Here is a 93,289-nt window from a genome sequence, read left to right as displayed (position 1 = left end):
TCATTCAACCCTCCTTCGGCTTTTCCGGCCGAAATAGAATCGAGCTTCGCCGCAAAGCGCAACCCAGATGTGTGAATGCGATAGGTGAAGGACGGGGAGAGGGGTCGCCAGCGTTGCGGCCAAGCCCCTTCTCCCCGTTCTTTACGGGGAGAAGTGCCCGGCAGGGCGATGAGGGGCAGCGCCACGATGGCAATTGGTGCTGCTACGGGATGCAGAGACCGCCGTTCGCAGGCCGATCAAATACCAACGAAGCCTAAGCCGTCGCCTTGGCCTTCCTGCCTCTGCCCTTGACGGGCGCGGGCGGGGCGGCTTTGCGGCCGAGGCCGATCGCCTTGGCGAGCTGCGAACGCGAGGCCGCGTAGTTGGGGGCGACCATCGGGTAGTCGGACGGCAGGCCCCATTTGGCGCGATAGGCGTCTGGCGTCAGGCCGAAATGAACGCCGATATGGCGCTTCAAGGATTTGAACTTCTTGCCGTCCTCGAGACAGATAATGTAGTCCGGCGTCACCGATTTCTTGGGATTGACGGCAGGCGTCAGCGGCGCGGCGACCGGCACTGCCGGTTGCCCGAGCCCGCTTATGGAAGCGCTGACGCTGGCGATGAGATCGCCGAGGCCGGAAGCCGGCAAGCGGTTCTTCTCGACATATGCGGAGACGATATGGGCGGTCAGCTCGAGCAGGTCGATGTCTTTGCGAGCGTTGTTGGTGTCGTCGATCAATCTATTTCTCCGTCCGTGGGGGTCGCAGAAATTCCTAGTCGGCAAATCTGCGCAATGCAATGACGCCGCACCACGTCACACATTATTTTGAATAATAATACTAACGGCAGCGCGGGATTAACAACCCTGAGCCGGTGCTCGATAATATCAGACAATCAGCAATATCAGATAATCAGGGATTTGTCGCGCCACAGTCGAAATCCGCCTTCGAAGGCGCGTGTGTTGTCGCCGCGTCTGCAATCGGCGGGCAAGTCGGTGAGTTCATCGACATTGCCGCCGCCGATGACCACGTAATCCGGCTGCATGGCGGTGCGAAGCCGGTCGACGACGTCGAAGACGTATTTGCGCCATTTCTTCTTGCCGCGCTTTTGCAGGCCGCGTTCGCCGACATAGTCTTCGAAACTGCCGCGCTTCTTGTAGGGAAGATGGGCAAGCTCCATCGGCTGGGCGACGTTATCGACGATCATCGCGGCGCCCAGGCCGGTGCCGAGGCCAAGGAACAGCATGCGGCCGCCCTCATAACTGCCGATGGCCTGCATAAGCGCATCGTTGACGACTTTCACCGGCTTGCCGAACTCAGCGGCGAAATCGCAGCCGACCCAGCCCTTGCCGAGATTGGCGGGTTCGATCAAAGGCCGGTTGTGGTACGCCGGGCCCGGATAGCCCATCGAGACGACATCGTAGTGCAGCCCTTCGGCGAGCGTCTTCACCGCCGCGACCATCTGCTGCGGCGTCAGCTCCGGTCCGGAAGCGGTTCTGCGCTCCTCTGCGGCGGCGCTGGTGCGGATCTTGACGTGCGAGCCGCCGATATCGATCGCAAGCACGATCTTTTCGGCATCGGGTGCCGGTTGCTTTACTGCTTTCGCCATGGCCGTCGCCTCCCAGAAATCATGTCGCTGGATTGATCCAGCCGTTCGGCGGCCCGAATCCAGCCATGGCTTCGGCCGGCCCCCATGTCTTTGGCGCGTAGACGGGAGGCGGCGTGGTGTCGCCGAGCACCGGGCCGACGATGCGCCAGGCGAGCTCGCTGGCGTCCTGGCGGGTGAACAGCTGGCCGTTGCCGTTCATGGCGTCGCCGATCAACCGCTCGTAAGGCGGCATGTCGCCCTTCGAATCGTCGAGCGCGGTGAGCTCGACCTGTTCGCCGACCATGTCGTCGCCGGGTGCCTTGCGCCGGGCTCCGATCGAGATCGCCACCTGCGGATCGATGCGGAAGCGCACGTGATTGCAGTCGCCGGGCTTGATTGGATCGAAGACGTCGAGCGGCGGCCGCTTCAGCCGCACGATGACCTCGGTGGCGTGCACCGGCAGGGATTTGCCGGCGCGGATGAAGAACGGCACATCCTGCCAGCGCCAGGTATCGACGAAAAAGCGCACCGCCGCGAAGGTCTCGACCGGCGAGTTCGGCGCCACGCCCGGCTCGTTGAGATAGCCGTCGAACTGGCCGCGCACGACATCGTCCCTGGTCAGCGTCCGGATCGCCCGCAGCACCTGCACCTTCTCGTCGATCAGATCGTCGGCCGAGCGGCCGACCGGCGGCTCCATGGCGAGCAGCAACAGGATATTGAGCAGGTGGTTTTCGATGACGTCGCGGATGCAGCCGACCTCGTCATAGAAGCGGCCGCGCCCCTCGACACCGAAATCCTCGGCCATGGTGATCTGCACGCTCTCGACGTAATTGCGGTTCCAGATCGGCTCGAGGAAGGAATTGGCGAATCGGAAATAGAGCAGGTTCTGGATCGCCTCCTTGCCGAGATAGTGGTCGATGCGAAAGATCGACTTCTCGTCGAAGACCAGATGCAGCACCCGGTTCAGCCAGCGCGCCGACTGCAGATCGTGGCCGAATGGCTTTTCCACCATCAGGCGCGCGCCTTGGGCGGCGCCCGACTGCTCCAGCCCCTGGACGACCACCTCGAACATCGGCGGCGGCACCGCCAGATAGTGCAGCGGCCGCTCAGCGCTGCCGAGCGCGGTCTTCAGCTTCTCGAAGGTCGCAGGCGCCCGGTAGTCGCCGCTGACATAGCGCAGCAGCGATGCAAGCCTGGCAAAGATATTGTCGTCGATGCTGCCCAAGGCGTTGACGATGCCGTCGCGGGCGCGCGCCTGCAGCTTGGCGAGGTCCCAGGGATCGAAGGCAACGCCGATCACCGGCTCGTTCAGCGTCCCCTTGGCCACCATGGCGTAAAGGGCAGGGAAGATCTTCTTGTGGGCGAGATCGCCGGTGGCGCCGAAAAGCACCAGCGTGTCCGATCGTTCCTGGCTCATGAGCGTGCCTCCCTGTCGCCCGTCACGCGCCGGCCTTGGGTTTTTCGACATGGCCGCCAAAGGCATAGCGCATGGCGGACAGAAGCTTGTCGGCGAATTCGGATTCGCCTTGCGAGGAGAACCTGTCGAACAGCGCCGAGGACAGCACCGGCGCCGGCACGCCGGTGTCGATCGCCGCCTTCAGCGTCCAGCGGCCTTCACCGGAATCCGAGACCCGCCCGCCGAACTGCGTCAGCGACGAATCGGCCTTCAGCACGCCGGCCGTCAGGTCGAGCAGCCACGAGCCGATGACGCTGCCATGCCGCCAGACCTCCGCCACCTCAGCGATGTCGATGTCGAACTGGTAATATTGCGGGTTTTCGAGCGGGCTGGTTTCGGCGTCGGCGGTGCGCTGCCTTTTGCCGGCATTTGCCGACTTCAGGATGTTCATGCCCTCGGCATAGGCGGCCATGACGCCGTATTCGATGCCGTTATGGACCATCTTGACGAAATGGCCGGCGCCGCTTGGTCCGCAGTGGAGATAGCCGAAGGGCGCGGTTCCAGCATCCTTGGCAGGGACGGGCGAAGCGGCGTCGACGCCGGGCGCCAGCGTTGCGAAGACCGGGTCGAGATGCTGGACCGCGCTGTCGGGGCCGCCGATCATCAGGCAGTAGCCGCGCTCGAGGCCCCAGACGCCGCCGCTGGTGCCGACATCGACATAGCTCAAGCCTTTCAAGGCGAGGCGCGCGGCGTGGTCGACGGCCTCGTGATAATAGGAATTGCCGCCGTCGATGATGATGTCGCCAGGTTCCATCAACGCGGCCACCTGGTCGACGATCCTGCCGGTGATCGCCGCCGGCAGCATCAGCCAGGCGCTGCGCGGCTTCGCCAGCTTGCCGACGAACTCCTCCATCGAGGCGGCTCCGACCGCGCCGGCGCTCACAAGCGCGGCGACGCTCGCCGGGTTGATATCGTAGACGACGCATTCGTGGCCATCACGCAGCAGGCGCCGAACCATGTTGGCGCCCATCCGGCCCAGTCCCATCATTCCTGTCTGCATGGTCTTGTCCTGCCTTACTTGAGGGATCGATGATCTAGTGGCGCTGTTATTGAAGCATGATCTTTTCCGAAAACCGGTCTCCACTTTGCGGGATCATGCTCTATCCGGTATCGCCGATGCCGACAGAAAAATCAGCGTTCTCCCAACCGTCGGCATCGGACCAGAAGAATGTGAAGACAATGCTATTGCCCGGAGCAAGCTCGGCAACCGGCAATTCCGCAAGATGGATGCCGAAAGCGTTCGCGGCGGTCTCGGTGTCATGGACGGTTGCCCAATTGTCGCTGCTCCAATGAACCACCGCCCGGGCCAGAAGTTCGATGCGCAGCGCCTTGCCTGTCGGCATGGTACGGATCTTGTGGTTGAAGCGCCATGCCCTGAAGCGCGACACTGTCCTGCCCTCGATATAGCGCTTGACGCCTTGCGGCGGCATGTCGAACACCGTGCCGTCGCGCAGCGACCGCAGCAGCTTGATGTGCTCGGAATGCGCCCAGACCAGCGGCTTGGCGCTGCCGGAGGGCCCGCCATGCCGCAATTCGCGCTCCGGCATGTCCGGACCATCCCAGACCTGCTCCGGCAGCAGGCCGCCCGGTCCGGCAGAGTTCTCGAACGTCCTGAGCAGGCTTGCCGCGCTGTCCTCGCGTCCGGCCGCCAGCTCGTAATGGGCGCGCTCGCCGACCAGAAGAGGCCAGGGCCGACCCTGGCCGGTTCCATCGAAGGGTGCGCCGTCGGCATGCTCGCCATAGCCATCGCCATTGTAGCGGTACCAGAGCGGGCCCTGCGGCAGTTCGCAGCGCAATTGCGCGTCGATGACCTTGACCGTGTCGAGGATGCGCGGATCGTCGGCTGCCCTCAAGCCGAAGCGGACCAGCGCCAGCGCATCCGGGCTAACAATCGCTTCGGCCGGCCGATCCGTATCGCCGGGTGGGCGGTTCTTGATCGGCACAAAGCCGTCCTTCGGCGATGCCGCGCCGGCGGTGTCGGGCGGGGCGATGCGGACATAATAGCCTTCGACGCCGGCTTGCTCGCATGCGGCGGTGCCGGCGACGTAGGTCCAGCGCTCGGTCTGATCGTTCCAGACATCGGCAGTCTCGCGCAGATAGTTTGCCGGCTCTGTTTTGCCGGCGGCATCGAACATGTCGGCAGCCGCAAGCAGCGCGGCGATCTCGACCGCAAGCGTGAACGGGCTGTAGCCGGCGTCTTCTTCCCAGCGGTCCTCGCCGGTGACCGGGCCATTGCGAACGACATAGGCGGCAGCGCGCTCGATCATCGGCATGAAGGAGGAGAGTACCGCAGCCGGCAAATGCCCGGCGCGGCGCAGCGCGTCGGCGAGCAGCAGCGGGAAGGCGCATTCGTCCATCTGGATGCCCGGCCAATAGACCGATCCGTCGAGCCAGGCGTTCTGCGGCCAATGGCCGTCCGGCTGCTGGATCGCGCGCAGATAGCCAAGGATGCGCAAGGCTTCCGCCGGGTCGCCGGCGGCGAGGAAGCCGCCGGCGGTTTCGACCAGATCGCGCGGCCAGACCAGGTGATAGCCGCCGAGATCGTCGTCGCCCTTGTTGAAGCCCCACGGGATCGACAGGCTGGCAACCGCGGCTCCCGCCGACGACCGGTGTGTAGCCAGCACAGCCGTGCTGAGGCGGTAGCTGTTGAGGCAGGACGCCGCATGCCGGTCCAGCGGCAGCAATCCGGCCTGCCATTGGCGCCATTTGTCGATGTAGGATCTGGCTGCGGGCCCAAAACCTTGCCTCAGGCTGGCGAAAGCCGTTTCCGCCGCCTGTTGCGGCGTCGTGCCGAAGCCGAGCGCCAGCAATATTTTTGGGTTCGCGGCCGAAAAGCCGATCTCGCCGGTCAGCGCGACATTGCCGTCCTCGGCCCTGCGGCAGGCCGGATCGAGCCGGCCGCCTTGACGAAGCTGCTGCCAGCCGTCGGAGACGCCGACATAGCCGGCCGAGCACGCCTTCCACGGCAGCGACGAGGCGAGCGCCAGGCAGGTGCCGCGTCCCGATGCAAACAGGACAGGCTGTCCTTCATGGTCGCCGATCCAGGCGGTGTTGCCCATGCCGGCGTTAACGAGGTGTGGAGCCAGCAGCGCGTGGACGCGGTAGTCGGCGGCAGCGCCTTTGAGCGGCGTGAACATGATCTCCTGCAGCAGGACGGGACGTTCCGGATCCGTCAGGATGCGCTTTTCGATCCGGTAGGTTCCATCGCTTGCGGTGTTGACCAGCCGGTAGGCGGGCACCGCGTCCTCGAGGGGTTCGATGTGATGCTCGGCGTCGCGCTTTTCTTCCGAGAAATAGCCGTCGGGTCCGGTGACGATCAGCCCCAGATCGCGGGTGCAGGCGCTATCGAGGCGGGGATAGTAGATCTCGTTGAGGATACCGTGGCTGATGGTGAACCAGATCGGGCAGGCCAGCGAGAGCGCGGTGCCGACGCCGCTCTTGGCGCTCGACGTCCAGCGCGCCGGAATGCCGGGTGCACCCGGGGCAAGATTCGCTGCCATTCAATCGATCTCCAGTGCCATCCCTAGACCAGGAGTCGAACCGGTTTCAATGATTGCACCGCAAGTTGATCGCCGGCCATGGATTGCTGTTGACAGCTTGTCGCCTATCTGCATTTGTCTGATAATAGATAAAAAACAAGATTGTGAGCGTATCAGCCATTACCCACCAGCCAGCCATTAACCACCAGTAAGACAGCAACTCACGGGAGGAGTATGACATGAAGAAAATATTCGTTTTGGGCGCCCTTGCGGCAATGCTCGCCGCAGGCACCGCGCTTGCCGACACCAGCGGCAAGAAGATCGCCTTCTCCAACAATTACGCCGGCAATTCGTGGCGGCAGGCGATGCTGGACAGCTACGCCATCGTCACCAAGAAGGCGGTTGCCGACAAGGTAGTCGGCGCCGCGGACGTCTTCACGACGGCCGACAAGGAAGTGCCGACGCAAGCAGCCCAGGTGCAGAACCTGATCCTGCAGGGCTATGACGCGATCGTGATCAACGCGGCGTCTCCGGATGCGCTCAACGGCGCCATCAAGCAGGCCTGCGACGCCGGCATCGTCGTCGTCTCCTTCGACGGCATCGTCACCGAACCCTGCGCCTACCGCGTCGTCGTCGACTTCAAGGACATGGGCAAGCAGGAAGTCGAGCAGATGGCCAAGTTCCAGCCGAAGGGCGGCAACCTGCTGGAAATCCGCGGCCTCGCCGGCACCTCGATCGACGATGCCATCCATGCCGGCATCCTCGAAGGTGTCGCCGCCCACCCCGAGTTCAAGATCGTCGGCTCGGTGACCGGCGACTGGGACCAGACCACGGCACAGAAGGCCGTCGCGACGATCCTGCCGTCGCTGCCGGATGTGGTCGGTGTCGTCGACCAGGGCGGTGACGGCTACGGCGCGGCGCAGGCCTTCGCCGCCGCCGGCAAGCCACGCCCGACCATCATCATGGGCAATCGCCAGGACGAGTTGCAGTGGTGGAAGGAGCAGAAGGAAAAGGACGGTTACCAGACCTGGTCGGCATCGATCGCACCGGGCGTATCGACGCTTGCCTTCTGGGTGGCGCAGCAGGTGCTCGACGGCCGCACCGACGTGCCGCACGACCTGCTGGTGCCCTATCTTGCCTTCACGCAGGACGATTTCGAGACCGCACTGCCGAAGATTCCGAAGGGCGGCGTCGCCAGCCACGAATACACGCAGGAAGACGCCATCGCGGCGATCAAGGCCAACATCAAGTGAGCATGGCACTATTGTTGCCGCCACAGATAACCGGGTATCGTTGAGGGATGCCCGAGGCCAATGCAGACATCATCAGGCCTGACGGCGCCGTAAAACCTTTCGGCGCCGTCAGTTTGGACATCATAAGACTGGACGGCGCCGAAAAACATTTCGGTGCCGTCAGGGCGCTTGCCGGTGTCGATTTCAGCGTTCGTGCCGGAGAATGCGTCGGTCTCGTCGGCCATAACGGTGCCGGGAAATCGACGCTCATGCATATGGTGGCGGGCACGCTTACCCCGGACGGCGGGCGGATCGCGGTCCGCGGCGGCGTCGAGGCAAGTTATTCGGTGCCGCGCGCACAGCAGCTCGGCATACGCTGCGTTTTCCAGGAACTGTCGCTCTGCCCGAACCTCAGCGTCGCCGAGAACACGCGGATCAACCACGCGTCGCTTAATGGCTTCGGCTGGCGGCGCAAGGCGGCCGATCTGATCGCCGCCAAGCTCGACGAGATCTTCCCCGGCCACAGCATCTCGGCATCCGACATCGTCGGCGACCTTTCCATCACCAGCCGGCAGATGGTGGAGGTGGCACGCGCCTTCACGGTCACGCAGGAGCCGCTCGAACTGGTCATCCTCGACGAGCCGACCTCCTCGCTCGATGCGCATACCGCGGGCCAGCTGCTGGCGTTCGTGCGCCGCTTCATCGCCGCCGGCAAGAGCTGCATCCTGATCTCGCATGTGCTGGGCGAAGTGCTCGGAAACGCCGACCGCATCGTGGTGATGCGCGACGGCAAGGTGGTCGCCGCCGGACAGGCCTATCAATTCGACCGCGACAGGCTGGTGACGGCGATGGGCGGAGCGGAGGCGCGCGAGAAGGCCGCCGCAGAGATTGCGAGCGGCAAGCCGGAGCCCGGTCCGCTGCGGGTCCGGGCGCGTCCGGCGCGACAGCAGGACGGCAACGAGCTTGTCGCCCATGCCGGTGAGATCATCGGCCTTGCCGGACTTGCCGGGCATGGGCAGACCGACCTTTTGCTGGCGATCTTTGCCGCGGCTTCGCGTGCCAAAACCGGCATCGAGGTCACCGCGCCGGTGGCGCTGGTTGCCGGCGACCGCCAGTCGGACGGCATTTTTCCGCAATGGTCGATTGCCGAGAACATCGGCATCCGTTCGCTTGCGCGATTGCGCAACGGCCTCTTGATCTCGCCGCAGCGCGAAGCCGAGCTCGCCGAGTTGTGGCAGCGGAAAATCGGCATCCGTACGCCCGACATGAACAACAACATCTTCTCGCTGTCCGGCGGCAACCAGCAGAAGGCGCTGTTCGCGCGGGCGCTCGGCTCCGACGCCAAGATCGTGCTGATGGACGATCCGATGCGCGGCGTCGACATCGGCACCAAGCTCGAAGTCTACGACCTGGTGCGCGAGGAGGCTCGCCATGGCCGCACTTTCCTCTGGTATACCACCGAAACCGAAGAGCTCGACAATTGCGACCACATCTATGTGTTCAAGAACGGCCGGATCGTCGCCAACCTTCGTCGCGACGAACTGACGGAGGAAAAGATCATCCAGTCCTCGTTCGGCGACGCGGCCTGAGATGACAGCGGTATCCATCGAGAATGGGCTAAAATCTTCGGCTCGCGCCACGAGGCGGGCGCGCATGCTGCGCAGCCTGCTGCCGGCACTGTCGCTGGCGCTGGTGCTCATCGCCATCGCCTGGCTCAACCCGCGCGCCATCAGCTACTTCGGTTTCAGCCTGATGCTCAATCTGGCGATCCCGATCGCGCTGGCGACGATCGCGCAGATGTTCGTCATCGCCGGCAACGAGCTCGATCTGTCGATCGGCACCTTTGTCGGCTTCGTCGGCTGCGTGACGGCGACATGGCTGAAGGACGCGCCGCTGCTCGGCGTCATCATCCTGCTCGGGTCGATCGGTGTCTACGCGCTGCTCGGCGCGCTGATCCATTTGCGCAACCTGCCCTCTATCGTGGTGACGCTCGGCATGAGTTTTGTCTGGCAGGGCATGGCCATCCTCATCCTGCCGAAGCCCGGCGGCAAGGCGCCGGACTGGCTGCTGGCGCTGATGGCCTTCAAGCCACCCTTCATTCCGTTCCCGATCATCGCCGCATTGCTGATCGCGGCCGTCGTCCACTTTGGCCTGATGCGCACTTCCTATGGCGTCATCCTGCGCGGATCGGGCGGCAATTCAGCTGCATTGAAGCGCGCCGGCTGGTCGCTGCTGCGCACCAAGATCGCGCTGTTTGCGCTGACCGGCCTGTTCGGCGTTTTGTCCGGCATGGCGCTGATCGGCATCACCACCTCGGCCGATGCCAATATCGGCAATGGCTACACGTTGCTTTCGATCGCCGGCGTCATCCTCGGCGGCGGCGAGTTCGTCGGCGGCCGGGTGTCGCCGATCGGCGCCGTCATCGGCGCGCTGACGCTGGCGCTGGCGGCATCGCCGCTCTTGACCTTCATGCACATTCCGCCCGACTGGCAGGTCGCCGCCAATGGCGCCATCCTGATCATCGTGCTGGCGGCGCGGGTGCTGATCAGCCGCAGGGAGAGGTGAGCATGGCCTCGCTGCGGACACTGCTCGCCAGACCCTGGATCTGGTCGTTCTTCGGGGCGCTGCTGGTATGGCTGGCGACCATCGCCTTCACCGGCGGCTATGGCGGCGGCGGCATGATCACGGCGGCGCTGTCGCTCGCCGTCTTCACCGTCATCGTCGGCGTCGGGCAGATGTTCGTCATCACGCTCGGGCCGGGCAATGTCGACCTGTCGCTGCCGGCCAATATCGGCCTTGCCAGCGCCGTCGCCATGAAGGTCATGGACGGCAATGATGCGATGATCGCGGTCGGACTGCTGGCAGCGCTTGCCTGCGGCATGGCGATCGGCGCCGTCAACTACCTGCTGATCTGGGCGCTGCGCATTCCGCCGATCATCGCGACGCTGTCGGCCAGCTTCGTCATCCAGTCGGTCGATATCAGCTATGGGCGCGGCTTGCAGATCAAGCCGCCGCCGGGCTTTGCCGATTTCACCAACTGGCAGGTGTTCGGCATCCCGGTGCTGGCGATCCTAACCGTGCTGTTCACCATCGGCGCCGGCATCGTTTTGCAGCGCATGATTTACGGACGCTCGGTGCTGGCGATCGGCCAGAACATCCGCGCCGCCTGGCTGGCAGGCGTCAAGGTCGGCCGCACCCGCTTCCTTACCTACACGCTGTCGGGCGCGCTCGGCGGCCTCGACGGCGCACTGCTCGCCGGTTATTTCCGCGGCGCCAACGTCGATATCGGCAATGAGTATCTGCTGGCCTCGATCGCGGTCGTTGTCATCGGCGGCACGTCGGTGGCGGGCGGCAAGGCCAATGTGCCGGGGGTCTGGGGCGCGGCGCTGTTCCTGGTGCTGCTGTTGACCATGCTCAACACGTTCGGCGTCAGCGTCGGCGTCCGCCTGGTGCTGACAGGGCTGATCATCGTCGGCGTCATTACCGCCGCCGGTGGGCAGAAAGCGCTGCGCTGAGGCAAGGACACCGACGGCGCGAGGATATCGATCCGGCCCGCAACACGTGGTTCCCATCCGCATGCCAGCGCTGTAAATCCCGTCGCGATATTGGCCAACATCATTGCATGAGGTTTGCGTGTCCGATTTCGTCAGCACTACAAGACACGGCAACGTCGCGCTGGTGAGCATCGACAATCCACCTGTCAACGCGCTGAGCTTCCATGTGCGCGAGCCGCTGATGCGGGCGCTCGTTTCCCTGCGCGACGAGCCGTCGGTGGGAGCAATCGTGATAGCATGCGCCGGGCGGACCTTCGTCGCCGGCGCCGACATCACCGAATTCGGCAGGCCGGCACAGCAGCCGGAATTGCGCGCCATTGTCGCCGTGCTGGAAACCATCACCAAGCCGACGGTCGCCGCCATTCACGGCACTGCGCTCGGCGGCGGCCTGGAACTGGCGCTCGGCTGCCATTTCCGTGTTGCCGACCGAGCGGCAAGGCTCGGCCTGCCGGAAGTCAAGCTCGGCCTGCTGCCGGGCGGCGGCGGCACGGTTCGCCTGCCGCGCTTGGTTGGTCCGCTGAAGGCACTCAGCATGATCGTTTCGGGAACGCCGGTCGGTGCGGCCGAGGCGCTCGCCGACGGCCTGGTGGATGCCGTCTTCGATGGCGACCTGATCGCGCAAGCGGTGAGTTTTGCGGCAGACATGGCCGCCAAAGGCGGTCTCTTCACGCCGGTGCGCGATCGCAACGATCGCCTCGACCAGGCCGACTTGCCGGCTTTCGACAAGCAGGCCGCAGCGCTTGCGGGCAAAGCGCGCGGTCTCGAGGCGCCGATCGCCTGTGCGCAGTCGGTCCGCAACGCCCTGACGCTGCCCTGCGACGAAGCGCTGGCGGCGGAGCGCGACCTGTTTCTCAAGCTTGTCGCCGGTGACCAATCACGCGCGCAGCGGCATTTGTTCTTCGCAGAACGTGAGGCGGCAAAGATTGCCGGCAAGGATGTCGTCAGGCGCAAGATCGCCCGGGTCGGCGTCATCGGGGCCGGCACGATGGGCGGTGGCATCGCCATGGCGTTCGCCAATGGCGGTCTTCCCGTAACCTTGCTGGAAACGACGCAGGAGGCGTTGCAGCGCGGACTGGCGACGATCAACAAGAATTATGCCGTTTCCGTCACCCGCGGATCGCTGAGCGAAGACGCCAAGCGCCAGCGGCTTGGGTTGTTCAAGGGTTCCACCGACTATGCCGACCTCGCCGATTGCGATCTGATCGTCGAGGCCGTGTTCGAGGAAATGGCGGTCAAGAAGGAGGTATTCGGCAGGCTCGATGCCGTGGCCAAACCGGGCGCGATCCTCGCCACCAACACCTCCTATCTCAACGTCAACGAAATCGCCGCTTCGACGTCGCGGCCGCAAGATCTCCTCGGCATGCATTTCTTTTCGCCGGCTAACGTCATGAAGCTTTTGGAAATCGTCCGCGCCGACAAGACTTCACCCGACGTGCTGGCGACCATCGTCGATCTGGCACGGCGGATCGGCAAGGTGCCGGTCGTCGTCGGCGTCTGCCACGGCTTCGTCGGCAACCGCATGCTGGCTGCGCGCGGTGCGGAACTGGAGACGCTTCTGCTGGAAGGTGCAATGCCGCGCCAGGTCGACCAGGTGTTCACCGATTTCGGCTGGCCGATGGGGCCGTTCGAGATGAGCGATCTCGCCGGCCTCGACATAGGCTGGCGCAACCGCAAGGCGCGTGGCCAGACGGCCGTGATCGCCGATGCGTTGTGCGAACAGGGGCATTTCGGCCAGAAGACCGGCAGCGGCTTCTATCGCTATGAGAACGGTTCGCGCACGCCGCTGCCCGATCCCGAGGTCGAGGCGCTGATCCGCAACAAGGCTGCCGAACGCGGCATTGCACCGCGCGCGATCGGCGCCGAGGAGATCATCGAGCGGACGGTCTATCCGATGATCAATGAGGGCGCCAAAATCCTCGAGGAAAAGATTGCCGCCCGGGCCTCCGATATCGACGTCGTCTGGGTCAACGGCTATGGCTTCCCGGTCGGCAAGGGCGGACCGATGTTCTGGGCAAGCCTCGAAGGCGTGGACAAGATCATCCGGCGGCTGGATCACTGTTACCAGCAGACCGGCAAGGACGTCTTTCGGGTGGCGCGCCGGCTCAGGCAGATGGCTGAAACTGGTTCCTGGGACGGCGCTGCCGGCTGAACTTGGGACTACCGAATCCGAGTGTCCATGATCTCGACAAAACGCGCGAACAGACCCGCCTGCGACTTTATCTTGAGCTTGCGGTAAATGTTGCGGCGATGGACTTTTACGGTTCCCGGCACGATGCGCATCGCCCTGGCAATCGATTCCGTGGAATGGCCCTGAAGCACCAGATCGACGACATGCTGTTCGCGCGGCGTGAGCGAAAGGCTCTTCCAGATGTGAGCACGTTCGAACTCGCTGACCGGAGCAATCGCCTCGTCTTGCTTCGTCCCAACCGGTCCGTCAGCCGGAAGGGTAGGCCAGCGCAGCCTGACGAGGCTGATCACCGCAGGCGCCATGTCGCGCAGCAACCTGGCATCGGCGGTTCCGAACGGCCCCGAAGCGCGCAATCGCATTAGCGAGACCACCAGCGCGTCCTTTCCCGGCAGCGGCACGAAGAAGCCGACCTCCTCCGCAAGCCTGGTCTGGCTGTAATAGGAGCGGTAATATTCGCTGGCATAGAAGCGGTCCGGCGCCAGTTCGCGCATGCGCCAAAAGCCTTCCTTGCGCTCGACTGCCGCATGGTGGAACGGATCGAGCAGATAAGGCCCTTCCTGATAGAGCGCGACGAAGACGTGGCTTTCGGCCGGCGAGAATGTCTCGAACAGCAGCGGCGGGCGTAAGGCGCCGCGATAGCCGAAGATCACGCAATGATCGAAGCTGACATGCTGGCGGAGCCAGGCGACCATTGCCTTGCCGAAAAGCTCGTCGCTCGTCTCCCGCGTCGCTGCGATGAGCGCAGCGAGCAGGCTGTATTCATCGCTGCGCGAAACGCCCAATTCATACCCCTCCAAACGAGAAAATAGACGAAATATACCACCTGGGAGGTATATACTAGCTGCCATTGGCTCTGATAGCGTTTCGAGGTTAGCTACCCGCAGGAGCCCGCAGCTTTGACCGCAGTGCCCGACATCGAGTTTCGCGGGGTCACCAAACGCTACGGCAGCGTGACCGCGGTCAGCGGCATCGATCTTGCCATCCCGCCGTCTGCCTTTGTCGCCTTGCTCGGGCCGTCCGGCTGCGGCAAGACAACCTGCTTGCGCATGATCGGTGGCTTCGAACAGCCAAGCGAAGGTGCGGTATTCATCCGTGGCCACGACATGGCCGGCACGCCGCCCTATCGGCGGCCGGTCAACATGGTGTTCCAGCAATATGCGCTGTTTCCGCATCTGGATGTGGAGGATAACGTCGCCTATGGCCTGCGACAGGCGCGGCCGCGCCTGTCGTCGCGGGAGATCAGCCTGAAGGCAGGCGAGGCGCTCGCCATGGTTCGGCTTGCCGGCTATGGACGCCGCAAGATCCATGAGCTTTCCGGCGGCCAGCAGCAGCGTGTCGCCCTGGCGCGGGCGCTGGTCAACAAGCCGGCGGTGCTGCTGCTCGACGAGCCCCTGGCGGCGCTCGACAAGAAGCTGCGCACCGACATGCAGATAGAGTTGCAGAACCTGCAGCGCGAAATCGGCATCACCTTCGTCCTGGTCACCCACGATCAGGAAGAGGCACTGTCGATGAGCGATTTCGTCTGCGTCATGAATGGCGGGCGCATCGTCCAGCTTGGGCAGCCGAGCGAAATCTATGACGAACCCGCCGACCTCTTCGTCGCCGACTTCGTCGGCAAGACCAATCTCTTGAGCGGCAAGGTCGTCGGGCTCTCGGGCAAGCTCGTCGAGGTGGCGCTCGCCGACGGCACAGTCATTGCCGCGCGCAAGCGCACTCCGCTAGCTCAGGGTGAAGCCGTTTCGGTCAGCCTGCGCCCTGAATCACTAAGCCTCGGCGCGCCCGGAAGCGGCCGGCTGGACGGCCTTGTCCGCAACCGGATCTTTCTCGGTTCGACCGCGGAATATGCAATCGAGGTCCAGGGCATCGGGACACTGCTCGCAAAGGCCGATCATCTGGTCGGCGGTGGAAATCTCTTCAAGCCGGGTGAACCCGTCGCCGTCGGCTTTACAGCCGGAACGCCGCTGGCGTTTCCGGAGAATAACGGGACCAACCAGAGGGAAAACAAAAATGTCGAAATCGTATCGTGACGGACTGCCGATAAGCCCTGAAAACTTCGTCGACCAATTGATGCGCCTCAAGCGCGGTTCCATCGGCCGCCGCGAGTTCCTTGGCCTCACCGGCCTAGGCATCGCAACGGCAGTAATGGCCCGCGAACTCGGCATCATGCCGTCGCCAGCCTTCGCCCAGGAGGGGCTTGGCGACCGCATGTCGATTGCCACCTGGCCCAATTATCACGACCCGGCGACGTTCGAGAATTTCAAGGCCGAGACCGGCGTTGCCGTCGAGGTCAACGTGTTCGGGTCAAACGAGGAGATGCTGGCCAAGCTGCAGGCCGGCGCCTCGGGCTGGAGCCTTTTCGTTCCGACCAACTACACGATCTCGACTTACAAGAAGCTTGGCATCATCGAAGCGCTCGATATGGCCAAGCTTGCCAATGATGACGGCTCGCAAGAAGACCCGCGCTTCACTGGGGAAGGCACCATCGACGGCGTGATCTACGCTGTGCCGAAGAATTGGGGCACCACCGGCTTTGCCGTCAACACCAAGAAACTGACCAAGCCGATGACGAGCTGGAAGGAATTCTGGGACACGGCCATGGCGGAGGGCGACGGCCGGGCCATGGTTCATGATTACCAGCTGACCACGATCGGCAACGCGCTGAAATATTTCGGCTTCTCGTTCAACTCGCTGAAGCCGGACGAACTCGCCAAGGCGGAGGAATTGCTGCTGAAGGTCAAGCCGCATCTGTTCGCGGTCTCCAGCGACTACCAGCCGTCGATGCGTGCCGGCGACGCCTGGATGACGATGTGCTGGACCAATGACGGGGCGCAGCTCCACCGCGACATCCCCGAAATCGCTTATGTGCTTGGCAAGGAAGGCGGCGAGATCTGGACCGACTTCTACGCAATCCCCAAGGATGCGCCGAACAAGCCTGCCGGCTATGCCTTGCTCAACTACTTGATGAACCCGAAAGTTGCGGTCAAGGAGCACCTGGCCAACGGTGCGCCTTCCACCGATGCGCGGGTCAATGCGCTGCTGCCCAAGGAGGTGCTGGACAATCCGATCCTCTATCCGGCGGTGGATCTGCTGAAGCCGCTCGAATTCGGTGCGGCTGCGACGCTAACCGATCCGGGCCGGGCCGAATTGATGGCACGCTTCAAGTCGGCTTGAACCGGGCGGGCCACAGGCTCGATGCAGGCAACTCCCCGGCGGACAGATGTCCGCCGGCACCGGGGCGGTTTTTTCAATGCGCAGCAATGCCCTTCGTCACAATCTCCTGACCGCCCTGCTGCTCGGTCCAGCAACCGCGTGGCTGGTGGTGTTTTTAGTTTTGCCGTTCGTGGCGATCGCCGTTTTCAGCGTCGGCGATCGGGCGCCGGAAGGCGGCTATCAGGCTGCTTTCACCTTGGCGCAATATGCCAATCTTCCGGCGCGGGCGACCGCCTTCTGGAACACCATGGTGCTGGCGCCGGCGGGCGCACTGGCCTGTCTTCTCGTTGCCTATCCGGTCGCCTATTACCTCGCTTTGCGCGCGCCGGAACGGTGGCGGCTGATCCTGCTGGCGCTTGTCGTCATCCCATTCTGGACCAGCCTGCTGATGCGAACTTATGCCTGGATGTATGTGCTTGGCGGGCGCGGCATCCCAGCTCTGCTGGCCTATGTCGGGATGGAGGACGTGCGGCTGATCAACACGCCGGGCGCGGTTCTACTCGGCATCGTCTATGGTTATCTGCCGCTGATGATCCTGCCGATCTATGTCAGCCTCGAGCGGCTCGACCGCCGCTTGCTGGAGGCCTCCGCCGATCTCGGCGCGACGCCGATCTCGACATTCCTCGGCGTGACGCTACGGCTGTCGCTGCCAGGTGTGATGACCGGCTTCTCGCTGGTCATGATCCTGCTGCTCGGCGAATATCTGATCCCGACGTTGCTCGGCGGCGGCAAGGTCTTCTTCATCGGCAACGCGCTGGTCGATCTGTTCCTGCAATCGCGAAACTGGCCATTCGGATCGGCAATCGCCATCACGCTTGTGGCTGTTTCCGTGGTCGTGCTGCTTGTCGCGAACCGCATTTCGACCCGGCTTTCGGGTGCCCGCCGGGTGGACCTGATCTGATGCGTGCCTTCGTCGTTGCGGTCTTTGCCTTTCTCTACCTGCCGATCGCGCTGGTGGTGCTGTTTTCGTTCAACGCCGGCCATCACGCCAGCGAGTTCACTGGCTTCTCTGTGCAATGGTACGGCAAGGCCCTGGCAAACCCGTTCCTGGTCGAAGCGTTGAAGAACAGCCTGTTCATCGCCACGACCAGCGCCTTGCTGGCGGCGCTGTGCGGCACGGCGGCCGCGCTTGGCCTGGCGCGTGTCGGCGCACGGACGCGAGCCGTGTTCGATGCGCTTTTGGGTGCTGCGATCGTCGTTCCTGGCGTCGTCATCGGCATCTCGACGCTTGTCGCGCTGGTCCAGCTATTCGGGGTGGTCAACCCGTTTGTCGCTTCACTGTGGCCGAACGACCAACCACCGCGTCTGGCGCTTGGCTATGGCTCGATCATCGCCGCGCACGGGCTGTTTTCGATGGCGCTGGTGGCGATGATTGTCGGCACGCGCCTCGGCAGCCTCGACCGCAATCTGGTCGAGGCCTCGAGCGATCTTTACGCCACCCCGCTGACGACGTTCCGCAGCATTGTGTTTCCGCAGATCATGCCGGCGGTGATCGCCGGCTTCCTGCTCGCCTTCACATTCTCCTTCGACGATTTCATCGTCGCTTTCTTCGTCGCCGGCGCACAGACGACATTGCCGATCTATGTCTTTGCCTCGATTCGGCGCGGGGTCACGCCGGAGATCAATGCCATTGCGACGATCGTTCTTGTCGCCTCCGTTCTGCTCGTGGTGCTTGCCCAATGGCAGTTGCGGCAACGAAAACCATCACACTGAAAGACAAAAAACATGATTCTGAGAGATCGCATCGCCGTGGTGACGGGTGCCGGGTCGGGGATCGGGCGTGCCGGCGCCATGATGATGGCCAGGGAAGGCGCGCTCGTGGTGATCGCCGACAGGGACCAGGCGGCGGGGGAAGCAACCGCTTCCGACATTCGTGCGGCCGGCGGTCGGGCCGAGGCCGTCGCCACCGATGTCGGCGAGGATGCGGCGGTCGAGCAGCTCATTGAAGGAACGTTGAGCCGGCATCGGCGGATCGACATCCTGCACAACCATGCCGGGATCCAGGTCGGCGGCACGCTGACCGAAGTCGGCGCCGACGGCATGGATGCCTCCTGGCGGATCAATGTGCGGGCGCAGTTCCTCGCGGCCAGGCTGGTCATGCCGTCGATGATCGCGCAGGGCGGCGGGGTGATCCTGAATACCGCCTCGAATTCGGGTGTGTTCTACGACCGCGAAATGATCGCCTACGCAACGTCAAAACATGCCGTGGTGGCGATGACCCGGCAGATGTCGCTCGACTATGCCAAACACAATGTCCGCATCAACGCGCTGTGCCCCGGCTGGGTCGATACGCCCTTCAACGAGCCGTTCATCAAGCAGATGGGCGGGCGGGCGGCGATCGAGAACTATGTCCGCACCAAGATTCCCATGCAGCGCTGGGCCAGCGCGGAGGAAATCGCCGAAGCGATCCTGTTCCTCGTCTCCGACCGCTCGTCCTTCATGACCGGCCAAGCGCTGGTGATCGACGGCGGCGAAAGCATCGGCTGATCCGCTACTCCCCGCATGTAGGAGCGGAAGATATCCTCTTGGCCTAACGGCCGGCGCCGAGATGTGCTTTCGTCTCAAGGAGAATGCGGCCAACATGGCTGGGCCGGGAGCAGAAATCGTCAGCGCAAAAGGGAAGGCTGCATAAATGGCCGAGGCCTATATCTGCGACTACATCCGCACGCCGATCGGACGTTTTGGTGGGTCGTTGTCGGCGGTCCGTGCCGACGATCTCGGCGCGATCCCTCTAAGGGCGCTTGTCGAGCGTAATCCCCGCGTCGACTGGGCTGCCATCGACGACGTCGTCTATGGCTGCGCCAACCAGGCCGGCGAGGACAATCGCAATGTCGCGCGCATGGCGCTGCTGCTGGCCGGCCTGCCCAAGGAGGTTTCCGGCTCGACCGTCAACCGTCTCTGTGGTTCGGGCATGGATGCGGTGATGATTGCTGCCCGCGCCATCAAGGCCGGCGAGGCGGAGCTGATAATATCAGGCGGCGTCGAATCGATGAGCCGCGCTCCGTTCGTGCTGCCGAAGGCAGAGACCGCGTTTTCGCGCAATGCCGAGATTTACGACACCACGATCGGCTGGCGCTTCATCAATCCGCTGATGAAGAAGCAATACGGCGTCGATTCGATGCCGGAGACCGGCGAGAACGTGGCGGAAGAGTTCGCTGTCTCTCGCGCCGACCAGGACGCATTTGCGGTGCGCAGCCAGGACAAGGCCGTAGCCGCACAAGCCAATGGCCGTCTGGCAAAGGAAATCACGCCGGTGATGATCGCGCAGCGCAAGGGCAATCCGGTCGTTGTCGACAGAGATGAGCATCCCCGCGGGGGCACGTCGATCGAAGCGTTGGCCAAGTTGCCGACGCCGTTCCGGCAAGGCGGCACGGTCACGGCCGGCAATGCGTCGAGCGTCAATGACGGCGCCGCGGCGCTGGTCGTCGCCTCGGAAACCGCCGTGAAAAAATACGGGTTGACGCCGATCGCCCGCATTGTCGGCGGTGCCACCGCCGGCGTGGCGCCGCGCATCATGGGCATCGGCCCGGTGCCGGCCACGCAAAAGCTGTGTGCCCGGCTGGGTCTAAAGCCGCAGCAATTCGACGTCGTCGAGCTCAACGAGGCCTTTGCCTCGCAAGGCATCGCCGTGCTGCGCCAACTCGGCATTGCCGAAGACGCGGAGCACGTCAACCCGAATGGCGGCGCCATCGCGCTTGGCCATCCGCTCGGCATGTCCGGCGCGCGCATCACCGGCACGGCGGCGCTGGAGCTGCGCGAACGCGGCGGCCGCTACGGCCTCGCGACCATGTGCATCGGGGTCGGCCAAGGCATCGCCGTGGCGCTCGAGAGATTGTGAGCAAGCGTGGGTTTGCCGGGCCATTTAATGGCGCGTTCCGCCCACTCAAATTTGACCATGTGGACAAAAGCCGGGCACCGCTCCATAGTTCCTTCGCCGATATTCCAGAGAAGAGAGCCGGCTCGACACGGCGCCAATCAGAGGGGCATGCAATGAACAACGGGAAGAGCAGAATCCAATCGAAACGCGACGGGCTTTCGCGCCGCAACGTGCTGGAACTGGGCGCGCTCGGCTTGGCGGCGGCGATACTGCCGGGCAGCGCCTTTGCCAAGACCAAGAAGCTGAAAGTGGCGGCGATCTTCGCCACGCCGATCGAGGAGCCGTGGGACAACCAGATCCACGTTGCCCTGCAGAAGGCCGAGAAGGAACTCGGCATCGAGTACAAATGGTCGGAGAAGGTGCAGACCGCCGATTTCAGCCGCGTCATGCGCGAATATGCGCAGGGCGGCTATGAGCTGGTGCTGGGCGATGCCTTCGCCGCCGAGCGCGAATCGCGCAGGACCGCCAAGCAATTCCCGAAGACCGCCTTCCTGTTCGGCTCCGGCGCCGGGCCGGCCGAGCCGAATTTCGGCGTTTTCGACAACTGGATCCACGAGCCGGCCTATCTGTCCGGGATGATTGCCGGAAAAATGTCGAAATCGGGCACGATCGGCGCCGTCGCGGCGATGGGCATTCCGGAAGTGAACCGGCTGGTCAACGCTTTCTTTGCCGGCGCCAGGGAGGTCAATCCCAACATCAAGAAGAAGGTCGCCTTCATCGGCTCGTTCTTCGATCCGCCGAAGGCAAAGGAAGCGGCTGTCGCCCAGATCGATGCCGGCGTCGACGTCATCTATGCCGAGCGCTTCGGCGTCATCGAAGCGGCGGCGGAGAAGAAGATCCTCGCCATCTCCAACATGTCGGACCAGTCGAGCCTCGGCCCCGACACCGTGATCACCGGGCCGGTCTGGGATATGTATCCGACCGTCGAGCAGGCGATCAAGCTGGTCAAGGCCGGCGTCTTCACCGCGCAGGATTACGGCGATTTCTCGCGCATGGCCAAGGGCGGCTCGTATCTCGCGCCCTACCACAAGTTCGACAAGACGCTGCCGGCCGAGGTCAAGGAACTGGTCGAGAAGAAGAAGGCCGAGATCCTCGACGGCAATTTCCGCGTCGACGTCGATGAGAATACGCCGGTCTCGGACTGAGATCCCTCCCCCTTAAGGGGAGGGTGGCCCGCAGGGCCGGGTGGGGTCCTCGGCGACGCGCTCCGTCGTCTTAAGTCAAAAGTCGAGGCAGCTGAGGTTACCCCTCCCGCCTCGCTTCGCTCGGCACCCTCCCCTCAAGGGGGAGGGATATCGGCGTCAACGCCACCAGGATCCCGCCTTGTCAACGCCTGCCCCTCTCATCGAAATGCGCGGCATCTCCAAGAGCTTCGGCGCCGTCAAGGCGAACGAAGCCGTCGATCTCAGCGTCGCGCCGGGTGAAATCCTCGGGCTGCTCGGCGAAAACGGCGCCGGCAAGACGACGCTGATGAATGTGCTGTTCGGTGCTTATGCGCCCGATGCCGGCGAGATCCTGGTGCAGGGCCTGCCGGTGGCGATCAACAGTTCGGCCGATGCGCTGGCCGCCGGCATCGGCATGGTGCACCAGCATTTTCATCTCGCATCGCGGCTTTCGGTGCTGGAGAACCTTTTGATCGGCATTCCCGGCAGATCGGGCCGGATCGACCGCGCCGGCGGGCTGGCACGGCTCGCCGAGATCGGCCGCCAGCATGGACTGACGCTCGACCCGGACCTTCCCGTCTCGGCGCTGGCGGTCGGCGAGCAGCAGCGGCTGGAAATCGTCAAGGCGCTGTTTCGCGGCGCAAGGCTGCTGATCCTCGACGAGCCGACGGCGGTGCTGGCGCCGACAGAGGTCGACGGACTGTTTTCGGCGCTTCGCTCGATGGCGGCACAAGGGCTCGGCATCATCTTCATCTCGCACAAGCTCAACGAGGTGCGGGCACTGACGCATCGCTGCGTCGTGCTCAGGCATGGGCGCGTTGCCGGCCGGGTCGATGCGCCGGCCAGCACCACGTCCTCGGAGATGGCGCGGCTGATGTGCGGCCACGAGATCGTGCCTCCGGCCAGGGGACCGTCGATGCCCGGTGCGGCCGTGCTGACCCTCGACGGCATCTCGACATCGCATCATTCCGGCATGGCGCTGCGCGATGTTTCGCTATCGGTTCGTGGCGGCGAGATACTCGGCATCGCCGGCGTCTCCGGCAATGGCCAGCGCGCGCTTGCCGAAGTGATTTCCGGCGTGCGAGCGCCCGATGCCGGGAAGATGACCATAGCCGGCAAAACGGTTTCGCGGTTCTCGCCGAGCACAGTCCAGGCGCTCGGCCTCGGCCGCATCCCGGAAGACCGTATGACGACCGGGCTGGTCACCAATCTGCCGCTTGCCGATTCCATGGTGCTGCCGCGCATAGGTACGGCGGCGTTCAGCCGCAACGGCCTGCTCAAGCCGGATGCGATCCGCGCCTTCGCCGAGGCGCAGATCAAGGCCTACGATATACGCTGCCCCGGGCCGATGACGCGCGCCGGGGCGCTTTCCGGCGGCAATCTGCAAAAGGCGCTTCTGGCGCGCGAGCTCGCTTTCGATCCGAAGGTGCTGATCGTTTCGCAGCCGACGCGCGGCCTCGACATCGGCGCGGCGCGCTTCATCCACGAAAAATTCCTCGACATGCGCGCCAAGGGCTGCGGCATCATCGTCATCGGCGAGGATCTGGAAGAGTTGCTGATGCTCTCGGATCGTATCGCGGTGATGTATGAAGGCCGCATCGTCGGCACGCTGGACAGCGCAGATGCCAGCGTCGCCAGACTTGGGTTGATGATGACCGGGGCGGAGGGAAAGGCTTGATGTTCCGTCTCGAGGCTCGCACCTCAACGCCCGCCTGGTTCAATCTGGCGCTGCCGCTGCTCGCCATCGGGGCGACGCTGATCCTGTGCAGCGGCCTCATCGCATTGGCCGGCGCCGGCGTCGTCGAGGCTTATGGTGTGATGTTTTCGGCGTCGTTGGGCGACAGCTACGCCGTCACCGAAACGCTGGTGCGTGCCACCCCAATGATCTTCACGGGGCTGGCTGTGGCCGTCGCTTTCCGCGCCAAATTCTGGAACATCGGCGCCGAAGGGCAATTGCTGGCCGGTGCGGTGGCGAGCTGTGCGGTCGGTGCAATCCCGATGCCGGGACCGCTCGCCATGCTGCTGATGGCGCTGGCGGGTGCCGCCGCCGGCGCGGCCGTCGCCCTGATCCCCGCGACGTTGCGGGTGAAATTCAGGGTCGATGACGTGGTCAGCTCGCTGCTGCTCAATTCGGTCATTTTCTACGCACTGATGGCGCTGATCGAGGGGCCATGGAAGGATAGTTTCAGCGGCTACCCGATCTCGCCGCCGATCGAGGATACGGCCAATTTTCCGGTGCTGCTCGAAGGCACGCGGCTGCATCTCGGCGTCGTCGCGGCGCTGGTCGCAGCACCCCTGATCTGGTTCGTCGTCGCGCGCACTACGCTCGGCTTCCGCATCAGGGTCACCGGCGAAAACCCCGAGGCTGGGCGCTATGGCGGCATCAATGTCGAGCGGGTGCTGATTTCGACGGCGCTGCTGTCCGGCGCATTGGCCGGCCTTGCGGGCGTCGGCGAGGTCGGCGGCGTGCATTTCCAGGTAATGAGCGACATCTCGCCGGGCTATGGCTATTCCGGCATCGTCGTCGCCATGCTGGCAAGGCTCAATCCGCTCGGCGTGGTGCCGGCGGCGATCTTCCTTGCTGCCGTCATGACCGGCGCCGAGGCGATGTCGCGGGCGACCGGCGTTCCGGCCTTCCTCAGCGACGTTATTCAGGGAACGGCGCTGCTCGCCATGCTGGTGGCGCTGCTGTTCACCGCCTATCGCATCCGCCGCGTGGGAACAGCCAAATGAGCGTGGTGCTGGAGCAAATCTTCCAGGTCGGCTTCCTGGCCGCGATCATTCGCATCGCCACGCCGCTTGCCTTCGCGACGCTGGGCGAAATGTTTTCCGAACGCGCCGGCGTGCTCAATCTCGGCATCGAAGGCATCATGCTGTTGTCGGCGATGACCGGCTTCACCGCGGCGAGCCTCAGCGGCAGCCTTTGGCTCGGCGTGCTCGCCGCCGTGCTGACCGGGGCGCTGATGGGCGCCGTGCACGCGCTGTTCACGGTGGCGCTCGGCCTCAGCCAGCATGTCTGCGGCATCGGCGTGACGCTGTTCAGTTCAGGCCTTGCCTACTTCCTCTATCGGCTGATCTTCGGCCAGCAATCGGTGCCACCGAACATCAAGGGGTTCGAGACGCTGCCGATCCCGATCCTGTCCGACATTCCGGTGCTTGGGCCGGCGGTGTTCAACCAGTTTTCGCTGGTCTACATGGCGATGCTGTCTATTCCCCTGGCCGCCTTCGTGCTCTACCGCACGCCATGGGGCCTGTCGGTTCGCATGGTCGGTGAAAACCCGCGTGCCGCCGATTCGGCCGGCGTCAGCGTCATCGCCACGCGCTTCCAGGCGGTGATCCTCGGCGGTGCCTTGATGGGGCTGGCCGGTGCCTTCCTGTCGATGGCGCAGTTCAACGCGTTCACCTTCGGCGTGGTTTCGGGGCGTGGCTGGGTGGCAATAGCGCTCGTCGTTTTCGGCCGCTGGGATCCATGGCGATCGGCAGGCGCGGCACTGCTGTTTGCCTTCGTCGATGCCTTGCAGTTGCGTATGCAGGCGAGCGGGCTTGGCCATATCCCCTACGAGGCCTTCCTGATGCTGCCGTTCATCTTCACCATCGTCGCTATGGCGGTGATGTCGCGCAATGCGGTGGCCCCGTCGGCGCTGCTCAAGCCGTTTAGGCGCGAAGAGCGGTAGCGGCGCTTCGCCTCTCACATAGCGGTAAAGCCGTTGTCGACGAACAGATGGGCGCCGTTGACGAAGCTGGCCTCGTCGCTGGCCAGGAACAGGGCTGCCTTCGCCACCTCTTCCGGCTCGCCGATCCGCCCTTGCTGCGCAGCCATTGCCGCGTCGGAGACATCGACGCCGAGTTTGTCGAGATCGGCGACCTCGCGCAGGCCGTGCGGTGTCCTGATGAAGCCTGGACAGACCGCATTGCAGCGGATGTTGCGGTCGCGGAATTCGACGGCAATGGCGCGCGCGAACATGTGGCAGGCGCCCTTGGTGGTGTCGTAAAGCACCTCCATCGGCGTCGCCGCCACCGCCGAGATCGACGAAGTGCAGACGATGGAACCGCCGCCGGCGGCGATCATGCCGGGCAACACGGCGCGCGTCATCAGGAACATCGAACGCACATTGACGGCATGCAGCCAGTCCCATTCCTGCAGCGTGGTCTCCAGGAAGGGTTTGATAACGATGGTGCCGGCGTGATTGAACAGAACCGTGACCGGGCCGAATTTTTCCATCACGCCCGTCACCGCCGCTTCGACCTGCGCCTCATCCGATACGTCGGCGACCCAGTGTTCGGCGACATGGCCGCGTTGCCTGATTGCCGCTGCGGTGGCAGCGGCGGCTTCCCCGTTGCGGTCGATAATCGCCACCTTGGCGCCCTCGGCCGCGAAAAGCTCCGAGGCCGCACCGCCCATTCCCGTCGCGCCGCCCGAAATGATGGCGACCTTGCCAGCCAGTCTTGTGCCCATGTTTTGCTCCTTGCTGCCTTGCCGTGACGTCGCGGCTTTCCGCTGAAGCAGCGATGCTATCCCGCATCCGTGGGATGGCCAAGGAGCCACAGACACATGGACTTGACGTTTTCTGCCGCTACCCCGGCGTGCCTCAAAAGGGAGCGCTAAGCAGTAAAAGCACTAATTTGTCCGCCGTTTGGAGAAAATTGTTCTAAGGATCGCACGAAAATAGCACTCGACAAAGTCTACTGATTTTATAGATTAAGCGCCGAGACGGAGGTCGATATGTCCTATAGCCAGAACGCTCAGACTGCCCGCAAAGGCCAAAGGCTGGGTTCCGACCAGGTGTGGCGGCCGGCCTATGCCGGCGCTTTCGCCTATCTCGTCTTTGCCCTTGCGTTTGTATTCACCGGGGCAGTGGTACTGGGGCTGATCCCCTGATTATTGAGGCTTTGATCGTCGAGGCCTCCTCGGGATAGCGGCCTGCCGTTTGCAGAAATTCCGGAGTTGATGAACCGAATGCCGGTGCGCTTTTGCGCGCCCTGATTCCAACGTGATGGAGGAGATGGCAATGCCGATCGAGTTCACGCATGTTCCCGGTAAGATCCACGCCGCCGACGCCAGCTTTTTCTACGACTTTGTCGAGACCGCGACGAAGCTGTCACTGATCGAGGATGCCGGATTCCAGAGGATCGTCATCGACGACCAAGCCGGACTGCTGACCAATATGGACCTTGCCGCCCAGACGCTGGACCGGACCTCCTCCCTCGAAGTCGTGCTAACGCATTGGGCGGGCGTGATCGAACCAACCGTGGCGGCGCGGCAGCTCGCTGCCCTCGACCAGAGAAGCGGTGGCCGGCTGTCGCTCAGGATGCTCAGTGAGCCGCTGAGCGACGACGATGCCGAGACGCGTCCCGCCGGCCACACAGTGGTCTGGCAACGCATCGACGAATATCTGGTGCTGCTGAAGCGGTTGTGGTCAAACGACATGCCGTTCGACCATGAAGGCACCTTTTACAGCATCAAAGGCGGCTATGTGCCGCGCAAGGGGCCGCATGGTGCCGATGTGACCATCCGCATGGGTGGGCAGTCGGGCACTGCGCTCAGGGTCGCGGGCCGGCATGCGGACGTGTTCGAGTTGGCGCCGGGCTCGCTTGCAGAAATCCGCCAGTCAATGGAGCGCGTACGCCGCGCCGCCGCCGAACACGGCCGGGCCGGCAAGCTGCGTTTCGCGCTTCCCGTCCGAATCCGTACGGAAGACCGAATCCGTTCGGAAGATAGGCCGGCCGCTTCCTGCCAGAAGGCGCTCGAACTTGCCGGGCCGCCGGCGCAGGTCGCGCTGTCGCTGCTTTCCTACGCCGCTTTGGGGATCAAGGAGTTCATGATCGTCGGCGTCGACAGGCCACGCGAGATTGCGACCGCCGGCCGCGAGGCGATCGCACTGCTGTGCAATTCGCTGGCACGGCGCGAGGCCGATGTCCCTCAGCCGGGGGCGTTTGCGTCACGCGCGACACAGGGAGCACGCGCCGGTTGAACGCTGGTCATCTCAGGACCCGTCCGACGATCTCGCCGAATGCCGACGGGTCGAATGCCGGCAGGATCAGCGGCTCGACGAAACCATCGCGCCGGGCCGTAAGTACATATTGCAGCATGGCTTCGTTATCAGGCATTTCGAAGACCTGGACGAAATCATAGGCGCCGAGGGTGGCATAGAAGGCGACCGACCGTCCGCCGAGTGCTGCAACGCGCTCCTCGCTGACCTTTCTGCGATCGGGGCTGCCGGCCAGCTCTGCCAGCCCTTTATCGGTCAGCCGCATCAGCGACACGTACAGGCGCTTGGTCGCCACCTTGTTGCTAGTCTCCTCGGACATATCAGCGCCCCTTGCCCGGTAATTGCGACAGTGCCGCAATGACGGCGGTCGAATCGGTCAGCGCGCCGAAGATGCCGTTTTCGACCGTCACCATGTGCAGCGCGGCCTCATGCGCATATCTGTCGCCGCTGGCGCAGGCATCCGAGATTGTCAGGCACTGGAAATTGCGGTCGCAGGCCTCGCGCAAGGTCGTGTGCACGCAGACGTCGGTCGTGCATCCCGAAAACAGGAGATGCGTGATGCCTTGCGCGCGCAGCACATGCTCGAAATCCGTGTAGGTGAAGGCACCGTTGCAGGTTTTGTCGACGACGATGTCCTCAGGCGCCACCTCGATCTCGGCAACGATCTGGAAGCCGGGGCTCGAACGCAGCAGAATTTCGGTTCCTTCGAGGCCTGCCCGCTTGCGCCGCCATTTCTCATAGGGCGTCATGTCGGCCATATCCGCCCGATAGCCTTGCCTGGTGTGGATGATCCTGAGGCCGGCCGCCCGCGCGGCCGCAATCAGACGGTTCACAGTCGGCAGAATGGCCCGCAGCGGGCCAGGATCGGAGCCCTGCCTGGCGAAATAGCCTGTCGTCGACAGGAAATCCTCCTGCAGATCAATGACGATGAGCGCAGTGGTTTCGGCAATCAGCCTGCCGTCATAGGGAAAGTCGAACGGTTCTGCCTTGATCATGATGACTCTCGTAGAATTCAGGATATCGAGGCTTCGTTCGGCAGGACGCCGACGGCGGAGGGATGTATGCGGCAATCGACGACCTGTCCGGGCGCGGCGGCGATAGCCGCTTCCGAGCGCAGCGTCGCGACCATCTCTTCGCCCGCCGCCGTCCTGAGCAGGATGCGTTCAAGCGCGCCGACAAAGGAATTCTCGACGACCATCGCCCGAAAGCCGATCTCGTCACCCGTTGCCTGGCCAATGCGGATGTCCTCGGGCCGCACCCACACAGTCAGGATATCGCCGGGCCGCTCGCGGCGGCCCTTTCCCTTCGGAAACCCGAAGCGCGTGCCGAACGCCTCGATCATCGTTTCGTCGTCGTCGGCGCAGTGCCCCGACAAGAAGTTGTTTTCGCCCAGGAAGCCGGCGACAAAACGCGTCGAGGGTTTCTTGTAGAGCTCGCGCGGCGGCCCGACTTCAACGATCCGGCCGTGGTTGAACACCGCGATCCGGTCGGACATTGCGATCGCCTCTTCCTGGTCGTGGGTGACGTAGACGAACGTCACCCCGGTCTCGCGATGCAGCCGCTTCAACTCCTTTTGCATCGCTTCGCGCAGCATACGGTCGAGCGCCGAAAGCGGCTCGTCCAGAAGCAGGATCCGCGGCCCGAAGGCCAAAGCGCGGGCTATGGCGACGCGCTGCTGCTGGCCGCCGGACAATTCGCGCGGCTTGCGCTCGGCAAGATTGTCGAGGCCGACCAGCGACAGCATCTCGGCAACCCGTGCGGCTATCTTCGCCTTGTCCCATTTGCGGACGCGAAGCGAGAAGGCGATGTTGTTGGCGACCGTGAGATGCGGAAACAGCGCATAACCCTGGAAGACGAAGCCGAAATTGCGGTCCTCGGGGTCGACGTGGGTTATGTCCGTGCCATCGAGGCGAATCGCCCCTTTGGTCGGCGTGGTGAAGCCGGCCAGCGACATCAGCAAGGTCGTCTTGCCGGACCCGGAAGGCCCGAGCAAAGTGACGAACTCTCCCGCTTCGACCGAGAGGTTGATCCCGGTCAATGCGGTGACCTTGTCATAGGTCTTTGTCAGATCGTCGATGACCAGCAACGCCATCAGTTCGAGACCATATCAGATCGGGTCCCTGATCAGCGGCGCGGTCGAGCAATGCAGGCCGCCGCCGCCGAGCTCGACCGTCTCGTAATTGCAGGTCAGCACGGTGATGCCGGCGGCGTCGAGCCGGTCCGACAGGCGCTGCGAGCGGCTGCCATGCATGATCACGCGACCGGGCGCGACGGCCAGGCAGTTGAGCGACATTGCGCTGTCCTCGGGAGGCAGTTCGATCATTTTGATGCCGCGCTTCTGCAGATATTCGATGAATGGATAGGGCAGTTCGTTGACGTTGACGATCGCCGTCTCGACATCGACCATGATGAAGGCGCCGTCGATGTGAATGCGGTATCCGGGCATAGGCACCTTGATCAGCTCCACGCCCAGCCCGGCGAGGATGCTCTCGACCTGCCGCACGCCTTCCGGGTTGCAGGCGATGCTGACCGTGCAAACGGCGGTCTTGGCGTCGATGAAGGCAAAGCCGCCGCCTTCGAAGACGGCGGAGCCGTGGATGGTGCCGAGGATCGGGCAGCCGGCCTTGGCCAACGCCCGGGTCACCGGCAGTTCCTCGCCGCGGCGCACCCGCCGCGCCAGGCGCGTGACGATGGCGCCGCCCGGAACGCCGATGACGCTGTCGCGCGTATAGATCTGTTTCATCGCTCCGGGAGCGGCCCTGTCAACGAGAATGACGTCGACGCCTTCCGCACGCAGCAAATTGGTGAACTCGTCATGGGCGCGCTGCATGGCGGGCAAATCGGGCATTGTGCGGCCCATCCAGTACCAGCCTTTCTCCGGATCGCCGAAGCCGCCGACTTCGGGCATCGGCTTGTTTTCGACGACGGAGAGCTCGTCGCCGGGCCGGTGCATCAGGACGGCACGCAAGCGGCCGACATCGTTCGAACAGCCCCAATGGCGCCCCCATACCGGGATCTGTTCCTCAGCCGTATCGAAGCCCGGCTCAGGGACGGAGCCGAATATGCTGAAGAACTTATTCTCCCGGTACTCGTTGTCGCTCATTGCGGTGCTCATTGGTCTTCCTTTCCTCGATTGTTCCCGGCGACCGGGTGCTTGAACTAGGATTTCTGTTGCCGGCGTTCGGCCAGCGCGCGTGCGGTAAGCGCCAGCACCGTTATGACGAGCAGGACGGTGGCTATCGCCGCCAGCGCCGGATCGACCGCATCCTGGATGCTGGTCCAGATGCGGCGTGGCAACGTGACGACGGCGCGCCCGGTGATGAAAAGCGTCACCGTGATCTCGTCCCAGGAGGCGACGAAGGTGAGCAGCGCGCCCGCGGCAACGCCAGGCACGATGTTCGGCAAGATCACCTTGCCGAACACGGTCATCGGCCTGGCGCCGAGGCTTCTGGCGGCCTGTACCAGCTTCTGATCGAGATTGGAGAGCGAGGCACCGATCGCCAGCACGGTCAACGGCAAGGCCAGCACGACATGTACAAGGATAACGCCGGTATAGCTGTCGAGCAGCGACAGACGCGCCCACAACTTGACCATGCCGACGGCGTATATGATCGGCGGCACGATCATCGGCGACAGCAGAAGTATGCGCATTAGGGATGGCCACCAGCCTCCTGCCGCCCAGGCGCCGACGGCGAAAGCGACGCCGAGCGCGGTGGCGATCGCAGCGCAGGCAAGCGCGATACCGGCACTGGTCAGCATGCTGGGTAGCCAACCCTTACTCCAGTCGGCGAGCGCCGCGAAATGCTCCATCGAAATGCCGTCCTGCGGCAACGACAGATAATCGCGGTCGGTCAATGCGACCGGGATCACCACCAGGATCGGAACGAACAGGAAGCCGAGCAAGCACCATGCCACAAGGCGCGGCAGTCCGATCTCGAGGATGCGCCGCGGCTTCATTGCTGCGGCCTGGCGACGAAGGCGGCGCGCAGCGCAGGACTGCGCATGGCGGCAAAGACGATGATGCCGACCACCAGAAGCAGCATGGTCGACAGCGATGTCGCTAGATCCCAGCGCGAGGTGCTCGAGATCTGCACCGAGATGTATTCGGCGATCATCAGGGTCTTGCCGGCGCCGAGCAGGGCCGGCGTCACGAGAAAGCCAAGCGAGAAAACGAACACGAACAGTGTCGCCAACGCGATGCCGGGCAGGCTTAGCGGCAGCCAGACGAGCCAGAAGATCGTTGCCGGACGCGCGCCCAGCGACCGTGCCGCCTGAATGATGCGGCGGTCGATATCGACAGATTGGCATAGAGCAGCAGGATGGCGAACGGCATCATATAGTGCACCATGCCGATGGTGACGCCGAAAAGATTGTAGACGAGGTCGAGCGGCGTGGAGATCACGCCCATATCCATCAAGGCGCTGTTGAGGACGCCCCGCCGGCGCAGGATGGTGATCCAGGAAAACGCCCTGACCAGCACCGATATCCAGAACGGCACCAGCACCAGGAACAGCGAGATGCGGCGCCAGCCCGCCGACATATGGATGATGGCGAAGGCGACGACATAGCTTGCCAGCACCGTCATCACCGTCGTCATGACGGACACTTTGAGCGTCGTCATGACGACACGGCCGACCGCTGCGTTGGCGAACAGGTTCTGGTAGTTGGCAAGGCCGAGCTTCGGCTCGGTCAGGCTCAACGCCAGAACCTGCAGGATCGGCGCCGCATACAGGCCGATTGCCACCACGCTGGCGGGAACCGTCAGCAGCAGAGCTGTTGTTTTGAAATTTCGCATCGGACATAGGCCGCCAACTTTGCCGGAGGCGGCCTTTCCTTGTTGGCTCGCCCTCTCAGCTCGAGATGAAGTCCAGGTATTTGTTCTGGAGCTCGGTCTCGTGTTCCGCGTAATAAGCGGGATTGAGCATGATCTGCGAGGCAGCATTTTCCTTCGTCGTCGGGTTCTCGAGGGCGTCCTCCGGCGTCATCAAGGCGAGCGTCTTGGGGTTGGACGGTCCATTGCCCATGATCTGCAGCAGCACGAGCTGGCCGGCCGGATCGAGCGTCGAATTGATGAAGTCGAACACTTTCTTGCCGGCGGGATTGCCCTTCGGAACCGACCACGCGCTGGCCGAAAGGATGTTCTGTTCCCAGATCCACTTGAATTTGTCGGGGGTCTCCTTGTGCAGGAGATTGGCGCGGGTGTGCCAGATGTTGCCCATCGCCACTTCGCCCTCGCGGAACAGTTGCTGGGTCTGCGCACCGCCTTCCCAGAAGATGATGTCGGCGAGCATCGGCTTCAGCTTCTTGAACGCCCGGTCGACGTCGAGTGGGTAGAGGTCAGCGGGCGCGACCCCGTCCGCCATGAGGACGAATTCGAGCTGGCCCTGGATCCATTTGCACATTGTGCGCTTGCCGGGGAATTTGGCCGTGTCGAAGAAGTCGGCCCACCCTGTCGGCGCGACACCCTTGGTTGCGTCGGCATCGTAGGCGAGCACGTTCGAATAGACGTAGTTCGAGATGCCGAACTCGCCGGCGAAATTCTCGGGCACCTGCGACTTGTCGACGATCGTGTAGTCGATCTTCTCGACCAGATTGCCCTTGCCCAGCGTCAGGGAATCGATCATGCCGCCGTCGGTGGCATCCCAGATGACCTTGCCGGACTCGACCATGGCCCGGATTGTGCCGATCGCAGGCCCTGCCCCGTCGATCACCACTTTCATGCCGCTCTTCTGGGTGAAAGGGTTGCCATAGGCCTTGGCGAAGGCGTCCGCCGCAGCCCCTCCCCAGTTGCAGACGACGATTTCGGAGGCGTCGGCCTGGGCAACGCCGGGCTTGAAGGCGGTCACAAGTCCGAGGCCGCCGAGAGCAAAGAGGAAAGAGCGGCGATCGATCTCACCGCGGTTGAATTTTTCCAGCGCGATCTGCGCCGCGTCTTGTGCGAAATGCGAGATTGTCATTTTTCATTCTCCCATTGTTGATGGTGGACTGCATGTCTTCGCGGATTTGATCCGTCTCTGTTCAAATTCCCACTCTTGCCGGCGGTCGGTTTTCCGCTGAGGCGTTTCCAGCCAGTTTCCAATGCGTCTTGCGCGGCGCGCCCACGGAGTGGCGCACGACAAGTTTCACCGCAACCGGCGCCGCGTCCGGTATGTCGACGCCGTTGATGTGGTCGATCAACAGGCCGACGGCTCGACGGCCGAATTCCTCCGCCGACTGACGGATGGCCGTCAGCGGCGGATCGAGCAGGTCGACATTGCGGATGTCGTCGAAACCGACCAGCGACAGATCGGCGGGCACGCTGATGCCGAGCTTGCGACAGCCTTGCAAAATCCCCAGCGCCAGCATGTCTGCAGAGGCGAAGATTGCGGTCGGCGGGTTGTCCAGTGCAGCGAACCGCCGGATCGCGCGCAGGCCGGACTCCTCGTCATAGTCGCCGAAAAAGACGTAGCCGGGATCGAGCTGCAGGCCTCTGCGTTCGAGGCATTCCTCGAAGGCTCCGAACCGCTCCCTGCTGCTGAGCAGCGCCGGCGGGCCGCCGACAAAGGCGATCGCCTGGTGGCCATTATCCAGAAGATGCTCGGTCGCCAGCCTGGCGCCGCGACGGTTATCGGCAAACAGGCGCGGCGCAATGGCGCCGGGAACGTCCTCGTCGACCAGGACGACGTTGCTGCAGGCATTGATCTTCTGGACCAGCGCGCCATCGTCCGGATGGTTGGTCATCAGCAGGATACCGTCGACCTGCGCGTCGTCGATGCGCGACAGGAAGCTCAGTTCCTTGGCGGCGATGTTGCGGCTGTTGAACATCACCAGGCTGTAGCCGAGCCGGCTTGCCTCTTCTTCGGCCGCACTCGCGATGGCGGCGAAAAATGGGTAGGAGATGTCGGAAACGATCAGGCCGATGGTTTCGCTACGACCCTTGCTCAGCCGTCGCGCGATGGCGTTGGGGCGATATTCCAGTTCCGCCACCGCCGCCCTGATGCGTTCGCTGGTTTCCGCCGGCAGCTTGATGCGGCCGTTCAGGTGACGCGACACGGTGGTGACCGAGACGCCGGCCGCATGTGCGACGTTCCTGATCGTGGATGCTGTGGGTTTCTTCATGAGGCGACTTCGCCCAGCGTTGCCGATGGGCAGAGTTCAGCACAGGAATTTACGCTTGTAAAACCGCTTTACTAAACCGGTTTCGTGAAATCGAGCGCTACCACCATTCCGGGAAAGCTGCGTGAGCTGCCCTGGCCAGTGTCGGGATTTCCTGATCGGGAACGGAGCTGTAAGGCCAGAGCAGTCGCGGGCCGAGCGGCGCCCACCCGCCAGCCGCCGCCATCGCCTTGTCAAGTGCCGCATCGCTGACATTGTAACGGGTGCGAAACGGTAGGACATGTGCGGCGAGGAAGGCCTGTATGCGGGCCTCGACCTCGGCAGCGGCGACCATATCGGTACGGATCATCCGCCACCACTGCACCGCGTCCTTCGGGTTGAGGCAGGCAACGTTGGAATAGCTGCCGTGAGCCCCTCCAGCATAGCCCGTTGCCAGCGTATGGCCGGGGACGAAGACGGAAAATCCGTCCAGTTTGCGGCGCATATCCGCATACCAGCCCGCGTCGCCGCCCGGCAGCTTGGCGCCGACCAGCGAAGGCACGGCCGCACGCAGCCTGGCGATGCCGTCGAGCGTCAGGCGGCGCTTGGCATGCGGCGGATTGTAGAGCACCAGCGCCGTTTCGGGCGCAGCGTCGCAGAGGCCGCCGGCAAAGCGCATGACCTCGTCGTCGCTGGGCGGCCACCAGTCGGGCAGCGTGAATTGCACCGCTGTCGGGCGAAGCGCGGCCACCCGCGTCAACCGCTCGCGCGCGACGCGTGGATTGGACTGGCTGATGCCGATCTGGAAAGGAAGGCGCGCGCGGCCGGCTATGGTTGCGACCAACTCACAAAGCCGGTCGAATTCGGGCTCGGTCTGGCAATGGAATTCGCAGGCCGTGCCATTGGAATAGACGCCGTCGACGCCTGAGGCGCAGAGCCGGGCGATCGTCTCTTCCGTCGCCTGCCAGTCGATCGCTCCGCGATCGTCGATGGCCAGCATCACCGCGCCCCATACGCCGCGCGGCGCATGTGCGGGCAAGCGGGCCAGGTGGTCGTCGAGGTCAGCGTGCACCGGCGATATCGTGTTCGCGGCGGGTTTCGTTCGACGCGAAGGCAGCCTCGATAATGGCGATCATCTTGCGGCCATAGGAGCCGTCGACCGGCACCGGCGTGTCATCGGCAATGGCATCGCGCATTGCGCTCCATTCGCGCACCAGCGCGTTATGCATCCAGTTCGGCTCAAAGGAACCGGGCAACTCGGTCCAGACCGTATCGCGGCCAAGCATCGTGGCGCGGTCCATGTCGATGCGCAGCGTTCCCTGCTCGCAGACCAGGTCCATGGCGTAGGTGGTAGCACCGGTGCGATAGCCGACGCTCTGCACCTGGCCGATGCCGCCGCCGGCGAAGCGCAGTCCGAGCAAGGCGCTGTCGTCTGCTTCCTGGTCATGGAACTTGGCGCCGAGCATGCCGCTCACCGACACGACATCGTCATCCATCAGCCAGACGAGGCGGTCGAGCGCGTGGATGCCGGCAGTCAACAGCATGCCGCCGCCGGTCGCCTTGCGCAGATGCCAGTCGCGGCGATTGTGCTCCATCCACAGCTTGATGATCCAGCTCGATCCGGCGAGCGGCCGGCCGAGCTCGCCTCCCTCAAGAATTTGCCTGGCTGCGATGCAGGGCAGGGCGAAATGCATGAGATGGGCGACCATCAGCTTGACGCCGCTCTCGGCCACAGCGGCATTGATCGCATCGCAGGCAGCCGCCGTCGGCGCCATCGGCTTTTCGAGCAGGATATGCTTGCCGGCGTTTGCCGCGCCGATGGCCATTTCCGCATGGAGGTGGTGCGGGCTGGCGATGAGCACCGTGTTCACCTCCTTGTCGTCCAGCAGCTTGCGCCAGTCGGCGTAACCGCGGCCGCCATGCTCGGCGGTGAAGCGCTGCAGCGCGTCGGCATTTCCTCGAGAGGCGGCGACGAGGCGAATGCCTCCAACCTCGCCGATTGCCCGCGCATGGGCTGCGCCGAAATCGCCGGCGCCGATAATTCCTATTCCAATCATGGTCGTGCCTTTTCATAAGCGGCGTCGATCAGCGACATCGCCGCAACATAATCCTCGATGGACACCGGCGGAGGCGCCTCTCTGGCCAGCCGGTCAAGCGTATCGCGCATGAACAGACGATAGCGCATTGCCGGCAGTTCAACCGGCAAGTCGACGATTGCTGCATCGTCGAGCGTTACGCAGGTGGCATGGTCGCCATGATCGATGAGGGTGGCATTGGCACTGACGATACGCCACTCGAAGTCACCGCCGGGGCGCATCGAAGCAAAGGTGTAGCCGGCCTCGACGATGAACAGCGCTCCGGCTTCGTCTTCCAGCACCAGAAGAGCGTGATCCTCGACCGGGCCGGGATGGATGCGGTTCGCGATCGAAACGCTTTTCAGGCCGAGCTTGCCGGTTGCGAGGCTGAGTGCCGCGTCGACGCCGTGTATGCCGAGATTCCTCAACGCACCCCCGCCACCAACCGCCGGGTCGAGGACCCAGGCGACACCGTCGGCGATGTAGCGTTGCGGCGGGCCGTTGACCAGCCGGAACTGGCAATGCGCCACCGGGCCAGCGCGACCTTGCCGGCGCAGCCGTTCAAAGCCGGCAACGGCCGGCCCGAAACGGTTGGGCAGGGGAACAGCGACAAAAGCCTGGTGCTGCCTGGCAAGCTCGCGCAGCGCTATCAGTTCGCTCGTACGGCTGGCCGCAGGCTTCTCCAGGATCAGCGGTATCCCTGCCGCGATGATCGCGCCTGCCCGCGCCGGCACCATCGAAGGGTGCCCCATCAACAGGATCACATCCGGCGGGCTGGAGAGTATCTCCGCAAAATCTTCGATAAACGGCAGGTCGTGGTGTGCGGCGAACGCATGCGCTTGGCCAGGTTCCTCGTCCCAGATACCGGCGATCTCCGCACCGTAAATGTGTGCGGCGTCGAGGTGCATTTCGGCGTGCCAGTGGCTCGAGCCGGCGAGGGCAATCTTCATTCGGAGGCAGCAGGTTTGTTATGGGCTTGCAGGATATCCTACAAGTAGCTATACGACAAGCGGCGGGCAGACTAATCCGGCGGACGATGAAAGCAGTGGGATGGCGGAACTGAAGTCGATCGAACCGTTGAGTAGACCGCCGCTGCTTCACGTCACCGTGCAGGAAAGCCTCAGGGCCTATATCGAAAGCAACCAGCTCAAGGCAGGCGATCCCCTGCCGCCGGAGACGTTCCTGGCGCAGCGGCTCGGCGTCGGCCGCAACTCCGTGCGGGAAGCCATCAAGGCGCTGGAGTCGATCGGCATCTTGGAGACGCGGCGCGGCATCGGCGTGTTCGTCAAGGAGTTCTCATTCAAGCCGCTGCTGGATAACCTGGCATACGGTTTGCAGGATTCGCTGCGCGATGTCGAAGAGCTGCGCGAAATCCGCCGCGTACTGGAAACCGGCCTCATCGCCAAGACGATCGAGATGATCAGTGCCGAGGACATCGAGGCGCTGCGCCAGTTGACCGAGCGCATGCGGCAACGTGCCGAGCGCCACGAGAGCTTCGCCGAAGAGGACCAGCAATTCCATCAGCTGCTGTTCCGCTGCCAGAACAATCACATGCTGAGCGCGCTGATCGACATCTTCTGGATAGCGTTCAACAAGGCCTCGAATTTCACCAATCTCGACAATCCGACGCCGCTGGCGACATGGCGCGACCATCACGAGATCGTCGAGGCTGTCGCCGCCAAGGATGTCGACCAGGCGCGTGGGCGGCTCGACGACCATTACCGGGGGATCCAGCAGGTTATCGCCAAAAACCGAGCAAGCTGAAGAACAACCTGAATATGCCGAGGGAGGAAACCATGCGCATCAGGATCATCGCATTCTCAGTCGCCGGGCTGCTGCTCGCCAGCATTGCCCCGTTGACCAGTGTCCAGGCACAAAGCGCCAAGACCATTACGGGCGGCTTCGACGTCGGCCCCGGTGGTTTTCCCAAGAACTTCAACCCGCTGGTCGCGACCGGCGGCTACACCTGGCTCAGCACCTATTTTGAACCGCTGGTCATCTACAATGTCGGGCTGACCGATATCGAAGGCGACCTCGCCAAGAACTACAAGATCAGCGACGACCAGCTGAGCTATACGTTCAACCTGGTCAACGAGACCTGGCATGACGGCAAGCCGTTCACGTCGAAGGACGTCAAATTCACCCTCGAGCTTGCCAAGAACAAGGCCTCCGGCAGCCTGTTTGCCGCCCGCCTCGCCAACATCGCCTCGGTCGATGCGCCGGATGACCACACCGCAGTGGTGAAGCTATCGAAACCGAACGGCTCGTTTCTATCCATTCTCTCGCAGCTGATGATCCTGCCGGAGCATGCCCTGGCCGCTCTGCCGCCAGAATCGCTGGCGACAAGCACCTGGTGGTCGACCGCTCCGGTCGGCACCGGCCCGTTCAAGTTCAAGCGGTACGTGACCGATCAATATGTCGAACTGGCAGCCGATGACGATTATCGCGGCGGCAAGCCGAAGGTAGACGCGCTCATCAACCGCTATTTCGAGTCGCCGGCGGCGGCCGTTGCCGCGCTCCGTGCCGGCGAGATACAGTTCACCTATGTCGAGCCCGACGATGCGGCATCGTTCAAGAGCGACAGCAATTTCAAGGTGATCGAAGGTGCCTCGTACGTGGTCAACTATATCGGCCTGAACCAGAAGGTCGACCTGTTTAGGGACATCCGTGTCCGCCAGGCGATCATGCACGCGATCGATCGCAACGCCATCATCGACAGCCTCTACGGGGGTGCCGCCAAGCCAGCCAATTGCGGCTATGTCGCGCCGCATCTCGTTCCCGCAGGCCTCGAACCCTATGCCTACGATCCGGCAAAGGCCAAGGCGCTGCTGAGCGAGGCGGGCTGGGACAAGATCAACGGCGACAAGCCGATCACCTTGCTGACCTATTACGGCTCGCCGCAAGCGGCCAATGTGATGGCCGCTGTCCAGTCGATGCTGGCCGAGGTCGGCATCAATGTGGTGCCGCGGGTTGTCGATACGCCGACCTATAACGGCATCGTCTACAAGCAAGGCACGCCGGACTGGAACGCCTTTCCGATGGTCTATGCCGGCCTGCAGAACGGCCCCAACCCGGCCGGCCTCAATCCCGGCCTCAACAAGTCGCAGATCCCGCCGGCAGGCTTCAACACCATGCGCATCGAGTTCGACGACCTGAGCACCGCGTTGGACGCCGCGCTCGGCCAGACCGATCCGGCCAAGCTCGACGCCTCCTGGCAGGAGGTCTGCAAGGTGATGAACAAGGAGCTGCCCTGGGCGACGTTGTGGGTGGCCAACCGCTATGGTGTGGCCTCCAACAAGCTGCGTGACTTCGTCTGGACGCCTGCGCCGGGCGGCGGCCCCTACGCAGCTCACCCCGAGCGCTGGGACATCCAGTAAGAAACCCAACCAAGCGAGCAGGCGGGACCACTTTGGCGCCGTCTGCCACCGCCACGGAAAGCCCATGTTGAGCTTCATCGCCCGCCGCGGCGCCACCGGACTGCTGATGCTGGTCGCGCTCAGCGTCCTCATCTTCATCCTGTTGCGGCTGGCGCCGGGCGATCCGATCGACGCCTATATCAACCCATCGGTCCCCATGTCGGCTTCCGACCTCGAGGGCCTGCGCGAACGGCTCGGGCTCGATCGGCCGCTTCCCGTGCAATATCTCGCCTGGCTGCGCGCGGCGCTGAGCGGTGACTTCGGCTATTCGATCCAGCGCAGCGGCGTTGCCGTGCTGCCACTGGTCATGGAACGCATCGGCCCGACGGCGCTGCTGATGGGCACGGGCCTGGCGATCGCCATCGTGCTCGGCATTTCCGCCGGCATTTTCAGCGCCGTGCGCCGTAATGAACCGTCCGACATCGCGCTGTCGGTGCTGTCGTTCATCGGTATCTCCAGCCCAGCTTTCCTGACGGCGCTGCTCGGTCTCTATTTCTTCTCGGTGCTGCTGCGCTGGGCGCCGTCCGGCGGCATGCAGACCGCGGGTGGGCCGTTCTCGGCGACGGATGTGCTTGCACACCTCATCCTGCCCGCCTGCCTGCTGTCCATCGGCCATGCCGCGCTGATCATGCGCTACATGCGCGCCTCGCTGCTGGAAGTGCTCAACCAGGACTACGTGCGGACGGCGCGCGCCAAGGGCGTGCGCGAGTTCTGGGTGATCATCAAGCACGCCACCCGCAATGCGCTCTTGCCGGTCATTACCCTGATCGGTTCGACGGTCGGCATCGCCATCGGCGGCGCCATCTTCCTGGAAAGCGTGTTCAACTGGCCGGGCATGGGACTGCTTCTGGTCAACGCCGTCGGCACCCGCGACTACCCGGTGATCATGGGCGCTACCCTGGTGATCGGCGTTTGCGTCATCCTGGTCAACCTGTTGACTGACGTCGTCTATGCCGTCGTCGACCCGCGCATTCAGGTGGCTTAATGGCAATCACCGCGCCAGATCCTACAGTTGACCCGATAGCCGCGCCGCAAACCAAAGGGCCGCTTCGCTGCGCGCTCGACCGCTTCTTTGAAAACCGCGCGGCGCGTGCCGGGCTTTTGATCGTCATCCCGATCCTGCTGGCGGTTTCGACTTATCCTCTGTGGTGGCCGCTCGGCCCGAACGCCATCGACCTCCGAGCAATGAACAAGGCGCCGTCGGCCATTCATTGGCTGGGTAGTGATGGCGTCGGGCGTGATGTCATGGCCCGGCTGCTGCAAGGCGGGCGGATCTCATTGCTGGTTGCCGTCAGCTCGGTCGCCATTTCGACCGTCATCGGCTTCCTGGTCGGCGCCGTCGCCAGCTTTGGCGGGCGGCTTGTCGACGGCACGGTGATGCGCCTGGTCGACCTGGCGATGACGCTGCCGCCGGTGATCTTCCTGCTGGTGCTGGCCTCAATCGCCGGCACCGGCATCGCCCCGACCATCCTGGTGATCTCCCTGCTCTCCTGGCCGGTGCTGTCGCGCATGGTGCGTGCCCGGCTGCTCGAACTGCGCGAGCGCGACTTCGTCGTCGCCGCCCGCGGCATGGGGGCGGGGCTGCCGCATCTGCTGTTCCGGCACGGCCTGCCCAATTGCATCGATATCCTGGTCGTCTACGCCGCCTTGCAGATCGCCAACGCCATCCTGCTTGAGGCCGGCCTGTCCTTCCTCGGCCTCGGCATCGCACCGCCCGAAGCCAGCTGGGGCAACATGCTCAACCTCGCCCGCTCCACCGTCGTGCTGGAAAATTACCCCTGGCAATGGCTGTTCCCGGGCGCCGCACTGGTGCTCACCGTGCTCGCCATCAATTTTATCGGCGACGGCTTGCGCGACGCATTCGACCCTCGCTCCGATCTCAACTGACCTCAAAGGTTCATCAAAATGCCCCTGTTTACCGGCGTCGTGCCACCTGTCGTCACCCCGCTCAATGCCGATTTCAGCATCGACTTCCCGTCGTTCACGCGCACTATCGAGAACCTGCTCGACGGCGGTGTTCACGGGCTGTTTGTGCTCGGCTCGACCAGCGAGGTGGTCTTCCACGACGAAGCGGGCCGCAGGGCCATCCTCGAGCATGCGGTCAAGGTCAATAACGGCCGGGTTCCGATCTTCGCCGGCGTCATCGATCCGACGACCGATCGTGTCATCAACCACGCCCGCATCGCCAGATCGGCCGGCGCCGACGCCGTCGTTGTCACCGCGCCCTTCTACACCCGCACCAGCCAGCCCGAGATCGCCGATCACTTCCGCTATATCAAGGATGCGATCGATCTCCCTGTCATCGCCTACGACATCCCGGTCTGCGTCCATGTCAAGCTGGAGCGCAAGACCACGGTCGGCCTCGCCAGGGAAGGCGCCATCGCGGGCATCAAGGATTCCAGCGGCGATGACGGCAATCTGCGTTACGTGCTCAAGGACATGGCAAACGACCCGGGTTTTTTCGGCATGACCGGATCCGAGATCCTGGTCGACAGCGCGCTGGCCATGGGTGCGCATGGCGTCGTGCCGGGCCTCGCCAATGTCGACCCGCATGGCTATGTCAAGCTGTGGAAGCTGACCCAGGCGGGCCAGTACGCTGAAGCCCGCCTGGAGCAGGAGCGGTTGTTGAAACTGTTCGAGATCGTCTGGATCTCGCTTGGCAGGACAAGCGCCGGCTCGGCCGGCGTCGGCGCATTCAAGGCAGCGATGAAGAGCCTCGGCATCATCGCCTCGAACACCATGGCGCGGCCGCAACGCAGCCTGAACGGGGAGGAAACCGCGAAGATCGACATGATCCTTCGCGACGTGGGGCTGCTCCGCTGAGTGTCGCGCCGATCCTCTCGATTTCCGGCCTGCGCGCGGTGTTCCGCATTGCGGGGCGCGACATCGCGGCGGTAACGGATGTCGACCTGACGATCGGCTTCGGCGAGACGCTGGCGCTCGTCGGCGAATCCGGATCCGGCAAGTCCGTCACCAGCCTGTCGATCATCGGCCTGTTGCCGAAAAGGGTCGGACATATTGCCGAGGGATCGATCGCGCTGCGGCGCAAGAACGGCACGGTCACCGAGCTGACCAGCCTCGACGCCGAGTCGCTGCGCAAGATACGCGGCAACGAGATCGGCATGGTGTTCCAGGAGCCGATGACCAGCCTGAACCCGGTCTACACGATCGGCGAGCAGATCGCCGAACCGATCCGCATCCATCTCGGCAAATCGCACCGCGAGGCAGAAGCAGACGCGGTGCGGCTGCTGGAGCAGGTCGGCATTCCCGATCCGAAGCGGCGGGCGCGGCAGTATCCACACGAACTTTCGGGCGGGATGCGCCAGCGCGCCACTATCGCCATGGCCCTGTCCTGCGATCCGGGCTTGCTGATCGCCGACGAGCCGACAACGGCATTGGACGTCACTATCCAGGCCCAGATCCTCGATCTTTTGGCGGCGCTGCAGGCGCAGCGCGGCATGGGCATCCTGTTTGTCACCCACAATCTCGGCGTCGTCGCCGAAATCGCCGACCGGGTGGCGGTGATGTATGCCGGGCGTATCGTCGAAACAGGTCCGGTGAGCGAAGTGTTCACCCGTCCGCGTCATCCCTATACGGCCGGGTTGATGCGCTCGGTGCCGCGGCTCGGTGAGGCCACGGCGCTGAAGGCGGCGGGAACGCCGCTCCCGACGATTGCCGGCAATGTTCCCTCGCTCGCCTTGCTGCCCAAGGGCTGTTCCTTCGCGCCGCGCTGCCCGATGGCCATCGCCGCCTGCCGCGCCGCGGTTCCTCCGTTGTTTGCGGCGACGCCGACCCAACAAAGCCGCTGCCTGCGCTGGGAGGAGCTCTGATGGCCGACGCCCCCTTTCTCACGGTCAAAAACCTGACCAAGCATTTTGCGCCGACTGCATTCTCGCGCGGACCCGTCGTTAGGGCGCTGGAGGATATTTCCTTCGATATCAGGCGTGGCCAGGTGGTCGGCCTGGTCGGCGAATCCGGGTCCGGCAAGACCACGATCGGCCGCTCGGTGCTGCGTCTGATCGAGCCGACGTCCGGCGAAATCAACTATGACGGCACCGATATCACCAGGCTGAGTGCGGCCCAGTTGCGCCGCCAGCGCCGCAAGATGCAGTATATTTTCCAGGATCCCTTCACCAGCCTGTCGCCGCGCATGACGATCGGGCAGATCCTCACCGAAGGCCTGGACATTCAAGCCATTGGCAAGAAATCCGAGCGGCGGGCGAAGGCGAAGAAGGCACTTGCTGCGGTCGAGTTGCCGGTCGACGCCTATCACCGCTACGCCCACGAATTCTCGGGTGGGCAGCGCCAGCGCATCGGCATCGCCCGGGCGCTGACGCTCGAGCCGGAATTCATCGTCGCCGATGAGCCGGTCTCGGCACTCGACGTCTCGATCCAGGCGCAAATCATCAATTTGTTGCGCGACCTGCAGCTCCGGCTCGGTCTGACCATGCTGTTCATTTCGCACGATCTGGCCGTGGTCGAGTACATCTGCGACACGGTCATCGTGCTCTATCTCGGGCGCATCATGGAGGTTGCGCCGGCGGTCGAACTCTATGCCCGGCCGCAGCATCCCTACACGCGCGCGCTGCTGTCAGCCATTCCGTCGCTCGATCCGCTGGCCAGGCAAGGCCGGCAGGTGCTCAAAGGCGGCATTCCCAGTCCGGCGAACCCGCCGTCGGGCTGTGTTTTCCGAACCCGTTGCCCGTTTGTGCTGGAGGCTTGCGCCGGGGCTGTACCGCCGCTGCGGGCGACAGCCGACCGCCATCTGAAGGCCTGCATCCGCGACGACATCGCGTAAGGAGTGATTGCGGCCTAGACAACGGCTCCAGCCTGGGTTCACGAAGCTGTTATAGTGGTCTCCGGTCATTAAAACGTCAGCAATGCCGACCCATATGCAATCCGCGCCGGATGTTTCCTCCCATTCGTCCGGCGCGTTCCCCTCTGAAGGTTTTCGACCTTCACATCTGGCCGGGCTTTGCAGCCCGGCCTTTTTTGCGGGGTAAGTGAGCGAGCCGAGATCATGGCGCAGGCGTGCCCAGCGTATCGATGCGTTTCGCTAGCGCCGCGGGATCGCCAAGCACGCGCAGCGTCTTCAGCCGAGCAGTGCCGCCGGCGGCGATCGAGACGCCCGATGCCGGCACGCCAAGCGCTTTGCCGACCAGCTTTTCCAGCGCTCGATTGGCGGCCCCGTTTTCCGGCACGGCGCGGACGCGGGCTTTTAGATAGCTTCGCCCATCCGCCGATGTTTCGATGCCCTCCAGCCTGTCCATCGCCGCTTTCGGCGTCAGCCGGACGAATAGGTCGATGCCGTCGGTGCGCGTGCGGAACGGCGCGCTCATGGGACGCCTGAACTCAGACGACCAGCGAAAGCACGGTGGTGAGCAGGAACTGCCGGATGAAGAACAGGATCAGCAGCAGGATGATCGGCGAGATGTCGATGCCGCCGAGATCGGGCATGAAGCGGCGGATCGGCCGCAGCGCCGGCTCGGTCAGCCGATAGAGCATGTTGCTGATGGTGTCGACGAACTGGTTGCGCGAGTTGACGACGTTGAAGGCGTAGAGCCAGGAAAATATCGCCGAGGCGATGATGATCCACCAGTAAAGGTCAAGCGCCATGACAATGGTCTGAATGAGGGCGATCATGCCGGTCTCCGATTGTTGCCGACATGTAGCCACTGTAGGGGAAAGCGGCAAGAGCCGCCTTCCGCAGCATGGCGAAGCCGGACAAACGGCCGAACGGCATTTCGGCAGCAAGCGCAGCCTTGACAGGAAACCGCAGCGGCCGATAAAAGCCCCATCCGCTGGACGGGGCTGTAGCTCAGCTGGGAGAGCGCGTCGTTCGCAATGACGAGGTCAGGAGTTCGATCCTCCTCAGCTCCACCAGCGGATTTTTTGAATCCCTTACCTGGTTGCATGCCGAAGACCCGCTTGGATTTCATGGCTATCCTCAGCTGAAGCAACCGAATGCATCGCGGGCCCTCTGCCGGCTTGGCACTGTCATCGTCGGGTGGATTCACATCGGCGGCGTAAAGGTCCTCTACACCAGTAGCGTATGCGGCCTATTGCCACTGCGCCTCGTCCTTGCCAGACTTGGCCCGTCTTCAAAACCGAGGGGAATTCACTATGACCAGCACGACAAGACGTGATTTTGTAGGTCTTACAGGAGTGGCAGCGACTGCCCTGGCCGGTGCTGTTGCAACACGAGCTACCGCTGCTGAAACCGACGTATCGCCATCGTTCGATGAGGTTCTTCAAGAGTACAATCAAAACAACACAGAAAGGACTAGATCAAGGCTGGCGATCTATGTGGTGCTTTCTCATCTGCACGCCAGCCTCGAGGAGGAATTTAGTGACCTTGGGCTAGAGCTGCCTTTGGGAAAAAAGGCCCTGCCATCGAATCTGCCGGCCAATTTCGAGGACGCGCAGGTTGCACCCCTTCCTTGGCTCTTCAAGCCCTCGGAAGTTACCGACCAGGAACGAAGCGGCTATGCGACGATTGCAATGCGAATGAACGCAGTGATGGCAAGACACACCGCCGACGTGAGTGTCGGGGTTTCGCATATCATGTCACACAAGGGATAACCGCGACCTTGCCGGCGAGCACGGCACGTCAGGCGAGCACAACGCCGGCCGGCGATTTGTTGTTGCGGGCGAACCGATTACCTGTTTTCGCGAGGCGACTGCGCTGCGAGAGTCCTCACAATGGATAAATCCTTCCGGGACGCGCCGCGCGAGATAGCAAAGCTCTCGGCACCCCGGCCAGTGGGAATTGTCAGCCGTCCGCGCGTAGTGGCGCTGCTTTCGCAGGCCCTCGACAGCGGTGCATGCTGGCTGGCTGCGCCTGGTGGATACGGCAAGACCACCGCGGTGATCGACTTTCTGGAACAAGGCGGGCTGAAGCGAGGCGGGCTGAAGCAAGGCGAATCGGCGTACAACTGGTATCGGGTCGACACCGAGGACCAGGACGTTGCGCGCCTTTTCCACTACCTGACGCTGTCGCTCGACGGCGGGCATGCCGGCATGCCCGTCTTCGGTCCGGAATATGCCGACAATTCCGACGATTTCGCGCGGCTGTTCTTCCGCACTTATTTCTCGCGGCTTGATCCCGGCACGATCCTGGTCCTCGACGATCTGCATCGTGCCGACGCGCCAGGCTTCCGCCGGACGCTGGCGATCCTGTTGCGCGAACGCCCCAACACCATCCGCTGCATCTGCACATCGCGGATGCTGCCCGAGGGCGATGTCGCCGACCTCGTGCTGTCGGGACAGTTGCCGGTCCTCAACCAAACGCTGCTGGAGTTTTCGCCTGCGGAGGCACGCAACCTCGTCGCCGCCCGCTCGCAATCGCCGTCCGAGGTCGGCGACATTTCGGAGGCGCGCGGCTGGGCGGTGGGCCTTCTCCTGCTGGCCAACGCCGGAATGTACTACCCGCTTTCGCAGACCGGCCTTGCCGGAGGCGCCGGCCTTCGGGAGATTGTCGGACGTTATTTCCTGCGCGACATCGCGCCGGAGGACCAGGATCTGCTTATCAGGCTCAACGTTCTGCCGGAGATCAGCACTGAGCTTGCCGATGCGTTCCTGGGCTCGCCGCAGGCTGCTCGCCTGCTGGTGCGGCTGCAGCATCGCCAGCTGCTGATCACGCGCGACGGTCCGGGCGGCGCCGCCTTCCAGCTGCATGACTTGTTGCGCGAATACCTTGCCGGCCTACTGGACCGGCGCGTGACGGAAGCGGACCGTTCCAGGCTGCGCGAGCAGGCTGCAAAGGTCCTGCACGAGGCAGGCAAAACCGACGCGGCAATCGTCCTGGCGTTGCAGGCGGGCGCCTGGCCGCTGGCACGCCAGCTCATTCTGGTGTGCGCCAACGGCGTTCTCTCGCAAGGGCGCCGGGCCAGCTTCGTCGAATGGTGCAACAGGCTGCCCCCCGACCAGATGGACGGGTGGGTTCATTATTGGCTGGGCGTCGCCTTCGCATCGGACGATGCGAAGGCCGAACCGCACTTCTCCAAGGCATGGCAAGCATTCGAGAACACCGACATGCGCGGCCAATGCCTGACCGTCGCGCGGGCGGTCGTGGTCAAGACCGCCAGCTGGCGTACGCATGAGGGGCTGGCGGACTGGACGCGCCGAGCCTCACAGCTTCTTGCCAAGGGATTGCCGGAGTTGGATCCGGAGGAACTCATGATGGTCAGGCTCGGCATCCTGCGGGCCATCGATTTCGCCGAACCCGGCGAATTCGAAGCCCACGACGCCAAGCGCCTCGTGAATGATATCCAGCAGCGCCTGACACGTCTGCCGATAGAAGATTCGGTCGAGTTGCGCCTGCTGGCAAGCGAAGCGCTCATCGACTACGCGACCTCGTCGGGGCAGCGCGACATTTTTGCCAATGCCGTGGACAGCGTTGCCGCCGATCTCGAACATCCGGATATCCCGCCCCTGGTGCTCGGCATGTGGCTGGTGTCCTTTGGCTCGGCCAGCGGCCGTTACTTCCCCTATTCGCGGCGCGGTTTTGTCTATGCATCGGCCGAGGATGCGTTGCGACGCGCAACGGCGATAGGCGAGCAGCACGCCTTACGGGGCGTCGAGTTCAGCGCCCTCTATCAGCTTCAATTGCTGATGAAGCTTCACAACAAGTTCTCGGAATTCAATGCGCTTGTCTCCCGGCTGGGCGAGATCGCGGACAGCAGGTTCACCACCCAGGTCGCGGTGGTCGCCGACTGCCACGCGGCGATGCACACGCGCAATGGCGACTTCGCCAAGGCCTATCTCGACTGCGATGTCTTCATGGATGCGATCGAGCGGGCGAATGAGCCGATGATCGAACGCTGGCCGCATTACGTCACCAAATACCAGGTTCTGCTTGCCGACCGGCGTCCGGCGGAGGCGACTACGCTACTCCAGGAGATCGTCGAAAGGCTGAGCGGCGGCCCCCGCCAGCGTGTCGAACTGAGCATTCTGGCCGCCCAGGCTCTGGAGCAGAAGTGGAACGGCGGCGCGTCCTATGGCGCTCGTCTGGCTGAATTCATGGAGGCGCTGCGCCAGGTCAACCCCTCCGCAATCCTGCTCAACCTGCCGGACTTATTGGCCGATCTGGTCGCCGATGCGCTGGAGCGAAAGATCGACGTCGATCTGTGCCGCCGCGTCGTTCGGGCGCGATATCTGGTCCCGCCCGCTGGCCGACCCGCCCAGTGGCCTTGGCCGCTCAGGATCCACTTGATGGGAGGCTACCGCCTCGAGATCGATGGCGCCGAGGTCGCGCCCGGTGCCAAACCTACCCGCGCGCTCGACATATTGCGCATTATCTGCCTGTCGAGGGACCAGGTCTCTTCTGTGGAAACCCTGCAGGATTGGCTCTGGCCCGACCTCGACGGCGACCAGGCCAAGGCGGCTCTGGAGCAGGCGCTGCATCGTCTGCGCAAATTGCTCGGGCAAGGCGATTTCGTAACGCTGAGAGAAGGCCGTTTGCGACTCGCTGCCGACAAGGTCTGGGTCGATCTACAGGATTGGGAAGACCGGCTGAAACGTGTGCTGTCGGGCCAAGGAGACAGCACGATCGAGGAGAAGGAAGCGCTGCTGGAAAGCTTTTTCGGTCCGCTTTTCTCGAATGGCCCGGCGCCCGCCTGGTCGAACGCCGCGGCCGACCGGGTGCGGGACGGGTTGGTGGAGCTTGCCGTGCGAATCGCCAAACACTGGCAGAGCCAAGGCAACGCGGATCGGGCACGCCAGGCGTGCCGGCGTGCCCTCGATTTCTACCCGGAATCGGCCAAACTCCATGGGACGCTCATCCAGGAGAGCCTCTCCAGGAACGACCATGCCGGTGCCATCGAGGATTACCGGCGCTATGAACGCGCGCTCGCTTCGACCGGCGATGACGAGCCCTCGCCTTTGCTGCGCTCGCTCGTGCGCCCGTTTCTCTAGACCGGTTCATCGTTTCACGGAAACGCCGAACCGCTCTATCTCTTTATTTTTGCGCAATTCCCTAGGGAAAGCGCTACGCGATTTTCCCGGGAAAACCGTTTCACACTTTTCCGGGAATTGCTTTGGCGCAGCTCGGAACTCTGTAAGCCGTCCGTAAGTCGCGGTCTGGGAACCTCAGCCCGTCGATCAAAACCGATCGCCGGAGGCCTGAAGCCCCCGATACCAACACTCACAGGAAGGAAAAGGTCATGCCGTATACTGCCAGAGCAACTTCGAGAGTGCGTGCCGGCGCCGTCCGCGCTGGAGCCACAAGATTTGCCGACCAGCTCAGGATCGGGCCTTGGTCGCTCCTCTCGCCCGAAGCTGTCATACAGCAAAAGTACAACTCCCTTGGAGGCGCCGGCTTCGCCGAGATCGACAGGAAGGACACTGGAAAAGCCTGGTATCTCAAGAACGGCTCATGCATTTGCTACAACGATGCCATGCACGACGCCTTTGAGATCCATGGCGAAATCTACAAGAAGTGGATTGCGCTTGGCGGTCTCGCGTGGGGCATTCCCTGCACCGACGAAACCGGAACTCCCGACGGCGTCGGCCGATACAATCACTTCAACAACAATACCGCTTCGATCTACTGGACACCGAACACCGGTGCTCAAGCGATTTGGGGGGCCATTCGCGGCAAATGGGCAGCAATGGGCTGGGAGCGCTCGGTTCTCGGCTATCCGGTGACCGACGAAACTGGAACTCCCGACGGCGTCGGGCGCTACAACCATTTTGCCAATGCCGGCTCGATCTACTGGACACCGAACACAGGAGCCAACGTGGTGTACGGTGACATCCGCAAGAAGTGGGAGAGCCTGGGCTGGGAACAGTCATATCTGGGCTATCCCACGACCGACGAGACCGAATTTGCCGATGGTGGCCGTGCCAATCTGTTTGAAAACGGTGGCATATACTGGTGGCCCGACACCGGCGCGGTCGACCTTCGAGATGTCGTCGTCCACTATACCGGCCTCCATTGCTTCGGCGAGACCGACTGGGATCAGGGGTCGAGTGCGGATGAACCCTATGTCATCGTCAGCGTGACAACGCCGCAGGTCGCCGACACCAAGCGCAGCCAGGTCTATGGCGACGTTGATGCCGGAGATACAAGACCCGACCTTATGGAAATTTATCGAGGCAAGCCCTACGGCATCAATATCGGTACGGTGCTGATGGAAAATGATTTTGGCGATCCCAACAAGTACAAGGACGAGGTGCAGAAGATCGTCATGGGCGTCCATACGGCCGGTACGCTGGCTTTGGGCCTCATTCCGGTAGCGGGACCTATCATTGCCGCCATAGCCGCCCCGGCCCTGGGATCCTTGATGCCATCGATCGGCGGCGCCATCAGCGATCTCTTCGATTGGGGCGATGACAGGATCGGGAGCGCGACAGTGACCATCTCCGCAAAGCAGATGGTGTTGCTCGCGGCACGCACGAACAATACCACCTTCAGCGGGATTGGGTTCAAAGTGGAAACGCCCCTGATTTCCGGCGATGGGGCTTCCTACAAAGCCTACTTTGGCTTTGTGCCTGCCTAGGCCAATCGCCCCGGCAAAAAAGCTTGCCGGGACAATCAACTTACCAGCCCCGCCTTCCGTTGGCGGGGCTGACAGCTCGACTGAGAGATTTATTTCCGTAGCGGTCGTCGCAAGGCGCGGTCCAGATGCGGCAGCGCCGATCAGCATAGCGGGCAAGCTGTCGTTGTACCCCCGCACAGCCCGTAGCGCCGCAATGAACGCGGCTCCTTTGGCCGGAACGATGGAGACCGCATTAAGTGCAGTCACCTCAACGATGCGGCCGCAGCCAGCGAGGCCGAGCCGGACCGGCGGAAACCGGATCAGGCGGTGCGCAACCCGACGCGATGACAGCCGACATCAATCAGGATGGAAAGAGAACGATTACAAGAGCGGGCATGCATCACACCAGCCCGCGCTTGGCCATCATTGCTTCCGGGGAAGGCATCTTGCCGCGGAAGGCGGTGTAGAGTTCTTCCGGGTCCTTCGAGCCGCCGGCGGCGTAGATGTTCTTCCGCAGCCGCTCGGCCAGCGCCGGGTTGAAGGGATCGTCTGTTTCCTCGAAGGCGGCGAAAGCGTCGGCGTCGAGAACTTCCGACCACATGTAGGAGTAATAGCCGGCCGAATAGCCACCGTCGGCAAAGATATGGCCGAAATGCGGGGTGCGGTGACGCATCGCGATGGTGTCAGGCATGTCGAGCTTTTCGAGCGTTTCGGCTTCGAAACGAAGCGGCTGGTCCGGCGCATCCGGCCGCGCATGGTAGGCCATGTCGACCAAGGCCGAGGCGGTGAACTCGACTGTGGCGAAGCCGGCGCCGAAGGTGCGCGCCGCCAGCATCTTGTCGACCAGCGCCTTTGGCATCGGCTTGCCGGTCTTGACATGCAGCGCATGCTTTTCCAGCACTGCCGGCACCGTCAGCCAGTGTTCGTAGAGTTGTGAAGGCAGCTCGACGAAATCGCGGCTGACCGAGGTGCCAGCGACCGATGGCCAGGTAACGTCGGTCAGCATGCCGTGCAGCGCGTGACCGAATTCGTGGAACAAGGTCTTGGCCTCGTCGACCGACAGCAAGGCTGCCTCGCCGGCCGGCGGCTTGGCGAAATTCATGATGTTGTAGATGACCGGCCTGGAGCCATCGCCAAGCTTGTAGCCGGATTTCAGCGCGCTCATCCAGGCGCCGGAGCGCTTCGAGGGTCGCGCGAAATAATCGGCGAGGAACAGGCCGCGCTCGCTGCCGTCGGCATTCTTCACGACGAAAACACGTGCGTCCGGATGCCAGGTGGCAATGCCCTTCTTTTCCTCGAAGGAAATGCCGAACAATCGTGTCGCCACGTCGAAACAAGCGTCAATGATGCGGTCGAGCTGCAGATATGGCTTCAGCTCGGCCTCGTCGAAGGCGAATTTCTCGGCGCGCAGCTTCTCCTGATAGAAGCGCCAGTCCCAGGCGGCGAATTTCTCGTTGCTGCCGGCCTTCGCCGCCAGCCGCTGCAATTCGGCCCGGTCGCTTGCCGCCTTTTCCACCGCCTTTTCCCAGACCGGATCGAGCAGCGCGTGCACCGCCTCCGGCGTCTTGGCCATGGTATCGTCGAGCTTCAATGCGGCGTAGGAAGGATAGCCGAGCAGCTTCGCCTTCTCGGCGCGCAGGCGCAGCATGTCGCGCACCACTTCCGTGTTGTCGGTGGCGCCGCCATTCTGACCACGCATGATGAAGGCGCGGAACGCTGTCTCGCGCAGGTCGCGGCGTTCTGAGAAGGTCGAGAACGGCTCGTAGATCGACCGCGACAAGGTGACGGCGTAGCGGCCCTTCTGGCCGCGCATCTCGGCGGCTTCCGCCATCGAGCCTTTCAGGAATTCCGGCAGGCCGGCAAGATCGGCCTCATCGAGGAATAGCGCCCAGTCGCGCTCGTCGGCAAGCACGTTCTGGCCGAAATTGGTGCCGAGCGACGACAATTCCTCGTTGATCGATGCCAGCCGCTTCTTGCCTTCGGCGTCGAGCCTGGCGCCGGAGCGGACGAAGTTTTTCCAGGTCTTTTCCAAGACCCGCAGCGTTTCGGCATCGAGCTTCAAAGCCTCGCGGCGCTGATAGAGGTCGTCGATGCGGGCAAACAGGCCCTCATTCATCGAAATCGCCGAGAAATGCCGCGACATTTTTGGTGAGATGTCGCGCTCCAGCGCCTGGATCGCCTCATTGGTGTGGGCGCCGGCGCGGCACCAGAAGATCGACGAAACATGGTCGAGAGCCTCGCCGGCGAGTTCGAGTGCGGCAAGCGTATTGTCGATGGTCGGCGTCTCGCCGTTGCCGGCAATCGCCTCGATCTCGGCCTCATGCGCCTTCAGGGCCGCGTCGAAGACCGGAGAAAAATCGCCGTCGCCGATGCGCGTGAAATCAGGCAGGCCGAGCGGCCCTTGCCACGCGGTCAGCGGATGGGCGGCGAGGTCGACGGTGGACGGCATGGGCAAACTTTCGCTGAGTGGGTGGGGGAAGCGGATCGTCACCGATGTAAGGCGCCGGCCGGCTCCACGCAACAGCGCGCCCCGTTCATGATTTCCTCAGTAGCCATCGCAATTTTCGGCGATCGCGGCTTGCGAACTGGCGGTGATTTGGTCGTTGGCGACCGCAAAGGTCTCCTGCATCAGCATGTCGTTGCTGGGAAAATCATAGCAGGCGATCACAGTGGTGACGCCGCCCTCCGATTTCTCGATCCGGTGGCGGATTTCGGCCCCGGCGACGGCGCCTTGCCACTCGGCGATCGAGGCGATGAATTCCTGCTTGCTTTGCACGACGCCGAGGTCGTCGAGCTTGATGCGGACGTTGTCGGCGAGCAGGTCCGACAATTCGCTGCGGTCGGCGACGAGCAGTGCCGAATACCAGCGGTCGATGATCGCGCTGTCGTCGGCACGGGCGAAATCCGCCGAGCAGAGCAGTGCCGCAGCCGCGAACGCGTCCCGAAGTCGCACCATGCCCAGCCTCCTACTCCGTGTCGGGCCGCTCGAAATCGCCGGTGTCCTTGTTCATCACCCAAAGCTCCCCGGTCGAAATATCGAACCAGGCGCCGTGAAGTGACAGCCGCCCCTTGCCTTCGAGGATCGAAACACAAGGGAAGGTGCGCAGATTGGCAATGGAATAGCGGATCGAGATGCGCTCCAGTGCCGTCTGGCGCTCGGTCGCGGTCATGAAGGTGCTCGACGATACGGTCTCGGCCGCCGGCGCGATCAGGCTCATCCATTTGCCGATGAAATCACCCGGCGACAACGGCGCGGCCGTGGTGTCGAGTGCCGCGCGGATGCCGCCGCAGCGGCCGTGACCCATCACCACGATGTTCTTGACCTTGAGGCTCTGCACGGCAAATTCGAGCGCCGCCGATGTCGAGTGGAACTGATCGTCGGGCGCATAGGGCGGCACCAGATTGCCGACATTGCGCAGCACGAACAACTCGCCTGGCCCGGCATCGAAGATCGCTTCAGGCGCGGCGCGGGAATCGCAGCAGGCGACGATCATCGTTTCCGGTGCCTGGCCCTCCCGCGCCAGCGCGCGATAACGCCCGCTTTCGGTGAGATACCGACCGCTCATGAAGTTGCGGTAGCCGGTGAGAAGATGCTCGGGAAGGTGAGGCATGGGCAGCGATGGGAGCCTTTCCGGGTTAAAGGCACGGTTCAATCCCGAAAGGCTCTAGCGCATCGGCCCGAAAATCGGAACCGATTTTCGGAGGGCGGGATGGCGTGGTTTCGACGTGCCAGCCCGTACTTTGCATACGGGTGAACGAACGGCGCCATTAATCGGCCTCAGAACCGCAGATTGGCGCCGGCGCGCAGCAGAAGCCAGTAGAACAGGCCGGTCGCGCCAACCGCCAGCAGCATCGCCAGGAAGAAGCCGCTAGGACTCTCGGCAAATGGCAGTCCGCCCGTGTTCATGCCGAAAATGCCGACGATCAGCGTTCCCGGCAAAAGCAGCGCGCTCATCACCGCCAGCGCCTTGAGGCTGCGGTTCGATTCGTCGGCAAGCTCAGCCGCAAGCTCCTCCTGCAGCAGCCTTGCCCGGTCGTTGATCATGACGACCTCGCGGTCGAGCCGTTCAAGGCGCGCAGCAAGCCGGCGCAAAACTTCATGTGCGCCGGCGGAAAGGTTCCAGACGGAACGGTCTTCATCCTGGAAAAGGGCCGCCAGGGCCGAGATCGGCCGATGCAGGGATACGGCAAGGCGGCGCACATCCTTCAGCTGCCGTCTTTCGTCGGCAAGCCGCTCGGTCACGAGATGATCCTCGACCGCATCCAGCCGCTTCGTCGCCGCGGCGAGCCGCAGGCTGGTGGTCTTGCAAAAAGCCATGACCAGCGTTTCGAACAGTTCGAATGCCGTGGCCGGCCGCAGCCCCGCGGCAAGGGCAGTGTGCACTTCCTCCACCGCCGCCAGCGGATGCCGGCGGCCGGTGACCAGCAGCCGCTCCGAGACCGCAAAATGCAATCTGCCGATGGTCGTCGACTGATGAGCGATCTCGCCATGCAGGTCGGCCGAAATGCCGTGGACGACGCCATTCTCATGCGCCAGCACCAGGCTGTCCTCATGTCCTTCGAGGATTGCATGAGCCGACGCCGGCAGCGCGCAGGCGTGGCTGACCCAGGAATGGGCGCGCCGGTCGACAAGGTCGACATGCAGCCAGACCCAGCCGTCCGCTGAGGCTAGCGCGGCCTCTATGTCTCGGGGCGCCAGCGGTTCGGGAGCTTTGCCGGGAGCGGCATGATAGGCCCAGACCAGCCCAGGAGTATGGTGCTGATCGTCCGCGGCAAGCAATGTCAGATGCGATGCGTCATTCATGGCCGCCGCCGAAACAATGCACGTTCAGGTGATCCGGGCGGCGCCGGGGCCGGCGCCGCGACATTCTGGTCAAAACCCTGCCCCCGCTCAGAACACCTGGCGGAAGATGACGAACAACACGAAGGCAAGACAGATGGAGGCCGGAAGGGTCAGTATCCAGGCCATCAGCATGTTGCGCACCGTCGACCATTGCAGGCCCGAACCATTCGCCGCCATGGTGCCGGCAACGCCCGAGGACAGCACATGGGTGGTCGAGACCGGCAGGCCGAGATAGTCGGCCGATGCGATCGTCGCCATCGCGACAAGCTCGGCGGACGCACCCTGACCATAGGTCAGATGGCTTTTGCCGATCTTCTCGCCGACAGTGACGACTATGCGCTTCCAGCCGACCATGGTGCCGAGGCCGAGCGCAAGCGCGATGGCGACCTTGACCCAGAGCGGGATGAACTTCGTCGCGTTGTCGACCGCCTTATGATAGGTCGTCACCGCCTTCAGGTCGTCTGCCTCCATCGGCAGCAGCTTCTTCTTGTCTATCAGCTTCAGCGCTTCACCAATAAGATAGATGTTGTTGCGGGCGTTGCTGACCAGCGTTGTCGGCAGCTTTTCCACGGACGGATAGGGCGACAACATGGCGCTGGTGTCGTGGATGAAGCTCTGCAGGGCAGGCGTGGTCTCGTCCTTCCATGTCTTGGTGCGAACGGCGTCACCGACCACGGTCGCCGCGTCGGTCACGGCGACGCTGGGCTTGACGTATTTGCCGAGTACCGTTTCGACCTGCGTCGCCGCGGACTTGTAAGCTTCGAGATAGTTCACGTCCGGTGTGCGGTTGAGCGCGAAGGCGGTCGGCACCACGCCGATCAGGATGAGCATGATGAGGCCCATGCCCTTTTGCCCGTCATTGGAGCCGTGGGCAAAGCTGACGCCGGTGCAGGTAAAGATAAGCAGCGCGCGGATCCACAGTGGCGGCGGCGCGCTCGACTTGGGCGCCTCGTAGAGCTCGCGGTTCCTGACCAGCAGCTTCATCAGCAGAAGCAGCAGCGCGGCCAGGCCGAATCCGACCAGCGGCGAGATCAGAAGCGACAGGCCGACATTGGATGCCTGTGACCAGTCGACGCCGCTGGTGACGGAGCCGGCCGGGGCCATGAACTGGTTGGCGAGACCGACGCCGATGATCGAACCGATCAGCGTGTGCGAGCTCGAGGCAGGCAGGCCGAGATACCAGGTTCCGAGGTTCCACATGATCGCTGCGACCAGCAGCGCGAAGACCATGGCTAGCCCCGCGCTCGACCCGACCTGAAGGATCAACTCGACCGGCAGCAGCGAAATGATGCCGAAGGCGACCGCCCCGCTGGCGGTAAGCACGCCGAGGAAGTTGAAGAAGCCGGACCACATCACCGCAAGCTCGGCCGGCATGGAATGCGTGTAGATCACGGTTGCCACCGCATTGGCGGTGTCGTGGAAACCGTTGACGAATTCGAAGCCGAGCGCGATCAGCAGCGCCAGCCCAAGCAGGATCCACGGCACCGCGACGGTGCTGGTCAGGTCCTGGCTGAGCGCGTAGCCGACATAGGCAAGGCTGCCCAGAATGATGGTGGCAAAGGCCGGCAGAAACCATTTGCCGGTGCCGTTTGGCCGGTCAAGCGGATGCTCCGGCCTTGGAATTCCTGCCTCGCTTGAAACAATATCGACCATATCCCACTCCTCCTGCGTTGCAGCAAAGAATGGGAGGACGCTATGTCGGTACAATGAAGCCTGTGTGACGGCAGGCACTTTGGGTTGACGCAAACGGGCGATCGAAGCGACCGAGGCAACTGAACCCGGCCGGCGCATTCCTGGACTATTCCGCTATCTCCAGCAGCGTCGATATCAGCAGCCGGCGCTCTTCGGCGGAGAGAATGTCCGAGCCGAACAGGTTCATGCTGCGAAGCCCTTCGATGGCGAGATAGCAGACCAGCAGCGCCCTGAGGTTAGGAGTCTCCCCCTTCAGCTGCTGGAACAGCTGCCGCCTGAACGATTTTATCGGCGTCAGGAAATCGGGATCCTCGGCAATCGCCGAAAAAATCCAGGACGCCGACGGTTTCGACTCCTCCGCATGCTCGGCCGAAAGCCTGATATAGGCCGCAAGCGGGCTCTCTCCGCTGACGCCGTTGGTGCGGGCGGCCTCAAGCGCCTGCTGGAACGCACTGAGGTAATCCTCCACCAGCGCCTGCATCAATTTCGCCTTGGTCGGGAAATTGTAGAGAAGACCACCCTTCGACACGCCGGCACGGCTGGCGACCGCATCCAGCGACAGGCTGCCAGGACCCGTCTCGCGCGCCACGGCGGCGGCGGCGGCGAGAATTTTCTCGCGCGAATTTGCTCTGCGGGCCTTCATCAAGCGTTCCCCATTCATTAGCTTAGGCGGAATTGACAAGACCGTCCAGACGGTACAGTAAGATCGCCGTCATTTGAAATTGGGACCAGTCACAGGTATGTGTTCCGGTCGTCCGACCGTTATGCTGGGCCATGGCCGAGGGAACTGTTCGTGATCAAGCGCTTCATCATCGCCTTCATTCTGCTCGTGCTGGTGTGCGGCGGCATCGTCGGCTTCAACCTGTTTCGCGACAATGCGATCAAACAGTTCTTCGCCACCATGAAGCCGCCGGCCACGACCGTGTCGACGGTCATCGTCAAACCGATGTCCTGGACGCCCGGCATCGAGGCGATCGGCACTGTCAGTGCCGTGCGCGGTGTCGACCTCACGGTCGAAACCGCCGGCATCGTCAAGGACATCCTGTTCCATGCCAATCAGAAAGTCGCCGCCAACGCCGTGCTGCTGCAGCTCGACGATGAAGTCGAGCGAGCCGATCTCGTGGCGTCGAAGGCGCAAGCCACATCCGACCAGACGACGCTGATGCGCGCTCTCGAGCTGCAGAAGCGTGGGGTCGGTACCGACGCTACGCTCGACACGGCACAGGCAGCGGCATCGGTCTCCGCTGCGCAGGTAAACAAGCTGCAAGCGGTGCTCGACCAAAAGCAGTTGACGGCGCCCTTCAAGGGCACCGTCGGTATTCCGAAAATCGACCTTGGGCAGTATCTCACACCCGGCACCGCCGTCGTGACCTTGCAGGACATGGATACGATGCGTGTCGATTTCACCGTGCCGGAGCAGCAGCTTCCGCAGCTGAAGATCGGACAGACGGTACGGCTCGGCGTCGGCGGCGACGACATGCCGTTCGCCGGCAGCATCCGCGGTATCGATCCGAAGATCGACCCGACCAGCCGGCTGGTGACGGTGAGGGCGGAGGTCGGCAATCCGGAAGGCAAGCTGACACCCGGTCAGTTCGTCCAGGTGCGCGTCGAACTGCCCGAGGAGAACAACGTGCTGGCGCTGCCGCAGACGGCGCTGACTTCCAGCCTGTACGGTGACTTCGTCTTCGTGGTGCGCCCGGCCAAATCCGGCGAAGCCAACGGGGCGGCTCCCGAGGCGAAGCCGGAGGAAAAGTCGGCTGCAGATGCTGCCAAGCCCGCAGCCGAAGCACCCGCGGCAAAACCCGAAGAAAAGCCGGCCGCTACCCCAGCCAAACCGGCAGCGGAAGCCAAACCGGCAGCGGAAGAACAGAAGCCACAGCTCGTGCTCGCCCAGGTGTTCGTCAAGCCAGGCCGCCACAACGCCGGCCTGGTCGAGATCCTGGAGGGTATCGAGCCCGGCGACGAAGTCGTTACCGCCGGCCAGAACCGGCTCTCCAACGGCATGTCCGTTGCCGTCGACAACACGATCGATCCGAGCAAGCCAGGGAACCAGCAGGCAGCCCAGCAATGAGCTTTTCCGACCTCTTCATCCGCCGCCCGGTCCTTTCGACCGTGCTTGCCTGCATGATCCTGCTTCTGGGTTTTCAGGGCATCTTCAACCTTTCGATCCGCCAGTATCCAGAGGTTGAAGAAACGGCCATCACGATCACCACGGCCTATCCCGGCGCCAGCGCCGACCTGATCCAGGGGTTCATTTCCGCGCCGATCGCGCGTGCCGTCGCTTCGACCGAAAACATCGATTATGTCACGTCGTCGAGCCGGCCGTCCTCCAGCACCGTGACGGTGCAGATGAAGCTCGGCTCCGACCCCGACGTCGCGCTGAACGAAGTCTTGTCGAAGGTTCAGAGCGTTCGCGGCGATCTGCCGGACGAAACCAAAGACCCGGTGATCGTCAAGGGCACCGGCCAGCAGTTCGCGATGATGTACATCTCGATGCAGAACCCGAACATGACGCCGGAACAGCTCACCGAATATATCGAGCGTGTCGTGCGGCCGCGTATCTCGACGGTCGAAGGTGTTGCCGACGTGCAGATTTTCGGCGCCGCCGAATATTCGATGCGTGTCTGGATCGACCCGATCAAACTGGCGGCGCGCGGCGTGACGGCGGCGGAAGTGCTGACGGCCATCAACGAATCGAATTTCCTCTCCGCGCCCGGCGATACCGAAAACAAATATGTGGCTTCCTCGATCACGGTTCGCTCGACCCTGCAGACGCCGGAGGCTTTCGCTGCCCTTCCGCTCCGCTCGAAAGACGGCAATGTGGTGAGACTGCGCGACGTGGCCCGCGTCGAGCTCGCCGCGGTGAGCACCGACACCAGGGTCACCTTCAACGGCAAGCCCGGCATCTTTCTCGCCATCTTTCCGACGCCGGCCGCCAATCCGCTGACCACCGCGGCGGCGATCCACAAGATCGTGCCGACCATCCAGGAGACGCTGCCGCTCGGCATGACGATCGAGATCGTCTATGATTCGACCGAGCAGATCAGCGCGTCGATCGAGGAGGTGTTCAAGACCATCGGCGAGGCGGTCGCCATCGTCATCGTCGTCATCCTGCTCTTCCTCGGCTCGTTCCGCTCGGTGCTGATGCCGATCGTGACCATTCCGCTGTCGCTGATCGGCGTCTGTTTCCTGCTGTTTTCTTTGGGTTATTCGATCAACCTCTTATCCTTGCTGGCCATGGTGCTGGCGATCGGACTGGTTGTTGACGATGCCATCGTGGTGGTGGAAAACATCCACCGCCACATGGAGGAAGACGGTTTGTCGCCGATGCAGGCGGCCTTCAATGGCATGCGGGAGATCTCGTCCGCCGTCGTCGCCATGACGATAACGCTGGCCGCGGTGTTCGCGCCGCTGGCCTTCACCGGCGGTCTGACAGGCGCACTGTTTCGCGAATTCGCGGTGACGCTTGCCGGCTCGGTGGTGCTTTCGGGTGTCGTCGCCCTCACCATCACGCCGATGATGTCGGCACGTATCCTGAGGTCCGGCTCGCACAGCCGTTTCCAGCGCATCGTCGACAATACGTTCGGGCGCGTCGAACACGTCTATGAGCGGCTGGTCACCGGTTCGTTGAACTATCGCCCGGTGACGCTGATGATCGTCCTCGCGCTGGTCGCCACGACCGGTTTCATGTTCACCAAGACCTCGAGCGAACTGGCGCCGGAAGAAGACCAGGGCTTCTTGCTGTCTATTGTGAACGCGCCGCGCTATGCGACGTCGGACTACACCGAGACCTATGTGAATCAGATTCTCGGGCTGGTGAATGATATCCCCGAAACCAGGGCGCGGTTCTCCGCCGTCGCGTTCCAAGGCCCGACGAACAGCGCTTTCGTCGGCTTTGCGTTCAAGGACTGGGCCGAGCGCGCGCGCAGCTCGAAGGAACTTCAGGAAGACATCACTGCCCGCCTTGCCAAGGTGGCAGGCGTCGAGGCTTTCGTCTTCGCGCCGCCGACGCTGCCCGGCTCCGGCGGCGGCCTGCCAATCACAATGGTGGTGCGCTCGACCGGCGAGGCCTCCCAGGTTTACGAGGCGGCCGAGAACATCAAGAACAAGGCGCAGGCCTCCGGTCGCTTCCTCGCCGTGCAGAATTCGATGTCCTACGACGCGCCGGAAGTGACGGTGACGATCGACCGCGACCGCGCAGCGGCGCTCAACCTGCCGATCGCCGACATCGGCCGGACGCTGACCCTGTTGGTCGGTGGCGCCGAGGTGGCGCAATTTGACCGCGAATCCAACAGCTACGACATCATCCCGCAGGTACCGCAGCAATTCCGCGACAATCCCGAAAAGCTGGGCGAGTATTTCGTGCGCAGCGTGTCGGGCGAGATGGTGCCGCTCTCGGCGGTGGTGAAGATCTCGACCAACGCGTCGCCGGCCGCCATCGAGCAGTTCAACCAGTTGAACTCGGCCACGATTTCCGCTCTGCCATTGCCCACCGTCACCACCGGTGACGGGCTGAAGACCATCGAGGACATTGCCAGGGAAAGCCTGCCCGACACGTTCTTCATCGACTATACCGGCCAGTCGCGGCAGGAGAAGCAACAGGGCTACACGATCATCATCGCCTTCGCGGCGGCGGTGCTCGTCATCTACTTGGTGCTGGCGGCGCAATTCGAGAGCTTCCGCGACCCACTGATCATCATGATGGCGGTGCCGCTCTCGATCTTCGGCGCGATCGTGCCGCTTAATATCGGGCTCGGCACGCTCAACATCTACACCCAGGTCGGCTTGATCACGCTGATCGGCCTGATCACCAAGCACGGCATCCTTTTGGTCGAGTTCGCCAACCAGCAGCGTGAAATGCACGGCATGCGGCGGCGCGATGCGATCATCGCGTCCGCCAGGGTGCGGCTGCGGCCGATCCTGATGACGACGGCGGCGATGGCGCTCGGCGTGGTGCCGCTGATCATCTCCAGCGGCGCTGGTGCCGCGGCACGCTATTCGATGGGCCTGGTGATCTTCACCGGCATCCTGGTCGGAACCATGTTCACGCTGTTCGTGGTGCCGATGTTCTACACCTTTATCGCCAGCAAGGACCTGCCGCATCATGCCGAAAAGCCGGATCCGAAGCTGATGCCGGTAATGCCAGATTAGATTCCGCTAATAAAGAAGGCCGGATCTCCGGCCTTTTTTGAGAGCGACGAGAGGCATCGCTCATTTGACGATGACGATGCTGGTGTTGGCCGGGCCGAAGACCTCGACGAGCTGGTAGAAATCGGCGGCGTTGTCTGGATGCAGACGCACCCAGCCATGCGAGGCCGGCTGGCCGAGGCGCTTGATGGCGCTTGTCGCATGTACGGCGTAGCCGCCGCTGAAGAACACCGAATGCGGCATCGGGGCGTTGTCGTATTTCTTCGAATACCACATTTCATGCATGCGGGTCGGCTTGAACGAACCGGTCGGCGTGACGTGCGTCCTGTCGCCGGTCGAGACCTTCCAGGCGAATGTCGGCCGGCCGTCGACCAGGATTTCCATGGTCTGCTGTGACAGCGACACACGCGCGACGATCTTGTTGGCGGCGTGGGCTGCGCCGTTGCCGGCACTGACAAGCAAGGCAGTACCGGTGATGACGGCGGCGGCGATGTTGATGAGCTTGGCGGAAATGGCAGTGCACATGATGTCCCCCTTATTCTGCCGGTCGGGGCCGGCTCAATTCGATGACCGGCTTATCGGGACGTCATGTTTCAAGCCGATTTCGCTAGATGCTCGTTTGTGTTTCGATTCTGTTTCCCGTGGTTAACAGAAAAGGTCCGTGCAAAGCGGCTTGCAGTTGCACGACGTCGTCATGACGGCGGCGTGTTTGCCTAGGCGGATCGGCCAAACCGCGGCACGAATACGCGATTTCTTTTCGTTTGAGAGGAATTCACCTGACTCCGAAACCGAGCTGCAACAAAGCGCGGCTTCGGCGGCATGATCCGGATACAGCGAACAGAGAAAGTTGACCTAACGAAAACAGCCGGCAACGAACGATCGGAAGCCAACACTGTTTTCGCTACGGTCTGGATTGGTCTGGACAGTTTCCAGCCTGCGCGTCGGCCGGCTCAAGCCCCTCTGGCGGGGGCGGCTTAGGGCCGTTGAGGATGCGCGGCGCCTCCGGCAACTTGCAGCCGAGAGGACCGAAGGCCCGCGCCGCAACGGGGGGCTCCGCGGGCGGCGCGGGCGCTTCGGGGGTTCCCCTGAAGTGCCCGCAAATTCCAATCTTGAGGAACGAACAGGATGAAAACGAAATTCGCTGCTTCCGTGCTTTCCGCCCTGCTCTACGTGCAGGGCCTGCTCGGCATTGCCGGCCTCGCCACCGTGCTGCTGAAGGAACGTGCCCATGCCGGCGAAGTCAGCACGAACAGTGATATGCCGTCCGGCCCGTCGCTTCTCGTGGTGCGCTGAGGAAAGAGCATCGGGACTCCAAGAGTGGAAAACCGGTTTTGCGAAAACCCGATGCTCAAGACAAAAGGGTGGCCGTCCTGCATTCAATCGGCGAATTGCGTCGGCGGATCGAACCGGTAACCCGCACCCCGTATGGTGGTGATGGTTTCGGTATCGAGCTTGCGGCGCAGCCGCACGATGCGCGAATCGATCGACCGATCGAAGGCTTCGGCATTTTCGGCGGGCGCGGCGGCGATGATGTCGTCCCGCGTCAGCACCTTGCGCGGGCTGGCCAGGAACAGCCTGAGCAGCGCCACCTGCCCGGGGGACAGCTGTTCTTCCGTGCCCGAGCGGTGCATGACAATTGCCGATCGGAGATCGACGGTCGCGTTCTCCAGCACGATCAGTTCCCCGGCGCTCCTGCCGCGCCGAGCCAGAAGGCCGCCGATGCGAGCGGCAAGCTCCCTGACATTGAGCGGGCTTTCGACGACGTCGGCGGCGCCGAGTTCGAGTGCCAGAACCTTGTCGACCAGATCGGCCGGGCGGCAGATCAGGATGAAATCCGGTCCACCTTCGCCGCCATGTCGCCTGAGCAGGTCGCGCCCCTCCGCCTGGCTGACGCTGTCGCCGACAACCACGACATCGATACCCTTTTCCGAAAGCAGCGATTCGGCTTCCCACGGCTGTCGCGCCGCGCGGACGTCATGCCCGCGCCGCTCGAGATGATCGGCGAGATCGGTCGCGATTACTTCAGCGACGGAAACAAGCGCGATAACGGATCGTGCAGCCATGTTTTTCTACCCCGCATGCGGCAACCCAAGAAGAGTGCTGGACATCATGTTTATACCCAATCTACTTTCCGCTGAAAGCGGGAGCGAAAGCATCGTGCGGGCACGAATTGTCATTGTCGAGGACGAGCCCGACCTGAGGGACGCGGTCGCCGAGTATCTCGGCGCCAGCGGCTATGATGTCGCTACGGCCGAAAGTGCGGCGGCGGCGCGCGACCTCCTGGAAACCCAGTCTTTCCATCTGGCCATTCTCGACATCGCCATGCCGGGCGAGGACGGCCTGTCGCTCGGCCGCTGGATGCGGTCGAAAATGCCGATCGGAATCATCTATGCGACGGCCGCCGGTACCGCGCTCGACCGCATCGTCGGACTGGAGCTCGGCGCCGACGATTACATCGTCAAGCCTTACGAATTGCGCGAAGTGCTGGCCAGGGTGCGCAGCGTGCTGCGTCGCGTTCCTGAGCCGACCGAGCCACAAAAGGCCAAGGCTGAAACATCCGGCGGCCGCCGGTCCGTGAGCTTCGGACCCTTTCACGCCGATCTCGACGGCAGGCTCGTCACCGGCGCCAACGGCGCGGTCATCGACATGGCCAAGAGCGAGTTCGACGTGCTGGAGGTGTTCCTGACGCGCGCCAACCGGCTGTTGACGCGGGCGGCGATCTCCGAGGCGATCGGTTTCGTCGAGGACCCGGAATCGTCCCGCGCCGTCGACATCCGCATCATGCGGCTGAGAAAGAAGATCGAGGCAGATCCAGCCAATCCGAAATTCCTGCGCACGGTGCGCGGCGAAGGCTATATCTTCTCGCTGCCAGCCGGGGAAAACAACTAAGGCCCGGCGGCTTGAGCAAGCCACGGCCAGGAAATGACGGCTGACCATGACAGCTGAAACAACACGCGCGGACGTGCAGGGCGCCAGGCAGGGCGCGGCGATGGCGGCCGTGCATGTGGTTCGCCGGCTACGCGAAGCCGGCGACTGGCAGCGCGAGATGGAGGGTATTCTCCAAACGCTGTGCGAAGCCATGGATTGTCACCGCGGCATCCTGTTTCGCCTGCGCGAACTGCCAGGCCAGGGCTTCGCCCAGTCGGTCGCCGCTTATTGGATTGCCCCCCGGTTTGGCGGCGAACTGGCGTCACCGACAGTCATCGTGCAGTCGGTCGTCGATTCGGACCCATTGCTGGAACGGCTGGCGGAGGACGAGCGTCAAGGCAAGATCTTCGCCGGGCACACACGCGATCTCGAAGGCTTTCTGCGGACGGATTTCGAAAAGCAGAACATCAAGTCGTTCCTGTCGGTGTCGGTCTTTTCGCATGGTAATTTGTGGGGCACGCTGGCGGTCAACGACTGCATCCACGAACGCGAATGGACCGACCAGGAAGAGGCGGCGCTGCACATGGTGGCACTCGCCATCGGCGATGCCATCGAACGGTCGCCCTCCGACGCGCATGCCAGCGACGTCATTCGCCGCACCATGCTGCAGGCCTCGCTCGACGCCATCATCGTCATCGACGAGACCGGCTCGATCATCGAATTCAATCCGGCCGCCGAGAAGATGTTCGGCTATCGGCGCAGCGATATCCTCGGCAAGGACCTGCTCGATACGGTCGTGCCGGAATATTACCGCAAGGGCTATGCGTCGGGTGCCGAATACATGTCGGGCCGCGGCGCGCCGATGGTCGGCCAACGGCTTGAAACGGTCACCCAGAATGCCGCCGGTGAGGTTTTTCCGATCGAGCTGACCGCAACCGAGATGCGCGTCGCCGATCGCCAGCTGATCTTCGGCTCCATCCGCGACCTGCGCGACAAGTTGCGGGCTGAGGAGGAAATCAACCGCCAGCGCGAAAAACTGCACCAGAACGAGAAGATGGCGGCAATGGGCTCGCTGCTTGCCGGCGTTTCGCACGAGCTCAACAATCCGCTGGCCGTGGTTGTCGCCCAGTCGACGCTGCTGCACGAATTCGCCGCCGATCCGCAGACCAAGGTGCGCGCCGAAAAGGTGCGCGCCGCTGCCGAGCGCTGCGGCCGTATCGTCAAAAGCTTCCTGTCGATGGTCCGCCTGCACCCGGCGGCACAGGCCGAAACCGATCTCAACCAGGTGATCCGCGCCGCACTCGAAGTGACCGCCTATGGTGCACGGTCGAGCGGCATCATCATCGACACCGATTTCGCCAGCGGTCCGCTGCTGGCCATGGCCGATGCCGACCACGTGACGCAGGTGGCCGCCAACTTCCTCATCAACAGCCAGCACGCCTTGGCCGGCGTTGCCGGCGACCGCCGGATCAAGGTCCGGACCTTTCGCAGCGACCGCGGCAATCCCGGATTCTCGGTCGAGGACAACGGACCAGGCGTGCCGGAAGCGATACGCTCACGCATATTCGAATCCTATTTCACCACCAAGCCGGTCGGCGTCGGTACCGGCATCGGTCTGTCGATCTCGAAATCGATCATCGAGCGGCACAATGGCAATATCTGGTTCGAGGAGGTTTCGCCGAGAGGTGTGCGTTTTGTCGTGCAGCTGCCGGCGATCGCTGCCGGCGCGGCCGCCGCCGGCGAAGCTCCGTCGCGGTCGAGCGGCTTGCGTCACGCGCTGATCATAGACGATGAGCCGGATGTCGCGGCGTCGCTGTCCGATATTCTGGAACTGATGGGCATCAAGTCGCGGATTGTGCCGGCCTGGGTCTCGGCCGCCGCGACGCTGAGCGGCCATGTGCCGCCGGACATCGTGTTTTCCGATTTGCGCATGCCCGGTACCAGCGGCATAGCCGCCTATCGCGAGCTACTCGCCGAAATGCCGGGTCTGGCGCGGCGCTTCGTGCTTGTCACCGGCGATCTGATCGGCGCGAAAGGCGAGATCGAGGCGCTGCCGGCGCAGCAGCGGCCGCCAATCCTCGAAAAACCGTTCAGCACGCTGGATGTGCGCGGCGTGCTCTCGGCCATTGCCGAGCAGGCCGCTCTGGGCGGCTAGACTCCGCGATCTCCCCCCGGAAGAAAAAAGGCTCCCGGCCGACATTGCGGCGGGAGCCTGACTGGAGTGCTGGAGGGCGCTCGCAAAAAATCAAAAAACGTTCGGCGTATCAGCCAGCGGGGCGGCATTGGCGATCATGCGGACCGGTCGTGCCTTGCCCGACTGGGCAGCGATGACGCGCAGGCAATCCAGGCTCTCGGCGCCCCAGGCCTGCCCCTTGCAGGCAAAATCTATCTCCGGCATCGCCAGGCGCGCCGTCTTGGTGGTGGTTATCGCGCCATCGATGAGGTTGGCCGGCGGGTTTAGTGAGGCGAAGGCCGGACCGACGGTCGGCGTCAACGCCATGCCGGCAAATGCGGCAGCCGCCAACAGCATGAACATCGCCATTGGATGATCACTGGCGCGCTGGCGCAGCGCCAGCTTCGGGCGCCGGTCGTTACGCTGGGGACCCTGCTGGCGAAGGTCGGTATCGGTGATCTGGATTTTCGTAGGCATCGTCGTTTCCTTCGGTCTTCTTCTTTTCCCTGTTGAAACGAACTTAATCGCACCTTGTAACCGGCCAACGATGATGGATTAACGATTGTGTAACCGGCATGAAACCAAGCCCGCGGCCATTCCCGGGCAAACCGATCAGGCGTAGCTGGCAGCACCGGTGGCATTCCGTGGTCGTTTTCCGCTACCCACGGCACCAGATCCACGTCGCCTTTCCAGGCCCACGGAGCGTCGGGCGCTCAACAAGCGTAAGGGGATTAACGTCTGGAATTCCCGGGATTTTCCCGGCTTCGATCGTTCGGACGCGGCTCTCAAATCTCGCTCGATTTCTCGTCAAGAATTCGCTCCATTTTCGCAAGCCATTGCATTTCAATGGAAAATATGCTTTTATTGAACGAGCATTCAATAACTAAAGAGCTTTTATGAACCCGCATCTGCGTGACGTGGCAATCCCCAACGATTGGGATCGGCGGGGCCTGCCGGGCTGGAGCTATCATTCCGACGCCTTGCTCGAGCTCGAGAAAGAGCACGTCTTCCGCAACCATTGGCAGATCGCCGGCCATGTCTGCGACGTGCCCAACGCCGGCGACTATCTGACGATGGATGTGGTTGGCGAGCGGGCGCTCGTCGTGCGCGGCAAGGATGGCGTTGTGCGCGCTTTCAACAATATGTGCCGCCACCGCGGCAGTCGCGTCGTTGCCGACAGCCAGGGCACTTGCAAGAATGCGCTGGTCTGCCCCTTTCATGGCTGGGTCTACAATCTCGACGGCACGCTGCGCGGCGCTGCCCGTCCGCGTTCCTTCCCCGACCTCGACAAGACCGAATTCGGCCTGATGCCGCTCGAGCTCGAAATCTGGATGGGCTTCATCTTCATCCGCTTCCGCAAGGGCGGCCCTCAGCCATCGGTGGCCGAGCTGTTGAAGCCGATCGAAGCCGAGATTGCCCATTACGGCGTCGCCGAGATGGTGCCGTCCTGGGGCATCTGGACCCAAAAGACGCCGGTCAACTGGAAGTCCGTGCGCGACGTCGACAATGAAGGCTACCACGTCGCCATGGCGCATCCGGCGCTGCAGGATCTTTACGGCGCGACCTATTTCGACGAGCCGTTCGTCAACGGCGTGTCGCGCTCGTTCGCCACGTACAACCCGCATGCCGGACGGCGCTGGAGCGTCGCGCAATATATCAAGCTCGCACCCGAGGCAAAGCACCTGCCGAAGCACCTGCGCAAGGCCTGGATCTACTACGGCATCTTCCCGAACAACGCGCTGTCGATCATGCCGGAATCGGTGCAGTTCTATCAGGAATTCCCGCTGTCGACGGGTGAGACGCTGCTGCGCGGCGCCATCTACCGCTATCGCGACGAGACCAGGGAGCAGGCGGCTGCCCGCTACCTATCCTACCGGATCGACCGCGACACGCTGGCCGAAGATGTGCAGCTTTCGATATGGTCCAACGAATCCATGCTGTCCGAAGCCTTCGGAGGTTTTTACTTCTCCGATCTCGAATATGGCGTGCGCACCCACCACGACCATTTGCGCAAGCAAATTCCCGTGCTCGGATTGGAGACCGCGCCCGAGGAGAAGGATATGTGGGCACTCAACGAGGCGCTCAGATCACGCTCCTGACGCCCTGGTCCTCAGGCCCAAATGGCGACGGGAATGCCGAAACGATCGGCGAGCGGCGGATCCGGAAACGGCATTGCCCCGCCTCTGGCAATGCGTCCGGCAACCAGCATAATCGCCGCGGCATCGAGGAAATCGTCGGCGGCCGCGCCGCGCGGCGGCGCCTGGTCGAGAAAATCCTGGCTATAACCATGCCGGGCAAGCAGCGCCTTGCGTTCGGCCATGCCGGCCGGATTGATGTTGCCCCTGATCTTCTTTGGCAGGCGCATCGCCCGGTCGCCGTTCAGTTTACAGAAGGCAACTTCCGGATGCGATTCGAAGACGCGGCTGCGCAGTCCGGGGCGCGCGATCAGCAGCGAATCGATCTCGCGGATCTTGGCGAAGATGCCGAAGGCCTGGATCGAGACACCGCGCGGCGGATCTGAGGTCGTCTTGGCTACCTCACTTGCCTTGCGATGTGCGGCGTACCAGGCGTCGACCGTGGTGTAGGCTTCGACCTCCGCGTAGAGCGCGGCGCGGGAGGGGATGGCAAAGACACTGGACTGCCGGGCTCCAAGCAGCGGCCGCACCAGCGCCTCCGGGCCGCGACCGCCTTTTTGGGAGAAATCGGGCAGGCCGATTGGCATATCGACCGCTACTATCGCATCGGCGGGCAGTTGGTCGAGCAACGCCGCAAAGCTTGGGAAAACAGCTGTCGACGGTGCCGCACCGGGATCGCGGCGGACGGCAATCCAGCCGGCCTTGCAACCGTCGACGCCGACAAGGGTAACATCCGCGGGCACAACATCGTCGGGCGCAACATCCTGGCGCGCGGCGTCTTCGGCCTGCGTCACGCTCGGCGGTCCCGTTCCGGATGCAGGAGATGGCGAAGCTGCACCATCGCCATCGGGTGCGACAGGCTCTGGGCATCGGTCTCGAGCTGCAATTCGTCGCCGCCGCGCTTGGCGGTGCGCGCCAGGATCTCGTAGACCGCCGCGGTGGTCGATTGCAGCGCCTTGGCCGCCGGCTGGCCGGACAGGATCCGCGCCAGGTAGACGGCCGCCGTCAGGTCGCCGAGCCCATTCGGCGGCTTGTCGATGAGCCGGTGTTCGGCAAGCAGTGCCTCTCTGCCGGCGAGCAGCAAATTGCCGGTACCGCCGGCCATCATCGCTGGTGCCGAAGTGACCAGCATGGCCGGTGGGCCGGCTTGCAGGGCTGCAGCCATTGCCGATTTCAGGTCGGGCAGCGGCGCTCCGGCCATCCATTCCAGCTCGTAGCGGTTGGGCGTGGCGATATCGGCGATCGGCATCAGCCGGTCGCGCATGGCGATTGCGGTCGGCTCAGGTACGTAGAGCCCGCCCGAATCGCCCATCACCGGGTCGCAGATATATAGGGCGTCCGGCGTCTTCGCCTTGACCGCGCCGACCAGCGAAGCGACGACTTCGGCCTGGCCAGCCTCGCCGAGATAGCCGGACAGCACGGCGCCGACCTCGCCCAGCCACGGTGCTCGCTCGAGGTCGGCCATCAGCGCCTTGAACTGGTCCAGCGGCGGCACGATGCGGGTGGCCCGGCCATGGCCCGGATGCCAGGGCAGAATGACGGTCGGCACCGCCCAAACCGGAAAGCCGAGCGTCTCCAGCGCAAAGACGGCGGCACGGTTGCCGACCGAGCCACGTGCGACATGGCTGGAGACGACGATGACCGCGCGCGGCGCGTCGGCTTTTTCGGCACTCATTGATTTTTCCTAACCGCCCCTGGTGACGAAAAGCACGAGCCAGATCAACAGGCCGATGGCAATAAGCAAGCCCGCTGCCCGACCGATGCGGGTGCCCCAGTATTCGATCGGATCCGACCGGTCGGCATCGGCCGCGGTGACGTGGTCGCGCGCACCTCTGGCTGTTCGTGCGAAGAACGAGGTGCCGCCCGGGTCGGTCTCGCGCGCCACCCGTTCGATGATGCGGCGCGATTCCGCGTCGCTGTCGTGGCGTTTCGCCATGGTGATGTCCCGTTTCATGCCGAGCTTAACCCTTTCGCCTCGTCTGTCACAGGGCCCGACGGTGAATGGCAGAAACCAGTAACACTTCTCGGCCGAAGTCGTTTTCTTACGCAAGGATTGTGCTAATGCTTCGCCTGCCAATGCTATCGAGGGGACCTTATCATGCTTGCCCAGCGCCTTTCTTCACCGCCAATCTTCCGTAATTTAGCTGCATTCCTGGTCATGGCCGTCATGCTGCCGCTGCTTGCCGGCTGCGGCTACAACACCATCCCGACGGCTGAGGAAAACGCCAAGGCAGCATGGAGCGAGGTGTTGAATCAATACCAGCGCCGCGCCGATCTCATCCCCAATCTGGTCAACACGGTCAAGGGCTACGCCGCGCACGAGAAGGATACGCTCGATGCTGTGGTCGAAGCGCGCGCCAAGGCGACGCAGGTGACCGTGACGCCGGAAACGCTGAACAATCCGGAAGCCTTCAAGAAATTTCAGGACAGCCAGGCCGGCCTGACCAGCGCGCTGTCGCGCCTGCTGGCAGTGGTGGAGAACTATCCCGATCTCAAGGCCAACCAGAACTTTTTGGCGCTGCAAGCACAACTCGAAGGCACCGAGAACCGCATCACGGTCGCCCGCCGCGACTATATCCAGGCAGTGAGAGAGTACAATCTGACGCTAAGGACCTTCCCGTCGGTGATCTGGGCGACCTTGTGGTTCCGCGGCAACCAGCCGTTTGCGAATTTCACCATCGAGGAGGATAAGATGCAGCCGCCGAAGGTCGATTTCGGCACCAACACCACGCAAGGCGGGTGAACGGCGCCTGTTGAGCCTGGGCCTGTTGGCCTTGTATTCCGTCGCGCCCCCCTCTGTCCTGCCGGCCATCTCCCCACAGAGGGGGATGGGAAGAAACGCCGGCCTGATTTTTTTTGGCTTCGTTCTAACCTTTCTCCTCCTCCCGCTCACCGCCCTTGCCGCCGAGCTGCCGGCGCTGACCGGACGGGTTGTCGATGGTGCCGGCATCATCGATGCCGCGACCGAGGCGGCGCTGACGCAGAAGCTTGCCGATTTCGAGACCAAGGGTTCCGACCAGATCGTCGTCGCGACCATTCCCAGCCTCGACGGTGAAGAGATCGAGCCTTACGCCAACCGGCTGTTCCGCGCCTGGAAACTCGGCCAGGCGAAGGAGAACAACGGCGTCCTGCTTCTGGTGGCGCCGAACGACCGCAAGATGCGCATCGAGGTCGGCTATGGGCTGGAAGGCACGCTGACCGACCTGCACACCAAGCTGATCATCGAAAACGACATGGTGCCGGCCTTCCGTGCCGGCGATTTCTCAGGCGGCATCAGCAAGGCCGTCGACGACATGATCATGGTGCTGGAAGGCAATCCCGAAGAACTGGAGGCGCGCGGCGAGCGCAACCAGCAGCCGCCGTTCAACAGCGACGATCTGTTCTTCACGATCTTCATAGCCATCTGGGCAATCATCTTTTTCGGCGGCCTCGCAGCCTCCATCCTGCCGCCGATCTTCGGCCAGAAGATCGGTCCCGGCCGCTATCGCTGGCTGGGCATGACCTTCGAGCCAAACCGGCGGTCGTCCAGCGGCTGGTCGGGAGGTTCCGGCGGGGGATGGTCGTCGGGTTCAAGCGGTGGCGGGTTTTCCGGCGGCGGCGGTTCGTCCGGCGGCGGCGGCTCTTCGGGAAGTTGGTGACGAGATGACAAGACACGCCATCAGCCCGGTGGAATCCGGCCGTTTCATCAAAATGATCGGCACCGCGCTTATGGCCATGGCTGTGCTGCTGGTCGGCTTCGCGGCTTTCGCGGCCGAGCTGCCGGCGCTGACCGGACGGGTTGTCGACAATGCCGGCATCATCGATGCCGCGACCGAGGCGGCGCTGACGCAGAAGCTTGCCGAGTTCGAGACCAAGGGTTCCGACCAGATCGTCGTCGCGACCATCCCCAGCCTCGACGGCGAGGAAATCGAGCCTTACGCCAACCGGCTGTTCCGCGCCTGGAAACTCGGCCAGGCCAAGGAGAACAACGGCGTCCTGCTTCTGGTGGCGCCGAACGACCGCAAGATGCGCATCGAGGTCGGCTATGGGCTGGAAGGCACGCTGACGGACCTGCACACCAAGCTGATTATCGAAAACGACATGGTGCCGGCCTTCCGTGCCGGCGATTTCTCCGGCGGCATCAGCAAGGCCGTCGATGACATGATCATGGTGCTGGAAGGCAATCCCGAAGAACTGGAGGCGCGCGGCAAGCGCAATCCGGCGAATGACAATCCTGTCGATCCCATCTTGATGCTGTTCGTCGTCCTCTGGGCGACGATGTTCTTCGGCGGCTTGGCGATGGCGTTCCTGCCGCCGATCTTCGGCACGAAACTCTCGCCGGGCGTGTACAAATGGCTGGGCATGACGTTCCGCTACGGCCGTGGGCCAGGTTCGTCACCCTCCGGTGGCGGTGGCTGGACGTCGGGGACCTCGTCCGGCAGTGGCTGGTCGTCTGGAAGTTCCGGCAGCGGTTGGTCGTCCGGAAGTTCCGGCGGCGGGTTTTCAGGCGGCGGCGGTTCGTCCGGCGGCGGCGGTTCTTCAGGAAGCTGGTGAGACATCAATCATGGCAACACGACCGATCAGCCCCGAGGATCATGAGCGCATCGCCGATGCGATCCGCGCTGCCGAATCAAAGACCGACGGCGAGATCTACTGCGTCGTGGCGCACGCCAGCGACGGCTATTTCTTCCCGGCCGCTTTCATGGCGATGCTCGGCATGCTCGTCGTCAGTCTCGGCGTTGGTTACGGGCTGGAAGCCTGGTGGCTGTCGATCCGCTTGCCGCATTTCGTCATCGCCGAGTTTCTGGCGCTTGCCAGTGTGCTCATCCTGTTGTGGGCATTGCCCGCATTGCGCATCCATTTGGTGCCGAGGCGGCTGCGCTACCAGGCCGCCCACGCCAATGCGATGAAGCAGTTCCTCGCCCGCAACGTCCACCGCACCCCGGCGCGCACCGGCGTGCTGGTGTTCGTCTCGATCGCCGAGCGCTACGCCGAGGTGGTCGCCGACAGCGGCATCGATTCTCGTGTCGGCCAGCAAGTCTGGGACAGTGTCGTCCGCGACCTTACGGCGCATGCCGGCGACGATCGGCTTGCCGAGGGCTTCGTCAAGGCGATCGAAGCGGTCGGCGCGGTACTGGCCGAGCATTTTCCGGTCTCGACCGGCGACAGCAACGAACTGGACGACCATCTGGTCGAGATTTGATCTCGCCAAAAGCGGTTTCGCAGCGTCTCAAGGACGCACCGTCCGGCTGTGTGAAAGCATCGCGGCGGCTGACCGGACTCTTGCAATCGGGCGCAGCGGGTTTATGGTTAACCAATCATGAATACGCTGAGCATCGACATCAGGAAAGCCGAACCGCGCGATGCAGCCGCCATCGCCGACGTGCATCTCGAGGCCTGGCGCGGCGCCTATTCGGGCATCATCCCGCACCGCACGCTGACATCGATGATCAACCGCCGTGGCGCCGACTGGTGGGCGAATGCCATTCGCCGCGCCGCCACCGTCCTGGTCGTCGAAATCGGCGGCAAAATTGCCGGCTACGCGACGATCGGCAAGAACCGCGCCCGCGAACTCAGGCAGCAGGGCGAGATCTACGAACTTTACCTGCGGCCGGAATATCAAGGCATCGGGCTCGGCAGCCGGCTGTTCTCGGCCGCACGGGCACGGCTCGCCGACCATGGCCTGAAGGGCATGGTGGTGTGGGCGCTGGAAGACAATCAGAACGCACTTGCCTTCTATGCCGGCGCCGGTGGCCGCGATGTTGCCGAGGGCGTCGAGATCTTCGAGCAGAAAGCGCTGAAGAAGGTCGCTTTCGTCTGGGAATGACGGCCAGCGCATGATCCGGCCGGTTTCGGTTCGGACGATCTCCCCTGTACCATTCGCCGCATTGCACCATTCGCCGCCGCCCGCTATCGATCTCAAATCGAGAGAGGGATAGAAGCGAATGCGTATCGAAGCGATTGCCAGCGGAAAGAACCCACCCGAGGACATCAACGTCATTATCGAGGTGCCGATCGGCGGCGAGCCGATCAAGTACGAGATGGACAAGGAAGCCGGCACGCTGTTCGTCGATCGCTTCCTGCACACGTCGATGCGCTATCCCGGCAATTACGGTTTCGTACCGCATACGCTGTCGGGCGACGGCGATCCGATCGACGTGCTGGTCTGCAACACGCGCGCGCTGGTGCCGGGCTGCGTCATCAATGTGCGGCCGATCGGCGTCCTGGTGATGGAGGACAATGCCGGCCAGGACGAGAAAGTCATCGCGGTGCCTTCGCCCAAGCTGACCTTGCGCTATGAGGACGTTCACGAATACACGCAATTGCCCGACATTACCCGCCAGCAAGTGCAGCACTTCTTCGAGCACTACAAGGATCTCGAACCCGGCAAATGGGTCAAGATCGAGGGCTGGTACGACGCCGCCTATGCCAAGAAGATGATCGTCGAGGCAATCGAGCGGGCCAAGCGCAAGTAATTAACGGGCGCAAATAATCAGTTATCGACGCGGCCGAAATCGGGTGTGTTGCCGATCACCACACGCTTGTCCTTGCCGCAGGCGAAGGTGCGTGCCTTCTCGTCGGCAAGCTTGCGCGCCTGATCGTTGGCGGCGGGATTGCCGGTGGCGAGCACAAGGGCGATCGTGCAGCCTTCGTGGGCGTCAGGCTGGGCAACCTTGGCGACGATCAGCACTTCCGTCGACTTGTTCTCGCCCTCGCTATCGCTGATCGAGCGACGATGGATGACCGCGAAAGGGACGACAGTTTTGCCGTTGGTTTCGATACGCCACTCAACTTTGGGTCCAGCCGAATTGAGACCGGAAAAGCTTTCCCAGACCGTGGTCATATCGCCAGGTGGAAAGCCGTAGAACAGCGATTCCCGCGCATCGTCGTAGGAAACCATCACCGGGTAGCCGCCATAGCCGGAACAGGCGAGGTCGGCCCAGTCGCCGTCGCCTTCCTCCGCCTGGGCATAGGTCACGCAGTCCTTCTCCCAGACGAGATCGGTATAGACGCTGGATATGTCGCCAGCCCGGGCGGCATTGCAGAAGCCAGCGAAGGCAAATGGGATCAAAAGAGCGCGCATGGCGGACAACTCCGTTCGGGCTGCCGCAGCGTACCGTCAAATTTAGCGGCAGCCTAGACGAAGTCAGGCTGCTCACAGTGATCCGGTAAATGGAACGCTATTTCTTCAGGCTTGCCTCGATCAGAAGGTCGGCGTTGCGGGCCACCGACTGCGCTGGTCCGCCGACACCGAACAACTGGCCGCTGATATAGGCGCCCTCGATCAGCAGCAGCAGCCCGTCACCCAGCGTCTCGGCATCGCCGGCGCCCATCGCCGCCGCCATGGCACGCAGGCGCCGGCGCAATTCCTGCTTGTTGGCCTCGCTCACGACGCGGGCCGGATGGCCATGTTCGGGATATTCGACCGCGGCATTGGTCATGCCGCAGCCGCGATAGTCGGGCCTTTGCGTGCGCTTGCCGACACGCGTCAGGAAGGCGACGATCTGCGCGCGCGGATCGCCGGGATGGGCATCCACCGCCTCGTCGAAACGCTCCCAGAATTCGAGGTCATAGTGCCGGAGATAGGATGCGGCCAGCTCATCCTTGGACGGGAAGCTGCGGTAGAGGCTGGGCTTGGTGACGCCGGCACGCCGCACGATCTCATCGACGCCGATCGCCCTGATCCCTTGCCTATAGAACAGGTCGCGCGCCACCTGGAGGATCCGTTCGGCGGCGCGAGGCGGCGGTGCGTCATTCGCCTTGATCGTTGGTTCAATGCTTTTCATGCCTGGTCTGCCGATTGCCTGGTTGACAATGTTACCGGTCGGTACGTATGTTTCGCGCTCCTGCAACGTACCGGTCAGTAACATGATAGCTCAATCCCGCCCGTTTGGCCAGCGCTACGCTTTCGTCGTGGTCGCCGTCATCTTCCTCTGCCTGCTCATCGCGGCGGGCCTGCGTTCGGCGCCGGCAGTCATGATGCTGCCGCTGGAGAACAGTTTCGGCTGGCGGCGCGACGTCGTCTCGCTGGCGGCGGCCACCGGCATCTTCCTCTATGGCCTGACCGGGCCCTTTGCCGCAGCGCTGATGGAGCGGATCGGGCTGCGCCGCACATTGCTTGCCGCGCTGCTTTTGATGTCCGGATCGACCGCGCTCAGCCTGCTGATGACCAAGCCATGGCATCTGCTCCTCACCTGGGGCGTGTTTTCCGGCATCAGTTCGGGCGCTGTCGCCACCGTGCTCGGCGCGACCATCGTCAACCGCTGGTTCAAGACCAATCGCGGCCTGGTGATGGGACTGATGTCGGCCTCCAGCGCCACCGGGCTGCTGGTCTTCCTGCCGCTGCTCGCCTCGCTCGCCCAGTCGGGCGGCTGGAAGCCGGTCGCCATTGCCATTGCCGTGGCCACCGCCGCCTTGGTGCCGCTGGTTTACATGCTGGTGCCGGAGCGCCCGGGCTCGATCGGCATGGTCCGCTATGGTGCCGAGCTCGACGACGTGCCGCCGGCGCCGCCGGCCGCGCAAGGCAATTTCCTCGCGCATACACTGAGCACGTTGCGCCGAGCTGCCGGTACGCGCGTGTTCTGGTACCTGTTCGCCACCTTCTTTGTTTGCGGCTTCACCACCAACGGGTTGGTCGGCACGCATCTGATCGCCTTTTGCGGCGACATGGGCATCGGCGAAGTGCAGGCCGCAGGCCTGCTGTCGATGATGGGCATCTTCGATCTTATCGGCACGACGCTGTCGGGCTGGCTCACCGACCGTTTCGACCCGCGCAAGCTGCTCGGCGTCTATTACGGCATTCGCGGCCTGTCGCTGATCTATCTGCCCTATTCCGGCTTCTCGGCGACCAGCCTGATCATCTTCGCCGTGTTTTACGGACTGGACTGGATCGCCACCGTGCCGCCGACGCTGCGGCTTTCCAACGAGGCGTTCGGCGACCGCAGCGGGCCGATCGTCTTCGGCTGGATCGTCGCCGGCCATCAGGTCGGTGCGGCGACGGCGGCCTTTTTCGGCGGCACCATGCGCGAGCTGCAAGGCAACTACGAGCTTGCCTTCCTGATCGCCGGCATGACGGCGATAGCCGCCGCCTGCATCTCGCTGCTGATCAACACCAGCCGCCCAGCGTTTGATCTGGAACCGCAGGCGGCTTGAGCTGCGACGGCTGAGCGCTAATCTCCCCCTTGAGGGAGGAGATGGCCGCGAAGCGGCCAGAGGGGGTCGGTCCGACCGGGCCCGGCCCCGTATAGCAGATGCAGAAGGTCGGCGCTTCACGCGAGATGACCCCCCTCTGTCGCCTTCGGCGAGATCTCCCCCTCAAGAGGGAGATTCGCCAGCCTGTTCACTGTTATCAAACCTTCATCGTTTCGAAATGTGCCTGAAACATTGAAGCTGGAGCTTGGCGGCGACGTTCAACGCCATCCAGGAGACAGCCATGAACAAGATTTCGATGACGCGGCGCGCTTTCGTCACGTCGGCCAGCGCCGTTGGCCTGGTCGGCGCGTCGGGCCTCGCCCTTCCCTATTACTCGCGCGCCAATCAGCGCCCGGCTTTTACCCATGGCATCCAGTCCGGCGACATCGACGCTACCAGCGGCATGGTCTGGACGCGCACCGACCGGCCATCGCGCGTCATGTTCGAAGTGTCGTCGACGGAAAGCTTCGCCAATGCCGTCCGCCTGGCGCCGCTCGATACCTCGCCGGCCAGCGATTATACGGTGAAGCGGCTGCTCACCGATCTCGCCTCCGACCAGGACATCTTCTACCGCATGGTCGCGGCCGATCTTTCCGACATCAACGCCGTTTCCGAGCCGATCGTCGGCCGCTTCCGCACGGCACCTGCCTCGAAGCGCGACATTCGTTTCGCCTGGTCCGGCGACACCGCCGGCCAAGGCTGGGGCATCGACGACACCGGCATGAAGACCTACGCCACCATTGCCAAGCACACGCCCGACTTCTTCCTGCATTCGGGCGATACGATCTATGCCGATGGCGCGATGAAGGACGAGGTCGACCTGCCCAATGGCGGCAAGTGGAAAAACACAGTGCTGATCGACGAGAAGCGCAAGGTTGCCGAGACGCTGGACGAATACCGGGCGCAGTGGAAATACAACATGATGGACAAGAACGTTCTTGCGCTCAGCGCCATCTGCCCGACTTTCTATCAGTGGGACGACCATGAGGTGCTGAACAACTGGTCGGACTCGAAGGACCTGTCGGCCGACGACCGCTACACCGAAAAGTCAATCCATGTGCTTGCGGCACGTGCGGCGCGCGCCTTCCACGAGATGACGACCATCCGCTACGAACCGTCGGAGCCCGGCCGCGTCTACCGCAAGATCGCCTATGGTCCGCTGCTCGACGTGTTCTTCCTCGACATGCGTTCCTACCGCGGCCCCAACGGTTCGGACATGCAGGAGACGATGACGCCTGAATCGCGCATCCTCGGCGAACAGCAGATCAAATGGTTGAAGCGCGAGCTGGCAAATTCCAACGCGACGTGGAAAATCATCGCCGCCGATATGCCGCTCGGCCTCGTGGTCTGGAATGACGGTACCAAGAAGGTCGGGGCCGAGGCAGTCAGCAATGGCGACAATGGCCCGGCCAAGGGGCGCGAGCTGGAAATTGCCGACCTTCTTCGCTATATAAAGAATGCGGGCATCAGTAACACCGTCTGGCTCACCGCAGACGTGCATTACACAGCCGCGCATTACTACAATCCGGACAAGGCGCAGTTCCAGGACTTCAACCCGTTTTGGGAATTCGTTTCGGGTCCGATCCATTCCGGCACGTTCGGGCCTAATGGTTTCGACATGACGTTCGGCCCGGAGTTGAAGTTCATAAAGGCACCGACGGCCGAACAGGGTCAAAACCTGCCGCCGTCGGCCGGCCTGCAGTTCTTCGGGCTCGTCGACATCGATGGCGCCACCGAGCAGTTGACGGTGCGGCTGATGGATCGCGACGACAGCGAACTCTACAAGGTCACGCTCGATCCAGTGCGGTCGGCGTGAGCGACTGCGCCACTACCCTCGGGCTAGCCCGAGGGTAGGACGTGTATCAATCGGGATAGCAGACGACGGGAATGTTGGGCCAGACGGCGCTGTCGCATCCGGCATTTTGCTGCCGCTGCTTGAAGGCGGCGCTGACCGGCCCGGTCACCACCGAATCGACGCCATCGGGAGCATCGGCAAAAAGCTGCTCCGCCGACCGCTTGTCGGACGGCAAAGCAGTCCGCGTCTCCTTGAACGACGCCGCCGACTGCGCCGCGCCTGCCGCGAGGAGGACGGCGAGTGCGGTACATGCCAAAATCGGCCGGAGTCTGATGCCTGCGTCGATCATGAAATTCGAACTGCCCGGACCATGAAAGGTTCCGCCTTGGTTAATAATTCCACTTCACACCAAGACATTTAAGATTTGGTGACTTTATTTGGTGGCTCGCCTCCTCTTTCGCAATTGCGAAAAACCCTGTATGAGCCGCCCAACCGAAAGAGGCAGCGCCTTTTGGCCTGCTGCCTGCAACGCTCCCGAGACCAAAACATGAAAATCCGCAATATCGCGATCATCGCGCACGTCGACCATGGAAAAACCACCCTCGTCGACCAGCTTCTGAAACAGTCCGGCTCGTTCCGCGACAACCAGCGCGTCGCCGAGCGCGCCATGGATTCGAACGATCTCGAAAAGGAACGCGGCATCACCATCCTGGCCAAGGCGACCTCTGTCGACTGGAAGGATACCCGCATCAACATCGTCGACACGCCCGGCCACGCCGACTTCGGCGGCGAGGTCGAGCGCATCCTGTCGATGGTGGATTCGGCCATCGTGCTGGTCGACGCCGCCGAGGGGCCGATGCCGCAGACCAAATTCGTCGTTGGCAAGGCGCTCAAGGTCGGACTGAAGCCTATCGTCGTCATCAACAAGATCGACCGGCCGGATGCCCGCCACGTCGAAGTGGTCAACGAGGTGTTCGACCTGTTTGCGGCGCTTGACGCGACCGACGAGCAGCTCGACTTCCCGATCCTTTACGGTTCAGGCCGCGACGGCTGGGTCTCGGAAAACCCCGAAGGTCCGAAGGACCAGGCTCTGGCGCCGCTGTTCGACCTCGTCATCAAGCACGTACCGGCGCCGACCGTGCATCCCGGCCCGTTCCGCATGATCGGCACCATTCTGGAAGCCAATCCGTTCCTCGGCCGCATCATCACCGGCCGTATCGAATCCGGCACGCTGAAATCCAACCAGGCGGTCAAGGTGCTGCACCATGACGGCACCCAGGTCGAAACCGGCCGCATCTCGAAGATCCTCGCTTTCCGCGGGCTGGAGCGCCAGCCGATCGACGAAGCGCAGGCGGGCGACATCGTCGCCATCGCCGGCTTGTCGAAAGGCACTGTCGCCGACACGTTCTGCGACCTGTCGGTGACCGAGCCGCTGCACGCGCAGCCGATCGATCCGCCGACAGTGACGATGTCGTTCCTGGTCAACGATTCACCGCTGGCCGGCACCGAGGGCGACAAGGTGACCAGCCGCGTCATCCGCGACCGCCTGCTGCGCGAGGCCGAAGGCAATGTCGCGCTGAAGATCGAGGAATCGTCGGACAAGGATTCGTTTTTCGTCTCCGGCCGCGGCGAATTGCAGCTGGCCGTGCTGATCGAGACGATGCGCCGCGAAGGTTTTGAGATCGCCGTGTCGCGGCCGCGCGTCGTCATGCAGAAGGGCGAGAACGGCGAATTGCTGGAGCCGGTCGAGGAAGTCGTCATCGACGTCGACGAGGAGCATGCCGGCGTCGTCGTGCAGAAGATGTCGGAGCGCAAGGCCGAGATGGTCGAACTGCGCCCGTCGGGCGGCAATCGCCAGCGCATCGTCTTCCACGCGCCGACGCGCGGCCTGATCGGCTACCAGTCGGAGCTGCTGACCGACACGCGCGGTACCGCTGTCATGAACCGGCTGTTCCATGCCTATGAACCCTACAAGGGCGAATTGCCGGGCCGCACCAACGGCGTGCTGATCTCCAACGAACAGGGTGAATCGGTGGCTTACGCCATGTGGAACCTGGAAGACCGCGGCCCGATGGTCATCGACCCCGGCGTCAAGGTCTATCAGGGCATGATCATCGGCATCCATTCCAGGGACAACGACCTCGAAGTCAACGTGCTGAAGGGCAAGAAGCTGACCAACATCCGCGCCGCCGGCAAGGACGAGGCGGTGAAGCTGACGCCGCCGATCCGCATGACGCTGGAACGCGCGCTGGCCTGGATCCAGGACGACGAGCTGGTCGAAGTGACGCCGAAGACCATCCGCCTGCGCAAGCTCTATCTCGACCCGAACGAGCGCAAGCGTTTTGAGAAGTCGGCGAAAGTGGTCGGTGCGGCATAAGCCACTTTTCTCAGCAATTATGAGGGAGGGAGCACGTGCGTGCTTCCTCCCTTTATCTTATCCGCCGGCAGCCGCGATAATGCTGTCCCGGTCTGGTTCGCCAGACAGGTGGATGCGGATCGCCGTTTCCGCCCGGGCTGGCCTGCGCAAGGCTTTGGCCCCGTCCGGACCAACCACCAGCAATCGCTTCTCTTCCCAAGCCTGAAGCCGCGATCGCGAGACACCGAGTTCGCTGGCCAGCAACCGGTCGAGCCGCAAGGCTGTCGACATTTCGAGCCAGAGCTGAAGTTCGAGAGCGCTGATGTTTTCCGGCCTATCCCCGAGCAACTGCTTATGAACGATGGCTTCAGGAAACTCCTCAACGCGCCCGATCCTGCTTCGCAGTGCGGCAACATCGAAAGCATGGCGCCGCGCCAGGACCGGATCGTTGCTTTCGAGCGCCTGCAATATTGCCGGTTCGATGTCGCGGCGGCTGCAGCGCTCCAGAATGCCGAAATTCCAGGAATTGTCGCAGTCGATGCAGCGGTAGATCAACCAGGCGTCAATGCGTTTGCCATTGGCGTTGACGCGGAATTTGCCGCTGCAGCGATAGGCTTTCAGGCCGCCGCAGCGATTGCAGTTGAGGTGAGGTCGAGGTGCGGTTTTGGGCGCGATCGCCCAGCGGATACGCAGTATCGAAGGCATGCCGAAAAGCCCTTCCCGTCGGGAAGTTCGTCAGATCGGCGATGTCGAGATGCCCATGCGGGCACGGCGTGGCGAGAGACTGCGGCAGTTGAAATCAGGTGTCGCGGGTGGTTATGCGCGACAGCGGTTCAGCAGTGCCAAACCGGTCTCGAACCGCCACCCTGAGGAACACATGATGTGAAAACAGGCACCGCGACTGCGACGCCCTGCTCTGTGCTGGGGGAGTTGACGAGACCGGCGGTTACGTAGGCAAAATGAAGCTCGAAATGATGTCGGGACGATATTTCTAGCCGCGAGGCGCCTGGCCGACAAGGCTTGTTTCGGTGGACGCTACCGTCGCCGGAACAGTTGGGTTATGTTGAACGACCCAAAAATTTCAAACGAGATCCGCGTCATGCATTTCACATCGCTGCTGATTTTTGCCGGCGCCCTGCTTGTTGCCGCCGGCTCGCCCGGCCCATCGATCGCCGCTCTTGTGGCGCGGGTCATCGCAAAGGGGTTTCGCGACGTGTTTCCGTTCCTGGTTGCCATGTGGATCGGCGAAGCGATCTGGCTGTCACTGGCGGTGTTCGGCCTCGCCGTGGTGGCGCAGACGTTCCACTTCGCCTTTGTCGTCGTGAAATGGGTTGGCGTCGTCTATCTCGCCTGGCTTGCCTGGAAGATGTGGACGGCACCGGTCGAGGCCAAGGAAGGCACGCTGCCGCGCGAAGATCCGCCCGCTAAGCTGTTCTTTGCCGGCATGGCGGTGACGCTCGGCAACCCCAAGATCATGATGTTCTATCTGGCGCTGCTGCCGACCATCATCGACCTCGGTTCGGTCAGCATGGTCGGCTGGGTCGAGCTGACGGCGACCATGGCCGTGGTCCTGGTCGCCATCGATTTGACATGGGTGCTCGCCGCATCGCAGGCGCGCAAGCTCTTGAGGAGCAAGCGGGCGATGAAGATCGCCAACCGCATCAGCGCCGGCACCATGGCCGGCGCTGCGGCGGCGATCGCCGCGCGGTCTTGAGCCGGCGTCAACCCATTTCGATTATCGGTGCGATCTCGACGCTGAAACCCGGGTCCTTCAAGATAGGACAATCCTTGGCTTTGCCTACGGCATCGTCGATGTCTTTTGCTTCGATGATGGTGTAACCGGCGGTCGGATTGCTGCCGCCATTGTTCTCGACCTTGCCGCCGGGCAGCAGGGTCTTCGACATGCCGACTGGATTGCCACCGTCGACCACGGCTGAGCCAAGCTTGCCGTACCAGCCGTTCCAGGCATCCATCGCTGCCTTCCGTTCGGCCTCCTCGGTCGGCATCTTGCCCGAGCCGTGATAGACGTAGAGAAATTTCGCCATGTTCTCCTCCTTTGATCGGCGGCATCGAACCGGCACGCGGTCATGCCGCATGCCGATCATCGGACCAAACCGGCAAACAAGCAACGAGAATGCGAAGTAGCTAATATAATGTGCGGTTGGATCCCACCAGCGGCGCCCTATCGCGCCATCGCGTGGTATTCATCGTTCGGCCGCATATCGATCGCCGATGCCAGCCGGTTCGACATGTTGAAGAACGCCGCGGTCGAGGCGACGTCCCAGATGTCGCGGTCGGAAAAGCCAACTTGCCGCAGCGCCGCTCGGTCCGCTTCGACGATCTTTGCCGGCTGTCCGGTCAGCTTCACCGCGAATTCGAGCATGGCGCGCTGTCTGTCCGACAGCTTGGCGGCGCGAAAATTCATCACCATCATCTCGCCGAAGGCCGGGTCGCCGGAAAGCTGGCGCACCGCCGCGCCATGTGCAACCAGGCAATAATAGCAATGGTTGACCGACGAGACGGCCACCGCGATCATCTCTCGCTCCAGCTTCGACAGGCCGGATTCACCCAGCATCAAATCATTGTACATGTCGGTGAAAGCCCGCAACTTCTTCTCGTCGAACGCGTAGGCGAGTAGCACATTGGGGACGAGGCCGAGTTTCTCCTGGCATTTGGCGAAATAGGCCTTGGTCGCTTCGCTCAGCTCCGCCGGTGCGAGGTCAAGCGCGGTAATTTTGTCCATCATCATGGCGGATTTCTCCTCGTTTTTCGCCAGCCTGCCTGTGAATTCCGACATTTCGTCGCAAGCGGTCAAACCTTTGTCGCCAAATATCCGTCATCTGCTACGATAGTTGTAAAAACATGACGGGAGGGAATTAGCTCATGGCCGGCCTGAAATCCGCAAGCCAGTTGAAAAAGATGCGTGCGGCCAAGGGTAGCGAAAAGCCCGGCAGGCTTGCCGACTACCTGCTGGCCCGAGCTCCGGCCGAAGATGTCGCCGCCTACGACGTCATCGATCTCGAACGCGCTGCCGAACTCGCCGGCCGCGCCGTCGCCAGGCACAAGAAGGATGACTGCGTCGTTGCCATAGACGTCGATTCCGGTGTCGTCCGCCAGGGTCGGCCGATGACGGTGATCACCGTCGTCAACGACAACATGCCGTTCCTGTTCGATTCCGTCCTCGGCGAGATCACCGAGGGCGCCGGCGAGCCGCTGCTGGTTACCCACCCGGTCATAGTCGTCAGGCACGGCAAGAACGGCGTCGAGGAAATCCTCGGCGATGGCGGTTATGCCAAGGGCGACCACAGCCATGACCGGCTGAGCGTCATCCATGTCCATATCGGCCGCCTTTCAGCCGAGCAGGCCGAAGGCCTGGCCGCACGCCTGACCAAGCTGCTCGGCCAAGTGCGCGCCGCCGTCATCGACTGGAAGCCGATGCTTGCCCGCCTCGACCAGGCGATCTCGGAATTCCGCTACTCGCCGGTGCCGCTGGACAAGGCCCATGTCACCGAGGCGATCGCCTTCCTCGAATGGCTGCGCGACGACAATTTCACCTTCCTCGGCATGCGCGAGTTCAATTACACTGGCGGCGAGAAGAGCGGCATGCTCGAGCGCGCCGAAAAGCCCGGCCTCGGCATCCTTTCCGATCCCGACGTGCTGGTGCTCAGGCGCGGCACCGAAGCGGTGAGCACGACGCCGGAGATCCGCGCCTTCCTGCATGGGCCGGAACCGCTGATCGTCACCAAGGCCAACGCCAAGTCATCGGTGCACCGCCGCATCTACCTCGACTACATCGGCGTCAAGACCTACACCGGCAAAGGCGTGCTTTCAGGCGAGCTCCGCATCGTCGGCCTGTTCACCTCGACTGCCTATACGCGCTCGGTGATGAAAATCCCCTATCTTCGCTCGAAGGCGGAAACCGTCATTGCCAAATCCGGCTTCAATCCAGGCGACCACTCCGGCAAGGCATTGATCAACGTGCTGGAGAGCTATCCGCGCGACGAGCTGTTCCAGGTTCCGGTGCCGATCCTGCGCAAGCATGCCGAAGCCATCCTAGGCTTGATCGAGCGGCCGCGCGTCAGGGCATTGGTGCGTGTCGACCAGTTCGACCGCTTCGTCTCCGTGCTCGTCTTCGTGCCGCGCGACCGCTACGACAGCGTCGTGCGCGAGAAGATCGGCACCTATCTGAAGACCGTCTTCGAAGGCCGGCTGTCGGCCTATTATCCGGCCTTCCCGGAAGGCGGGCTCGCGCGCGTCCATTTCATCATCGGCCGCTCCGGCGGCAAGACGCCGAAGGTCGAGCAGGCGACGATCGAGGCGGCGATCCGCGACATCGTACGGACCTGGGACGATGCATTGCGCGAGACCGCGACCGAGACCGGCGCCGATGCGAGACTCACGGCCATCGCCTCGCGTTTTTCGGAAAGTTATCGCGACAGTTTTCCGCCGGGCGTGGCGCTGGCCGACGCCGGGCGCATCGCCAAGCTCGATGCGTCAAATCCGATCGCCATCGACTATTACCGTCACGCCGCCCAGAAGCCGCATCAGGCGGCGCTGAAGATCTATCACCATGGCAGCCCGGTGGCGCTGTCGCGGCGCGTGCCCGTGCTGGAAAACATCGGTTTCCGCGTCATCAGCGAGCGCACTTTCGAGGTCGGCGACAATCAATCCGGCATGGTCTTCATCCACGACATGGAACTCGAGAACAGCTACGGCACGCCGATCGACCTCGGCAATGGCGGCGCGCTGTTCGAGGATGCGTTCCTTTCCGTCTGGCGCGGCGATGTCGACAATGACGGCTATAACGGCCTTGCCCAGACTGCCGGCCTGTGGTCGGGCGAGATCACCGTCCTGCGCGCCTATGGCCGCTATCTGCAGCAGGCCGGTATCCCGCAGAGCCAGGATTTCATCGCCGCCGCGCTCAACCGTTATCCCGAGATCGCCCGCGGCCTGCATGCGCTGTTCGTCGCCCGCCTCGGCCCGACGGCTGAAACGGAAGGCGTCGTTCAAGCCAAACATCTGAAGGCCAAGATCACGGATGCGCTGGAAGACGTTCCCAACATCGACGACGACACCATCATCCGCCGTTATCTGAACCTGATCGAAGCCTCGCTGCGCACCAATCATTTCGTTGCCGATACGAAAGAGAAAGGCCAATCACTGGCGATCAAGCTCGATTCGCAATCGGTCGACGGGCTACCGGCGCCGCGGCCATGGCGGGAGATCTTCGTCTACGGCTCCGAGGTCGAGGGCGTGCATCTGCGCTTCGGCCCGGTTGCGCGTGGCGGCCTGCGCTGGTCGGACCGTGCCCAGGACTATCGCACCGAGGTGCTCGGCCTGGTCAAGGCACAGCAGGTCAAGAATGCGGTGATCGTGCCGGTTGGCGCCAAGGGTGGCTTCTATCCGAAAAAACTGCCGATGAGCGCCGGGCGCGACGCCATTTTCGAGGCCGGCACGGCCGCCTACAAGAACTACGTCTCCAGCCTGTTGTCGATCACCGACAATATCGGGCTGGACGGCGTCATACCGCCGGCCGGCGTGGTTAGGCGCGACCAGGATGATCCGTATTTCGTCGTCGCCGCCGACAAGGGTACGGCGACCTTCTCGGACACCGCCAACGCCATCAGCGAAAGGCACGGCTTCTGGCTCGACGACGCTTTCGCCAGCGGCGGTTCGGCCGGATACGACCACAAGAAGATGGGCATCACCGCGAAGGGCGCCTGGGAAGCAGTCAAGCGGCATTTCCGCGAGATGAACCGCGACATCCAAACCACGCCGTTCACTGTCGTCGGCGTCGGCGACATGTCGGGCGACGTGTTCGGCAACGGCATGCTGCTGTCGGAGCAGACCCGGCTGATAGCCGCCTTCGATCATCGCGACATCTTCATCGATCCCGATCCCGACATGGCGGCTTCGATGGCCGAGCGCCGGCGTATGTTCGCTCTCGCCCGTTCAAGCTGGCAGGATTACGACAAGACGAAGCTGTCCGAAGGTGGCATAATCGTCTCGCGCAGCCAGAAGTCGATCACCTTGCCGGCGGCCGCGGCTGCAGCGATCGGCCTCGGCAAGACAACGGCCACGCCGGTCGAGATCATGAGTGCCATTCTCAAGGCGCCGGCAGACCTTTTGTGGTTTGGCGGCATCGGCACCTATGTCAGGGCATCGGGCGAGACCAACCAGGACGTCGGCGACCGTGCCAATGACGCGATCCGCATCACCGCGCTCGACCTGAGTGCCAAGGTCATCGGTGAGGGGGCCAATCTCGGCGTCACGCAGCGGGCGCGCATCGAATTCGGATTGAATGGCGGCCGCTGCAATTCAGATGCGATCGACAATTCGGGCGGCGTGAATTGCTCCGACGTCGAGGTCAACATCAAGATCGCGCTGGCTTCCGCCATGCGCAAGGGATCTTTGACCCGGCCGGCGCGCAACAAATTGCTGGCCGAGATGACCGATGAGGTCAGCGCCCTGGTGCTGTCCAACAATTACCAGCAGACATTGGCGCTGTCCCTTGCCCGTAAACGCGGCCTCGCCGACATCGCCCATCAGAGCCGCTTCATGGCGGCGCTCGAGGCGCGCGGGCTGCTCGACCGTGCCGTCGAGACGCTGCCGTCGCCGGCGGCGCTTGCCGCCCGCGACGCGCGCGGCGAGCCGCTGACCCGGGCCGAGCTCGGCGTGCTGCTTGCCTATGCCAAGATCGTGCTGTTTTCCGATATCGTCGCCAGCGACGTGCCGGACGATCCGCATTTCGACCGCGACCTGATGGGTTACTTTCCCGACCGCATGGCGAAGAAATATGCGGGAGAAATCCACGGCCATCAGCTGCGCCGCGAGATCATCGCCCGTGTCGTCGCCAATGATCTGGTCAATCGCGGCGGTCCGTCCTTCGTCAACAGGCTGCAGGAAGCGACCGGGCGCAGTGCCGCCGATGTCGTGCGCACCTTCGCCGTGGTGCGGGATGGCTTTGCGCTGCCGGCGCTCTACCGGCAGATCGACGCGCTCGACAATCAGATCGACGGACAGATCCAGCTCGACCTCTATCAGGCGGTCAGCCGGCTGATCTATGTGACCAGCGGCTGGTACCTGAAGAACGATGCCGGCACCGCACCGCTCGGGCAGCGGATCGCCGAGTTGCAGGATGCGCGCAAGGCGCTGGAGCCGAAGCTCATTTCGCTGCTGCCGGCCTTCTCGCGCGAGCGGATCGAGGAGCGGCGGCACAGCCTGTCGAAGGGCGGCGCGCCCGAGAGCCTTGCCGAGCAACTGGCGTTGACCGATGTGGCGGAACTCATCCCCGACATTGCGCTGACGGCGCGGACGGCAAATGCCGGCATCGTCGCTGCCGCCAAGGCGTTTTTTGCAGTCAGCGATGTCTTCCGCATCCCACGCGTCGAAGATGCGGCGCGCTCGATCATGCCCTCGGATTATTACGATCAGCTGGCGCTTTCCCGCGCCACCGACACGATCGGCGCGGCCAGGCGCGGCATCGCCGTGGCGGCACTCACCAGTCATGCCGAGACGGCGGATCCGGTGACAGCATGGCTGGAGGCCGGCGGCGAACGGGTCGGACGCATCCGCGAGCGGCTGCAGGCGCTGACCGAGGGCGGTGACATCACCGTGTCGCGGCTGTCGGTGGCGTCCGGCCTGATGAGCGACCTGACAGGGCTGTGAGACGTCTTCACACCACACGGGATTGCCCGGAAGGACTGCGCTATAGAGCAAATGGCGCGCTGCTTTGGGGAGCGCCGGAGCATGATCCCAAAAAGTGACGATCGGCTTTTGGACAAGATCGTGCTCAACAAGAAGACGGAGCGCCATTCCGATTCGATCGGCATTGAGCAAGCTCCAGCGGAGGGGACATGGCTGAGATGGCAGTGCAGCGAGCATCGGGACGCGGCATCTGGGGATGGATGCTGTTCGACTGGGCGGCACAGCCGTTTTTTACGGTCGTCACCACCTTCATCTTCGGTCCTTATTTCGTCTCGCGCATGGCCAGCAATCCGGAGACCGGGCAAGCGGCCTGGGGCTACGGCATTGCCGCCGCCGGCGTTGTCATTGCCGTTTTGTCGCCGGTGCTCGGGTCGATCGCCGATCAGACCGGACCACGCAAACCGTGGATAGCCTTCTTCGCCGCGGTCAAGATCACCTGCCTCACCCTGCTGTGGTTCGCCGCGCCCGGCTCTAATCTTTTTCTGGTCGTGGCCTTGTTCTCGCTGGCGTCGGTCGCGGCGGAATTCTCGACCGTGTTCAATGATTCGATGATGCCGCGCCTGGTGCCGAAGAGCGACATCGGCAGGATCTCGAACATGGCCTGGGGGCTCGGCTATCTCGGCGGCATGATCGCACTGATCTTCGTCGTTACCGTCATGGCCGGCTCGCCTGAAACCGGCAAGACCGTCGTTGGGCTCGACCCGATCTTCGGCCTCGACCCCAGGCTAGGCGAGGACGCACGCGCCACCGGACCGTTGTCGGCGGCCTGGTATTTCCTGTTCATTCTGCCGATGTTCTTCTTCACGCCTGATGCGATCAAAGGCATTCCAATCGGGCCGGCGGTACGCGAGGGCCTGTCGGAACTGAAGTCGACGCTGGCCGAAGTGCGCAAGCGCAGCGGCATTTTTCGCTTTCTCGTCGCCCGCATGATCTATCAGGACGGCGTCAACGCGCTGCTGGCGCTAGGCGGAACGTTTGCGGCGGCGATGTTCCATTGGTCGATTACCGAGATCGGCCTGTTCGGCATCATCCTCAACGTCGTTGCCATCATCGGCTGCCTGGTTGCCGCACGCCTCGACACAGCACTGGGTTCCAAGACCATAGTGATGATTTCGCTTGTCATGCTGAGCGTTGCCACGATCGGCATCGTCTCGACCGGACCTGGCTATACGCTCTTCGGCGCCTGGGTGATGCCCGGACTGGATGGCGGCGGATTGTTCGGCACGGCGGCGGAAAAGGCCTATATTTTCTACGGCCTGCTGATCGGGCTTGCCTTCGGGCCGGTCCAGGCATCGTCGCGCTCCTATATGGCGCGCAGCGTCACAGCAGCCGAATCGGGGCGCTATTTCGGCATCTATGCGCTGGCCGGCCGGGCAACGAGTTTTGCCGCACCCTTCATGGTGGCCACGATCACCCTGGCCAGCGGCTCGGCGCGGCTCGGCATGGCGGCGATCGTGCTGTTCCTCGGCGCCGGCATGGCGATCCTGATCGGCACGCCCTATCCGGCGGATCGGCCGGCGGAGTGAGCTGCTCTTCCCCTCTCCCACAAGGGGAAGCTATCGCATTCACACATCTGGGTTGCGCTTTGCGGCGAAGCTCGATTCTATTTCGGCCGGAAAAGCCGAAGGAGGGTTGAATGAC

At 63.2% G+C, this 93,289-nt stretch carries 84 protein-coding genes and 1 tRNA gene; 46 read left to right on the top strand and 39 right to left on the bottom strand.

Translation table 11 applies throughout. The features are described from left to right. Positions 1-253: 253 nt before the first annotated feature. The 5 genes from NKG60_RS24225 to NKG60_RS24205 all read right to left on the bottom strand — a co-directional run bounded on the left by NKG60_RS24225 (position 254) and on the right by NKG60_RS24205 (position 6,522). Positions 254-718 (bottom strand): Ros/MucR family transcriptional regulator, encoded by a 465-nt coding sequence (locus NKG60_RS24225; RefSeq protein ID WP_352669322.1) that lies wholly within the window; start codon positions 716-718, stop codon positions 254-256. A 164-nt stretch (positions 719-882) separates the two neighbouring features. After that, positions 883-1,587 (bottom strand): ROK family protein, encoded by a 705-nt coding sequence (locus NKG60_RS24220; protein ID WP_352669325.1) that lies wholly within the window; start codon positions 1,585-1,587, stop codon positions 883-885. 19 nt (positions 1,588-1,606) lie between these two features. Beyond that, positions 1,607-2,983 (bottom strand): glucose-6-phosphate dehydrogenase, encoded by a 1,377-nt coding sequence (gene zwf / locus NKG60_RS24215; protein WP_352669327.1) that lies wholly within the window; start codon positions 2,981-2,983, stop codon positions 1,607-1,609. 22 nt (positions 2,984-3,005) lie between these two features. Then, positions 3,006-4,022 (bottom strand): phosphogluconate dehydrogenase (NAD(+)-dependent, decarboxylating), encoded by a 1,017-nt coding sequence (gene gnd, locus NKG60_RS24210; protein ID WP_352975770.1) that lies wholly within the window; start codon positions 4,020-4,022, stop codon positions 3,006-3,008. A gap of 100 nt (positions 4,023-4,122) precedes the next feature. Continuing rightward, the gene (locus NKG60_RS24205) at positions 4,123-6,522 is read right to left on the bottom strand and encodes a glucan 1,4-alpha-glucosidase (RefSeq protein WP_352669333.1); all 2,400 of its coding nucleotides are present in this window, start codon (positions 6,520-6,522) and stop codon (positions 4,123-4,125) included. A gap of 218 nt (positions 6,523-6,740) precedes the next feature. On the opposite strand from NKG60_RS24205, the gene NKG60_RS24200 reads away from it, so the two are divergent. The 5 genes from NKG60_RS24200 to NKG60_RS24180 all read left to right on the top strand — a co-directional run bounded on the left by NKG60_RS24200 (position 6,741) and on the right by NKG60_RS24180 (position 13,436). Continuing rightward, entirely contained in the window at positions 6,741-7,754 is a 1,014-nt protein-coding gene (locus tag NKG60_RS24200) for an ABC transporter substrate-binding protein (RefSeq protein ID WP_352669335.1), read from the top strand. 47 nt (positions 7,755-7,801) lie between these two features. After that, entirely contained in the window at positions 7,802-9,322 is a 1,521-nt protein-coding gene (locus tag NKG60_RS24195; protein WP_352669338.1) for a sugar ABC transporter ATP-binding protein, read from the top strand. Position 9,323: 1 nt separating this feature from the next. Further along, positions 9,324-10,298 carry an ABC transporter permease gene (locus NKG60_RS24190; protein WP_352669339.1) on the top strand — a complete coding sequence of 325 codons (975 nt, stop codon included), beginning with the start codon at positions 9,324-9,326 and terminating at the stop codon, positions 10,296-10,298. 2 nt (positions 10,299-10,300) lie between these two features. Continuing rightward, positions 10,301-11,248, top strand: coding sequence for an ABC transporter permease (locus tag NKG60_RS24185; RefSeq protein WP_352867936.1), 948 nt, complete (start codon positions 10,301-10,303; stop codon positions 11,246-11,248). Between the two features lie 118 nt (positions 11,249-11,366). Continuing rightward, positions 11,367-13,436: a 3-hydroxyacyl-CoA dehydrogenase NAD-binding domain-containing protein gene (locus tag NKG60_RS24180; protein WP_352867938.1), complete on the top strand. Its 2,070-nt coding sequence runs from the start codon at positions 11,367-11,369 to the stop codon at positions 13,434-13,436. 8 nt (positions 13,437-13,444) lie between these two features. Here NKG60_RS24180 and NKG60_RS24175 read toward each other — a convergent pair whose 3' ends face one another. After that, a complete protein-coding gene (locus NKG60_RS24175; protein ID WP_352669345.1) occupies positions 13,445-14,257 on the bottom strand; it encodes a helix-turn-helix domain-containing protein in 813 nt (270 codons plus the stop codon). Between the two features lie 114 nt (positions 14,258-14,371). On the opposite strand from NKG60_RS24175, the gene NKG60_RS24170 reads away from it, so the two are divergent. The 10 genes from NKG60_RS24170 to NKG60_RS24125 all read left to right on the top strand — a co-directional run bounded on the left by NKG60_RS24170 (position 14,372) and on the right by NKG60_RS24125 (position 25,399). Then, the gene (locus tag NKG60_RS24170) at positions 14,372-15,502 is read left to right on the top strand and encodes an ABC transporter ATP-binding protein (RefSeq protein WP_352669348.1); all 1,131 of its coding nucleotides are present in this window, start codon (positions 14,372-14,374) and stop codon (positions 15,500-15,502) included. After that, a complete protein-coding gene (locus NKG60_RS24165; RefSeq protein ID WP_352669351.1) occupies positions 15,483-16,646 on the top strand; it encodes an ABC transporter substrate-binding protein in 1,164 nt (387 codons plus the stop codon). Before NKG60_RS24170 ends, NKG60_RS24165 begins: the two co-directional genes overlap by 20 nt. A gap of 76 nt (positions 16,647-16,722) precedes the next feature. After that, positions 16,723-17,586: an ABC transporter permease gene (locus NKG60_RS24160; RefSeq protein ID WP_352669354.1), complete on the top strand. Its 864-nt coding sequence runs from the start codon at positions 16,723-16,725 to the stop codon at positions 17,584-17,586. Next, a complete protein-coding gene (locus tag NKG60_RS24155; RefSeq protein ID WP_352669357.1) occupies positions 17,586-18,398 on the top strand; it encodes an ABC transporter permease in 813 nt (270 codons plus the stop codon). The genes NKG60_RS24160 and NKG60_RS24155 overlap by 1 nt, the downstream gene beginning before the upstream one ends. 12 nt (positions 18,399-18,410) lie before the next feature. Beyond that, positions 18,411-19,172 (top strand): SDR family NAD(P)-dependent oxidoreductase, encoded by a 762-nt coding sequence (locus NKG60_RS24150; RefSeq protein ID WP_352669360.1) that lies wholly within the window; start codon positions 18,411-18,413, stop codon positions 19,170-19,172. A 145-nt stretch (positions 19,173-19,317) separates the two neighbouring features. Beyond that, entirely contained in the window at positions 19,318-20,523 is a 1,206-nt protein-coding gene (pcaF, locus tag NKG60_RS24145; RefSeq protein ID WP_352975768.1) for a 3-oxoadipyl-CoA thiolase, read from the top strand. 152 nt (positions 20,524-20,675) lie between these two features. Further along, entirely contained in the window at positions 20,676-21,707 is a 1,032-nt protein-coding gene (locus NKG60_RS24140; RefSeq protein WP_352669365.1) for a BMP family protein, read from the top strand. A gap of 205 nt (positions 21,708-21,912) precedes the next feature. After that, positions 21,913-23,403 (top strand): ABC transporter ATP-binding protein, encoded by a 1,491-nt coding sequence (locus NKG60_RS24135; RefSeq protein ID WP_502903466.1) that lies wholly within the window; start codon positions 21,913-21,915, stop codon positions 23,401-23,403. Next, positions 23,403-24,458, top strand: a complete 1,056-nt coding sequence (locus NKG60_RS24130; RefSeq protein ID WP_352669367.1) for an ABC transporter permease — start codon at positions 23,403-23,405, stop codon at positions 24,456-24,458. Before NKG60_RS24135 ends, NKG60_RS24130 begins: the two co-directional genes overlap by 1 nt. Beyond that, positions 24,455-25,399, top strand: a complete 945-nt coding sequence (locus NKG60_RS24125) for an ABC transporter permease (protein ID WP_352620589.1) — start codon at positions 24,455-24,457, stop codon at positions 25,397-25,399. Before NKG60_RS24130 ends, NKG60_RS24125 begins: the two co-directional genes overlap by 4 nt. A 14-nt stretch (positions 25,400-25,413) precedes the next feature. Here NKG60_RS24125 and NKG60_RS24120 read toward each other — a convergent pair whose 3' ends face one another. Continuing rightward, positions 25,414-26,181 carry an SDR family NAD(P)-dependent oxidoreductase gene (locus NKG60_RS24120; RefSeq protein WP_352669369.1) on the bottom strand — a complete coding sequence of 256 codons (768 nt, stop codon included), beginning with the start codon at positions 26,179-26,181 and terminating at the stop codon, positions 25,414-25,416. 267 nt (positions 26,182-26,448) lie between these two features. Here NKG60_RS24120 and NKG60_RS24115 point away from each other — a divergent pair, with 267 nt between their 5' ends. Both NKG60_RS24115 and NKG60_RS24110 read left to right on the top strand, forming a co-directional pair. After that, complete coding sequence (locus tag NKG60_RS24115) at positions 26,449-26,604, top strand: hypothetical protein (RefSeq protein ID WP_023678176.1); 156 nt, start codon at positions 26,449-26,451, stop codon at positions 26,602-26,604. Between the two features lie 130 nt (positions 26,605-26,734). Next, the gene (locus NKG60_RS24110; RefSeq protein WP_352669372.1) at positions 26,735-27,697 is read left to right on the top strand and encodes an LLM class flavin-dependent oxidoreductase; all 963 of its coding nucleotides are present in this window, start codon (positions 26,735-26,737) and stop codon (positions 27,695-27,697) included. 7 nt (positions 27,698-27,704) lie between these two features. Here NKG60_RS24110 and NKG60_RS24105 read toward each other — a convergent pair whose 3' ends face one another. The 12 genes from NKG60_RS24105 to NKG60_RS24050 all read right to left on the bottom strand — a co-directional run bounded on the left by NKG60_RS24105 (position 27,705) and on the right by NKG60_RS24050 (position 37,814). Then, complete coding sequence (locus NKG60_RS24105) at positions 27,705-28,034, bottom strand: GYD domain-containing protein (RefSeq protein WP_352669375.1); 330 nt, start codon at positions 28,032-28,034, stop codon at positions 27,705-27,707. A 1-nt stretch (position 28,035) separates the two neighbouring features. Further along, complete coding sequence (locus tag NKG60_RS24100; protein ID WP_352669377.1) at positions 28,036-28,710, bottom strand: cysteine hydrolase family protein; 675 nt, start codon at positions 28,708-28,710, stop codon at positions 28,036-28,038. Positions 28,711-28,727: 17 nt separating this feature from the next. After that, a complete protein-coding gene (locus tag NKG60_RS24095; protein ID WP_352669380.1) occupies positions 28,728-29,807 on the bottom strand; it encodes an ABC transporter ATP-binding protein in 1,080 nt (359 codons plus the stop codon). 15 nt (positions 29,808-29,822) lie between these two features. Continuing rightward, complete coding sequence (locus tag NKG60_RS24090) at positions 29,823-30,830, bottom strand: dimethylarginine dimethylaminohydrolase family protein (protein WP_352975764.1); 1,008 nt, start codon at positions 30,828-30,830, stop codon at positions 29,823-29,825. A gap of 44 nt (positions 30,831-30,874) precedes the next feature. Next, entirely contained in the window at positions 30,875-31,672 is a 798-nt protein-coding gene (locus NKG60_RS24085) for an ABC transporter permease (protein ID WP_352669385.1), read from the bottom strand. Next, entirely contained in the window at positions 31,669-31,953 is a 285-nt protein-coding gene (locus tag NKG60_RS24080; RefSeq protein ID WP_352975774.1) for an ABC transporter permease family protein, read from the bottom strand. Before NKG60_RS24080 ends, NKG60_RS24085 begins: the two co-directional genes overlap by 4 nt. Beyond that, a complete protein-coding gene (locus NKG60_RS24075) occupies positions 31,926-32,510 on the bottom strand; it encodes an ABC transporter permease (RefSeq protein WP_352975776.1) in 585 nt (194 codons plus the stop codon). The genes NKG60_RS24080 and NKG60_RS24075 overlap by 28 nt, the downstream gene beginning before the upstream one ends. A gap of 55 nt (positions 32,511-32,565) precedes the next feature. After that, positions 32,566-33,672, bottom strand: coding sequence for an ABC transporter substrate-binding protein (locus tag NKG60_RS24070; RefSeq protein WP_352975762.1), 1,107 nt, complete (start codon positions 33,670-33,672; stop codon positions 32,566-32,568). A 61-nt stretch (positions 33,673-33,733) separates the two neighbouring features. Beyond that, positions 33,734-34,813, bottom strand: a complete 1,080-nt coding sequence (locus tag NKG60_RS24065) for a LacI family DNA-binding transcriptional regulator (protein ID WP_352669391.1) — start codon at positions 34,811-34,813, stop codon at positions 33,734-33,736. Positions 34,814-34,910: 97 nt separating this feature from the next. Further along, the gene (locus tag NKG60_RS24060) at positions 34,911-35,861 is read right to left on the bottom strand and encodes a dihydrodipicolinate synthase family protein (RefSeq protein WP_352669393.1); all 951 of its coding nucleotides are present in this window, start codon (positions 35,859-35,861) and stop codon (positions 34,911-34,913) included. Next, complete coding sequence (locus tag NKG60_RS24055; protein ID WP_352669395.1) at positions 35,851-36,846, bottom strand: Gfo/Idh/MocA family protein; 996 nt, start codon at positions 36,844-36,846, stop codon at positions 35,851-35,853. The genes NKG60_RS24060 and NKG60_RS24055 overlap by 11 nt, the downstream gene beginning before the upstream one ends. Further along, positions 36,843-37,814 carry a Gfo/Idh/MocA family protein gene (locus NKG60_RS24050; protein WP_352669397.1) on the bottom strand — a complete coding sequence of 324 codons (972 nt, stop codon included), beginning with the start codon at positions 37,812-37,814 and terminating at the stop codon, positions 36,843-36,845. Before NKG60_RS24050 ends, NKG60_RS24055 begins: the two co-directional genes overlap by 4 nt. Positions 37,815-37,914: 100 nt before the next feature. On the opposite strand from NKG60_RS24050, the gene NKG60_RS24045 reads away from it, so the two are divergent. The 7 genes from NKG60_RS24045 to NKG60_RS24015 all read left to right on the top strand — a co-directional run bounded on the left by NKG60_RS24045 (position 37,915) and on the right by NKG60_RS24015 (position 45,078). Then, entirely contained in the window at positions 37,915-38,628 is a 714-nt protein-coding gene (locus NKG60_RS24045; protein WP_352669398.1) for a FadR/GntR family transcriptional regulator, read from the top strand. A 32-nt stretch (positions 38,629-38,660) separates the two neighbouring features. Then, on the top strand, positions 38,661-40,241 hold the full coding sequence (locus tag NKG60_RS24040) for an ABC transporter substrate-binding protein (protein ID WP_352867959.1): 1,581 nt from the start codon (positions 38,661-38,663) through the stop codon (positions 40,239-40,241). A 64-nt stretch (positions 40,242-40,305) separates the two neighbouring features. Further along, positions 40,306-41,265, top strand: coding sequence for an ABC transporter permease (locus NKG60_RS24035; RefSeq protein WP_352669404.1), 960 nt, complete (start codon positions 40,306-40,308; stop codon positions 41,263-41,265). Then, on the top strand, positions 41,265-42,167 hold the full coding sequence (locus NKG60_RS24030; protein WP_352975758.1) for an ABC transporter permease: 903 nt from the start codon (positions 41,265-41,267) through the stop codon (positions 42,165-42,167). Before NKG60_RS24035 ends, NKG60_RS24030 begins: the two co-directional genes overlap by 1 nt. Positions 42,168-42,185: 18 nt before the next feature. Continuing rightward, positions 42,186-43,103 (top strand): dihydrodipicolinate synthase family protein, encoded by a 918-nt coding sequence (locus NKG60_RS24025; RefSeq protein WP_352669410.1) that lies wholly within the window; start codon positions 42,186-42,188, stop codon positions 43,101-43,103. Next, positions 43,100-44,110, top strand: a complete 1,011-nt coding sequence (locus tag NKG60_RS24020; protein ID WP_352669423.1) for an ABC transporter ATP-binding protein — start codon at positions 43,100-43,102, stop codon at positions 44,108-44,110. The genes NKG60_RS24025 and NKG60_RS24020 overlap by 4 nt, the downstream gene beginning before the upstream one ends. Further along, positions 44,110-45,078, top strand: a complete 969-nt coding sequence (locus NKG60_RS24015; RefSeq protein WP_352669412.1) for an ABC transporter ATP-binding protein — start codon at positions 44,110-44,112, stop codon at positions 45,076-45,078. Before NKG60_RS24020 ends, NKG60_RS24015 begins: the two co-directional genes overlap by 1 nt. A gap of 220 nt (positions 45,079-45,298) precedes the next feature. Here the strand turns inward: NKG60_RS24015 and NKG60_RS24010 are convergent, their stop codons facing one another. Continuing rightward, positions 45,299-45,619 (bottom strand): DUF167 family protein, encoded by a 321-nt coding sequence (locus tag NKG60_RS24010; RefSeq protein ID WP_352669414.1) that lies wholly within the window; start codon positions 45,617-45,619, stop codon positions 45,299-45,301. Between the two features lie 13 nt (positions 45,620-45,632). Next, entirely contained in the window at positions 45,633-45,923 is a 291-nt protein-coding gene (locus NKG60_RS24005; RefSeq protein WP_023678162.1) for a YggT family protein, read from the bottom strand. Positions 45,924-46,087: 164 nt separating this feature from the next. Between NKG60_RS24005 and NKG60_RS24000 the strand changes: the two genes are divergently transcribed. From NKG60_RS24000 to NKG60_RS23985, 4 genes are all read left to right on the top strand, one after another. Beyond that, a tRNA-Ala gene (locus NKG60_RS24000) sits at positions 46,088-46,163 on the top strand. A gap of 240 nt (positions 46,164-46,403) precedes the next feature. Then, complete coding sequence (locus NKG60_RS23995) at positions 46,404-46,862, top strand: hypothetical protein (RefSeq protein WP_352669417.1); 459 nt, start codon at positions 46,404-46,406, stop codon at positions 46,860-46,862. A 120-nt stretch (positions 46,863-46,982) separates the two neighbouring features. Then, complete coding sequence (locus NKG60_RS23990; RefSeq protein ID WP_352669420.1) at positions 46,983-50,195, top strand: AfsR/SARP family transcriptional regulator; 3,213 nt, start codon at positions 46,983-46,985, stop codon at positions 50,193-50,195. 482 nt (positions 50,196-50,677) lie between these two features. Continuing rightward, on the top strand, positions 50,678-51,781 hold the full coding sequence (locus NKG60_RS23985; protein WP_352975755.1) for an LGFP repeat-containing protein: 1,104 nt from the start codon (positions 50,678-50,680) through the stop codon (positions 51,779-51,781). A gap of 379 nt (positions 51,782-52,160) precedes the next feature. Here the strand turns inward: NKG60_RS23985 and NKG60_RS23980 are convergent, their stop codons facing one another. The 6 genes from NKG60_RS23980 to NKG60_RS23955 all read right to left on the bottom strand — a co-directional run bounded on the left by NKG60_RS23980 (position 52,161) and on the right by NKG60_RS23955 (position 58,938). Continuing rightward, on the bottom strand, positions 52,161-54,215 hold the full coding sequence (locus NKG60_RS23980) for a M3 family metallopeptidase (protein ID WP_352975754.1): 2,055 nt from the start codon (positions 54,213-54,215) through the stop codon (positions 52,161-52,163). A gap of 90 nt (positions 54,216-54,305) precedes the next feature. Further along, entirely contained in the window at positions 54,306-54,716 is a 411-nt protein-coding gene (locus NKG60_RS23975) for a nuclear transport factor 2 family protein (protein WP_352670458.1), read from the bottom strand. A 10-nt stretch (positions 54,717-54,726) separates the two neighbouring features. Continuing rightward, positions 54,727-55,371 (bottom strand): carbonic anhydrase, encoded by a 645-nt coding sequence (locus tag NKG60_RS23970; protein ID WP_352670456.1) that lies wholly within the window; start codon positions 55,369-55,371, stop codon positions 54,727-54,729. Positions 55,372-55,538: 167 nt separating this feature from the next. Beyond that, positions 55,539-56,564 carry a transporter gene (locus NKG60_RS23965; protein ID WP_352670453.1) on the bottom strand — a complete coding sequence of 342 codons (1,026 nt, stop codon included), beginning with the start codon at positions 56,562-56,564 and terminating at the stop codon, positions 55,539-55,541. Between the two features lie 87 nt (positions 56,565-56,651). Beyond that, complete coding sequence (locus NKG60_RS23960; protein ID WP_352670451.1) at positions 56,652-58,256, bottom strand: inorganic phosphate transporter; 1,605 nt, start codon at positions 58,254-58,256, stop codon at positions 56,652-56,654. A gap of 145 nt (positions 58,257-58,401) precedes the next feature. Further along, positions 58,402-58,938 (bottom strand): TetR/AcrR family transcriptional regulator, encoded by a 537-nt coding sequence (locus tag NKG60_RS23955; protein ID WP_352670449.1) that lies wholly within the window; start codon positions 58,936-58,938, stop codon positions 58,402-58,404. Between the two features lie 150 nt (positions 58,939-59,088). Here NKG60_RS23955 and NKG60_RS23950 point away from each other — a divergent pair, with 150 nt between their 5' ends. After that, on the top strand, positions 59,089-60,366 hold the full coding sequence (locus NKG60_RS23950) for an efflux RND transporter periplasmic adaptor subunit (RefSeq protein WP_502903482.1): 1,278 nt from the start codon (positions 59,089-59,091) through the stop codon (positions 60,364-60,366). Next, complete coding sequence (locus tag NKG60_RS23945; protein WP_352670446.1) at positions 60,363-63,446, top strand: efflux RND transporter permease subunit; 3,084 nt, start codon at positions 60,363-60,365, stop codon at positions 63,444-63,446. Before NKG60_RS23950 ends, NKG60_RS23945 begins: the two co-directional genes overlap by 4 nt. Before the next feature lie 60 nt (positions 63,447-63,506). Here NKG60_RS23945 and NKG60_RS23940 read toward each other — a convergent pair whose 3' ends face one another. Continuing rightward, entirely contained in the window at positions 63,507-63,968 is a 462-nt protein-coding gene (locus NKG60_RS23940) for a L,D-transpeptidase (protein ID WP_352975753.1), read from the bottom strand. A 600-nt stretch (positions 63,969-64,568) separates the two neighbouring features. On the opposite strand from NKG60_RS23940, the gene NKG60_RS23935 reads away from it, so the two are divergent. Then, positions 64,569-64,736, top strand: a complete 168-nt coding sequence (locus tag NKG60_RS23935; RefSeq protein ID WP_023721318.1) for a hypothetical protein — start codon at positions 64,569-64,571, stop codon at positions 64,734-64,736. Positions 64,737-64,819: 83 nt separating this feature from the next. On the opposite strand, the gene NKG60_RS23930 is transcribed toward NKG60_RS23935, so the two are convergent. Further along, entirely contained in the window at positions 64,820-65,506 is a 687-nt protein-coding gene (locus NKG60_RS23930; protein ID WP_352670440.1) for a winged helix-turn-helix domain-containing protein, read from the bottom strand. Between the two features lie 46 nt (positions 65,507-65,552). Between NKG60_RS23930 and NKG60_RS23925 the strand changes: the two genes are divergently transcribed. Beyond that, a complete protein-coding gene (locus NKG60_RS23925) occupies positions 65,553-66,332 on the top strand; it encodes a response regulator (RefSeq protein ID WP_352492215.1) in 780 nt (259 codons plus the stop codon). 46 nt (positions 66,333-66,378) lie between these two features. Beyond that, positions 66,379-68,466 carry a PAS domain S-box protein gene (locus tag NKG60_RS23920; protein WP_352975751.1) on the top strand — a complete coding sequence of 696 codons (2,088 nt, stop codon included), beginning with the start codon at positions 66,379-66,381 and terminating at the stop codon, positions 68,464-68,466. A gap of 90 nt (positions 68,467-68,556) precedes the next feature. On the opposite strand, the gene NKG60_RS23915 is transcribed toward NKG60_RS23920, so the two are convergent. Then, positions 68,557-68,961 carry a hypothetical protein gene (locus NKG60_RS23915; protein WP_352670435.1) on the bottom strand — a complete coding sequence of 135 codons (405 nt, stop codon included), beginning with the start codon at positions 68,959-68,961 and terminating at the stop codon, positions 68,557-68,559. A 419-nt stretch (positions 68,962-69,380) separates the two neighbouring features. Here NKG60_RS23915 and NKG60_RS23910 point away from each other — a divergent pair, with 419 nt between their 5' ends. After that, positions 69,381-70,583, top strand: coding sequence for an aromatic ring-hydroxylating oxygenase subunit alpha (locus NKG60_RS23910; protein ID WP_352670432.1), 1,203 nt, complete (start codon positions 69,381-69,383; stop codon positions 70,581-70,583). Between the two features lie 11 nt (positions 70,584-70,594). Here the strand turns inward: NKG60_RS23910 and NKG60_RS23905 are convergent, their stop codons facing one another. The 3 genes from NKG60_RS23905 to NKG60_RS23895 are packed head-to-tail and all read right to left on the bottom strand — an operon-like array spanning position 70,595 to position 72,555. After that, positions 70,595-71,362, bottom strand: a complete 768-nt coding sequence (locus NKG60_RS23905; RefSeq protein WP_352975771.1) for a DUF429 domain-containing protein — start codon at positions 71,360-71,362, stop codon at positions 70,595-70,597. A 47-nt stretch (positions 71,363-71,409) separates the two neighbouring features. Beyond that, positions 71,410-72,294 (bottom strand): pyridoxal kinase PdxY, encoded by an 885-nt coding sequence (gene pdxY, locus NKG60_RS23900; protein ID WP_352670430.1) that lies wholly within the window; start codon positions 72,292-72,294, stop codon positions 71,410-71,412. A 9-nt stretch (positions 72,295-72,303) separates the two neighbouring features. After that, the gene (locus tag NKG60_RS23895; RefSeq protein WP_352670469.1) at positions 72,304-72,555 is read right to left on the bottom strand and encodes a hypothetical protein; all 252 of its coding nucleotides are present in this window, start codon (positions 72,553-72,555) and stop codon (positions 72,304-72,306) included. A gap of 162 nt (positions 72,556-72,717) precedes the next feature. Between NKG60_RS23895 and NKG60_RS23890 the strand changes: the two genes are divergently transcribed. The 6 genes from NKG60_RS23890 (at position 72,718) to ppa (ending at position 77,074) form a co-directional block, all read left to right on the top strand. Next, complete coding sequence (locus NKG60_RS23890) at positions 72,718-73,362, top strand: LemA family protein (protein ID WP_352470713.1); 645 nt, start codon at positions 72,718-72,720, stop codon at positions 73,360-73,362. An 85-nt stretch (positions 73,363-73,447) separates the two neighbouring features. Beyond that, on the top strand, positions 73,448-74,257 hold the full coding sequence (locus NKG60_RS23885) for a TPM domain-containing protein (protein WP_352670428.1): 810 nt from the start codon (positions 73,448-73,450) through the stop codon (positions 74,255-74,257). 52 nt (positions 74,258-74,309) lie between these two features. Then, complete coding sequence (locus tag NKG60_RS23880; RefSeq protein WP_352868012.1) at positions 74,310-75,152, top strand: TPM domain-containing protein; 843 nt, start codon at positions 74,310-74,312, stop codon at positions 75,150-75,152. A gap of 10 nt (positions 75,153-75,162) precedes the next feature. Next, a complete protein-coding gene (locus tag NKG60_RS23875) occupies positions 75,163-75,801 on the top strand; it encodes a TPM domain-containing protein (RefSeq protein WP_352975748.1) in 639 nt (212 codons plus the stop codon). Positions 75,802-75,918: 117 nt separating this feature from the next. Beyond that, positions 75,919-76,425 (top strand): GNAT family N-acetyltransferase, encoded by a 507-nt coding sequence (locus tag NKG60_RS23870; RefSeq protein WP_023678138.1) that lies wholly within the window; start codon positions 75,919-75,921, stop codon positions 76,423-76,425. A 118-nt stretch (positions 76,426-76,543) separates the two neighbouring features. Beyond that, positions 76,544-77,074 carry an inorganic diphosphatase gene (ppa, locus tag NKG60_RS23865; RefSeq protein WP_352867982.1) on the top strand — a complete coding sequence of 177 codons (531 nt, stop codon included), beginning with the start codon at positions 76,544-76,546 and terminating at the stop codon, positions 77,072-77,074. A gap of 17 nt (positions 77,075-77,091) precedes the next feature. Here ppa and NKG60_RS23860 read toward each other — a convergent pair whose 3' ends face one another. Further along, a complete protein-coding gene (locus NKG60_RS23860) occupies positions 77,092-77,682 on the bottom strand; it encodes a hypothetical protein (protein WP_292664338.1) in 591 nt (196 codons plus the stop codon). A gap of 97 nt (positions 77,683-77,779) precedes the next feature. Further along, entirely contained in the window at positions 77,780-78,385 is a 606-nt protein-coding gene (locus tag NKG60_RS23855; RefSeq protein WP_352867985.1) for a TetR/AcrR family transcriptional regulator, read from the bottom strand. An 82-nt stretch (positions 78,386-78,467) separates the two neighbouring features. On the opposite strand from NKG60_RS23855, the gene NKG60_RS23850 reads away from it, so the two are divergent. Next, positions 78,468-79,751 carry an MFS transporter gene (locus NKG60_RS23850; protein ID WP_352867988.1) on the top strand — a complete coding sequence of 428 codons (1,284 nt, stop codon included), beginning with the start codon at positions 78,468-78,470 and terminating at the stop codon, positions 79,749-79,751. 280 nt (positions 79,752-80,031) lie between these two features. After that, on the top strand, positions 80,032-81,606 hold the full coding sequence (locus tag NKG60_RS23845) for an alkaline phosphatase D family protein (protein WP_352867990.1): 1,575 nt from the start codon (positions 80,032-80,034) through the stop codon (positions 81,604-81,606). Between the two features lie 46 nt (positions 81,607-81,652). On the opposite strand, the gene NKG60_RS23840 is transcribed toward NKG60_RS23845, so the two are convergent. Then, a complete protein-coding gene (locus tag NKG60_RS23840; protein WP_352718336.1) occupies positions 81,653-81,934 on the bottom strand; it encodes a hypothetical protein in 282 nt (93 codons plus the stop codon). 198 nt (positions 81,935-82,132) lie between these two features. On the opposite strand from NKG60_RS23840, the gene typA reads away from it, so the two are divergent. Beyond that, positions 82,133-83,962 (top strand): translational GTPase TypA, encoded by a 1,830-nt coding sequence (gene typA, locus NKG60_RS23835; RefSeq protein WP_352867993.1) that lies wholly within the window; start codon positions 82,133-82,135, stop codon positions 83,960-83,962. Between the two features lie 57 nt (positions 83,963-84,019). On the opposite strand, the gene NKG60_RS23830 is transcribed toward typA, so the two are convergent. After that, positions 84,020-84,646, bottom strand: a complete 627-nt coding sequence (locus tag NKG60_RS23830) for a DUF1062 domain-containing protein (RefSeq protein WP_352867996.1) — start codon at positions 84,644-84,646, stop codon at positions 84,020-84,022. Between the two features lie 394 nt (positions 84,647-85,040). Between NKG60_RS23830 and NKG60_RS23825 the strand changes: the two genes are divergently transcribed. Then, positions 85,041-85,655 carry a LysE family translocator gene (locus NKG60_RS23825; protein ID WP_352867999.1) on the top strand — a complete coding sequence of 205 codons (615 nt, stop codon included), beginning with the start codon at positions 85,041-85,043 and terminating at the stop codon, positions 85,653-85,655. A 7-nt stretch (positions 85,656-85,662) separates the two neighbouring features. Here NKG60_RS23825 and NKG60_RS23820 read toward each other — a convergent pair whose 3' ends face one another. Both NKG60_RS23820 and NKG60_RS23815 read right to left on the bottom strand, forming a co-directional pair. Next, positions 85,663-85,986: a YciI family protein gene (locus tag NKG60_RS23820; protein WP_352868002.1), complete on the bottom strand. Its 324-nt coding sequence runs from the start codon at positions 85,984-85,986 to the stop codon at positions 85,663-85,665. Between the two features lie 137 nt (positions 85,987-86,123). Further along, entirely contained in the window at positions 86,124-86,687 is a 564-nt protein-coding gene (locus NKG60_RS23815) for a peroxidase-related enzyme (RefSeq protein WP_352868014.1), read from the bottom strand. 137 nt (positions 86,688-86,824) lie between these two features. On the opposite strand from NKG60_RS23815, the gene NKG60_RS23810 reads away from it, so the two are divergent. Then, entirely contained in the window at positions 86,825-91,609 is a 4,785-nt protein-coding gene (locus NKG60_RS23810; protein ID WP_352975744.1) for an NAD-glutamate dehydrogenase, read from the top strand. 188 nt (positions 91,610-91,797) lie between these two features. Beyond that, positions 91,798-93,174 (top strand): MFS transporter, encoded by a 1,377-nt coding sequence (locus tag NKG60_RS23805; protein WP_352670394.1) that lies wholly within the window; start codon positions 91,798-91,800, stop codon positions 93,172-93,174. The last annotated feature ends 115 nt before the right edge of the window (positions 93,175-93,289 follow it).

The organism is Mesorhizobium sp. M1428 (genome assembly GCF_040317515.1).
GTDB lineage: Bacteria > Pseudomonadota > Alphaproteobacteria > Rhizobiales > Rhizobiaceae > Mesorhizobium.
Note: the sequence above shows the minus strand (reverse complement) of the source record. Positions and strands in the feature narration are given on the sequence as shown.

What these genes read in the sequence shown, in the direction of transcription:
- gnd (WP_352975770.1), bottom strand. Translation starts at nt 4,022, where the DNA reads ATGCAGACAGGAATGATGGGACTGGGCCGGATGGGCGCCAACATGGTT.
- NKG60_RS24075 (WP_352975776.1), bottom strand. Translation starts at nt 32,510, where the DNA reads ATGCGAAATTTCAAAACAACAGCTCTGCTGCTGACGGTTCCCGCCAGC.
- NKG60_RS24025 (WP_352669410.1), top strand. Translation starts at nt 42,186, where the DNA reads ATGCCCCTGTTTACCGGCGTCGTGCCACCTGTCGTCACCCCGCTCAAT.
- NKG60_RS23955 (WP_352670449.1), bottom strand. Translation starts at nt 58,938, where the DNA reads ATGAAGGCCCGCAGAGCAAATTCGCGCGAGAAAATTCTCGCCGCCGCC.
- NKG60_RS23935 (WP_023721318.1), top strand. Translation starts at nt 64,569, where the DNA reads ATGAAAACGAAATTCGCTGCTTCCGTGCTTTCCGCCCTGCTCTACGTG.
- NKG60_RS23850 (WP_352867988.1), top strand. Translation starts at nt 78,468, where the DNA reads ATGATAGCTCAATCCCGCCCGTTTGGCCAGCGCTACGCTTTCGTCGTG.
- pcaF (WP_352975768.1), top strand. Translation starts at nt 19,318, where the DNA reads ATGGCCGAGGCCTATATCTGCGACTACATCCGCACGCCGATCGGACGT.
- NKG60_RS23885 (WP_352670428.1), top strand. Translation starts at nt 73,448, where the DNA reads ATGGGAAGAAACGCCGGCCTGATTTTTTTTGGCTTCGTTCTAACCTTT.
- NKG60_RS24115 (WP_023678176.1), top strand. Translation starts at nt 26,449, where the DNA reads ATGTCCTATAGCCAGAACGCTCAGACTGCCCGCAAAGGCCAAAGGCTG.
- NKG60_RS24085 (WP_352669385.1), bottom strand. Translation starts at nt 31,672, where the DNA reads ATGAAGCCGCGGCGCATCCTCGAGATCGGACTGCCGCGCCTTGTGGCA.
- NKG60_RS24030 (WP_352975758.1), top strand. Translation starts at nt 41,265, where the DNA reads ATGGCAATCACCGCGCCAGATCCTACAGTTGACCCGATAGCCGCGCCG.
- NKG60_RS24045 (WP_352669398.1), top strand. Translation starts at nt 37,915, where the DNA reads ATGGCGGAACTGAAGTCGATCGAACCGTTGAGTAGACCGCCGCTGCTT.
- NKG60_RS24040 (WP_352867959.1), top strand. Translation starts at nt 38,661, where the DNA reads ATGCGCATCAGGATCATCGCATTCTCAGTCGCCGGGCTGCTGCTCGCC.
- NKG60_RS23845 (WP_352867990.1), top strand. Translation starts at nt 80,032, where the DNA reads ATGAACAAGATTTCGATGACGCGGCGCGCTTTCGTCACGTCGGCCAGC.
- NKG60_RS24065 (WP_352669391.1), bottom strand. Translation starts at nt 34,813, where the DNA reads ATGAAGAAACCCACAGCATCCACGATCAGGAACGTCGCACATGCGGCC.
- NKG60_RS24125 (WP_352620589.1), top strand. Translation starts at nt 24,455, where the DNA reads ATGAGCGTGGTGCTGGAGCAAATCTTCCAGGTCGGCTTCCTGGCCGCG.
- NKG60_RS23880 (WP_352868012.1), top strand. Translation starts at nt 74,310, where the DNA reads ATGATCGGCACCGCGCTTATGGCCATGGCTGTGCTGCTGGTCGGCTTC.
- NKG60_RS23825 (WP_352867999.1), top strand. Translation starts at nt 85,041, where the DNA reads ATGCATTTCACATCGCTGCTGATTTTTGCCGGCGCCCTGCTTGTTGCC.
- NKG60_RS24205 (WP_352669333.1), bottom strand. Translation starts at nt 6,522, where the DNA reads ATGGCAGCGAATCTTGCCCCGGGTGCACCCGGCATTCCGGCGCGCTGG.
- NKG60_RS24105 (WP_352669375.1), bottom strand. Translation starts at nt 28,034, where the DNA reads ATGTCCGAGGAGACTAGCAACAAGGTGGCGACCAAGCGCCTGTACGTG.
- NKG60_RS23965 (WP_352670453.1), bottom strand. Translation starts at nt 56,564, where the DNA reads ATGAATGACGCATCGCATCTGACATTGCTTGCCGCGGACGATCAGCAC.
- NKG60_RS24185 (WP_352867936.1), top strand. Translation starts at nt 10,301, where the DNA reads ATGGCCTCGCTGCGGACACTGCTCGCCAGACCCTGGATCTGGTCGTTC.
- NKG60_RS24195 (WP_352669338.1), top strand. Translation starts at nt 7,802, where the DNA reads ATGCCCGAGGCCAATGCAGACATCATCAGGCCTGACGGCGCCGTAAAA.
- NKG60_RS24010 (WP_352669414.1), bottom strand. Translation starts at nt 45,619, where the DNA reads ATGAGCGCGCCGTTCCGCACGCGCACCGACGGCATCGACCTATTCGTC.
- NKG60_RS23920 (WP_352975751.1), top strand. Translation starts at nt 66,379, where the DNA reads ATGACAGCTGAAACAACACGCGCGGACGTGCAGGGCGCCAGGCAGGGC.
- NKG60_RS23975 (WP_352670458.1), bottom strand. Translation starts at nt 54,716, where the DNA reads ATGGTGCGACTTCGGGACGCGTTCGCGGCTGCGGCACTGCTCTGCTCG.
- NKG60_RS24120 (WP_352669369.1), bottom strand. Translation starts at nt 26,181, where the DNA reads ATGGGCACAAGACTGGCTGGCAAGGTCGCCATCATTTCGGGCGGCGCG.
- NKG60_RS23945 (WP_352670446.1), top strand. Translation starts at nt 60,363, where the DNA reads ATGAGCTTTTCCGACCTCTTCATCCGCCGCCCGGTCCTTTCGACCGTG.
- NKG60_RS24150 (WP_352669360.1), top strand. Translation starts at nt 18,411, where the DNA reads ATGATTCTGAGAGATCGCATCGCCGTGGTGACGGGTGCCGGGTCGGGG.
- NKG60_RS23875 (WP_352975748.1), top strand. Translation starts at nt 75,163, where the DNA reads ATGGCAACACGACCGATCAGCCCCGAGGATCATGAGCGCATCGCCGAT.
- NKG60_RS24070 (WP_352975762.1), bottom strand. Translation starts at nt 33,672, where the DNA reads ATGACAATCTCGCATTTCGCACAAGACGCGGCGCAGATCGCGCTGGAA.
- NKG60_RS24095 (WP_352669380.1), bottom strand. Translation starts at nt 29,807, where the DNA reads ATGGCGTTGCTGGTCATCGACGATCTGACAAAGACCTATGACAAGGTC.
- NKG60_RS23860 (WP_292664338.1), bottom strand. Translation starts at nt 77,682, where the DNA reads ATGCGCGCTCTTTTGATCCCATTTGCCTTCGCTGGCTTCTGCAATGCC.
- NKG60_RS24200 (WP_352669335.1), top strand. Translation starts at nt 6,741, where the DNA reads ATGAAGAAAATATTCGTTTTGGGCGCCCTTGCGGCAATGCTCGCCGCA.
- NKG60_RS23820 (WP_352868002.1), bottom strand. Translation starts at nt 85,986, where the DNA reads ATGGCGAAATTTCTCTACGTCTATCACGGCTCGGGCAAGATGCCGACC.
- NKG60_RS23895 (WP_352670469.1), bottom strand. Translation starts at nt 72,555, where the DNA reads ATGGCGAAACGCCACGACAGCGACGCGGAATCGCGCCGCATCATCGAA.
- NKG60_RS23805 (WP_352670394.1), top strand. Translation starts at nt 91,798, where the DNA reads ATGGCTGAGATGGCAGTGCAGCGAGCATCGGGACGCGGCATCTGGGGA.
- NKG60_RS24050 (WP_352669397.1), bottom strand. Translation starts at nt 37,814, where the DNA reads ATGAAGATTGCCCTCGCCGGCTCGAGCCACTGGCACGCCGAAATGCAC.
- NKG60_RS24110 (WP_352669372.1), top strand. Translation starts at nt 26,735, where the DNA reads ATGCCGATCGAGTTCACGCATGTTCCCGGTAAGATCCACGCCGCCGAC.
- NKG60_RS23855 (WP_352867985.1), bottom strand. Translation starts at nt 78,385, where the DNA reads ATGAAAAGCATTGAACCAACGATCAAGGCGAATGACGCACCGCCGCCT.
- NKG60_RS23985 (WP_352975755.1), top strand. Translation starts at nt 50,678, where the DNA reads ATGCACGACGCCTTTGAGATCCATGGCGAAATCTACAAGAAGTGGATT.
- NKG60_RS24130 (WP_352669367.1), top strand. Translation starts at nt 23,403, where the DNA reads ATGTTCCGTCTCGAGGCTCGCACCTCAACGCCCGCCTGGTTCAATCTG.
- NKG60_RS24135 (WP_502903466.1), top strand. Translation starts at nt 21,913, where the DNA reads ATGCGCGGCATCTCCAAGAGCTTCGGCGCCGTCAAGGCGAACGAAGCC.
- NKG60_RS23840 (WP_352718336.1), bottom strand. Translation starts at nt 81,934, where the DNA reads ATGATCGACGCAGGCATCAGACTCCGGCCGATTTTGGCATGTACCGCA.
- NKG60_RS24090 (WP_352975764.1), bottom strand. Translation starts at nt 30,830, where the DNA reads ATGAGCACCGCAATGAGCGACAACGAGTACCGGGAGAATAAGTTCTTC.
- NKG60_RS24100 (WP_352669377.1), bottom strand. Translation starts at nt 28,710, where the DNA reads ATGATCAAGGCAGAACCGTTCGACTTTCCCTATGACGGCAGGCTGATT.
- ppa (WP_352867982.1), top strand. Translation starts at nt 76,544, where the DNA reads ATGCGTATCGAAGCGATTGCCAGCGGAAAGAACCCACCCGAGGACATC.
- NKG60_RS23925 (WP_352492215.1), top strand. Translation starts at nt 65,553, where the DNA reads ATGTTTATACCCAATCTACTTTCCGCTGAAAGCGGGAGCGAAAGCATC.
- NKG60_RS23910 (WP_352670432.1), top strand. Translation starts at nt 69,381, where the DNA reads ATGAACCCGCATCTGCGTGACGTGGCAATCCCCAACGATTGGGATCGG.
- NKG60_RS23870 (WP_023678138.1), top strand. Translation starts at nt 75,919, where the DNA reads ATGAATACGCTGAGCATCGACATCAGGAAAGCCGAACCGCGCGATGCA.
- NKG60_RS23970 (WP_352670456.1), bottom strand. Translation starts at nt 55,371, where the DNA reads ATGCCTCACCTTCCCGAGCATCTTCTCACCGGCTACCGCAACTTCATG.
- NKG60_RS24140 (WP_352669365.1), top strand. Translation starts at nt 20,676, where the DNA reads ATGAACAACGGGAAGAGCAGAATCCAATCGAAACGCGACGGGCTTTCG.
- NKG60_RS23815 (WP_352868014.1), bottom strand. Translation starts at nt 86,687, where the DNA reads ATGATGGACAAAATTACCGCGCTTGACCTCGCACCGGCGGAGCTGAGC.
- NKG60_RS23915 (WP_352670435.1), bottom strand. Translation starts at nt 68,961, where the DNA reads ATGCCTACGAAAATCCAGATCACCGATACCGACCTTCGCCAGCAGGGT.
- NKG60_RS24165 (WP_352669351.1), top strand. Translation starts at nt 15,483, where the DNA reads ATGTCGAAATCGTATCGTGACGGACTGCCGATAAGCCCTGAAAACTTC.
- NKG60_RS24160 (WP_352669354.1), top strand. Translation starts at nt 16,723, where the DNA reads ATGCGCAGCAATGCCCTTCGTCACAATCTCCTGACCGCCCTGCTGCTC.
- NKG60_RS23890 (WP_352470713.1), top strand. Translation starts at nt 72,718, where the DNA reads ATGCTTGCCCAGCGCCTTTCTTCACCGCCAATCTTCCGTAATTTAGCT.
- NKG60_RS24190 (WP_352669339.1), top strand. Translation starts at nt 9,324, where the DNA reads ATGACAGCGGTATCCATCGAGAATGGGCTAAAATCTTCGGCTCGCGCC.
- NKG60_RS23960 (WP_352670451.1), bottom strand. Translation starts at nt 58,256, where the DNA reads ATGGTCGATATTGTTTCAAGCGAGGCAGGAATTCCAAGGCCGGAGCAT.
- NKG60_RS24220 (WP_352669325.1), bottom strand. Translation starts at nt 1,587, where the DNA reads ATGGCGAAAGCAGTAAAGCAACCGGCACCCGATGCCGAAAAGATCGTG.
- NKG60_RS23830 (WP_352867996.1), bottom strand. Translation starts at nt 84,646, where the DNA reads ATGCCTTCGATACTGCGTATCCGCTGGGCGATCGCGCCCAAAACCGCA.
- pdxY (WP_352670430.1), bottom strand. Translation starts at nt 72,294, where the DNA reads ATGAGTGCCGAAAAAGCCGACGCGCCGCGCGCGGTCATCGTCGTCTCC.
- zwf (WP_352669327.1), bottom strand. Translation starts at nt 2,983, where the DNA reads ATGAGCCAGGAACGATCGGACACGCTGGTGCTTTTCGGCGCCACCGGC.
- NKG60_RS23990 (WP_352669420.1), top strand. Translation starts at nt 46,983, where the DNA reads ATGGATAAATCCTTCCGGGACGCGCCGCGCGAGATAGCAAAGCTCTCG.
- NKG60_RS24035 (WP_352669404.1), top strand. Translation starts at nt 40,306, where the DNA reads ATGTTGAGCTTCATCGCCCGCCGCGGCGCCACCGGACTGCTGATGCTG.
- NKG60_RS24005 (WP_023678162.1), bottom strand. Translation starts at nt 45,923, where the DNA reads ATGATCGCCCTCATTCAGACCATTGTCATGGCGCTTGACCTTTACTGG.
- NKG60_RS23995 (WP_352669417.1), top strand. Translation starts at nt 46,404, where the DNA reads ATGACCAGCACGACAAGACGTGATTTTGTAGGTCTTACAGGAGTGGCA.
- NKG60_RS24055 (WP_352669395.1), bottom strand. Translation starts at nt 36,846, where the DNA reads ATGATTGGAATAGGAATTATCGGCGCCGGCGATTTCGGCGCAGCCCAT.
- typA (WP_352867993.1), top strand. Translation starts at nt 82,133, where the DNA reads ATGAAAATCCGCAATATCGCGATCATCGCGCACGTCGACCATGGAAAA.
- NKG60_RS23940 (WP_352975753.1), bottom strand. Translation starts at nt 63,968, where the DNA reads ATGTGCACTGCCATTTCCGCCAAGCTCATCAACATCGCCGCCGCCGTC.
- NKG60_RS23930 (WP_352670440.1), bottom strand. Translation starts at nt 65,506, where the DNA reads ATGGCTGCACGATCCGTTATCGCGCTTGTTTCCGTCGCTGAAGTAATC.
- NKG60_RS24155 (WP_352669357.1), top strand. Translation starts at nt 17,586, where the DNA reads ATGCGTGCCTTCGTCGTTGCGGTCTTTGCCTTTCTCTACCTGCCGATC.
- NKG60_RS23810 (WP_352975744.1), top strand. Translation starts at nt 86,825, where the DNA reads ATGGCCGGCCTGAAATCCGCAAGCCAGTTGAAAAAGATGCGTGCGGCC.
- NKG60_RS24015 (WP_352669412.1), top strand. Translation starts at nt 44,110, where the DNA reads ATGGCCGACGCCCCCTTTCTCACGGTCAAAAACCTGACCAAGCATTTT.